Source organism: Blautia sp. AF19-13LB (assembly GCF_003479105.1).
Classification (GTDB): domain Bacteria; phylum Bacillota; class Clostridia; order Lachnospirales; family Lachnospiraceae; genus Fusicatenibacter; species Fusicatenibacter saccharivorans.
This window is the reverse complement of the sequence record NZ_QUGO01000001.1, coordinates 128,183-243,525: the sequence shown is the minus strand read 5'-3', so window position 1 is coordinate 243,525 and position 115,343 is coordinate 128,183. Positions and strand designations below refer to the sequence as shown.

General features: G+C 48.1%; 101 protein-coding genes, 1 other RNA gene and 1 pseudogene (2 of these 103 running past the window's edge). 10 read left to right on the top strand and 93 right to left on the bottom strand.

The features are described 5' to 3' along the window. The 4 genes in view from DWX32_RS01230 to DWX32_RS01215 are tightly spaced (at most 6 nt apart) and all read right to left on the bottom strand, a layout consistent with a single transcriptional unit that may run on beyond the window. Positions 1-929: the 5' portion of an NAD(P)H-dependent glycerol-3-phosphate dehydrogenase gene (locus tag DWX32_RS01230; RefSeq protein ID WP_118659137.1), read on the bottom strand. It extends 85 nt beyond the left edge of the window; 929 of the gene's 1,014 nt are visible here — the first part of the coding sequence; its start codon is at positions 927-929; the stop codon falls past the left edge of the window. 3 nt (positions 930-932) lie between these two features. Further along, positions 933-1,580 carry a glycerol-3-phosphate 1-O-acyltransferase PlsY gene (gene plsY / locus DWX32_RS01225; RefSeq protein ID WP_117509053.1) on the bottom strand — a complete coding sequence of 216 codons (648 nt, stop codon included), beginning with the start codon at positions 1,578-1,580 and terminating at the stop codon, positions 933-935. A gap of 6 nt (positions 1,581-1,586) precedes the next feature. After that, complete coding sequence (gene der, locus DWX32_RS01220; RefSeq protein ID WP_022461518.1) at positions 1,587-2,915, bottom strand: ribosome biogenesis GTPase Der; 1,329 nt, start codon at positions 2,913-2,915, stop codon at positions 1,587-1,589. Continuing rightward, positions 2,869-4,263, bottom strand: coding sequence for a DUF512 domain-containing protein (locus tag DWX32_RS01215; RefSeq protein ID WP_117800929.1), 1,395 nt, complete (start codon positions 4,261-4,263; stop codon positions 2,869-2,871). Before DWX32_RS01215 ends, der begins: the two co-directional genes overlap by 47 nt. A gap of 223 nt (positions 4,264-4,486) precedes the next feature. Between DWX32_RS01215 and DWX32_RS01210 the strand changes: the two genes are divergently transcribed. After that, on the top strand, positions 4,487-5,650 hold the full coding sequence (locus DWX32_RS01210; RefSeq protein WP_055226464.1) for a ribose-phosphate pyrophosphokinase: 1,164 nt from the start codon (positions 4,487-4,489) through the stop codon (positions 5,648-5,650). Between the two features lie 97 nt (positions 5,651-5,747). Here the strand turns inward: DWX32_RS01210 and pgeF are convergent, their stop codons facing one another. From pgeF to pyrH, 19 genes are all read right to left on the bottom strand, one after another. After that, positions 5,748-6,602, bottom strand: coding sequence for a peptidoglycan editing factor PgeF (gene pgeF / locus DWX32_RS01205; RefSeq protein WP_055226466.1), 855 nt, complete (start codon positions 6,600-6,602; stop codon positions 5,748-5,750). 13 nt (positions 6,603-6,615) lie between these two features. Next, complete coding sequence (locus tag DWX32_RS01200) at positions 6,616-6,978, bottom strand: YraN family protein (RefSeq protein WP_022461514.1); 363 nt, start codon at positions 6,976-6,978, stop codon at positions 6,616-6,618. 34 nt (positions 6,979-7,012) lie between these two features. Further along, a complete protein-coding gene (locus tag DWX32_RS01195) occupies positions 7,013-7,780 on the bottom strand; it encodes a ribonuclease HII (RefSeq protein WP_055266587.1) in 768 nt (255 codons plus the stop codon). 36 nt (positions 7,781-7,816) lie between these two features. Beyond that, on the bottom strand, positions 7,817-8,659 hold the full coding sequence (gene ylqF / locus DWX32_RS01190; protein WP_117804042.1) for a ribosome biogenesis GTPase YlqF: 843 nt from the start codon (positions 8,657-8,659) through the stop codon (positions 7,817-7,819). 24 nt (positions 8,660-8,683) lie between these two features. Further along, on the bottom strand, positions 8,684-9,244 hold the full coding sequence (gene lepB, locus DWX32_RS01185) for a signal peptidase I (RefSeq protein ID WP_055218369.1): 561 nt from the start codon (positions 9,242-9,244) through the stop codon (positions 8,684-8,686). An 81-nt stretch (positions 9,245-9,325) separates the two neighbouring features. Continuing rightward, positions 9,326-9,673, bottom strand: coding sequence for a 50S ribosomal protein L19 (rplS, locus tag DWX32_RS01180; RefSeq protein WP_022461510.1), 348 nt, complete (start codon positions 9,671-9,673; stop codon positions 9,326-9,328). A gap of 88 nt (positions 9,674-9,761) precedes the next feature. After that, positions 9,762-10,886: a tRNA (guanosine(37)-N1)-methyltransferase TrmD gene (gene trmD, locus DWX32_RS01175; protein WP_117804041.1), complete on the bottom strand. Its 1,125-nt coding sequence runs from the start codon at positions 10,884-10,886 to the stop codon at positions 9,762-9,764. A gap of 18 nt (positions 10,887-10,904) precedes the next feature. Continuing rightward, entirely contained in the window at positions 10,905-11,411 is a 507-nt protein-coding gene (rimM, locus tag DWX32_RS01170) for a ribosome maturation factor RimM (RefSeq protein ID WP_022461508.1), read from the bottom strand. Positions 11,412-11,587: 176 nt separating this feature from the next. Continuing rightward, complete coding sequence (locus DWX32_RS01165) at positions 11,588-11,818, bottom strand: KH domain-containing protein (RefSeq protein WP_022461507.1); 231 nt, start codon at positions 11,816-11,818, stop codon at positions 11,588-11,590. A 21-nt stretch (positions 11,819-11,839) separates the two neighbouring features. Beyond that, entirely contained in the window at positions 11,840-12,085 is a 246-nt protein-coding gene (rpsP, locus tag DWX32_RS01160; protein WP_022461506.1) for a 30S ribosomal protein S16, read from the bottom strand. A 54-nt stretch (positions 12,086-12,139) separates the two neighbouring features. Further along, positions 12,140-13,489: a signal recognition particle protein gene (gene ffh, locus DWX32_RS01155; RefSeq protein WP_117509057.1), complete on the bottom strand. Its 1,350-nt coding sequence runs from the start codon at positions 13,487-13,489 to the stop codon at positions 12,140-12,142. A gap of 2 nt (positions 13,490-13,491) precedes the next feature. Then, positions 13,492-13,836 carry a YlxM family DNA-binding protein gene (gene ylxM / locus DWX32_RS01150; protein WP_330377042.1) on the bottom strand — a complete coding sequence of 115 codons (345 nt, stop codon included), beginning with the start codon at positions 13,834-13,836 and terminating at the stop codon, positions 13,492-13,494. A 160-nt stretch (positions 13,837-13,996) separates the two neighbouring features. Then, complete coding sequence (locus tag DWX32_RS01145; protein WP_117804040.1) at positions 13,997-15,250, bottom strand: peptidoglycan-binding protein; 1,254 nt, start codon at positions 15,248-15,250, stop codon at positions 13,997-13,999. 73 nt (positions 15,251-15,323) lie between these two features. Continuing rightward, complete coding sequence (rseP, locus tag DWX32_RS01140; RefSeq protein ID WP_117804039.1) at positions 15,324-16,616, bottom strand: RIP metalloprotease RseP; 1,293 nt, start codon at positions 16,614-16,616, stop codon at positions 15,324-15,326. A gap of 6 nt (positions 16,617-16,622) precedes the next feature. Beyond that, entirely contained in the window at positions 16,623-17,777 is a 1,155-nt protein-coding gene (locus DWX32_RS01135; RefSeq protein WP_117760369.1) for a 1-deoxy-D-xylulose-5-phosphate reductoisomerase, read from the bottom strand. A gap of 50 nt (positions 17,778-17,827) precedes the next feature. Then, entirely contained in the window at positions 17,828-18,619 is a 792-nt protein-coding gene (locus DWX32_RS01130) for a phosphatidate cytidylyltransferase (RefSeq protein WP_022461500.1), read from the bottom strand. A gap of 5 nt (positions 18,620-18,624) precedes the next feature. Next, a complete protein-coding gene (uppS, locus tag DWX32_RS01125; RefSeq protein WP_118639900.1) occupies positions 18,625-19,362 on the bottom strand; it encodes a polyprenyl diphosphate synthase in 738 nt (245 codons plus the stop codon). A gap of 67 nt (positions 19,363-19,429) precedes the next feature. After that, complete coding sequence (gene frr / locus DWX32_RS01120; RefSeq protein WP_373141022.1) at positions 19,430-19,948, bottom strand: ribosome recycling factor; 519 nt, start codon at positions 19,946-19,948, stop codon at positions 19,430-19,432. A gap of 210 nt (positions 19,949-20,158) precedes the next feature. After that, positions 20,159-20,857: a UMP kinase gene (pyrH, locus tag DWX32_RS01115; protein ID WP_022461497.1), complete on the bottom strand. Its 699-nt coding sequence runs from the start codon at positions 20,855-20,857 to the stop codon at positions 20,159-20,161. 99 nt (positions 20,858-20,956) lie between these two features. Here pyrH and DWX32_RS01110 point away from each other — a divergent pair, with 99 nt between their 5' ends. Continuing rightward, on the top strand, positions 20,957-21,187 hold the full coding sequence (locus tag DWX32_RS01110) for a hypothetical protein (protein WP_117509062.1): 231 nt from the start codon (positions 20,957-20,959) through the stop codon (positions 21,185-21,187). 62 nt (positions 21,188-21,249) lie between these two features. Here the strand turns inward: DWX32_RS01110 and DWX32_RS01105 are convergent, their stop codons facing one another. The 5 genes from DWX32_RS01105 to DWX32_RS01085 form a co-directional block, all read right to left on the bottom strand. Beyond that, positions 21,250-22,569, bottom strand: coding sequence for an aspartate kinase (locus tag DWX32_RS01105; protein ID WP_117509063.1), 1,320 nt, complete (start codon positions 22,567-22,569; stop codon positions 21,250-21,252). 134 nt (positions 22,570-22,703) lie between these two features. Next, the gene (locus DWX32_RS01100) at positions 22,704-24,023 is read right to left on the bottom strand and encodes a glycoside hydrolase family 32 protein (RefSeq protein WP_118659182.1); all 1,320 of its coding nucleotides are present in this window, start codon (positions 24,021-24,023) and stop codon (positions 22,704-22,706) included. Positions 24,024-24,140: 117 nt separating this feature from the next. Continuing rightward, the gene (locus DWX32_RS01095) at positions 24,141-25,001 is read right to left on the bottom strand and encodes a carbohydrate ABC transporter permease (protein ID WP_022461494.1); all 861 of its coding nucleotides are present in this window, start codon (positions 24,999-25,001) and stop codon (positions 24,141-24,143) included. After that, the gene (locus DWX32_RS01090) at positions 25,001-25,873 is read right to left on the bottom strand and encodes a carbohydrate ABC transporter permease (protein ID WP_022461493.1); all 873 of its coding nucleotides are present in this window, start codon (positions 25,871-25,873) and stop codon (positions 25,001-25,003) included. Before DWX32_RS01090 ends, DWX32_RS01095 begins: the two co-directional genes overlap by 1 nt. Before the next feature lie 27 nt (positions 25,874-25,900). After that, on the bottom strand, positions 25,901-27,274 hold the full coding sequence (locus DWX32_RS01085) for an ABC transporter substrate-binding protein (protein WP_118659136.1): 1,374 nt from the start codon (positions 27,272-27,274) through the stop codon (positions 25,901-25,903). A gap of 312 nt (positions 27,275-27,586) precedes the next feature. Here DWX32_RS01085 and DWX32_RS01080 point away from each other — a divergent pair, with 312 nt between their 5' ends. After that, the gene (locus DWX32_RS01080) at positions 27,587-28,615 is read left to right on the top strand and encodes a LacI family DNA-binding transcriptional regulator (protein WP_118659135.1); all 1,029 of its coding nucleotides are present in this window, start codon (positions 27,587-27,589) and stop codon (positions 28,613-28,615) included. 114 nt (positions 28,616-28,729) lie between these two features. Here the strand turns inward: DWX32_RS01080 and DWX32_RS01075 are convergent, their stop codons facing one another. The 8 genes from DWX32_RS01075 to DWX32_RS01040 all read right to left on the bottom strand — a co-directional run bounded on the left by DWX32_RS01075 (position 28,730) and on the right by DWX32_RS01040 (position 37,754). Then, on the bottom strand, positions 28,730-29,425 hold the full coding sequence (locus DWX32_RS01075; protein ID WP_022461490.1) for an L-ribulose-5-phosphate 4-epimerase: 696 nt from the start codon (positions 29,423-29,425) through the stop codon (positions 28,730-28,732). A 34-nt stretch (positions 29,426-29,459) separates the two neighbouring features. Next, positions 29,460-31,052 carry a xylulokinase gene (locus DWX32_RS01070; RefSeq protein WP_334294890.1) on the bottom strand — a complete coding sequence of 531 codons (1,593 nt, stop codon included), beginning with the start codon at positions 31,050-31,052 and terminating at the stop codon, positions 29,460-29,462. A gap of 32 nt (positions 31,053-31,084) precedes the next feature. After that, complete coding sequence (locus tag DWX32_RS01065) at positions 31,085-31,567, bottom strand: GntR family transcriptional regulator (protein WP_118659133.1); 483 nt, start codon at positions 31,565-31,567, stop codon at positions 31,085-31,087. A gap of 123 nt (positions 31,568-31,690) precedes the next feature. Next, on the bottom strand, positions 31,691-32,308 hold the full coding sequence (locus DWX32_RS01060) for a DUF5662 family protein (RefSeq protein WP_243037533.1): 618 nt from the start codon (positions 32,306-32,308) through the stop codon (positions 31,691-31,693). After that, the gene (locus DWX32_RS01055; RefSeq protein WP_118659132.1) at positions 32,286-34,181 is read right to left on the bottom strand and encodes an alpha-amylase family glycosyl hydrolase; all 1,896 of its coding nucleotides are present in this window, start codon (positions 34,179-34,181) and stop codon (positions 32,286-32,288) included. The genes DWX32_RS01060 and DWX32_RS01055 overlap by 23 nt, the downstream gene beginning before the upstream one ends. 96 nt (positions 34,182-34,277) lie before the next feature. Beyond that, positions 34,278-35,033, bottom strand: a complete 756-nt coding sequence (locus DWX32_RS01050) for an exodeoxyribonuclease III (protein WP_117509068.1) — start codon at positions 35,031-35,033, stop codon at positions 34,278-34,280. 81 nt (positions 35,034-35,114) lie between these two features. Continuing rightward, positions 35,115-36,575 carry an aminotransferase class I/II-fold pyridoxal phosphate-dependent enzyme gene (locus DWX32_RS01045; protein ID WP_158576401.1) on the bottom strand — a complete coding sequence of 487 codons (1,461 nt, stop codon included), beginning with the start codon at positions 36,573-36,575 and terminating at the stop codon, positions 35,115-35,117. Between the two features lie 114 nt (positions 36,576-36,689). Beyond that, positions 36,690-37,754 carry a branched-chain amino acid aminotransferase gene (locus DWX32_RS01040; RefSeq protein WP_118659131.1) on the bottom strand — a complete coding sequence of 355 codons (1,065 nt, stop codon included), beginning with the start codon at positions 37,752-37,754 and terminating at the stop codon, positions 36,690-36,692. Positions 37,755-38,032: 278 nt separating this feature from the next. On the opposite strand from DWX32_RS01040, the gene DWX32_RS01035 reads away from it, so the two are divergent. From DWX32_RS01035 to DWX32_RS01025, 3 genes are all read left to right on the top strand, one after another. Continuing rightward, positions 38,033-38,401: a DUF1292 domain-containing protein gene (locus DWX32_RS01035; protein ID WP_022461482.1), complete on the top strand. Its 369-nt coding sequence runs from the start codon at positions 38,033-38,035 to the stop codon at positions 38,399-38,401. A gap of 218 nt (positions 38,402-38,619) precedes the next feature. Further along, complete coding sequence (locus DWX32_RS01030; RefSeq protein WP_117800904.1) at positions 38,620-38,943, top strand: helix-turn-helix domain-containing protein; 324 nt, start codon at positions 38,620-38,622, stop codon at positions 38,941-38,943. Positions 38,944-39,132: 189 nt separating this feature from the next. Next, complete coding sequence (locus DWX32_RS01025; RefSeq protein ID WP_118659130.1) at positions 39,133-42,726, top strand: ABC transporter ATP-binding protein/permease; 3,594 nt, start codon at positions 39,133-39,135, stop codon at positions 42,724-42,726. A gap of 94 nt (positions 42,727-42,820) precedes the next feature. On the opposite strand, the gene DWX32_RS01020 is transcribed toward DWX32_RS01025, so the two are convergent. The 11 genes from DWX32_RS01020 to DWX32_RS00970 form a co-directional block, all read right to left on the bottom strand. Then, positions 42,821-44,131 carry a M18 family aminopeptidase gene (locus DWX32_RS01020; RefSeq protein WP_118600594.1) on the bottom strand — a complete coding sequence of 437 codons (1,311 nt, stop codon included), beginning with the start codon at positions 44,129-44,131 and terminating at the stop codon, positions 42,821-42,823. Positions 44,132-44,371: 240 nt separating this feature from the next. Continuing rightward, entirely contained in the window at positions 44,372-46,297 is a 1,926-nt protein-coding gene (locus tag DWX32_RS01015) for an ABC transporter ATP-binding protein (RefSeq protein ID WP_118659129.1), read from the bottom strand. 3 nt (positions 46,298-46,300) lie between these two features. Continuing rightward, positions 46,301-48,049 carry an ABC transporter ATP-binding protein gene (locus DWX32_RS01010; RefSeq protein WP_117760378.1) on the bottom strand — a complete coding sequence of 583 codons (1,749 nt, stop codon included), beginning with the start codon at positions 48,047-48,049 and terminating at the stop codon, positions 46,301-46,303. Next, complete coding sequence (locus DWX32_RS01005) at positions 48,043-48,504, bottom strand: MarR family winged helix-turn-helix transcriptional regulator (protein WP_242991099.1); 462 nt, start codon at positions 48,502-48,504, stop codon at positions 48,043-48,045. The genes DWX32_RS01010 and DWX32_RS01005 overlap by 7 nt, the downstream gene beginning before the upstream one ends. Positions 48,505-48,740: 236 nt before the next feature. After that, entirely contained in the window at positions 48,741-50,528 is a 1,788-nt protein-coding gene (locus tag DWX32_RS01000; RefSeq protein WP_118600592.1) for a cobaltochelatase CobT-related protein, read from the bottom strand. Positions 50,529-50,539: 11 nt separating this feature from the next. Beyond that, a complete protein-coding gene (locus DWX32_RS00995; protein ID WP_117800888.1) occupies positions 50,540-51,451 on the bottom strand; it encodes an AAA family ATPase in 912 nt (303 codons plus the stop codon). 185 nt (positions 51,452-51,636) lie between these two features. Continuing rightward, positions 51,637-53,094 (bottom strand): radical SAM protein, encoded by a 1,458-nt coding sequence (locus DWX32_RS00990; protein WP_118594711.1) that lies wholly within the window; start codon positions 53,092-53,094, stop codon positions 51,637-51,639. 230 nt (positions 53,095-53,324) lie between these two features. Continuing rightward, on the bottom strand, positions 53,325-53,783 hold the full coding sequence (locus DWX32_RS00985) for a hypothetical protein (RefSeq protein ID WP_117800885.1): 459 nt from the start codon (positions 53,781-53,783) through the stop codon (positions 53,325-53,327). Positions 53,784-54,106: 323 nt separating this feature from the next. Beyond that, on the bottom strand, positions 54,107-55,441 hold the full coding sequence (gene aspS / locus DWX32_RS00980; protein ID WP_330416916.1) for an aspartate--tRNA(Asn) ligase: 1,335 nt from the start codon (positions 55,439-55,441) through the stop codon (positions 54,107-54,109). A 387-nt stretch (positions 55,442-55,828) separates the two neighbouring features. Next, on the bottom strand, positions 55,829-57,001 hold the full coding sequence (locus DWX32_RS00975; protein ID WP_022463295.1) for a metallophosphoesterase: 1,173 nt from the start codon (positions 56,999-57,001) through the stop codon (positions 55,829-55,831). 93 nt (positions 57,002-57,094) lie between these two features. Beyond that, on the bottom strand, positions 57,095-57,895 hold the full coding sequence (locus tag DWX32_RS00970; RefSeq protein ID WP_117812860.1) for a PHP domain-containing protein: 801 nt from the start codon (positions 57,893-57,895) through the stop codon (positions 57,095-57,097). Between the two features lie 296 nt (positions 57,896-58,191). Here DWX32_RS00970 and DWX32_RS00965 point away from each other — a divergent pair, with 296 nt between their 5' ends. Beyond that, the gene (locus DWX32_RS00965; RefSeq protein WP_118594710.1) at positions 58,192-59,214 is read left to right on the top strand and encodes a hypothetical protein; all 1,023 of its coding nucleotides are present in this window, start codon (positions 58,192-58,194) and stop codon (positions 59,212-59,214) included. 21 nt (positions 59,215-59,235) lie between these two features. Here DWX32_RS00965 and DWX32_RS00960 read toward each other — a convergent pair whose 3' ends face one another. From DWX32_RS00960 to DWX32_RS00785, 36 genes and pseudogenes are all read right to left on the bottom strand, one after another. Continuing rightward, a complete protein-coding gene (locus DWX32_RS00960; RefSeq protein ID WP_055218182.1) occupies positions 59,236-59,784 on the bottom strand; it encodes a TetR/AcrR family transcriptional regulator C-terminal domain-containing protein in 549 nt (182 codons plus the stop codon). 120 nt (positions 59,785-59,904) lie between these two features. Beyond that, positions 59,905-61,503, bottom strand: coding sequence for a sensor histidine kinase (locus tag DWX32_RS00955; RefSeq protein WP_226906309.1), 1,599 nt, complete (start codon positions 61,501-61,503; stop codon positions 59,905-59,907). Continuing rightward, a complete protein-coding gene (locus DWX32_RS00950) occupies positions 61,500-62,183 on the bottom strand; it encodes a response regulator transcription factor (RefSeq protein WP_055218183.1) in 684 nt (227 codons plus the stop codon). Before DWX32_RS00950 ends, DWX32_RS00955 begins: the two co-directional genes overlap by 4 nt. Before the next feature lie 258 nt (positions 62,184-62,441). Continuing rightward, complete coding sequence (locus DWX32_RS00945; protein ID WP_117801211.1) at positions 62,442-63,545, bottom strand: glycerol dehydrogenase; 1,104 nt, start codon at positions 63,543-63,545, stop codon at positions 62,442-62,444. Positions 63,546-64,095: 550 nt separating this feature from the next. Beyond that, positions 64,096-65,385, bottom strand: coding sequence for an ATP-binding protein (locus DWX32_RS00935; protein ID WP_118594709.1), 1,290 nt, complete (start codon positions 65,383-65,385; stop codon positions 64,096-64,098). A 223-nt stretch (positions 65,386-65,608) separates the two neighbouring features. Continuing rightward, positions 65,609-67,159: an ATP-binding cassette domain-containing protein gene (locus tag DWX32_RS00930; protein ID WP_117509081.1), complete on the bottom strand. Its 1,551-nt coding sequence runs from the start codon at positions 67,157-67,159 to the stop codon at positions 65,609-65,611. Positions 67,160-67,472: 313 nt separating this feature from the next. Beyond that, positions 67,473-68,381, bottom strand: coding sequence for an aminoglycoside phosphotransferase family protein (locus tag DWX32_RS00925; RefSeq protein ID WP_118659128.1), 909 nt, complete (start codon positions 68,379-68,381; stop codon positions 67,473-67,475). A 165-nt stretch (positions 68,382-68,546) separates the two neighbouring features. Then, entirely contained in the window at positions 68,547-69,092 is a 546-nt protein-coding gene (locus DWX32_RS00920) for a hypothetical protein (protein WP_117509083.1), read from the bottom strand. A gap of 201 nt (positions 69,093-69,293) precedes the next feature. Then, complete coding sequence (locus DWX32_RS00915) at positions 69,294-69,470, bottom strand: YccF domain-containing protein (RefSeq protein WP_082424435.1); 177 nt, start codon at positions 69,468-69,470, stop codon at positions 69,294-69,296. A 38-nt stretch (positions 69,471-69,508) separates the two neighbouring features. Then, a complete protein-coding gene (locus DWX32_RS00910; RefSeq protein ID WP_022463307.1) occupies positions 69,509-69,985 on the bottom strand; it encodes an LURP-one-related/scramblase family protein in 477 nt (158 codons plus the stop codon). Between the two features lie 116 nt (positions 69,986-70,101). Beyond that, complete coding sequence (locus DWX32_RS00905; protein ID WP_022463308.1) at positions 70,102-70,695, bottom strand: type IV toxin-antitoxin system AbiEi family antitoxin domain-containing protein; 594 nt, start codon at positions 70,693-70,695, stop codon at positions 70,102-70,104. A 203-nt stretch (positions 70,696-70,898) separates the two neighbouring features. Further along, complete coding sequence (locus tag DWX32_RS19485; RefSeq protein ID WP_156338048.1) at positions 70,899-71,060, bottom strand: hypothetical protein; 162 nt, start codon at positions 71,058-71,060, stop codon at positions 70,899-70,901. A gap of 242 nt (positions 71,061-71,302) precedes the next feature. Then, complete coding sequence (locus DWX32_RS00900; RefSeq protein ID WP_022463309.1) at positions 71,303-71,923, bottom strand: hypothetical protein; 621 nt, start codon at positions 71,921-71,923, stop codon at positions 71,303-71,305. Between the two features lie 16 nt (positions 71,924-71,939). Then, positions 71,940-72,704, bottom strand: coding sequence for a carbohydrate ABC transporter permease (locus DWX32_RS00895; RefSeq protein ID WP_147326093.1), 765 nt, complete (start codon positions 72,702-72,704; stop codon positions 71,940-71,942). Between the two features lie 21 nt (positions 72,705-72,725). After that, positions 72,726-73,574 carry a carbohydrate ABC transporter permease gene (locus DWX32_RS00890; RefSeq protein WP_055266562.1) on the bottom strand — a complete coding sequence of 283 codons (849 nt, stop codon included), beginning with the start codon at positions 73,572-73,574 and terminating at the stop codon, positions 72,726-72,728. A 35-nt stretch (positions 73,575-73,609) separates the two neighbouring features. After that, positions 73,610-74,962, bottom strand: coding sequence for an ABC transporter substrate-binding protein (locus DWX32_RS00885; RefSeq protein WP_118594707.1), 1,353 nt, complete (start codon positions 74,960-74,962; stop codon positions 73,610-73,612). 220 nt (positions 74,963-75,182) lie between these two features. After that, positions 75,183-75,620 (bottom strand): annotated as a pseudogene (locus tag DWX32_RS20675) (DUF188 domain-containing protein). Between the two features lie 13 nt (positions 75,621-75,633). Then, complete coding sequence (locus DWX32_RS00875) at positions 75,634-77,094, bottom strand: RNA-binding domain-containing protein (RefSeq protein WP_117760391.1); 1,461 nt, start codon at positions 77,092-77,094, stop codon at positions 75,634-75,636. Positions 77,095-77,839: 745 nt separating this feature from the next. After that, positions 77,840-78,197, bottom strand: a transfer-messenger RNA (tmRNA) gene (ssrA, locus tag DWX32_RS00870). A gap of 128 nt (positions 78,198-78,325) precedes the next feature. Beyond that, on the bottom strand, positions 78,326-78,796 hold the full coding sequence (gene smpB / locus DWX32_RS00865; protein WP_022463315.1) for an SsrA-binding protein SmpB: 471 nt from the start codon (positions 78,794-78,796) through the stop codon (positions 78,326-78,328). Positions 78,797-78,815: 19 nt separating this feature from the next. Next, on the bottom strand, positions 78,816-80,645 hold the full coding sequence (gene rnr / locus DWX32_RS00860; protein WP_416388390.1) for a ribonuclease R: 1,830 nt from the start codon (positions 80,643-80,645) through the stop codon (positions 78,816-78,818). Between the two features lie 223 nt (positions 80,646-80,868). Beyond that, positions 80,869-81,105, bottom strand: a complete 237-nt coding sequence (secG, locus tag DWX32_RS00855) for a preprotein translocase subunit SecG (protein WP_055226503.1) — start codon at positions 81,103-81,105, stop codon at positions 80,869-80,871. A gap of 86 nt (positions 81,106-81,191) precedes the next feature. Continuing rightward, positions 81,192-82,535, bottom strand: coding sequence for a phosphopyruvate hydratase (gene eno, locus DWX32_RS00850; protein ID WP_118659127.1), 1,344 nt, complete (start codon positions 82,533-82,535; stop codon positions 81,192-81,194). A gap of 554 nt (positions 82,536-83,089) precedes the next feature. Beyond that, the gene (gene gpmI, locus DWX32_RS00845; protein ID WP_022463319.1) at positions 83,090-84,631 is read right to left on the bottom strand and encodes a 2,3-bisphosphoglycerate-independent phosphoglycerate mutase; all 1,542 of its coding nucleotides are present in this window, start codon (positions 84,629-84,631) and stop codon (positions 83,090-83,092) included. A gap of 180 nt (positions 84,632-84,811) precedes the next feature. Then, positions 84,812-86,101 (bottom strand): homoserine dehydrogenase, encoded by a 1,290-nt coding sequence (locus DWX32_RS00840; RefSeq protein ID WP_118659126.1) that lies wholly within the window; start codon positions 86,099-86,101, stop codon positions 84,812-84,814. 15 nt (positions 86,102-86,116) lie between these two features. After that, the gene (locus DWX32_RS00835) at positions 86,117-86,500 is read right to left on the bottom strand and encodes a RidA family protein (protein WP_055218381.1); all 384 of its coding nucleotides are present in this window, start codon (positions 86,498-86,500) and stop codon (positions 86,117-86,119) included. Between the two features lie 346 nt (positions 86,501-86,846). Further along, a complete protein-coding gene (locus tag DWX32_RS00830; protein ID WP_118659125.1) occupies positions 86,847-88,355 on the bottom strand; it encodes an ATP-binding protein in 1,509 nt (502 codons plus the stop codon). Positions 88,356-88,439: 84 nt separating this feature from the next. Then, a complete protein-coding gene (locus DWX32_RS00825) occupies positions 88,440-89,720 on the bottom strand; it encodes a type I restriction endonuclease subunit R, EcoR124 family (protein WP_416388389.1) in 1,281 nt (426 codons plus the stop codon). A gap of 246 nt (positions 89,721-89,966) precedes the next feature. Continuing rightward, complete coding sequence (tpiA, locus tag DWX32_RS00820; protein WP_118594700.1) at positions 89,967-90,719, bottom strand: triose-phosphate isomerase; 753 nt, start codon at positions 90,717-90,719, stop codon at positions 89,967-89,969. Between the two features lie 35 nt (positions 90,720-90,754). Next, a complete protein-coding gene (locus tag DWX32_RS00815; RefSeq protein WP_022463323.1) occupies positions 90,755-91,948 on the bottom strand; it encodes a phosphoglycerate kinase in 1,194 nt (397 codons plus the stop codon). A gap of 214 nt (positions 91,949-92,162) precedes the next feature. Further along, positions 92,163-93,176 carry a type I glyceraldehyde-3-phosphate dehydrogenase gene (gap, locus tag DWX32_RS00810; protein WP_022463324.1) on the bottom strand — a complete coding sequence of 338 codons (1,014 nt, stop codon included), beginning with the start codon at positions 93,174-93,176 and terminating at the stop codon, positions 92,163-92,165. A gap of 263 nt (positions 93,177-93,439) precedes the next feature. After that, complete coding sequence (locus DWX32_RS00805) at positions 93,440-94,240, bottom strand: histidinol-phosphatase HisJ family protein (RefSeq protein WP_022463325.1); 801 nt, start codon at positions 94,238-94,240, stop codon at positions 93,440-93,442. Further along, positions 94,237-95,331: a tRNA 2-thiouridine(34) synthase MnmA gene (gene mnmA, locus DWX32_RS00800; RefSeq protein WP_055218213.1), complete on the bottom strand. Its 1,095-nt coding sequence runs from the start codon at positions 95,329-95,331 to the stop codon at positions 94,237-94,239. The genes DWX32_RS00805 and mnmA overlap by 4 nt, the downstream gene beginning before the upstream one ends. A gap of 2 nt (positions 95,332-95,333) precedes the next feature. Beyond that, positions 95,334-95,771, bottom strand: coding sequence for a Fe-S cluster assembly scaffold protein NifU (gene nifU / locus DWX32_RS00795; RefSeq protein WP_022463327.1), 438 nt, complete (start codon positions 95,769-95,771; stop codon positions 95,334-95,336). 107 nt (positions 95,772-95,878) lie between these two features. Then, the gene (gene nifS, locus DWX32_RS00790) at positions 95,879-97,060 is read right to left on the bottom strand and encodes a cysteine desulfurase NifS (RefSeq protein ID WP_022463328.1); all 1,182 of its coding nucleotides are present in this window, start codon (positions 97,058-97,060) and stop codon (positions 95,879-95,881) included. Positions 97,061-97,066: 6 nt separating this feature from the next. After that, on the bottom strand, positions 97,067-97,522 hold the full coding sequence (locus DWX32_RS00785; RefSeq protein WP_022463329.1) for an RrF2 family transcriptional regulator: 456 nt from the start codon (positions 97,520-97,522) through the stop codon (positions 97,067-97,069). 158 nt (positions 97,523-97,680) lie between these two features. On the opposite strand from DWX32_RS00785, the gene DWX32_RS00780 reads away from it, so the two are divergent. Continuing rightward, positions 97,681-99,042 carry an oligosaccharide flippase family protein gene (locus DWX32_RS00780; RefSeq protein WP_118659124.1) on the top strand — a complete coding sequence of 454 codons (1,362 nt, stop codon included), beginning with the start codon at positions 97,681-97,683 and terminating at the stop codon, positions 99,040-99,042. Between the two features lie 167 nt (positions 99,043-99,209). Then, a complete protein-coding gene (locus DWX32_RS00775; protein WP_022463331.1) occupies positions 99,210-100,244 on the top strand; it encodes a 3-deoxy-7-phosphoheptulonate synthase in 1,035 nt (344 codons plus the stop codon). A 98-nt stretch (positions 100,245-100,342) separates the two neighbouring features. Here the strand turns inward: DWX32_RS00775 and DWX32_RS00770 are convergent, their stop codons facing one another. From DWX32_RS00770 to DWX32_RS00725, 10 genes are all read right to left on the bottom strand, one after another. Next, positions 100,343-101,689 carry a glycoside hydrolase family 30 protein gene (locus DWX32_RS00770; protein ID WP_118659123.1) on the bottom strand — a complete coding sequence of 449 codons (1,347 nt, stop codon included), beginning with the start codon at positions 101,687-101,689 and terminating at the stop codon, positions 100,343-100,345. A 39-nt stretch (positions 101,690-101,728) separates the two neighbouring features. Next, on the bottom strand, positions 101,729-102,550 hold the full coding sequence (locus DWX32_RS00765; RefSeq protein WP_158554955.1) for an MBL fold metallo-hydrolase: 822 nt from the start codon (positions 102,548-102,550) through the stop codon (positions 101,729-101,731). Between the two features lie 160 nt (positions 102,551-102,710). Beyond that, positions 102,711-104,246, bottom strand: a complete 1,536-nt coding sequence (locus DWX32_RS00760; RefSeq protein ID WP_118659122.1) for an ABC transporter substrate-binding protein — start codon at positions 104,244-104,246, stop codon at positions 102,711-102,713. A gap of 42 nt (positions 104,247-104,288) precedes the next feature. Continuing rightward, positions 104,289-105,197: a carbohydrate ABC transporter permease gene (locus tag DWX32_RS00755; protein ID WP_117509097.1), complete on the bottom strand. Its 909-nt coding sequence runs from the start codon at positions 105,195-105,197 to the stop codon at positions 104,289-104,291. Between the two features lie 24 nt (positions 105,198-105,221). Continuing rightward, positions 105,222-106,154 carry an ABC transporter permease gene (locus DWX32_RS00750; protein ID WP_117509098.1) on the bottom strand — a complete coding sequence of 311 codons (933 nt, stop codon included), beginning with the start codon at positions 106,152-106,154 and terminating at the stop codon, positions 105,222-105,224. Positions 106,155-106,479: 325 nt separating this feature from the next. After that, on the bottom strand, positions 106,480-108,282 hold the full coding sequence (locus DWX32_RS00745) for a sensor histidine kinase (protein WP_117760396.1): 1,803 nt from the start codon (positions 108,280-108,282) through the stop codon (positions 106,480-106,482). Next, positions 108,279-109,796 (bottom strand): response regulator transcription factor, encoded by a 1,518-nt coding sequence (locus DWX32_RS00740; protein WP_118659121.1) that lies wholly within the window; start codon positions 109,794-109,796, stop codon positions 108,279-108,281. Before DWX32_RS00740 ends, DWX32_RS00745 begins: the two co-directional genes overlap by 4 nt. A gap of 205 nt (positions 109,797-110,001) precedes the next feature. Further along, entirely contained in the window at positions 110,002-110,883 is an 882-nt protein-coding gene (xerD, locus tag DWX32_RS00735; protein WP_118659120.1) for a site-specific tyrosine recombinase XerD, read from the bottom strand. Between the two features lie 111 nt (positions 110,884-110,994). Continuing rightward, positions 110,995-111,570 (bottom strand): stage II sporulation protein M, encoded by a 576-nt coding sequence (locus DWX32_RS00730; RefSeq protein WP_022463333.1) that lies wholly within the window; start codon positions 111,568-111,570, stop codon positions 110,995-110,997. A gap of 289 nt (positions 111,571-111,859) precedes the next feature. Next, the gene (locus DWX32_RS00725) at positions 111,860-114,442 is read right to left on the bottom strand and encodes a glycoside hydrolase family 3 protein (protein WP_118594697.1); all 2,583 of its coding nucleotides are present in this window, start codon (positions 114,440-114,442) and stop codon (positions 111,860-111,862) included. A gap of 187 nt (positions 114,443-114,629) precedes the next feature. Here DWX32_RS00725 and DWX32_RS00720 point away from each other — a divergent pair, with 187 nt between their 5' ends. Beyond that, positions 114,630-115,343 carry the 5' portion of a helix-turn-helix transcriptional regulator gene (locus tag DWX32_RS00720; RefSeq protein WP_117760398.1) on the top strand. It continues 117 nt past the right edge of the window, so the window shows 714 of its 831 coding nt (coding positions 1-714); the start codon lies at positions 114,630-114,632; its stop codon lies beyond the right edge, outside the window.

Below are 115,343 nucleotides of genomic sequence, written 5' to 3'. Positions count from 1 at the left end.
TCAAACAGAACCTGATTGACTGCCTGAATGATCGGCGTTTCGATTCCGAATTTTTTCGACAGGGTAAGACCCGCTTTTGCGGAATAGACGCCCTCGACGATCATCTGAACCTCATCCATCGCCTGCTGCATCGTTCTGCCCTGGCCGATCAGGTATCCGGCTTTCCGGTTCCGGCTGTGAACGGAAGCACACGTTACAATCAGGTCGCCGATACCGGAAAGACCGTAGAAGGTTTCCGCATGGGCGCCCATCGCCGTGCCGAGCCGTGCAATTTCCGCGATCCCGCGGGTAATCAGAGCCGCTTTCGTATTGTCGCCGTAGCCAAGACCATCCGCCGTTCCGGCTGCCAGTGCGATGACATTTTTCAGAGCTCCGCCAAGTTCAATTCCCGTGATGTCCGGGCTTGTGTAAACGCGGAAGACCGGGCTCATGAACACATTCTGCACATACAGTGCGCTCTCGCGGTCATGCGCGCCGACAACGATCGTGGTCGGCAGGCCGCGGCCGACTTCCTCTGCGTGGCTCGGTCCGGAGAGAACAACGACATTCGCTCCCGGCACTTCCTCCTCGATGATCTGAGACATCGTCATCAGGGTATCGGCTTCCACGCCTTTTGCCACATTGACGATGAGCTGGCCGTCCGGAATATCCGCCGCATACTTTTTACATGTGGTTCGCACGTACGGGGATGCTTTTGCCATTACAAGGATGTCCTGTCCTGAAAGGGAGCCGCGCACATCGCAGGTGAATTTCATTTCATCCGGCAGTCTGACGCCCGGAAGCTTCGTCAGATGCTCTCTGTGTTCCTTTAAGCTCTTAATTTCCTTTTCATTTTCCGAGCAGATCGTCACGTCATGCCCGTTGTTGCAGAGCAGGAGGCCGAGGGCGGTTCCCCAGCTTCCTGCTCCGATGATGCTAATCTTTGCCATATTTTATTTCTCCGACTTTTTGGATAAATACGTTTTCCGCTCTGTTCCCGCGATGAGACGCTTGATGTTTGCACGGTGCTCCCAGAAGGCAAGCACGGCAAGAAGTGCGATCACCACGTACATCTCATAAAGATACGGCGGTTCCAGCGCAAAGCAGCCCGCCTGTCCCATGATAACGGCCATTGCAAAAAAGACAACGTAAACCATCATGGAACCGAGGGAAACATAGTGTGTTACTGCAAGATTCAGGAAAAACAGCGCTGCACAGACCAGCGTGATTCTCCAGTCAAACGAGATAATCAGACCCGCGGTCGCAGCGATTCCTTTTCCGCCGCGGAAGCCTAAGTAAAACGGGAAGTTGTGGCCGAGAATCGTTCCGGCCGCAGCATACACCGTCAGCAGTTTCAGCATTTCCGGGTGCGATGCACCGAAGATCAGGCGTACCGTCAGGACCGCCAGAATGCATTTGATGCAGTCGCCGGCAAGCGTGATGGCGCCTGCTTTTTTCCCTAAAGTCCGGAGCGCGTTGGTCGTTCCTGCGTTTCCGCTGCCGTGTTCCCGGATATCAATTCCCTTCGTCCTTCCATAAATATATGAGGTCTGAAAAAGGCCAAATGCGTATCCGATCAAAAGGCATATGATCCGTACCATAACTCTTTACTGCTCCTTCTCTTTTCGTTCTCTGATGATGAATTTCAGCGGTGTGCCGCGGAAGCCGAACGACTCTCTGATTTTATTCTCCAGATATCGAACATAGGAGAAATGCATCAGTTCTTTGTCGTTGACGAAAATAACAAATGTCGGCGGTTTGACCGAAACCTGTGTCATGTAGTAGATTTTCAGTCGTTTTCCACGGTCTGACGGCGGCTGCTGCATTGCCATTGCCTCGGTCAGAATCTCGTTCAGGACACCGGTCTGTACGCGCAGGTTCTGGTACTGCAGAACCATGTCGATCGTCTCGAACAGCTTCGGAAGACGCTGTCCTGTCTTCGCAGAGATGAACAAAAGCTCTGCGTACGGCATGTAAGCCAATGTATTTCTTACTTTTTCGGTAAAGCGGTAGATCGTCTTGTCATCTTTTTCCAAGGCATCCCATTTATTTACCGCAATGATCATACCTTTTCCACGCTCATGGGCGATACCGGCAATTTTGGCATCCTGCTCGGTGACGCCCTCGGTTGCATCGATCAGAAGAACAACGACATCTGCGCGCTCTACGGCAGATACGGTACGGATGATGCTGTACCGCTCCAGCTCCTCTTTGATCTTGTTTTTCTTTCGAAGGCCTGCGGTATCGATGAAAATATATTCATTTCCATTGTGCATGATCGTGGTATCGATCGCATCGCGCGTCGTTCCGGCGATGTCGGATACGATGACACGGTTCGAGCCCAGCAGTTTGTTGACCAGGGAGGATTTTCCGACGTTCGGTTTTCCGACAATGGCGATGCGCGGAATCTCGCTCTCCTCCTCGTTTTCCATCTCCGGATCAAAGTAACCTGTCACCTCATCGAGCATATCGCCGATGCCGAGCTTTCCGGATGCGGAAATGGCGTGCGGCTCTCCGATGCCGAGGTTATAGAATTCATAAACATCCATCATCTGACGGTCAAAGTTATCTACCTTGTTGACAACGAGTACAACCGGCTTGCGGCTTCTTCTCAGCATGTCTGCCACTTTTGCATCCGCATCTACAAGTCCCTGACGGACGTCAGTGATGAAGATGATGACATTTGCGGTATCAATGGCGATCTGCGCCTGGTCTCTCATCTGGGAGAGAATGATATCTTTGGATTCCGGCTCAATACCGCCGGTGTCTACCAGCGTAAATTTGTGGTTCAGCCACTCCACGTCGGCATAAATACGGTCACGGGTTACACCCGGTGTGTCTTTTACAATCGAAATATTGTCTCCGGCTAATACATTAAACAGGGTGGATTTACCCACGTTCGGCCGGCCCACAATTGCTACAATCGGCTTGCTCATACATTGTTCTCCTTCTGTGTATCGTCTCCTGGTTTTCCTCCACAACGGCTTTCACCAGGTCGCTGCCCGGCTCATCGATAATCTGTACCGGTGTTTTCAGGCGCTCTTCCACCTCTTCCACCGTCACATCGTCGAGAAAGACGTTTTTTCCCGAACGGAGCATGTTGCACGGAAGCAGCAGGCAGTCGCCAAGATCTCTTCCCTCTAACTGCTCCATCAGATCCTTTCCGGTAATCAGACCGGATACGGTAATGGATTCTCCAAAGAAATAGTTGATAATCGTGACAACCTCCGCCTGTACATTCGGATATTTTTCACGAATTTTCTGCATGTGTTTTTCCAACGACGGCGCCGCAGCTTTTCCGGTCGCAATCGTTACATGGCGGTGACGGTCATCCCCTTCTCGTTTCGAAAGTTCTTCCGCAACCTCGTCCTCCAGAAGCCGGAGCATTCCCACTCCGTTTTCCAGCTGGATATAGCCATCGTAATTTTCCTCCTCCGGGATCGGCTCTCCCGCCAGCAGATACCATTCATCACCAGCATGGATAAAGTGAAGTCCCCACTGTTCATACAGCTTTTTCTGCCATTTGTGAATCGTGGCAAGAACTTCTTTTGCATCCTCCCTGGTAAACGGTTCCAGAGGCGCCAGTCCGTCGCGGTACTTCGAAAGTCCGACCGGGACAACCGAAACACTTTTCAGATGCGGCAGATATTTTGACAGATCCGAAATACTGCGCTCCAGCTCTGCGCCGTCGTTGTATCCCTTGCAGAGCACAATCTGTCCATTCATCTCGATTCCCGCCTCGTAAAGGCGCTGGACCTTCGGAAAGATATTGCCCGCAAAACGGTTGTGCAGCATTTTGCAGCGGAGCTCCGGGTTCGTTGTCTGGAACGAAATATTGATCGGTGCCAGATGGTAGCGGATAATCCGGTCGATATCGTGGTCGCTCATGTTGGTCAGTGTAATATAGTTTCCCTGCAGGAAGGACAGACGCGAATCGTCATCCTTAAAATACAAGGTGGGACGCATTCCCGGCGGCATCTGATCGATGAAGCAGAAAATGCAGTTGTTGCTGCAGGAACGGTACTGATCCATAAACTCGTTCTCGAATGTGATGCCGATTTCCTCGTCATACTCTTTTTCGATTTCCAGGTCCCATTCCTCGCCGTCCTTTTTCCGGATCGTGAGTTCCAGATACGTGTCGTTGGTCTGGAAGTGGTAATCGAAGACGTCCTCGATGATTTCCCCGTTCACGCGGAGCAGTTCATCTCCCGGTTCGAGTTCCAGTTCTTCGGCAATACTGCCCGGTTCTATTGTCTTGATAATGTGTTTCGTCTTGTTTTTCACAGATCTTACGTTTTGGCCTTTCCATTTACTTCTTTATAACTTCTCTTTGCCCAGTAAAAAGCGTGCTTTTTTTGCATACCTTCCGGACATTCATCCATTATAATAACAACAACCTGCACAAAAAGCAAGGATTCTTTCGTTTTTTGCTTGACGCGCCCTTTGTTTCGATGATATAAATAGGAAGAAAAAGCTTTGTAAAATATGTCGATTACTGGAGGTTTGTATGGCTAATTTAGATTTACTTGAAAATTCCATTCCGGTCGCCCCGTTAAAGCTCGCCGCTCTGCCGGGCAGCATGGAAATGGCAAAAAAAGTCGATGCGTATCTGGTTCAGTTCCGTAAAGAGCTCTCCGAGCGCCGCAACGGAGTTCCCTTTTCCGGATATTCCGAGGATTCTTTCCTGATTGACTGCGAGTGCCCGCGTTTCGGCTCTGGTGAGGCAAAAGGAAAGATCAACGAATCTGTCCGTGGTGCCGATCTTTACATTCTGGTCGATGTCTGCAACTACAGCATCACCTACAAGGTATGCGGCTACGAGAACCACATGTCACCGGATGACCATTATCAGGATCTGAAACGTATCATCGCTGCTGCAACGGGAAAAGCACATCGGATCAACGTAATCATGCCTTTCATTTATGAAGGAAGACAGCATAAGCGCACCAAACGTGAATCTCTCGACTGCGCACTTGCTCTGCAGGAGCTGATGAATATGGGCGTTTCCAACTTCATCACCTTCGACGCGCACGATCCTCGTGTCATGAATGCAATTCCGCTCGGCGGCTTTGACAACTTCATGCCAACCTACCAGTTTTTAAAAGCCCTTCTTCGTTCTGTTCCGGATCTGACGATTGACAACGATCATCTGATGATCATCAGCCCGGACGAGGGAGCGATGGCGCGTGCCGTATACTTCTCCAACGTGCTCGGCGTCGATATGGGTATGTTCTATAAGAGAAGAGATTACTCCACCATCGTAAACGGAAAGAACCCGATCGTGGCACATGAGTTTCTCGGTGATTCCGTAGCAGGAAAAGATGTTGTCATCATCGACGATATGATCTCCTCCGGTGAGAGTATGCTCGACGTTGCAAAACAGGTCAAAGAACGCGGCGCGGAACATGTCTTTGTCTGCACCACATTCGGCCTCTTCACCGACGGTCTTGAGAAATTCGACGCTTACTATGAAAAAGGCTATATCAGCAAGGTCATCACCACCGACCTGACCTACCGGACACCGGAACTCGTTTCCCGCCCTTGGTATGAGCCGGCTGAAATGAGCAAATATATGGCAAGCATCATCGATACGCTTAACCACGACGTATCCGTTGCAAAAGTACAGTCTACGACAGAGAAAATCAATAAGCTGCTGGCAAAACACAGATAATCGATTTTGTGTCCGCCGGATGCATACAGCAAAAAAACGGATCTGTTTTTTCCAGGTCCGTTTTTTGATGCTTTCTATTCTGTTTTCGATCCTGTTTTCAGACCAGGGAAAGGAATGCCGCGAGGTTTCCTCTTTTTCCCTTCGATGCACGGTGGGAATACAGGAAATCCGGGTTGCAGCAGGTGCAGAGGTTCGGCAGATGAATCTGCTTCTCCGGCACTCCTGCTGCAAGAAGGATCTGATGATTCGCCTCCCAGAGATTTAACTGGTATTTTCCATCTGGTTTTCCGTAGAACAGTTTCTCATGCAGTGTTTCCGGGAATGCTGCCCGGAACTCTTCGATCACGTCACCGCTCACCTCGTAGCAGTCCTGGCAGATCGACGGGCCGACGGCTGCGATCACATCTTTTGCTTCTGTTCCAAACCGTTCGTGCATCGCATCGAGCGTTGCCTGTCCCATCTTGTGGACCGTTCCACGCCAGCCGGAATGTGAAAGTCCAATTGCACGGTGCACCGGGTCGACAAAGTAGAGCGGCACGCAGTCCGCATAGAATGTCGCAAGTACGACGCCCGGCTCGTCAGTGATCATACCGTCAATATCATGAAAATCGCGGTCTCTTGTCACGCCGCTGCCGCAGTCTGCTTTCGTCACATAACGGACCTTCGTCGTGTGTGCCTGATCGGAGGTAACAATGTTTTCCACTTCAAACCCCGCCGCCTCACAGAATCTTCTGTAATTCTCCCGCACATTCGCCGGATCGTCGCCGCGCGAAAAGCTGAGATTCATGCTGGAAAGATGTTCCTTACTCACCCCGCCGATCCGTGTGGAAAATGCATGGCGGATGCCCTCAATTTTCTCAATCGCCGGCCAGGTCAGATAGACCACGCCGTTTTCCGCCTCGTTGACATGCATCGTTTTTTTATCGTTTTGTTTCCATTGAATTGGTATCATAAAAACTCCCTTCCTACCAGCCGCTCCCCTGATAATAAAACGCGTTCGCATATACGCGGATCTCCTCCGGTGTCTCTGCCACGACGTCGAAACGGCAGGGCACATCCATCGGGATCTGGTGGAGCATGCGGTAGTAATCTGCTGTTTTTGAAATTTTCTTCTGTTTCTTTCCATCCACGGCGCTTGTCGGGTCTCCGGCTGTCCGGCCGGTGCGGTATTTTACTTCGATAAAAATGTATGTGTCGTCCTGTTTTGCGATCAGGTCGATCTCACCGAAGCGGCACCGGAAATTCCGCACCAGGATGTGATATCCAAGACTTTCCAGATATTCTGCCGCACGGCTCTCCTGTCTCGTTCCTACTTCCCGCTGGTTCAAATGCGATACCCTCTCCTTTTTTGATGCGGTGCCTTTACACGAAATGGCCGATAAACGACTGCCGGTGGATCGGTGACGGGCCGATTTCTTTTAAAGCAGCGATATGCTCTGCCGAACCGTAGCCCTTGTTCGATGCAAAACCGTAGCCCGGAAGCACCTTGTCGTACTCTTCCATCAGGCGGTCCCTTGTCACCTTCGCAACAATACTTGCCGCCGCAATCGAAACACTCTTGGCATCTCCCTTGATGATCGGCACCTGGCGGATGTCCACCTGCGGGATTTTCACCGCATCGTTTAAGAGTACATCCGGCTTCACGGAAAGCTTGCTGATCGCCTCCCGCATCGCCTCGTACGTTGCCTGTAAAATATTGATCTCGTCGATCCGCGCCGGGGAGGCATAGCCGATGCCGACGGCCACTGCCTCGCGCATGATCACATCGTACAGCTCGTCGCGTTTTTTGGCCGTCAGCTGCTTGGAATCGTTCAGATACAGGATTTTACTGTCACGCGGCAGAATGACCGCACCTGCGACCACAGGGCCCGCCAGAGGGCCTCTTCCGACCTCGTCGATGCCGCAGATCCAGCCAAGATCCTCATATTTGTGTTCGTAGATCTTCATCTGTTCCGTGCGCTCGCGCTCTTTTTTTAAGGCCTCTTCCTGTTTCTGGTATTTTTGAATCAGATTTTGTACGCCGGCACGGGAATCCTCTTCATATTCCAGATAAAGGGCGGGCAGCTCCGTCTCCGAAGCTGCCGCAAAAATTTCCCGTATGGCGGATATCGATTGTTTTTTCTCTGTCATCGTTGTTCTCCGCATTTTTTATTTTGATAAATCCATTTATTCCGGTTTTTCCAGCGTGATTCTGCCGAGCTTTCCGCTCCGGAAATCATCCATCAGAAGCCGTGCTGCTTTTTCGTAATCGAGCTCATTTCCCTTTTTCAGGCAGCCGCGCACACGCGCAATCTCACCCAGGATTTCCACACGATCCGTCACACCTTCAAAGCCAAAGCGTTTCTCCAGCGTTCCCGGATACTCTGCCGTCAGATAATCGATGACGGACAGCGCCAGCTCCTCCACGTTCAGGATCTCATCGTTGATGGAACCGATCATCGCAAGATGCAGTCCCACCTGCTGGTCCTCAAACTTCGGCCACAGGATACCAGGTGTGTCCAGAAGCTCCAGCTGTTTACTCAAACGGATCCATTGTTTTCCCTTCGTGACGCCCGGTTTGTTTCCGGTCTTCGCACAGGCTCTGCCCGCATACGCATTGATAAATGTCGATTTTCCGACGTTTGGAATACCGACAACCATCGCGCGGACCGGACGGTTCAGGATGCCGCGTTTGCGGTCGCGCTCGATTTTCTCTTTGCAGGCCTCCTGTACGGCGCTGTTGATCGCTTTCATACCGGCTCCGAAACGGGAATTGACCTTCACAACAGAATATCCCTTTCCTTTGAAATATTCCATCCAGGCATCGTTTCCGCGCTCATCGGCAAGGTCCGATTTGTTCAGCAGGATCAGCCGTGCTTTGTTCTTTCCAAGTTCATCTATATCCGGGTTGCGGCTCGCTGCAGGAACTCTCGCATCGACCAGCTCAATCATCAGGTCGATGAGCTTTAAGTCTTCCTGCATCTGTCTGCGGGCCTTCGTCATATGACCCGGGTACCACTGATAATTCATGTTTCTTCTCCTTCTATGCTGCGTTTACACGAAACCGATTTTCTTCCACGGCGAAATCGTAAACCAGAGCTTTCCGACAATGCGGTCCGAATCCACGAGTCCCATGCCGTTGTGGCGGCTGTCCTCGCTGTTGTTCCGGTTGTCGCCGAGCACAAAGTACTGTCCCTTCCCGACCGTGATCGGCTCGGAGGCAAGTCCCGCGTTTGTGATGGCCGGAAATTCATCTTTTTCATTATAGACTTCCCCGTTGATGAGGATCTGTCCGTCTTTGATCTGTACCGTCTCGCCCGGCAGCGCAATCACACGCTTGATGTGGATGCTCGCCTTCTTGTCCTCACTCGTCCGGAACGCGATGATATCCCCGCGTTTCGGAGAACTTAAGCGGTACCAGGCGGAGTCCATCAGCACACGCTCCCCCGGCACGAGAGTCGGCTCCATCGAGCCCTCCTGCACCACGACACTTCTGCAGAAAAACCAGGAAAATGCCGCCGCAAGAAGAATCGCTGCGATGATTTCCAGATTCCATACAAACATGGAACGGATCTTTTTCTTGTAGAAATATTCTTTTACATATCTGGTATTCATACCCATAGTGTAATTCTCCGTAAGACAAAACCGGAGAAACACAATTGCTCATGTTCCTCCGGCCATCCTTTTAACGACTTATTATTTTACCAGCTCTTTCACTTTCGCTGCTTTACCAACACGGTCTCTTAAGTAGTTCAGTTTCGCACGTCTTACTTTACCACGTCTGATAACTTCTACTTTCTCAACGTTCGGAGAGTGTACCGGCCATGTTTTCTCAACGCCTACGCCGTTAGAGCTCTTACGAACAGTGAAGGTCTCTTTGCTTCCGCCGCCCTGTCTTTTCAGGACAACGCCTTCGAATACCTGGATACGCTCGCGGTTACCCTCTTTGATTTTACCGTAAACTTTAACGGTATCACCAACGCGGAACTCCGGTGCTTCTGCTTTTAACTGTGCATCTTCGATTTTCTTAATAATGTCGTTCATTTCTTTATCTCCTTTTTTTACCCTGGATGTTCTTAATGCCTTTTTGCAACAGCGGACCATCTCTTTACTCACAACAAGATATATTATACTATAATGCATCCGCAGATGCAAGTATTTTTTTCACTTTCCATTCGCCGCTGTACAGCAGACTGCGAAGCGCGAAAGAAAACCGCTGCAGGCCGTCCGCGGACTGTATGCCGGTAAGCCGTGCGACCAGACGGAAACCGTTTTTTTCCAGCTGCTCTTCGAGTTTTTCTTCCTCTTCTGAGAATCCGTCCGGGCACAAAAACACCAGCGGTGTTTCTTTTCCGGCAAAGCTGCGGATATACTCGCTCTTTGCTTTCATACCCTCCTCAAGCGTTCCCGGAAGCTGCAGAATCAGCAAATCATGGTCATCAAACAGATTTTTCTGTTTCCGGATCTTTTTTCGTCCGAGATCAAGGCTTACACCATAGCGTGTCATGCCTGCCAAAAGATCGTGCGCCCAGGCAGACGATTCCTCTTTTTCATTGCATGCGCAGGAAATCTGGAATGCATTTTCCAGAAGGTCCGGCCGCCGCTCGGCTGTCCGCACCAGGGATGCCTCATGACGCCATGCTTCGATCTTTTTGTGGTCACCGGAAAGAAGCACCTCCGGAACTTTTTTCTCGTGCCATGTCTCCGGTCTTGTGTAATGCGGATACTCAAGCAGGTTGTCCTGCAGTGACTCAAACTGCGAAGATTCCTCGTTGCTTAAGACACCCGGCACAAACCGCGATACCGCATCCACCAGCACCATTGCACCGAGTTCTCCGCCTGTTAAAACATAATCCCCGATCGAGATATAGTCCGTTACCACTTCCTGCAGTACGCGGTCATCGATGCCCTCATAGTGGCCGCAGAGCAGCACAAGATCGTCCTCAAGCGCCAGCTCTTCCACCATCGTCTGGTTCAGTACTTTTCCCTGCGGTGTCAGATAGACCGTGCGCGGCTTTTTCCCGATCTTTTCGGCTACCGACTGGTAGGCGCGGAACACCGGCTCCGCCTCCATGACCATGCCCGCACCGCCGCCGTACGGGTAATCGTCCACGCGGTTGAATTTATTTGCTGAAAAATCCCGGATATTCGTCGTCTCGAGGGAAATATAGCCGTTGTTGATGGCTCTTCCGAGGATGCTGGTGTGCAGCCCCTGCTCGATCATCTCGGGAAACAGCGTCAGAATATGATATTTCATCGTTCTTTACTCTCTTTATCAGTCAATCAGGCCCGGAAGAAGGTGAATCGTCATCTTCTGCTCATCCAGGTCCACATCCAGAATGCAGTCATGGATCGCCGGAATCAGAACCTCTCCGTGCTCTTTCGAATCTACAATATAGACGTCGTTCGCACCGGTCTCCATCACATCGCGGAGCGTGCCGAACAGTTCGCCGTCCTCGGTGTACATCTGCATTCCCTGCAGGTCTGCGATATAGTATTCGTCCTCTTCCAGCGGAATGGCATCCTCTCTCGTCACATAGAGGCTGCAGCCTTTATACCGTTCGATATCGTTGATGTTGTCAATTCCTTTGAATTTTACAATGGCAAGCTGTTTGAAAAAACGCACGCCAGTTACATGGAGTTCTTTTTTTTCTTTTCCTGTATCGAGAAAAACGCGGTCCAGAGAAAGAAAACGCTCCGGATCTGTCGTCGGGTATACCTTTACCTCACCGCGTACGCCGTGGGTTGTGGTAATTACGCCAATCTGCAAATATTCTTCCATTCAAAAACCCTTTCCAACCAGTTCTACTGTGTATTGCGACTTGAGAAACACGCTTTGCGAGTTTCTCAAGTTATCGCGGCAGTCGCCAAGGTCCCGTGCAAGCACGGACTTTGTCTCGTTGCCCGCGTAAAGAAAGGAACCGGCAACAACTGTCGGTTCCTTTTCCTATCTTTTACTTACTGTAAAATTTCTACGACAACTTTTCTGTCGCTCTTTGAGGAAGCTGCTTTTACAACCGTACGGATTGCTTTCGCAATGCGTCCCTGACGTCCGATGACTTTTCCCATATCTGACGGATCTACTTTGAGTTCCAGCAGAAGGTCATCACCGCTGACGGTTTCTGTCACAACTACCTCAGATGGATGATCAACCAGAGATTTTGCAATTACTTCGATAAGTTCTTTCATTACAAGATACCCCCGTATGAATTATTTCTCGATACCAGCCTGTTTTAAGAGTTTGGCAACGATTTCGGTCGGCTGTGCGCCGTTAGCCAGCCATTTTTTAGCAGCCTCCTCGTTGAAGCTGATTGCGCTCGGCTCGCGGTTCGGATCGTAAGTTCCGATCTCCTCGATGAAACGTCCGTCTCTTGGGGATCTGGAATCTGCTACAACGATTCTATAAAAAGGAGCTTTCTTCTGTCCCATTCTTCTTAATCTCATTTTTACTGCCATTTTTCTTTACCTCCATTGTAAATTCATGTATTTATTTATATTTTTTCTTTTATGCTAAAAGGGAAGTTTGAATCCTCCTCTTTTACCACCCTTACCGACCATTCCGGTCATCTGTTTCATCATTTTTCTTGACTGTTCAAACTGTTTGATGAAACGGTTTACCTCCGCGATGTCAACACCGGCGCCTTTTGCAATTCTCTGCTTTCTCGACGGATTGATGAGATCCGGGTTTTCTCTTTCCTTTGGCGTCATAGAAAGTACAATAGCTTCCTTTCTTGCCATGTCTTTTTCATCCACCATGCTCTCAAGATCCTGACCCTTCATTTTCGCGCCGACGCCCGGAAGCATATTCAGGATGCTGGAGATGCCGCCCATATTGCGCATCTGCTCCATGGAATCCAGATAATCGTTGAAGTCGAACTGCGCCTTCTTCATCTTCTGTTCCATGGCTTTTGCTTTTTCTTCGTCGATGTTTGCCTGCGCTTTTTCAATCAGGCTCATCACATCGCCCATGCCGAGGATACGGGACGCCATACGGTCCGGATAAAACTGCTCCAGATCCGAAAGCTTTTCGCCCATGCCGACATAGAGAATTGGTTTGCCGGAAACTGCACGGATTGAAAGTGCCGCACCGCCTCTGGTGTCACCATCTAATTTTGTAAGTACTACACCGTCGATGCCGACTTTATTGCTGAACATCTCGGCCACATTGACTGCGTCCTGTCCGGTCATAGCGTCTACTACCAAAAGGGTCTGATCCACAGGAACAGCCGCTTTGATATCCTGTAACTCCTGCATCATCTCTTCATCGATGTGCAGACGGCCTGCGGTATCCAGAATCAATACGTTAAAGCCGTTTGTCTTTGCATGCACCAGCGCTGCCTTTGCGATATCCACCGGACGGTTTTTATCTCCCATAGCGAACACTTCCACGCCCTGCTTTTCTCCGTTGACCTGCAGCTGTTTGATCGCTGCCGGGCGGTATACGTCGCAGGCTGCAAGGAGAGGTTTTCTTCCCTTGGCTTTTAACTTTCCTGCAATCTTTGCGGTTGTGGTTGTTTTACCGGCTCCCTGAAGACCTGCCATCATAATAATGGTAACTTCGCTCGCCGGGCGCAGTGCGATTTCCGTTGTCTCGGAACCCATCAGCTTAACCAGCTCGTCATTTACGATTTTAATGACCATCTGACCCGGATTCAGTCCGTTCATGACGTCCTGTCCGACTGCCTGCTCCTGTACGGATTTGATAAACTGTTTTACTACTTTGAAGCTGACATCCGCCTCGAGAAGTGCCATTTTTACTTCCTTCAGCGCAGTCTTTACATCCGCCTCGGTCAGGCGGCCCTTGCTTCTGAGATTTTTGAAAACATTCTGGAGTTTCTCGGTTAAACTTTCAAATGCCATGCTCAAAGCTCCTCTAATATATCCGATGCAATTGCTGCAATCCGCTGCATCACATCTTCTTTCGGGGTATCACCAGAAGGATCTGTCAGCTTTCGGATCTCGTTTACATTCTCCCGGATCTGCACAAAGCGTTGTACCAGATGAAGCTTTTCTTCATACTCTTCCAGTGTCTTGTTGCAGCGTCTGACCAGATCGTGGACTCCCTGGCGGGAAATGCCCCGCGCTGCCGCAACCTCGCTCAGGGAAAAATCGTTGAGCACCACGTCCTCATATACCTGACGCTGATGTTCAGTCAGAAGTTCGCCGTAAAAATCATACAGTAATGTCTGTTCCAATATTTTTTCCATTGCGATCACCTTGGTTATCATACACGAAATGATGCTGGGTGTCAAGTATTTTTTCTTGACAGTTTTAAAATTTTTCTGATCCGTTTCAAAAGCCGCAGAAAAGGCGCATTTTCCGCGTTTTTTCGCAGAAAACACGCCCCTTATAAAGACTTTTGTATACCTACTGCAGCTCCGCAATCCTCGTCACAGCCACATAAATCGACTGAATTTTGTACCACGTCGGATAATCCACAATGCCGGAAACCGGCAGGCCGAACAGCCGCTGGAACGCTTCGACGGCGTCCTGCGTCTCTTCATCGAAATAGCCATTTTCATAGACCGTCGGAATCGATGAATACACCTCCGCAATCACGTTCAGCTGCTCCTGTATCTGCAGTACCTTGTTCCCGGACGAGCCGATGGTGAGGTCATACCCCGGCCAGGAGGACGGGATGCCGGAAATCTCCTCCGCCGTGTTGATATACATATTGTCTCCATAATAATTGCGGAGAATCTGAATCGTTGAATACCCTTGGTCCGCCAGGTTTTTGGACCCCCACTGGCTCATCCAGTTCGGGCAGCTCACACGGTTTCCGTCACAGTACTGCGTCAGAATCGGCTGTTTCACATTCGGGCGCGACAGGTAATCAGCAAAAATCTCATCGACCACAAGGGAAATGCTGTCGAAAATATTCCTGCCGTAAATCCATTTGTGATCGTAGGCCGTCGACGAAGTGATCGTAAAATCGTATCCCTTGTTGCGGTACCATTCTGTATAGACACGGTTCAGCGTAAATGACATGATTGCGAGGATATTCGCCCGGATCGCCGCATCCGGCCATGTTGCATAGATTTCCGAGCACGCCACGTTTTTGATGTAGTCGCGGTACCGCACATAATAGTCGCGTGCCGTGCTGTCGGTCGGCGCTCCGTCGTGGACGATGATATACTCCGGGATCACGACACGGGACAGCACAATCTCACCGCTCTCCCTCGTCGGCTTGATCTCACTTTCCGGAATTTTCGCCGGATATTCGCCGAACAACGTATGGTCCGGGATCGTCACATCCGCAAACGCTGCGCCCTCTGCCAGTTTGAGGTCCACCTGCTGGACGGACTGTTCTCCTGAAAGAAGCTCGGAGCCCGTCACTTCAACCGGTTCATACCCTTCCGCCTCCACTTTCACCGTATATTCGGAATACGGCTGATTCACATTCGGTTCCAGACTGTACTCGAGCGGCGGCGTCGCCAGATCCAGCGTCTCCGTTCTGCCGTCCCCGTCGGTAATCAGCTCCTCGATCACATTCTGCGGATCTCCCGTATACGAAACCGTCACCCGCGCCCCGGAAACAGGCCGCGCCTGGATTCTTGTATTTACCCGGATTTCCAGCCGCCCGCGGTCAGTCATTTCCTGCTGCATACGCAAATTTTTCATAAAAAAGCCCCATATCCTGCACTCCTTTTATGGTATGCAGAATATGAGGCTTTGTTGCTTTTCATTTTTCGATTTACAGGATCCGCTGGACGTCGTGGATCATGACGTAGACCATCAACGCCATCAGAAGCACCAGGCCCGCGAAGTGAACCATACCCTCCAGTTCTCGCCGGATTGGTTTTCTGCGGATGGCTTCTATGATCAGAAAAACAAGCCGTCCGCCGTCGAGTGCCGGGAGCGGCAGCAGGTTCATGACGCCAAGGTTCGATGACAGCAGAATCACCATGTTCAGCATCGTCATCACCGTAACCAAAACGCCCTGCGATTTTACATCATCATAGGCGGTTCCGATCGCATCCACCACGCCGACCGGGCCGGAAAGATCGTTCACAGAATACTGTCCGGTGATCAGCATACTGACGCTGTCAATGACGGTGCGCACCCAGTATTTGATCTCCAGCACGCTGTATTTCAGCACGCCGATCGGGGACTGTTTCTCCCGGAGCTGATACGAAAACTGTACATTCGCATACGTATTTTCAACCGGTGTCACCGTAATCTCTTTCGTCTTTCCGCTGTGCTCATACTCCAGCGTCACAGCGCTTCCATCGAAAGGATGCTCTGTCTGGTAAGCAGTAAAATCTGCCACACAGGTGATCGGCGCTCCGTTGATCGATACGAGCAGGTCGCCCGCGACAACACCCGCAGCGGCAAGCGGCATATTCTGCTGCACATACGTGAATTCCATGCCGCGGTCACAGTCATCGTAGTTAAAGCCCATCATATACCGCGTTGTCACCGTCGGTTCATATGTGATCGTTTTCTTTTCCCCGTCGGCCTTTTTAACCTCCAGCGTAATCTCATCCGTCGGCACACCCCGTACCGTCATCACAGAGTTCAGCTCTTTTCCGATGGAAATATGTCTTCCTTCATAGGAAGTGATGATATCTCCCGCTTCCAGGCCTGCCTCTGCCTCCGGCGAACCGTCTGCCACTTCTGTGACGCGCGCCGGGGAACTTCCCGCGTAACTGATCACAAAGATTGCGCAGAAAAATGCCAGAATCATGTTGAACACCGGTCCCGCCGCAACGACGGAAATTCTTGCCCACACGGATTTGCTGTTAAAGGTTCCTTCCCCCTCCTCTTCACCGTCCTCGCCGAGCATCTGGCACGCACCGCCGAAAGGCAGAAGTTTTAAGGAATAGACCGTTCCTCCTTTTTCTGTCTTTACCACCGTCGGGCCAAAGCCGATCGAAAATTCCGTCACGGTAATACCATTCGCTTTCGCCAAAAGAAAATGCCCCAGCTCATGGATAATGACGGTGATTCCGAAAATGAGTACGGCTATCAGGATTTTTACAATCATGCTGTCTTATTCTCCCATCTTATATCTGTTCGCAATCCATTCATACGTCTCCTGCTCCGCCGCGAGAATCTGCTCCAGCGTCGGATCGGCAATCGTTTTGTGTGCTTCCATTGCACCGGCGATCACGTCGTAAATCTCGAGGAAACGGATCTTCTTCGCGAGGAACAGTGCAACGGCGCGTTCATTTGCCGCATTGAAGACCGTCGGCATGGAGCCGCCCGTCCGGGACGCCTGCATTGCCATCGGAAGGCCGAGGAAGGTATCCATATTCGGTTCTTCAAACGTGATCTGTGTCAGCGCCGCAAAGTCGAGGCGGTCGCCTGCAAGGAAGCGGCGCTCCGGGTAATACAGTGCGTACTGGATCGGCAGTTTCATATCCGGTGTGCCAAGCTGTGCCATGACAGCGCCGTCTTTAAATTCTACCATGGAATGGATAATGCTCTTTGGCTGTACCACAACCTGGATGTGGTCGAGATCAACACCGAACAGCCATTTTGCTTCCATGACTTCCAGTCCTTTGTTAACGAGTGTCGCGGAATCAATCGTGATCTTGTGCCCCATCGACCAGTTCGGATGACGGAGCGCCTGCTCTACCGTTACGTTTTCGAGCTCCGCTCTTGTTTTTCCGCGGAACGGACCGCCGGATGCAGTAATCAGAAGTTTTTCAATTTCTTTTCTGTTTTCCCCGTGCAGGCACTGGAAAATCGCCGAGTGCTCACTGTCCACCGGAAGGATCTGCACACCGCATTCCTCTGCCAGCGGCATAATAATGTGTCCCGCCGTTACCAGTGTCTCTTTGTTTGCCAGTGCAATGTCTTTTCCTGCCTTCATCGCCGCAACCGTCGGGCGAATGCCGATCATGCCGACGATCGCTGTCACAAGGATTTCGCTCTCCGGCATCGTGGCAAGCTCGATCATGCCGTCCATGCCGCTGCCGATTTTTACAGGAAGATCCTTCACTCTGTCACGGAGTTCTGCCGCTTTCGCCTCATCGCCGACTGCCGCAAACTTCGGATGAAATTCCCGGATCTGCTGCTCGAGCAGTGTAATATTACTTCCGGCGCTGATGCCGACCACCTCAAGATCGCCGTTGGCACGCACGACATCGAGGGTCTGGGTTCCGATCGAACCGGTTGAACCAAGAATTGCTATTTTCTTCATATTCCAGTTTCTCCCATCTGCTTCCCGTTTATGCTGTAGGGGAAGCTTTTTTAATGAATCAGAAGCACCGACAGGAAATAGATGATCGGTGCGGTAAAGATCACGCTGTCGAAGCGGTCAAGAATACCGCCGTGGCCCGGAATCAGCTTTCCGTAATCCTTGATGCCCTGATTTCGTTTGATTGCGGATGCCGCAAGGTCTCCGACCATGGAGATCAGCGCGCCGACACCGCAGATGATGGCGTATTCCACCATGCCGCCCTTTGTCGCAGCCGCATAGATGATGCCGAGCAGAATCGCTCCGACGACACCGCCGACAGCTCCTTCTACGGATTTTTTCGGGCTTAAAACCGGCGCCATTTTATGTTTTCCAAAGAGTACGCCGACACAGTATGCACACGTATCGCAGCCCCAGGAGCACAGGAAAATCAGCCATACATGGAATTTTCCGCCGTCCAGCATACGGGTCTGATATACATAGGAAAGCATTACGCCGACATAGACAATCGCAAAGAACGCCGGCATCACCTGATTGGCGTTGTATTTCGGATAAGTAAATACGTATACTGCCATCAGAAGCACGAGATCCAGGATCAGCGCGAGCATCTGGTACATCGGGTCATGAAGCAGCAGGGACAGATAGAAAATCACAACGCCCGCATAGCCCGTAATTTCCAACAGATTCCATTTATCTTCTCTTACCTTCATCACGCGGAACAGCTCTCCTGCACCGATCAGCGACAGGCACAGAACCGTCATATAGAGCACGGTTCCGCCGCTGCAGATCGTAAGCAGCGCCACAAGGACGAGCACGATGCCGCTTAACAGTCTTGTCTTAAACATCTTTTTTATTCCTCCTTCACGCCGCCGTAACGCCGGTCTCTGTTATTATATTGTTCGATGGCTTTTCTCAATTCCTCTTCGTGGAAATCCGGCCACGGAACCTCGGTAAAGTAAAATTCCGTGTAGGCAAGCTGCCACATCAGGTAGTTGGAAAGGCGCTGCTCGCCGCTTGTACGGATCAGAAGATCTGGATCCGGGATTCCGGCGGTGTCGAGGTAGCTCTCAAAACACTGCTCCGTCAGTTTTCCGTTCTCATCAAACGCATTCTCTGCGAGAGTTCCGTCTTTCACATCCTCGATCATGCGGGTCATGCCGCGCAGAATCTCATCGCGGGAACCGTAGTTCATTGCGATCTGGAAGTACATGTGATCGTAATCTTTGGAGCACTCCTCCAGTTCATGAATGCTGTCCTGAATATCCTGCGGGAATGCGCTCGGATCTCCGATGATTTTGACGCGCATCTGATTTTTATGTGCTTTTTTGATGCATCGTTTCAGATACTGGCGGAACAGCTTTAAGAGGCCCTCCACCTCGGCGCGGGAGCGTTTCCAGTTCTCGGTTGAGAACGCATAGACGGTCAGATATTTGACACCCATGTCTTTGATCACGTCACACATTTTTTCCAGATTGTCGCATCCGACGATATGGCCGTAGCCGCGCGGCATATTGCGTTTTTTCGCCCATCTGCCGTTTCCGTCCAGGATGATGGCGATGTGATTCGGCACTTTTAATTCATTATCCATACTTTTTTCCTCCGTAAACGATAACAGGCTGCCTGCAAATGACAGGCAGCCCCTCGTTTTCTTTGTATTACACGGTCATAATTTCTTTGGATTTTACGTCCACCATCTGATCTACTTCTTTGATGTATTTGTCTGTTAATTTCTGGGTCTGCTCCTCGAGCTCTTTGATTTCGTCCTCGGAAACGTCCTCTTTGGCAAGTTTCTTGAACGCATCATTGGCATCGCGGCGGATGTTGCGGATGGCTACCTTTGCGCCCTCTGCTTTTTTCTTTACCTCTTTTACCAGCTCTTTACGACGGTCCTCGGTAAGCTCCGGGAATACCAGACGGATGACTCTTCCGTCATCGGACGGGTTGATGCCAAGGTCAGACATCATGATCGCTTTTTCGATCTCTTTTACCAGGGATGCTTCCCACGGCTGGATCTGGATCATACGTGCTTCCGGAACAGAGATGTTTGCCACCTGCTGCAGCGGAGTCGGTGTTCCATAGTAATCTACAGTAATGCGGTCCAGTACGTGCGGGTTTGCACGGCCTGCGCGGATGGTTCCGAATTCGGAATCGAGGCTTGCAATGGATTTGCCCATTTTTACCTCAAACGGTTTTACTCTCTCGTCGATCTGATTTGCCATATTAAATTTGTCCTCCTGCTATCTCTTATACGGTCACAGTTCTGCGAACTGTGACATTCGCAGCTCTCATTTAAAGTTTTGCTTCGCAAAAGGAGAGCTGCTCACACCTGAATCATTTTCTTACGCAGTAAAACAGCAAGTGTTTTACTGCTGAATTTTTATTAATTATACCGTCACTCTTGTGCCGTTGATTTTTCCGTTTGCAGCATTTACAATGCTGTTCTCTTCATTTAAACCAAATACCAGCATCGGCATTTTGTTTTCCTTGCAAAGGATGGATGCGGTCATATCTACCACTTTCAGATCCTTTTCAATGACTTCCTGAATGGAAATCTCGTCAAATTTCTTTGCATCCGGGTTTGTTTTCGGATCGCTGTCGTAGACACCGTCTACTGCTTTTGCAAGCAGAATCTCGTCTGCCTCGATCTCGATCGCGCGAAGTACGGTTGCCGTATCGGTTGAGAAATATGGATGGCCTGTACCGCCGGCAAAGAATACAACCATGTTGTGCTGGAAATATTTGTTTGCACGGTCTTTGGAAAATCCTTTTGTGAACTCTCCGCATGGGAATGGAGTCAGAACTGCGGTCATCATTCCCTGGGAACGGAAGATTTCTGATACATAGATACAGTTCATAACGGTTGCCAGCATACCGATCTGGTCTGCTTTGGTACGGTCGATATTTTCGGAACTGCGTCCTCTCCAGAAGTTTCCTCCTCCGATTACGATGCCGACTTCAATCCCCTGGTCTACCAGAGTTTTTACCTGTTTTGCCACTTTTGTGACGGTCGGCTCGTCAAAACCGGTGTGTTTCTCTCCTGCAAGAGCTTCTCCGCTCAATTTCAGTAATACTCGTCGTTTCATCTTGCATCCTCGTTCCTTTATGATATTTTTTCACAAATGTCTTGCATTTATGAAATGATTATACCATCTGTTCCCAAAAACGACAAGGGCAAAATTCGTTTGTGTTCCGCAGATCGTCTGCCGCTGCGAGAATCCGTCTCCACTGCAGATATTCCATCATTCCATCGGCGTCCGGTGCAGATACGCTTTGAAAATCCGCTGACATTCCCGTGGAGAGAGGTGAACGCTTGCGGCGGCTTCTGCGAACCGACGGCCTGGATCATCTGCTGTGTGGTAATCTGTATTTTTACATTCACCATTCGAAAAGAATTCCGCGATACGGCGGCATAAAAACCATAAAAAATCTCTGTCGGAAGTTCAGACTCCTGACAGAGATTTTTTATAGATTCATTTTAGATCTGCGCTACGACAAAGATATCATAAATTGCTTTGATTGCTGTTTCAAAGTCGCGGTTTTCAACGCCAATGATGATGTTGAGCTCGCTGGAACCCTGATCGATCATCTTGACATTAACGTGTGCATGCGCAAGTGCAGAGAAAATCCTTCCGGCTGTGCCTCTCGTTCTTCTCATACCGCGTCCTACAACAGCAATCAGCGCCAGATCGGATTCAAGATCAATAGAATCCGGCTGTACGGCACGATGCAGTCCTGCGATAACCTGCTGTTCTTTTGCTGCAAACTCACTCTGATGAACAAATACCGTCATGGTATCGATGCCGGACGGCATATGCTCAAAGGAAAGATTGTTATCCTCAAAGACGCCAAGTACTTTTCTGCCAAAGCCGATCTCGGTATTCATCATGCTCTTCTCAATCGTGATGGATGCGAAGCCTTTCTTTCCTGCGATACCGGTGATTGTAAATTTCGGTTTACTGCAGGTATTCTCCACGATCATGGTTCCCGGATCCTGTGGTGCGTTGGTGTTCAGCACGTGGATCGGGATTCCCTCCTGACGGAGTGGGAAGATGGAGTCCTCATGAAGGACGGTAGCTCCCATGTAGGAAAGCTCACGCAGCTCACGATAGGTAATGGTGGAAATGACTTCCGGATCCTTGACGATACGCGGATCGGTTACCAGGAAACCGGAAACATCGGTCCAGTTCTCGTAGATGTCAGCGTGTACGGCCTTTGCCACGATGGAACCAGTGATATCGGATCCGCCGCGGGAGAAGGTTTTTACGCTTCCGTCCGGTTTTGCGCCGTAGAATCCAGGAACGACTGCGTTATCCAGATCTTTTAAACGCTCGGAGAGCACTTCGTCAGTCTTGTCTGCAAGGAAGTTTCCGTTCTCGTCGAAGCAGATCACTTCTGCAGAATCAATATACGTATATCCCAGATAATTTGCCATCACGATACCGTTCAGGTACTCTCCGCGGGATGCGGCGTAGTCCTCTCCGGCTGCTGCGGCAAAGTTTTCTGCGATTTTTTCAAATTCCGGGGAAAGATCCAGGCTGAGGTTCAGACCGTCGATGATCTCCTGATATCTCGCTTTGATGTTCTGCAGTTTCTTCTTGAAATCTCTTCCGGCAACTGCAGTGCGATAGCAGTCATACAGCATATCGGTTACTTTCGTATCAGCAGAATTTCGTTTTCCAGGAGCGGAAGGTACCACGTATCTTCTTCCCTCATCTGCGCGGATGATGTCTCCGACCTTCTTAAACTGCTCTGCGCTTGCGAGGGAGCTGCCGCCGAATTTTACTACTTTCTTCATAATAATCTCTCCTTGCGTTCTTTTCGGATATCTTTCGAAATCTCGTTTTTCAGCCCGTCACTTTAACGTTAGAAAGCTGTTACGTACTAGATTAGAACAAAATCCCGTATGCGTCAAGAACTTTTTTGGCTGATTCATTCATTCCACAGATAAATTTCCGGTTTTTTCTCCATTTTATAGGAGAATGTCTCTCCAAGCCCGTAAACCGCCTGGCTTAATACGTACTCGCCGTTGTTTGCATAAATTTCGATCATATTCGGATCCACGAAAATCTCAAGAAGATCGCCCTCTTTTAACTGCGGCGTCTCGGCATGAAGCCATCCTTTTGCACCGGATGGATAGACATCCGTGCGGTCTGCGCAGACTTTTCCGCTCTGCCGCCAGATCTTATAGCCGCCGATTTCCAGGCTTTCACCCTCTTTTAATTCGGCGCGGATCATGGCACACTCTCCGCATGCCGAAACGAGGGAATCCGTCTTTTTGCAGAATCCGTCGCGGATGGCAGGCAGAACACGGAAGTAAATATGATCGTTCTGTACATCCACCACACGCGGCAGGCAGAACATGCCTTGCCATATACCATCTACCGGTTCCGGCATCCGAAGCCATGCGATGGAAATCCGGTTTCCGTCCGCATCCGTCATGGTCTGCGGTGCATAGAGGTCACCGCCGCAGTCCAGAAGCTGCCAGTTCTCCGGAAATTTCATTGTGCAGGTTTTTTCATCAAACTCAGGCAGCATACAGATCGCCCGATCCGCATAGCCGTCGGTGCCCTCGATCAGTTCCATCGGGGAGAATACAAAGACGCTGCGTCCGTTTACGTTAAAGAGATCCGGGCACTCCCACATCCAGCCGAGCTTCTGTTTCGTCGTCGCCTGTCCGGCCAGATGCCAGTGGGAAAGATCCTCACTCTTATAGAATAATGCCTCGCCCTTGTGATCCTTCGTCGTGCTTCCAAGCACCATATACCATGCGTCGCTTCCCTTCCAGACTTTCGGGTCACGCGTGTGCGTATTGTCGCCGATTTCCGGATTGGTGAGTGCCGGGATAACAACCTCCTTATCCCCGAAGACATCAAAATGCATGCCGTCCTTCGAAGTAAGGTGAAGCTGCGCCGAGGTAAAATCCTGATCAAGGCACTGATGAATATCCTTCGGATTTACCTGATTATAGTGAACACCCGTGTAAAAGAGATGCATCACGCCGTTCTCTTCTACTGCGCTTCCGGAAAAGCAGCCGTTCTGGTCCTCGGAAAGACTCGGGAACAGGGCAACGCCGACATGCTCCCAGTGAATCAGATCCGGACTCACCGCATGGCCCCAGTGCATGGTGCCCCAGCGCGGCGCGTACGGAAAATGCTGATAAAAAAGATGATACTGTCCCTTATAATAAATCATGCCGTTCGGGTCATTCACCCAGTTGCCCGGCGCTTTTACGTGTAATCTGTTTTTCATGTGTTTGATTTCCTTTCTGTCTCTTTCTTGTTGTCTCTGATAAGAAAAGCCGGAAAAAGAAAGCATTTTTAATTCCGCCCTCCTTTGCCCGGCTTGTTCTTGATTTCTATGATTTACTTATTTGACTGCTCCGGCTACGACACCGTTGATGATCTGTTTCTGCAGTGCCACGTACAGAATCAGGATCGGGATGACGCAGAGCAGAAGACCTGCCATGATGGTTCCGTAATCTGCGGAGTAAGTTCCGTAGAAGCTGTAGGTGGAAAGCGGCAGAGTCAGCAGCTTTTTGTCGGTCAGCACCAGGGACGGCAGCAGGAAGTCATTCCAGAATGCCATCGCATTCATGATTACCATGGTGGAAATGATCGGCTTTAACAGCGGGAACACGATGCGGAAGAAGGTCTGGGTGTGGGTACAGCCGTCGATGTAAGCGGCCTCCTCCAGCGCCAGCGGGATACTTCCGCGGATGAATCCGTGGAACATGAACACGGACATCGCCATGGAAAATCCGGTGTGCATGAAGATCAGGGTCAGTCTGTGGTTCAGAATGTTTAAGGTTCCGCCGTATACACTGACAAGCGGGATCATGATTGCCTGGAACGGAATGATCATGGATGCAACCATCAGTGCAAAGATGATATTGGAAAATACGTTGACATTACGCACGATGTAGTAAGCCAGCATGGCTGCGAGTACCGTAACCAGTACGGTTGCTGTTACGGTTACAACCAGAGAGTTCTTGAAGGCATTCAGGAAGTTCATCTGATTGAATGCTTTTACAAAGTTGTCAAACGAAAGACCTTTGATCGTAAACAGCCAGGAGAACGGACTCTTGATGATATCACGTTTCTGTTTTAAGGAGTTGATGATAACCATGACAAACGGGAACATGAACGCACAGAAAACGATGATCATAAGGAGCATAGCCAGCGCGTCAGTTACTTTTTTCTTTGTTCCGCCAATTTTCTTCTGATTCATTATGCTTCAACCTCCCTCTTCTTGGTGGTGTATACCTGAATACCGCTGATGCAGGCTACAATGATAAACAGGATAAAGGCTTCTGCCTGGCCGACACCGAACTGTCTCGATGTGAATGCTTTCTCATATACGTGCATGGCTGCCATCTCGGTGGTTCCGTACGGAGCACCGCCGGTTAAGGACAGGTTGACATCGTATACCATGAACGCGCGGGACAGGGTCAGGAAGAGGCAGATAGTAACGGAGGACATCATCAGCGGAAGGATAATGTTTTTCATTTTTACCCAGCCGGATGCACCGTCGATGCTTGCCGCCTCTAGCACGTCCTCGGAAAGTCCCATAAAGCCGGCAACGTAGATCAGGATCATATAGCCTGCCAGCTGCCATACTGAAACGAGCACCAGCGCTGCAAATGCTTTGTTCGGGGTAGAAAGCCAGGAAATTTCAAACAGGCTCCATCCTGTGGTCTCGCCGATGCTGACGAAAACACGGGAGAATACGAACTGCCAGATGTATCCAAGTACGATACCGCCGATCAGGTTCGGGGTGAAAAATCCGGCGCGGAAGAAGTTCTGACCTTTGATGCCGCGGGTCAGGATGTAAGCCAGTAAAAAGGCGATCACATTGACGAGAACAACAACCGCAATGACATATTTAAAGGTTAACAGCAGGGATTTCCAGAACTGCGCGTCGCGCATAACGGCTGCAAAGTTGGAAAGTCCTACAAAGTTTTTCACGCTGGAAACACCGTTCCAGTCGGTTAAGGTCAGGTAAATACCGTAGATAAACGGTACCATGACGACTGCCAGGAAGCAGAACAGGCCCGGCAGCGCAAATACACAGAAATCTTTTCCCTTGTTGCTTGATTTCATTTTCGTTCCTCCTTCATATCCTCCGGCTTACTGCTCATCCCAGTATGCCTGGATGGAATCTATCAGTTCCTCGCGGTCACTTCTTCCGGCCAGATATTTCTGCATTGCCGCACCAAGGACAGACCAGTGATCGTTCGGCACGATCGCAGATGCGTTGAATGCTCCGCCGTTCTGTACTTTTTCGTAAATGTCGCGGCTTAACGGATCGCTTGGCTCGTTCGGGTTGTTTTTAAACGGAGGAATCAGGCTGCAGGTCTTTACAACCATCTGCTGTCCGATCTCACTGTAAACCAGCCAGTTCAGGAACTCTTTTGCTGCTGCTTTCTGCTCGTCGGTAGCCACGATATCATCCAGCATGATCTGTTTGGACGGGGATGCCTGGATTTTGCTGTTGACGAAGTCGTCCGGATCATTGTTCAGGAAGTATGGAAGGAAACCGTACTCGTCGGTCGTCTCGGCTCCTGCCTCCTCAAGGTTCGGCCATGCCCAGTTTCCGTTGAACCAGAAAGCGGTTTTTCCGTCTGCCAGGTCAATTGCCATCTCATCGTAATCTGCGCCGAGTGGATCGCCCTTTGCTACGTTGTACTCTTTTAACAGGTCAAAGGTATTCAGGAACTCGTTCATGCGGGTGTAGTCCGGCAGATATAAGGTTCCGTCCTTCAGCTCGTTGATGACTTCTGCTGCACCGTCGGAGGTTCCGTTGTATGTCTCGTAGATGTACTGCAGCTGGTGTGCTCCAAGGGACCAGTCTTCTTTTGCCATGGAGATCGGATTCTTCATTCCGTTGTCCCGCAGGCTCTGGAGAAGTGCTGCGAAATCGTCCCGGGTTTTGATATCGGATGGATCGAACTCGGTACCTAAGGTATCTTCAATCACGCTCTTGTTGTAGATAATACCGCGGCCCTCGATACAGAGCGGGAAGCTGTAAACCTTTCCGTTGATTTTGGTCAGGTACTCTTCTGCCTCGCCGGTCCATGCTTCATTGCTTAAGTCGGCTGCTTTTTCTTCTGCCAGTGCAATGACATCGGTCGTATCCAGAATGGAAAGTGTCGGCGGGTTTCCGGAGTTGTAGAGGCTGACTACTTTGGTATAAGGAGAATCGCCGTCTGTTACCGGCATGATCTCAATATGTACGCCTGCTTTCTCCTCGAACACTTTTGCAATCTCTTCCAGTGCTGTCTGGATTTCTGCTTTTGTGTTCATGATGACGATACTCGTTCCGGAAAGCGACGTATCGTACTGGAAGGTATCGGTGGTCATGTCGATCGGCACTTCTTCTTTTACTGCGTTCGGGTCATCCGGATCGCTTGCGAAGCCGAAGGTGCATCCGGTCAGTGCAGAAGTAAGAAGCACGCCAGACATTCCAAGAGCTGCCGCCCTGGCACTAAATTTCTTTCTCATCACAATTCCTCCTGTTATCTCTGGACAGCTGGTCCTGTCCTTCGTTTTGTGTAACCGGTCAAGTAACCGGTTACTTTCATTGTCTTTATCATAGCATTGACAGTGGGTTTCGTCAATATTTTCTTTACTTTTCGTGATTTTCCATAATTTTGTTTTTGGCTTTTGTGGAACTTTTACAAAACCGGTTACTTAACCGATTCCCGCTTGTTCCGGCGGGCGAGAAATGTTATACTATCTTCATATATTATTTGTTTTTTTCTGAAAGCTTACATGATTCACGCAACACTTTTGAAGGGAAGGACACTTGAACTTATGGCACGAAAAAAAAATGTAACCTTTAATGATATTGCACAGTACACGCATTTTTCCAAAACAACCATTTCCCGGTATTTCAACAACCCGGATTCCCTGACACCGGAAAATCAGCAGATCATTTCCGATGCACTGGATAAACTGAACTATAAAGAAAACAAAGTGGCAAAAATTCTCGCGAACGGACAGACCGAATTTGTCGGCGTCCTGATCCCGAGCCTCTCCATGAACTACTATTCCGAGATGCTGAATCAGATTCTTGCTTCTTATGAGAAATATGGCTATAAATTCCTCGTCTTCGCCGGAAACGGCCACGACGAGACGGAGCACCGCTACATTCAGGAGCTGATGTCGTACAAAATCGAGGGCCTCATCGTCCTCTCCCATACACTCTCCTCCCGCGAACTCTCCGATCTGCAGATCCCGGTCGTTGCAATTGAGCGCGAAGACCAGTTCGTCAGCAGTGTCAATACAGACAACTACCTCGGCGCGTACGAAGCGACTTCGCTTCTGATTCATAACCACTGTGATGTCCTGATTCATCTGAACTCACCGACCAAAGAAAATGTTCCTGCCTACCGCCGTCTCGCCGGTTTCCAGGATGCCTGTGTAAAGGCCGGTGTACCGCACAAGGTTATCATTCGGGATTTTGGACTCTCTTATCAGGAAGCCTCAGCACCGCTGCAGGAAATCTTTGACAACATCGAACAAAAATATGCCGGTCAGAAAAAGGGCATCTTCCTCTCCAACGATGATCATGCCAATATTCTTTTAAATCTTCTGATCCGCAAATACCATACCCTGCCGGACGATTACGAACTCATCGGCTTCGACGGTGCGCCGATTTCCGAGCAGGCTATCTATCCGATCAGCACTGTCGGCCAGCAGATTGACCAGATTGCAGACGAGGCTGTTTCCCTTCTGGTCTCCCAGATGCAGGAACGGAAAAAACGCCACCCGGTGCCGCTTGCCGAGCCGGTTCACAAGACCGTTCCGCCGCTTCTGATCCGGCGTCAGACGACCACTTGATTTTAAAAGCAGATTTCTATCATAAAAATGTTTTTATCAAAAAAGTGTCATCCACCTGCGGGCTGTGTGCCCTGCAGTTTGTGGATGACACTTTTCTTATCTTCTTACTCTTTTTTAGTTCTGTCCGTAATAAGCATTTGCACCATGTTTACGGTAATAGTGTTTATCCTGCAGCTCCTGCGGTGCCGGCTGGATTCTCGGGTTGATGGTCTCGGCACGGTATGCCATTTTGGCAACCTCTTCGAGGACAACAGCATTGTGAACAGCCTCATGCGCATCTTTGCCCCAGGTGAACGGTCCGTGGTTCTTGCAAAGAACGGCCGGAACGGCTTTTACATCTTTTCCCATCCGTTTGAACTCATTGACGATCAGATGGCCGGTGTTTTCCTCGTATGCCTCGTCAATCTCTTCTTTTGTCAGGCAGCGCAGGCACGGTACTTCACCGTAGATGTAGTCTGCATGGGTTGTTCCGTAGCACGGAATGCTTCTTCCCGCCTGTGCCCAGCTTGTCGCATATGAGGAATGGGTGTGAACAATGCCGCCGATCTCCGGAAATGCTTTGTACAGCTCCAGATGGGTCGGGGTGTCAGAAGACGGACGGTAGCGTCCTTCTACTTTGTTTCCGTTCAGATCCATGACAACCATATCGTCCGGTGTCAGCAGGTCGTAATCCACGCCGCTTGGTTTGATGACGAACAGACCGCTTTCCCGGTCAATCTCGCTGACATTTCCCCAGGTAAAGGTAACCAGTCCGTATTTTGGAAGAAGCATGTTGGCTTCGTATACTCTTTTTTTCAGTTCTTCTAACATTGTGTTGTCCTTTCTGTCTTTCCCAAACGATGGTTCATTTTAAGCTCTCTACTGCTGCACGCTCAATCGGCAGGCCTTTTTTGTAGCGCTCGGTGAATACTTCAAATCCAGCGACGTCTGCCGGGTCCGGATCCATCTTGGTTCCGGCATTTCCTGCGAAGACTTTTGCATCGAGGTAATCCTCGAGTGTTTCATTCTCTTCTTTGTTGATCATATAAGAAGCCAGCAGCGCGATGCCCCAGGCTCCGCCCTCTCCTGCTGTCTCCATGACGGAAACCGGTGCGTCGATGGCACCTGCGAGGATCTTCTGGCCGACACCTTTTGTCTTGAAGAGACCGCCGTGGCCGAGAATCTGGTCGACCTGCACATGCTCCTCTTTCATCAGGATATCAAGGCCGACTTTCAGGGCGCCAAGGGAAGTAAATAGGTTGACTCTCATAAAGTTTGCCAGATTGAATTTCGCATCCGGAGTACGTGCGAAGACAGGACGGCCCTCGTTGAAGCCGGTTACGTGCTCGCCGGAGAAGTAGTTGTAGGCAAGGAGTCCGCCGCAGTCTGCGTCGCCCTCCAGGGCTTTGTTGTACAGCTTGCCGAACAGATCATTCGTGCTGATTTCCATGCCGAAGGTCTGCGCAAATTCACGGAAGAGATTGACCCATGCATTCAGATCAGAAGTACAGTTCTGGCAGTGCACCATGGCAACTGGATGACCGGACGGGGTTGTTACCATATCGATCTCCGGGTATACTTTGGAGAGGTTCTTCTCCAGAACGATCATAGCAAAAACGGAAGTTCCGGCAGACACGTTTCCGGTTCTGACGCGGACGCTGTTTGTTGCTGCCATACCTGTTCCGGCATCTCCCTCCGGCGGGCAGAGCGGAATGCCTGCTTCCAGATTTCCGGACATGTCGAGAAGTGCGGCACCTTCTTTTGTCAGAACACCGGCATTGTCACCTGCGGTCAGAACGTGCGGCAGAACATCGAGTGCTTTCCATGAATATGCTTTGTCTGCGACTGCCTCGTCAAATTTGGCGATCATGTCGGCAAAGTAAGTGTTGGTTTCAGAATCGATTGGAAAGATTCCAGATGCCTCGCCGACACCAACGACACGCTCGCCGGTCATTTTCCACTGAATGTATCCGGCAAGGGTTGTCACGTAGTCGATATCTGCCACATGCGGCTCACCGTTTAAGATTGCCTGATACAGATGGGCGATAGTCCATCTCTGCGGGATGTGGAATCCGAAAAGATCGGTCAGCTTCTCGCTTGCTTCTTCTGTGATATTGTTTCTCCAGGTGCGGAACGGTACGAGGAGGTTTCCTGCTTTGTCAAATGCCATATAGCCGTGCATCATAGCACTGAATCCGATGGCTCCGACGCGGGTCAGGGTGATGTCGTATTTTTCTCTGACATCAGCTGCCATTTTGGTATAGGCATCCTGCAGGCCCGTCCAGATGTCCTCGAGGGTGTAGGTCCACACGCCGTTGTCGTAGCGGTTTTCCCACTCGTGATCTCCGGATGCAATCGGGGCGTTGTCTGCGCCGATCAGGACGGCTTTGATTCTGGTTGAGCCGAACTCAATACCAAGTGCTGTTTTCTGTTCGAGGATTGCTGTTTTTGCATCCATTCCCATTGTTTTTTCCTCCCTTGGGTTCTTTTCTATTTTTTCGTCTCTGTTGACAGATTTTTTCCTGCGGTGGATCCTCTTACGATGAGTTCCGGGGAAATCAGGCGTTTGACGCTGCTTTCTTCTTCCGGGACTTTTCTGATTTTTTCGAGAATGAGCTCTGCTGCCATCTCACCGAGTTTTTCCTGCGGATGGGCAATGGTCGTGATCCCGATCGGACTGCTCTGGCCGATCAGCGAGTTGTCGTATCCGGTGACGGCGATGTTTTTTGAATTATGACGCTGGATTACGCGCTCGGAGCAAAAGGTTCCTTTGCCGTGCTGGGCGGTGATGTAGCCTTCATTTTCGAGAAGAGCGAGGGCCTTTCGGACGGTGTGGCGTGAGAGGGCGTATTCCCGGGTCAGTTCGTTTTCGGATGGAAGCTTCTGGCCGGGTTTTATGGTTCCGGAGAGAATCTGCTCTTTTAGGGCTTCCATCAGGGTGTAGTATTTGGCTTTGCCGGTGGTTGGTTCCATGTGATTGGTGATTCCCCTTTCTGGAATTTATAATACAACTTGTACGGTTGTTGTAACAAGTTGTATTTTTGTTGTGGGAAAGGGACGCTCAGGAGTATCGGGAGAGCGGGTGGGTCCAATACCTTAATGAGTGGACGGGAACACTTTCTTGCGGATGGCCTCTTCGTAGACGGTGCATTCTTGAGGACAGTGCATTCGCGGGACGGGGTCACCTTTTAGGAAGTGGTAGCGGATGTAATAGAGGGTATCGTCTTCGCCGCGTTCCGAGAGCATGCGCAGCAGAAATTCGAGCTGCGAGAGTGTCTCGGGATGGACGAACCAGAGGTGGCCGATTCCTTTTTTGAGATACTGGTACGGCGCCTGATCGGTATAAGCGTCTCCGAGGTAGACGCGGGACGCGCTGATGCGGTCCATAATCATCTCGGCGACGTAACGGCGCGGCATTGGGACACCTTTGATGATGGTGTCACAATTGATACCGTAATCAATCCAGTATTCAAAATGATGTTTGTTGCGCCCTTTATGGTGCATCCAGGATTTTGACATGCCGGTGTCTTCGCGCTCGGCGTTATTGGGACTCCGGTCGCCCTGGTAGTATTTCATGCCGACCAGAAATTCCGTCGGCGAATATTTCGAGAGGTCGTGGGTCAGTCCCTGCCAGTACAGTCCTATTTTAAAGCAGTACCGCATGACCCACATTTTGTGTGTGGTAATGGTTTTAAAGTGCTGCCATGCTTTCATCATTCTGCCTCTTCTCCTGCTTTCCTGTTAAAATTATGATACTGCGCGGCGGCACGATGACCGTTTTTGCGCTGACTTTTTTCTGATTTTCTTCTGTCAGGAAGACTTCCGGTGTGTTGGTGTCGGCCGTCAGATACCAGACCTTCTGTTCCGGGAGGGACGGCAGTGCCAGCTCATGCGGATTCCAGTGCATGTTGTAGGCAATATAAAGATCGTCGTCCTTGTTGCCGTCTTTATCCTGGAAATAGCTTCCGCAGTACATGACGCCGATAAAACGGCATGTGTTTTCCATCTGGGAGAACCAGGCTCTCTGGCTGTGGAAGGACATATCCGGGCAGCCGTAGGATTTGTAGTCGATGAGGCGCGGCTCGCGTTCGCCGTGCAGCGCCGGATGCGCCTTCCGGAAGGCGATTGCTGCTTTTACAAAGGCGGCAAACTCCGGATTCCGGGCGGCTGCTTTCCAGTCGATCCAGCCGGTTTTGTTGTCCTGGCACCAGGCGTTGTTGTTGCCCTTCTGGCTGTTGCCGAATTCATCGCCGCCGTAAATCAGCGGTGTTCCCTGGCTTGTCATCAGCATGAGAACGGCATTTTTCAGCTGGCGGAGACGCAGCGCGCGCACAGCCGGTTTCCGGGTCACGCCTTCTGCGCCGCAGTTCCAGGTCAGGTTTTCGTTGGAACCATCCATATTGTCTTCGCCGTTGTCCAGATTGTGTTTCTGTTCGTAGGAAACGCTGTCATACAGGGTAAAACCGTCGTGATCCGCAAGATAATTGATCACACCGTGTGTCTCCGGGCTTCTTCTCAGATAATAGGTGAAGTCGGAAAGGCTGCCCTCATCGCCTTTTAAGAAGCGGCGGATATGGTACTGGTAGCCCTGATTGTGTTCCCCTAAATTCCGGAACCAAGGGCGTTTTCCCTGATAGATCCGTTCGCCGTCAAAACCGAGAAAAATCAGTTTCGTCTTCCGAAGGAGTGCATCTTTGGACGCTTCTTCTGCCAGCGATGCATCGCCGACCAGATGGAAACCGTCGATCTGATAGCGGAGCTGCCAGTGGTGCAGAACCTGCAGGACAAAACCAGAAGGCGTTCCCGGGGCAAAACAGAATTCCATCAGGCATTCGATACCATTCTCATGCAGGGCATCGACCATCTCTGCGAACTCTGCGACGGCATCTGCGGATGCAGCATACGAAGCTTTCGGAGCAAAATACAGGGCCTTTGTGCCGTATCCCCAATAATTCACGCGCTTCTCTTCCACCGGCGCCGGATATACATAGGCCGGCTCCGTAAGGGAGGTCCACTCAAAAAACTCATAGGACGGCATCAACTCTACTGCATTGATACCGAGTTCTTTTAAGTATGGAATTTTTTCGATCACGCCGCGGAACGTTCCCTTGTTCTTTACACGGGAGCTTCCGTCTTTGGTGAAACCGCGCACATGGAGCTTATACAGAATCGTCTCCTCATACGGCCGGTGCAGTGAGGTGGTGCGCATTACCGGGTACTCCGGGAGAAGGCAGCAGCAGGCGCCCTCTTCTTTTTCCATCGGTGCACCGAAGGTTTCTCTTCCTTCTACTGCTCCCGCATATGGATCCAAGCAGAAAGCTTCGTCCATCCGGTAGGCATACGAAAACTTTCCTACCGTCAGGCCTGTGATTTCCACGGAACTGATCACGCCAGTGCGCTCCTCTTCCGGAAGCGGCACGGTAAGAAACGGTTTCTGGTGACCTTTCCGGTACAGCAGAAGCTCTGCTTTTTTTCCATCTGATACTTCTACGGCAAAATTGTATCCGTCTTTCGTCGCCGATGCGCCCATTTTCTCCGGATTTCCCGGTAAAATTCGATATTTTCCTCTGTTTTTTGTCTGTATCATAATTCCCGCCCTTATTTTTTATAATTTGTTGCAATTGTCATACTATTAATGTAAATCATTTGAATAAAATTGTCAATTGACCAATGTTACCAATTGTTATACCTCTAAATCCAGTTCCACCGGGCAATGGTCGGAACCGAGAATTTCGGTATGGATTTTGGCATCTGCAACTGCATCTTTTAAGGACTCTGATACCATAAAGTAATCAAGCCGCCATCCTGCATTCCGCTGGCGTGCCTGGAAGCGGTATGACCACCAGGAATACGTCACGGTGTCCGGATACAGCATACGGAAGGAATCAACAAAGCCTTTTTCTTTGATCACAGCAAATTTTTCGCGCTCCTCTTTCGTAAAGCCGGCGTTTTTCTCATTTGCCTTTGCATTTTTGATATCCATCTCGGTCGCTGCGACGTTCAGATCTCCGCAGAAAATCACCGGTTTTTCCTGCTCCAGTCCTTTTAAGTAAGAAAGAAACGCATCCTCCCACTCCATCCGGTAGGCAAGGCGTTTTAATTCATCCTGCGAATTCGGTGTGTAGACGGTTACAACAAAGTATTCCGGAAACTCTGCCGTGATCACACGGCCTTCCATATCATGTTCTTCGATTCCGATACCATAGCGAACAGAAATCGGCTCCTCTTTGGTAAACAGGGCCGTGCCGGAATATCCTTTCTTTTCCGCATAATTCCAATACTGATGATAGCCGGGCAGCTCAAGGTCGATCTGTCCTTCCTGCAGCTTTGTCTCCTGCAGGCAGAAAATATCGGCATCTGCCGCCTCAAAGTATTCCTGAAAACCTTTTTTCATGCAGGCTCTCAGTCCATTTACGTTCCAGGATATCATTTTTTTCATACGCAATTCATCTCCTTTTCCTGACAGTCTGTTCTCTGCGGTTTCTGTTGCAAAACGCTGGGAACCGACTTCCGTTTTCTTTTATTCCTCTTTCAGAACATACAGCACTTCCAGCGACGCATCCGACGGTCCGTGAAATTCGCAGCCGTCTGCTTTATACTGGCGCATCAGTTCCAACATTTCTCTGCTGTACCGCTCGCCCGGGCAGATGAGCGGGATTCCCGGCGGATATGGGGCTGCCATCTCGGCTGCAATTCGTCCTTCCGCTTCTGCAAACGGAACGGCTTCCTTCTCCGCAAAATATGCCTCGCGCGGTGTCTTTACCATCTCCGGCAGGCTGCGGAACAGCCACTGCTTTTCTGTAAACTTCGTCCGCCCCGTCGTTTTCCCGCTCTCTGCTGCCGAAATTCCTGCCAGCGCATCGATCAGCCGTGTGATATCTTCCTCGCTGTTTGCCCAGGTAATAACGCAGACCACGTTCTCCTCGTCGGCAAGCTCTGTACTGACGCGGTATTCCTCGTACAGACGCACCTGCAGATCGTAGCCGGAAATACCAAGTTCTCTTGCCGAGAATACAAGACGCGTCGGGTCGATCTTCCATACGCCGCACGTTCCTTCCATCTCAGTCCCAAGAGCTTCGATTCCTTTGATCTTTGCAAGCTCCTGCCGCGCCCTCTGGCCGAGTTCCAGCGCGCGTTCCATTCGCTCTTTTCCGTGCAGCGCCATCCCGCGCCGCGCCGCATCGAGGGATGCCATCAGAAGGTAGGACGGCGATGTACTCTGTACCATCTGCAGATTGGCGGCCACTCTTGCCTCATCGAGACGGCCAGAACCGAGTGATAAGAAGGAGCTCTGTGTAAAGGAACCCGCCGTTTTGTGGATACTCTGCGCGCAGGCATCCGCACCACTTTCCAGTGCGCCGAGAGGAAGCTGTTCGGAAAAATAGAGGTGCGATCCATGTGCTTCATCGACAAGAAGCGCTGCGTTGTGGCAGTGACAGATTTCTGCGATCGCCTGCAGATCACTGCAAAGACCGTAGTACGTCGGGCTGACCAGAAGTACGGCTTTCGCATCCGGCGTTTCCGCGAAGGCTTTTTCGATCGTCTCCGGCGTTACGCCGCCCCACATCTGCCATTTCGTGCTGTACTCCGGCATCACATAAACCGGTGTGGCTCCGCTTAAAATCAGGCCCATCAGCACCGATTTGTGCACGTTTCGCGGAACAATGATTTTTTCGCCCTCTTTCACAGACGAAAGCACCATCGCCTCGTTGCCGCATGTTGTGCCGTTGACAAGAAAAAAAGTTTTTTTTGCCTTCCACGTTTCCGCCGCCAGTTTCTGCGCCTCTGCAATCACGCCCTCCGCGTGATGCAGATCGTCAAGCCCTTCTGCCTCCGAGAGGTCATACGCCGCAAGCGACGCTCCGTTTAACGTCTCATCCAGCCCGCGCTCAAACCGGTGTCCCGGAATACGGAAATAGGCCGGTGCTTCCTCCCGGAACTGTTGTAACGCCTCCACAAGAGGCATTCGATTCTGATCCATTCTGCTTTGTTTCCTTTCAAACGATTTCTGAATCTTTTTCTGAAGCGAAAGAATCCTCCCCGCACCGCTGTGCGGGAAGGACCCCCTTATCTGCATTTTTCTGTTTTATATGGTTTATTCTACCGGAGTAGTCCAGCCATATTTATCTTCCAGTTTACCCCACTGGATACCGGTCAGGGTATCGTACAGTTTCTGGGTCAGCTCACCGATCTTGAAGTCATTTACAACAACAGAATCGTCCTTGTATACAAATTCACCAACCGGAGATACAACTGCTGCTGTACCAGTACCAAATGCTTCTTCCAGTGTGCCGTCATGACCTGCTTTCATCAGATCGTCAACCGACAGATGTGTTTCGTTTACTTTATATCCCCAGTCTCTTAAGATATGGATCAGGGAATCACGGGTTACGCCCGGAAGTACGGTTCCTTCCAGCGGTGCGGTGTAGATTTCGCCGGCGATCTTGAACATGATGTTCATGGTTCCAACTTCCTCTACATATTTACGATGTACGCCGTCCAGCCACAGAACCTGGGTGCATCCCATCTTCTCTGCTTTTACCTGGCCTGCGATGGAGCTTGCATAGTTACCGCCGCATTTTGTGAAGCCTGTGCCGCCTTTGACTGCACGGACATATTCATCCTCAACCAGGATCTTAACCGGGTTGATGCCCTCTGCATAGTATGCTCCAACCGGAGTGGTGATGATAACGAATTTGTAGGATTTTGCCATATGTACGCCAAGGCTTGCCTCAGTAGCGAACATGAACGGACGGATGTAAAGAGATGTACCTGGCTCAGACGGTACCCAGTCTTCCTGTGCTTTAACCAGTGCTTTGACAGCTTCTACAAACATCTCCTCCGGTACACCCGGCATGCAGAGTCTTTCGTTGGATTTGATCATACGGCGTGCGTTCATTTCCGGACGGAACAGCTGGATTTTTCCTTCTGCTGTTCTGTATGCTTTCATACCCTCGAAAGTTTCCTGTGCATAGTGAAGTACCATGGTTGCCGGATCCATCGGGATTCCGCCGTACGGTACGATTGCTGCGTCATGCCATCCCTGCTCTTTATCCCAGTCCATGACAAACATATAGTCTGTAAAGTGTTTTCCGAATCCAAGGTTTTTCTGATCCGGTTTTTCCTGTAAATGCTCTCTTTTTTCAAATCTGATATCCATTTTTTGCCTCCCCGGCAGTTGAGGATAAGTTTGTTCAGCTGCCTGTATATTTAGATTCAATAGTGATAGTATAAGGCTGTACCTGAAAACAGTCAAGAGAAAATACGACTAAATTTTCATTTTTTCTTTCTTATTTATTGTATCTTTTCCGTATTTTCCTGTATCAGCCGCATTTTTTCTTCTTTCCCGGCACAGCCATTGTGTTTTTTTCTATTATCTGTTAGAATGGCAGACAAGAACCTGATAAGACTTGAACACGAAAAAGGAAGGTAATACAAATGAGTGAAGAATTATTCAACAGCGCATCCTGCAGCGGAGACTGCACAAGCTGCGGCAGCGACTGCCAGGATCTGGATCAGCCGACTGTTACCCTGACACTGGACGACGATACCGAAGTAAAATGTGCCGTACTGACCATTTTCCCAGCTCCGAACCAGAAAGAGTACATCGCTCTTCTGCCGCTCGATGAAAACGGCGAGAACGAAGACGGCGAAGTTTATCTGTATCGTTACTACGAAGAGAACGGCCAGCCGAACCTCGACAACATCGATTCCGATGAAGAGTACGAAATTGCAGCAGACGCATTCGACGAGCTGATGGATACCGAGCAGTTCAACGAGATGGAAGAAAATTCCACCGAAGAGTAAGAATCACAGACTTTGAAACGATTGCAGAACCCGGCGGGAGACCTTATTTTCCTGCCGGGTTTTTCTCTCTTTTTCTCTCAAATTCCCATTATTTCTTATTTGTACAGCTTTTCTGCATCTCTCTTTAAGATCTGTTTCTATTCTTTTACAGACGTATAATATATGTGAGTAGCAATTTTCATGCCGCTACATTACATAGGAATACGAGGTATCTTTTTATGAGAGATAAAGATGTGATACAGCACATTCAGGATTTATGCCGCGAGCGCTCCTGGACTTATTACCGCCTTGCAAAAGAGGCAGACATTCCCTATTCTACCTTAAACAATATGGTAAACCGCACCAATATTCCAACCATCCCTACCCTGCAGAAGCTCTGCGACGCTTTCGGCATCACACTTGCCGATTTCTTTCTCGACGAGCCGGATGCCCTGCAGCTTACCGAAGGACAACAGGAAATCATTACGCTTTACAATAATCTTTCGCTGGAGAAAAAGAAAATCTTAAAGGCTTATATGAAAGGTCTTCTGATGGAAGTCTGACTTTTCCGGCATCATAAGTATCACAGATAAAGAAAGTTCCGTTTTTTGTTTTTCTGAAACAGAGGCGGAACTTTTTTTCTGTCGATAAACTTTTCTTAAATTTTTCTAAAGCCCGGGACTTTTCCCGTATTTCGTTGTAGAATAAAGGACAACTGTTCACATATTAATCACAGAAGGAGTTACCCTTTTATGCTACAGATTCAGCATATCAAAAAAGAATACCGGACCGGGACGCTGGTACAGAAAGCGCTCGACGATGTGTCCTTAAATTTGCGCGACAACGAGTTTGTCGCTATTTTAGGGCCGAGCGGTTCCGGAAAGACGACGCTTCTGAATATCATCGGCGGCCTCGACCGCTACGACAGCGGCGATCTGATCATCAACGGCATTTCCACGAAAAAGTATAAGGACCGCGACTGGGATTCCTACCGGAACCACACGATCGGCTTTGTCTTCCAGAGCTACAACCTGATCACGCACCAGACCGTCCTTGCAAACGTAGAGCTGGCGCTTACCATTTCCGGTGTTTCCAAAGAAGTGCGGCGCAAAAAAGCAATCGCGGCACTTGAAAAGGTCGGTCTTGGAAAACAGCTCCACAAGCGGCCGAGCCAGATGTCCGGCGGTCAGATGCAGCGTGTCGCCATCGCCCGCGCTCTTGTCAATGACCCGGAAATTCTGCTTGCCGATGAGCCGACCGGCGCGCTCGATTCCGACACCAGTATTCAGGTCATGGACCTGCTGCAGGAAGTTGCCAAAGAACGCCTTGTCGTCATGGTCACACACAATCCGGAGCTCGCCGAGCTTTACGCCAACCGGATCGTCACCCTGCGTGACGGTGTGATCTGCTCCGACACGAACCCGTTTGAGCCGGATTCCGAAACCCTGCTTCCTCCCAAGCACAAAAACATGGGTAAATCGTCGATGTCCTTTCTGACGGCGCTCTCCTTAAGTTTTAATAACCTGCGCACCAAGAAAGCGCGGACCTTACTCACCTCGTTTGCCGGCTCGATCGGCATCATCGGCATTGCACTGATTCTGGCACTCTCCTCTGGTGTCAACGAGTATATTCAGAATATGGAAGAGGAAACTCTCTCCGAATATCCGCTTCAGATCCAGAGCACCGGCTTTGACCTCACTTCGATGATGGTCGGCTCACAGAATGCCGGCAAAGACGCAAAAGATTCCGGCAAAAAGAATGAAATCAAAGTCCAGGAAGTCGTGACCAACATGTTCTCCACCATGAACTCCAACGATCTCGCTTCCCTGAAAAAGTACCTTGACGGCGGTGCGGACGGCATTTCCGACTACACAAATGCCATCGAATATTCCTACTCCGTCACGCCGCAGATCTACCGCGAAGACGGCGATTCCATCCGCCAGGTGCACCCGGACCAGTCGTTCCGCTCGCTCGGCCTTGGCGCAAGCTCCAACAGCATCATGTCATCCATGATGAGCACCAACGTCTTTTACGAGATGCCGGACACCGCTTCCCTGTACGAGAACCAGTACGACTTAAAAGCCGGACACTGGCCGGAAAACTATAACGAATGTGTGCTTGTCCTCACTTCCGACGGCGGAATGAGTGATTTTCTGCTCTACACCCTGGGGCTCCGCGATGCACTCGAGCTGGATGAGATGGTCCGCCAGTTTTTAAATGAAGAAACCGTCGAGACCCCTTCCTCCATCGGCACGTATTCCTACGATGATATTCTCGGCACCACGTTCCGTCTTGTGAACAGCGCAGACTGCTACGAATACGACAGTCAGTATCAGGTCTGGAAAGATAAAAGCGACAACGAAGACTATATGAAAAAACTCGTTGCCAACGGCGAAAAGCTCACAATCACCGGTATTGTCCAGCCGTCCCCTGACTCTGCCGCCTCTGCCCTGACCGCCGGCATCAATTACCCGGCATCGCTGACCCGCCACGTTGTGGAGGAAGCAAAGAAATCCGAGATTGTGAAACAGCAGATGGCGGACTCCTCCATCGATGTCTTTACGAATCAGGAATTCGGCACCGTGGATCAGAACAGCGGTCTTGATATGGATTCCTTTATCACTGTCGATGAGGACAAGCTGCAGAACGCTTTCCAGTTCGACGATTCCGCACTCTCCGGTGCTTTTTCCGGTGATTCCATGAACCTTGATTTTTCCAGCGCCTTTGCGGACACCGGAAGCAGCATGGATCTCGCGGGTGCGATTGACCTCAGTCGGATCTCTCTTAATTTCGATGGACTGCCGCAGCTTGATCTTGGCCAGATTTTATCCGGGCTTACTCTCAATGTCAGTGAAGACGGCATGCAGGAACTGGCTTCCAGCCTCATGGAGGGCTATCAGGGCTACGCCTCGGAGCACCCGGAGGCGGATTATTCCCATTTACAGGAGGATTTCGTCTCCTACATCAATTCCACGGAAGCACAGGAAATCCTGCGGCGCCACATCCAGACCATCATTGCAGACGGCGGCGGTGTTTCCATTACACAGGAACAGATCCAGGAACTCATTCAGCGGATCTTCAAAGGGTATCAGGCATACCTGATCAAGATGGGCTACACCGATCCGGAACAGTTTGATGCTTATCTTGCGGAGTATCTGCAAACCGAAGAAGCTGTTCAGATCATCAACGACTGGATTTCCGAGGTGATGCAGAACAACGGCAATATCGAAATTACATCCGACCAGCTCACTGCGCTTGCGACGGAGCTTTCTAACGGTTATCTCGCTTACGTGAAGGAGAACGGCCTGCCGGATCCGACGGAGATGGGCCAGCACTTTATCGCCTACCTGAACACGGCGGACGGCCAGCAGCGGCTGAACAGCGGTATCACAAAAATCGTCGATCTCGACGGACTGCAGTCCCAGGTTTCTTCTGCGCTCACAAACTACATGGCAGGCGTTATGGGAAGCTACTCCGCTTCTGTCGCCTCGGTTCTGCAGACACAGATCACTTCCGCGATGGAACAGATGATGACGCAGATGGCCTCTGCAATTCAGTCCGAGATGGAGCGCGCCATGACGCAGGTCGGTAATTCTCTGCAGGATTCGATGGGCGATGCCATGAAGATTGACACCGATGCCTTTGCAAGTGCCTTCCAGATGAATATGACTGAGGATGATATGAAGGAGCTCTTCGCTTCTCTTAGTTCTTCCGGCTCTTCCACCTATGAGGGCAATCTGCAGAAACTGGGCTACGCTGATTTTGACGAACCCTCTTCGATCAGCATTTACCCGAAAAACTTTGAGAGCAAGGAACACGTTGCCTCCATCCTCGACGGCTACAATGACACGATGGAAAAAGAAGGCAAAAACGAGCAGGTAATCTCGTACACCGATGTGGTCGGCACTCTGATGTCCTCCGTCACGGATATCGTCAACATCATCAGCTACGTGCTGATCGCTTTTGTCGGCATTTCCCTTGTGGTTTCCTCGATTATGATCGGCGTCATCACCTATATCAGTGTTCTGGAACGTAAGAAAGAGATCGGTATCCTGCGCGCGATCGGTGCTTCGAAACGCAATATTTCGCAGGTCTTCAATGCCGAAACCTTCATCATCGGACTCTGTGCAGGACTGATCGGCATCGGGCTCTCGCTGCTTCTGATGATTCCGGGCAACCTTCTGATCCACCATCTGGCGGATACGACGAAGGTCAGTGCTTCTCTTCCACTCGTCCCGGCGCTTGTTCTGATTGCACTCAGCGTCGTTCTGACCCTGATCGGCGGTCTGATTCCGTCGAAGAAAGCGGCAAAAAGCGATCCGGTTACGGCACTCCGGACAGAATAATCTGATCCTTAAAACACACTTTGCAAGTACGCAAAAAGCGGCCGGCAGAGGCTTTTCAAAAGTCCCGCCGGCCGCTTTTTTCTATCTTAAACTTTTATTTTTCTTCCAGAGAAAATCCATGCTCTGTCCGCACCAGTGTCGTCTCATAAAAGGTCTTTGCGAACTGCACCAGATAAGCAGTATCTTTGGCACCTGCCGTCTCATACGGGGAATGCATCGCAAGCTGAGCCATTCCGATATCCACGCTTGTTACCGAGACAAGAGAGTTCAGAATTGCGCCGAGCGTGCTTCCGCCCGGAATGTCAGCGTGGTTTGCGAATACCTGGCACGGTACGCCGGCCTTCTCGCAAATCATCTTTGTTACGGCTTCCGAAACAGCATCGGTCGTGTATTTCTGGTTTGCACTCTGTTTGATGACAACGCCGCCGTTCATGTAGACGCGGCTCTTCGGATCGTATTTCTCCGCATGCGCCGGGTGGAAGGCATGTGCATTGTCAGCAGAAACAAGGAAGCTTCCCGCAAGATCTCTGTGATATGCAATCGTGTCTTTTCCACAGGCTGCATTGATATGCTGCAGTGTCTCTGTCAGGAACGAAGAATCCGCACCCTGCTTTGTGAGGCTTCCTACCTCCTCATTGTCAAAGATTGCGCAGACATTGACCTGGCCTGTTGCCTTTGCAGCAAGAAAGCCCTTTAAGGAGCCAAACGCGCTCTGCAGGTCATCCAGACGCCCACTGGATAAAAACTCTTTTCCGGCACCCCAGATGGATCCTTCCACTCGGTTATACAGATAAAGCTCCATGGAGAGAATATCCTCTTTTGCGGTATCCGGCAGAAACAGCTCATAAAAATGATCTTTCGCTGTCTCATCACCGAGAATCGGGAGCATGTCGGTCTGCACACTGTATTTGATTCCGTTGTTGATGTCACGATTCAGATGAATCGGCAGATTCGGGATCGTCACCAGATCTCGTCCGGCATCAACCAGCACGGATTTCACGCTGTTTCCGTCACGTACCACCATGCGGCCCGCCAGGGAAAGCGGACGGTCAAACCATGGGGAACGGATCATTCCGCCGTAGCCCTCCACGTTCAGGCGGGTGTAATGACCATCCGTCACGAATGGGTCCTCTCCCTTTACTTTAAACGTCGGACAGTCGCTGTGGCTTGCGATGATCTGGTAGCTGGAAAATGCGCTCTCAGGGATCTGGAACGCAATCACCGAGGATTCATTTCTCGTCACATAATATTTTCCGCCCGGAACGAGACTCCATTCTTTTGTCTCCTCCAGTTTTGTATATCCATTTTCGTTCAGCAGATCGCCGGCTTCTTTTACCACATGAAACGGGCTTTTGCACCGCATGATAAAATCGAGCAGCTCCTGCGCTGTATTCAGGTATTCCATAGTTTTTCTCCTTTGCATATATTCAAACGCTTCTTCTATTTTATAAAATCCCGCTGTCTTTTTCAAGACCCAAAAACCTGTGGGAACTTACTGTATCACTCGCAATCATCATTTCGAAGCGGATATTCGCAATCCGCTTCGCTACTCGCACATAAAACCAGCCGCTGCTTCGCAAAAAAATCCCGCACAGACAGATTTTTATTTTCTGTCGTGCGGGACTTACTTTTTCCGTTTTTTCTGCTATGCGGAAACCTGATTTCCGGTATACAGCTGGTAATATTTTCCTTTCTGTTCCATCAGCTGATCATGGGTACCTCGCTCAATAATTTGTCCCTGCTCAAGAACCATGATACAATCGGCGTTTCGTACGGTGGACAGACGATGTGCGATAACAAAGGTTGTTCTTCCACTCATCAGCTTATCCATACCATCCTGAACAATGCGCTCGGTACGGGTATCGATGGAGCTTGTCGCCTCATCGAGAATCAGTACCGGCGGATCTGCAATGGCTGCACGCGCGATCGCAAGAAGCTGCCGCTGACCCTGGGACAGATTCGCACCGTCTCCGGTCAGCATTGTGTCATAGCCCTGCGGCAGACGCATAATGAATCCGTGCGCATTCGCCAGTTTTGCTGCTGCTACAACCTCATCCTCCGTCGCATCGAGCTTTCCGAAGGCAATATTTTCTCTTACCGTTCCCGTAAACAGATGTGTATCCTGCAAAACAATGCCAAGCGATCTTCTCAGGTCATCTTTTTTGATCTTTCCAATGTTGATCTCATCGTAACGGATCTTACCTTTCTGAATATCATAGAAGCGGTTGATCAGATTGGTAATGGTTGTCTTTCCGGCTCCGGTAGAACCGACAAACGCGATCTTCTGACCCGGCTCTGCAAACAGCGATACATCGTGCAAAACAATTTTATCCTGATTGTAGCCGAAATCAACATGTTCGAATACCACACGGCCCTGCAGCTCGCGGTAATCCACAGATCCATCTGCCTGGTGCGTATGCTTCCATGCCCATTTTCCGGTACGCTCTTTCGTCTCGGTGAGTTTTCCGTTTTCTTTCTTCGCATTGACAAGCGTTACATACCCCTCGTCCAGCTCCGGCTCTTCATCCATCAGTCGGAAAATACGTTCCGCTCCTGCAAGTGCCATAACAATTGCGTTCAGCTGCTGGCTGACCTGGTTGATCGGCATGTTAAAACTCTTGTTGAAGGTCAGAAAGCTTGCCAGACCACCGAGCGTAAAGCCACCGACGCTGCCAAGGGCAAGTGCACCGCCTACAATTGCACAGACAACATAGCTCATATTTCCAAGCTGTGCATTGATCGGTCCGATAACATTTGCAAACGCATTGGCATTGTAAGCACTCTCATACAGATTGTTATTAATTTCTTTGAATTTTTCGATATTCTCCTCTTCATGACAGAATACCTTGACAACCTTCTGGCCATCCATCATCTCTTCGATAAAGCCGTTGACTTTACCAAGATCCCTCTGCTGTTTTACAAAGAAATTTCCGGAAAATCCGGCCACCTTTTTTGTCACTCCCAGCATGATAGATACCATAACCAGCGTTGTAATCGTCAGCGGGATGTTCAGAATCAGCATACTGACAAAGACACTGACAATCGTGATTGCACTGTTGATGATCTGCGGGATACTCTGACTGATCATCTGACGCAGGGTATCAATATCATTTGTATAAATCGACATGATGTCGCCGTGCGCATGGGTATCAAAATATTTGATCGGCAGCTTTTCCATATTGCCGAACAGATCATTTCTCAGATTCCGCAGGGTTCCCTGGGATACATAAATCATGGTACGGTTCTGAACGAACGCAGCCACAATACCGATTCCGTAAAATCCGGCCACCCGCAAAATTGCGTGGAGCAGCGGGCCAAAATCCGGATCCGGCTGGGTCAGCATCGGCGTGATATAGCCGTCAATCAGCGTTTTCATAAACATCGTTCCCTGTACATTTGCCAGGACATTGACAAAAATCGCAATGACAACAGCGATGCAGTGTACCGTATAATCCTTTAATACATATTTCATAATTCTGGTAAAGATCTTCATCGGATTCTTGACCTGCGGTTTCACCCCTCTTGGAGGTCTTGCTCCCGGCCCCTTTACCTGCTGTACTCTCTCTGCCATTCCTTACTCACCTCTCTTTTCGTCAAAGTCTCCGCCGCCACCGGTCTGAGACTCATATACTTCGCGGTAAATTTCATTGGTTTTCAGTAATTCCTCATGGCTTCCAAAACCATTTACTTTTCCGTTCTCCATGACAATGATGCGGTCTGCGTCCTGCACACTGGAAATACGCTGTGCAATGATCAGCTTTGTCGTTTCAGGGATCTCGGTCAGGAATGCCTTCCGGATTTTCGCGTCGGTTGCGGTATCGACAGCACTTGTACTGTCATCCAGAATCAGCACCTTTGGTTTCTTCAGCAGTGCTCTCGCGATACAGAGGCGCTGTTTCTGCCCGCCGGATACGTTGGATCCGCCCTGCTCGATGTAGGTGTTATAGCCCTCCGGCATCCGATCGATAAATTCATCGGCGCAGGCAAGACGGCAGACACGCTTGCACTCTTCTTCCGAAGCATTTTTATCACCCCATCGGAGGTTGTCGAGAATAGTACCGGAAAACAGCACATTTTTCTGTAAAACAACGGCTACTTCATTTCGCAGCGTTTCCATATCGTAGGAGCGGACATCCTTTCCGCCGACCTTAACGGATCCATCTGTTACATCATACAGACGGCTGATCAGGTTGACAAGACTTGTCTTCGCACTTCCGGTTCCGCCAATAATACCGATTGTCTCACCCGATTGGATGGAAAGATTGATATCCGAAAGAACCGGCTCGCCGGCTCCTTTTTTGTAGTTGAAATAGACATGATCGAAGGTAATGCTTCCATCCGGAATCGAAAAGTCCGGATTCTCCGGATTATCGAGATCACTCTTCTCATTCAGGACTTCTGAAATACGGCGCGCACTTGCAAGGCTCATTGTGATCATAACGAATACCATGGAAAGCATCATAAGGCTCATCAGAATGTTCATGCAATAGGTCAGAAGGCTCATCAGTTCTCCGGTCGAAAGACTGCTTCCGACAATCATTTTGGCGCCGAGCCAGCTGATCAGAAGAATACAGCTGTACACGGTCAGCTGCATCAGCGGTGCATTAAAGGAAAGATTTTCTTCTGCTTTACAGAAAATTTTATAAATATTTTCGGACGCTTTGTGAAATTTTCCTGTCTCATAATCTTCGCGCACATACGCTTTTACCACACGGATTGCGGATACGTTTTCCTGCACACTCGCATTTAATTCATCATATTTTGGAAATGCCTGCTCGAAATATTTGGTTGCAGACCGCATGATCAGAAACAGACACGTTCCAAGAAGAATAACGGCCACCAGATAAATGCTCGCAAGGCGTGCATTGATGTAAAACGACATAATCATTGCAATGATCATACTCGCCGGTGCACGCATGCACATACGAAGGATCATCTGATATGCATTCTGCAGATTCGTCACATCTGTGGTCAGACGGGTGACAAGACCTGCTGTACTGAATTTGTCAATATTGGAAAAAGAATATTCCTGGATATTTTCAAACATGGCCTGACGCAGATTTTTTGCAAATCCGGCAGATGCCTTTGCTCCATATTTTCCGCCCATGATACCTGCAAACAGACCGATGGCTGCTGCCACTACCATGAATGCTCCCACCACGTAAATGTGATGGAGATCGCCTTTTTCTACACCGTTATCGATAATGGATGCCATCATAAGAGGAATGATCATCTCCATGATAACCTCCAGAATCATGAAAATCGGAGTGGCAATGGAGGCTTTTTTAAACTCTTTTACCTGTGCTCCAAGTGTTTTTAACATGATGTCTCTCCTAACATATTTTTTACGTTGTTTTTGACCTGATCGATGACACGGTAGAAAGTGTCAAGATCTTCTTTTGAAATTCCCGCAACCGTCTGTTCTTCCAGCATATCGATCATATCTTTCGTCTTCTCGTGAAGCTCTCTTCCGGTATCGGTCAGCACCAGTTTTTTCAGCCGCGCGTCATAGGGAACGGACTCCCGTTTGATGTAGCCCTTTTTCTCCATGAGCTTTAAAATGTTGGTCACGGTAGAGCGGCAGATCTTAAATTCCGCTTCAATATCTTTCTGGAAAATATCTTTGTGCTCGTTCCTGCACAGATAGCCCAAAATCCACCCGTGCATGGCCGTCAGTTCATCGACGCCCCGCTCTCTGGCGGCTGCCATCAGGTTCCGTGACATCATATTGTCCAGCGTCCGCAGTTCGTGGCCGATTTTTCTTTTTTTACAACACACGCTGCTTTTTTCCTCCTTTCCCCTTTGCTGCCGTCCCCATCTGTTCGTTATAAAACTGTTTGAATAAGGACTGTTCCATAAGCAACTGTTCTATAGATGACTGTTTCATATTAAACAGTTCGCTATAGAACATTCTAGGAGATTTTGTGGGAAATGTCAACCTGTTTGCGTAAAAAAATCGAAAAAAATGCTCCGGATAAAAGTTTTTCACTTTCCGCCCGGAGCATTCCGCTCGTTTATTCTTCGATTTTTCTTCTTAAATAGCTTCCCACCATATGGGAAAAGTTGCGGATATCGCGCGCATACGCGAAATCCTTGCCGAAAATCTTCTGCTCCGCCATAAGCTCCGTCTCCTCGCCTACAAAGACCCCAAGCACCGAGACACCCTGCTGCCTGAGGCGCCGCACCTCAGTTGCCGTGTCATGCAGTGCATAGTCATCCCGGTACGGCTTTGGATTTCTCGCATTCGGCCGGTTCACCAGCACATCGTACGGCTTTCCGTCGCTTAAGAGGATCAGCAGCTTCCGGTCCTCCTGGCGTTTTAAAAGATCCATCCCCGCCGCCTTGACAGCAAGCCCGTCGCGGTTGTTTGAGGATGTGATATACTCAAAAATATTGCTGTTCTTCTCCCGCGGATCGTCGTAATCGCGCATCCGGTGCAGGATCGTGTAATCCCAGAACGTACAGAAGCTCATCACGCGGAACGGGATGTGCAGGCGGCTTAAGGTCTCCGCCAGAATGTACGTCTGCAGTGTCACATTCTCCTGGCGCGGCCGCTGGGAACCGCTCGCATCTACGAGAATATCCACGACAAAATCCAGCGAATTCCGCCGCTGCTCCAGCCGGAACAGATCCGCATTCTGGCTCCGTCCCACCTTCCACATCCGCGCGGGCTGTAAAATTCCGTGGTCTGCATCCGCAAACGACTGATCCTCCTGCAGCAGCATCGCTTTTTTCAGTTCCTGATACAGCAGCGAAATGTTCTGCCGCACCGCGCGGTGCTGGTCGTAATAGGCATGAAGGTTTTTATCCTTCTGCTTCTGCGCGTAGGAGAGCTGATAATACTTTCCGACCGGATTTTTCAGCACACCCTCCGTGTAATAGAGGCTGCAGTCGCTGTGGATGCCGCGGCAGAGCTGGTAATTCCGGCTTTTCTCCTCACTCTCCGAGAGCCACGTTTTTCCGTAATTGCGCTGAATGTACTGATACATCCGTGCCAGCGCTTTCTCATCGACGACAACGACCTTTTTGGTATCGCTTCCCGCTGTTTTTTCTTTCTTCTCTTCCGCCTCTTTTGATGTGAAATTTGTCATATCAAGCGAAACTCGCTCCAGATATGTCTCGAGCCCGTCCTCATACAGCTCTTCCGAAAGGAAATCCTTCCAGGAATACTCGGTGAGCTCCTCGATCGTTACCGCAAGAACCGAGGCAAGATCACCGTGCTTTTTCACAAATGCGGGATCGACGACCTTATTGTACAGCTCGTCCGTCACCCGGATCAGTTCCATTGTATCCGCTGTTTCGGATGCGTGCTTCAGCAGTTTCATCCACTCCCGCGTTTTTCCCGAGTATGAAGGGCTTTTCCCCTCGTCCTCCTCTCTTCTTCCGCGCAGATACTCCAGTTTCAGGCGGCCTGTCTCATTTTGGGATAAAGATTCAAACGAGTGGTCCAGTATTTCCTCCGCTGCTCTCCTTCGAAAGCCCTTGACACCGGGGCGCTCGCTTTCGAGCCGCTTCGATACGGCCTCCTCCGTCACCAGCTGGGCGAGCATCATCAGTTCTCCCTCCGCTGCGCCGCTGTAAACCTTCTTCACCAGATACAGGCTGTAGGCTTCCCGATCAAAGTAACACGAAAAGGCGCCCTGGCGGATTGTGTCGTACAGTACCGTATCCGGCTCCTTCGCATACCGCTCCACATCCGGTTTCAGCTTCAGCGTGTAGTCGCCGCTGACAGTCCAGACGAGATTGCGGATCCGGCTTTCCAGCTCCATCTCATGCGTTTTTAATGTTTCCTCTGTCACCATACGTATTTCCTCTAAAAAATATCCTGCGGCGTCCACTCTTCCGGAATCCGCGTGCGCACGACATCCCGCACGATCTCTTTTTCAAACAGGTCAAAGCATTTATTGACAATGCCGATCTGCACCGCAAGATACGGGGACAGCCCCTGGCGCATCGTGCCGATCGCTCCGAACAGACCGCGGAGGTCGAGCGCGCGCGTGGTGATTTCCGCCTGTTTTGCCTTTTTCTGCAGATCGAGGTAAAGGCCGGCCAGCGCTTCGCGTGCCGCCGGTTTCAGATCCGGGAATTTTGACTGCATCAAATAAAACAGTGTCTCTTCTGTAAGCGGCGGCATGTCAATCACCAGAAAGCGGGACACCAGCGCTTCATTCAGCTCCCTCGTTCCCGCATAGCCGTAATTCATCGTTCCGATCATCCGCGCCGCCGGGTGAAGCGGAATTTTATCGTAGCCCGGCACATCGATGATGCGGCGGTAGTCGAGCGCGGCGTGAAGAACACTGACCGCATCGTTTTTCGCCATGTTGATCTCATCGAGAATACCAAAACCGCCTTCCTCTGCACAGCGGTAAATGCTGCCTTTCCGGAGTGTGACCTCCTGGTTCTGGAACGTATCTGTTCCGATCAGCTCGGCGCTTCCTGTGTTTACATGGAAGGAAACGTTGTACGTCGGTCTTCCGAAAACATACGCCAGTGTCTCTGCCAGCACGTTTTTTCCCGTTGCCTTCTCGCCGGTCAGCAGCAGATTTTCGCCCTGCAGCAGCGCGGCAATTGCCATCTCCAGAATCTCTTTTCCGAAAAACGGGATTTCCGGCGTGCTCATGCGGTTCTCTAAGCCCTCCGCCACCGGATAGCTCTCGCGGAATTTCCGCACACTCTCAATTAACGCCCCGCTTACGCCCTGTTCCTGTAAAAATGAATCGTTCATCTTCTATTTTTTAATCCTCTCTGTCGTTAAAATATCGCTTTGCTTCTCTATAGTATACGGGATCCGGCCGCTTTCTGCAAGGTCGGACTTTGGCTCACTGCCCGCACAAAAAGACACCGGAAAACAGGTTTTCGTCCCATTTTCCGGTGTCTTGCTTCTATTTTATCTTCGATTCATCGATCGCATTATCCGCGGATTCCGAAAAGAATCTCCTCTGTGGAAGCTTTTGCCTCCTCGTCCAGGTTCTCTTTCTTATAGTTCTCATATCTCTGTTTGTGATGCGGATTCTCTGCCCACAGCTCGTCTGCGGCTTTTTTCCACTCAGCAGCATACAGATCACATTTTCCGCACAGATGCTCTGCGCTCTCCGGAGACTGCAGGTCGGTTGACTTCGCGCCGGTCTTCTCTACCATCTCACGCAGCAGTTCCGGATTTTCGAGCATCGGACATGGACGCAGGTGGTTGCGGTTGAACGGCTGTCCATCGCGGTATGCCTGGAACAGCGGCTGCTGCAGTGCTTCGATCAGGGAAACTTCGTTGATGTTGGCGCCGGAGTAATGGATGAAAACACACGGCTCCACATCGCCGTTTGCATTGATATGGCAGTAGTTTCTTCCTCCTGCGATACAGCCTCCGACAAACTCACCGTCGTTCTGGAAGTCCATAACAAAGATCTGTTTGTCACTCTTATCGGAACGGATCTCACGCAGTCTGTGATAGATATATTTTCTCTGCTCAACCGTCGGCATCAGCTCCGGTGCAGCGTCCATGCCGACCGGCATGAAGTGGAAATACCAGCTGTAACGGCATCCGTGCTCGATCAAAAGATCCAGGAACTCGTCACTTGTAACGGTCTCGAGGTTTGCTCTTGTGTAGCAGATGGAAGTACCAAAAAGCAGACCGTGTTTTTTCATCAGATCCATGGCTGCCAGAACTTTATCGAAAATACCCTCGCCGCGGCGTCCGTCGTTGACCTCCTCGAAGCCTTCCAGAGACAGGGAGAAGGAGATATTGCCGAGCTTCTGAACCGCCTCACAGAACTCCTCGTCGATCAGGGTTCCATTGGTGAAGCAGTGGAATTCACAGTCATGATGCTCTTCTGCCAGACGCAGGATGTCTTTTTTGCGCACAAGCGGTTCACCGCCGGTGAACATGTAGAAGTAGGTTCCCAGCTCTTTTCCCTGGCTTATGATATCAGAAAGTTTCTCATAGGAAAGATTCAGCTTGTGGCCGTATTCTGCTGCCCAGCATCCGGTGCAGTGCAGGTTACAGGCACTTGTCGGGTCCATCAGCATCGTCCATGGGATGTTGCAGTTGTATTTTTCACGGTTCATACGGATCTGTTTCGTTCCGACGAAAGCTGCCTGGAATCCCAGGTTCAAAGCAGTCATTTTGATCACCTGCGGATCCAGCTCGTCCAGTCCGCGGTTGACATACTGTACCCATTTGTTGTCCGGATTCTGCAGCATGGTGCGGATATTGTCGAACGTTTTCTCCGCAAACATATTTCCGGTAAATTTCTGTACAAAATCCGTCAGATTCAGCAGTGCTTTTGTTCTGTCATCTCCGTGGTTCACATATTTTAAAACACCATCGATCGCAGCGCCTGCAGCGGCTCTTTCTACTTTCATTTTTGCATCCATTGTTCACGATCTCCTTTGTAATAGTTTAATATTTTCGCCCGGAATTGATCTGGTTTTGAATACCACATCCTGGCTTTTTCTCATTATATTCTCCATATTTGGAAAATACAACCCAAAATTCCCTCGTTTTGGACATATCAAAAAAAGTGTCCCACGCGGGAACACTTTTTCCTGTTTTTCTCTTTCTGTTATGTTTCACATTGCATTTTCGGATTCACACAGGGCATTTCCTAATTTTCGATCAGAACCGCACGGATCGGGCCGCCGTATTGGTGTTTCTTTTGGATCGGCGCAGCCACGAGAAAATAATGACCAGAGGTCACTTTCTCCAGATTCAGATTTTCAACAATCACCGTGCCTTTTTTCAGTAACTGCTGATGAACATCATTCCCTGATGTCTCATTTCCGACGGTTTCCTGCTCCACACCGAGCAGCACCAGTTTTTTCTCTGCCAGGTAATCTGCCCCATCGCGTGTAATCTGCGCATCGCCGCGGATCAGGAGACGTTCACAGTCTTCTTCCATGACCTCCTCGAGCACTTCTCTTGTCACTTTTCCCTCAAGCTCCGCCACCTGACAGATGCCAAGTGACCGGTCGAGCGTCGTCTGCGCCGTTCCTTCCTCCGTCATCAGATGACGCGGCGCGTCCATTGCGGAAAACTGCTCTCCGGAAATGTCATATAATTTCATATTTTCCTATCCTCAAACCGGGAAACTCCCGTCTTTCTTTTTTCCAATATTTGCCGATACTGCCAGATTCTGCCGGCAGCCAAACCTTGTTTAGTATAGCCTATTTTCGGACGCTTTACAAGGCTCATTTCTGCAAAAATTCTGACTTTTATACAGCAATCCTGTCTGCAATAAACAATTTGTCATTTTCACTCCCCTGATGTATAACAGAAATATCCAAACGGTTACGCTATCTTTCAAAAGGGAGGGAAATCTTATGAAACTCCGGCTAAGCCCGTGGATCTGCGCCACGGCTTCGCCGGAGTTTTTTACACTCTTCTGGTTTACGGAATCAGACGGTGAATGTCTCTTGGAAACAGGGATGCGTTCCGCACATTTTCAAATCCGAGAAGCCGTGCCGTAAACCGCTCCAGCCCAAGACCGAGGCCGCCGTGCGGGGGCATGCCACAGCGGTGCATCATTAGATAGCTCTCAAACGCTTCAACATGCATGCCGCGGCTTTCGAGCTTTTCCACCTGCTCCCGGTAATTGTGGATGCGCTGGCCGCCGGTCGTCACCTCAAGGCCGCGGAACAGAAGGTCAAAGCTTTCCGTCTCTGCCGGATTTTCTCTGCTGTCCATCGCGTAGAACGGGCGCTTGGCGCTTGGATAATGTGTCACAAATACGAAGTCACTGCCTGTCGTTTTCTTCACGTATTCGCACAGCAGTTTTTCCTCCTCCGGTTCAAAGTCCAGTTTCTCCGAAAAGGCTCTTTTGTATACGCGGCTCACCAGCTCTTTCGCCTCGGAAAAACGGATTCTCGGAATCTCCGTGATCACCGGCACCTCTGCTTTTAAAAGCGAAAGCTCCGCTCCGCATGTCTCCTGCAGCCGTCCAAATGTGTACCGCAGCATTTCCTGCTCCATCGCCATGATGTCCTCAAAATTCTCGATATAGCCCATCTCAAAGTCCACGCTTGTATATTCGTTCAGATGACGCGCCGTGTCGTGCTTCTCCGCCCGGAAGACCGGTGCGATCTCATAGACACGCTCGAAGACGCCGACCATCATCTGCTTGTAAAACTGCGGGCTCTGCGCCAGATATGCCCGTTCGCCGAAATACGACAGGGAGAAGATATTAGCTCCGCCCTCGGCTCCCGCTGCTACGAGCTTCGGTGTGTGGATTTCGGTGAAGTGCTGTCCATCCAGAAATTCGCGGAACGCCTGACAGATCCTGGCCTGAATCTGGAAAACCGCGCGCTCTTTTTCATTTCGCAGCGTGATAGGCCGGTAGTCCAGCAGGTTCTCGATGGAAGTGTTGACCCGCTTCTGGTTGATGACAACCGGCGGTACTTCTTCCGGCTCGGAGAGGATTTCCACGTCTAACAGATGCAGGTCATACCCGCTTCTGGAACGCTCTTCACGGATCACCTCCGCGGTAAACCGGACACACGCCTCTTCTTTTAATTCCTCCAATGCAAACCGTGCATACGCCGGCTCGTACACGCACTGTACCATCTGCCGTTTCGTCCGAAGCAGCACAAATGCAAATGAGCTCATTTTTCGGATTTTGTAAATGCTTCCATGTAGCCGCACGATTTCGCCGATGTGTGCTCCTAACTGCTCTGCTTCGAGTTCCTCTGTTTTTCTTACTTTTACGGTATTCATTTCTGTCTTCATAGTCTTTTCTGCCTTTCTGTTCTGATTTTTCTTTATCGCCGCAAAATCAGCAGAAAATCCATATGGACATAATCTGTATGTCCCATACGATCACAACCCTTCTCTGATGTAAATTTCAAGTCATTCCCGCATGGATAAAAAATGGCAAAGAAAAACCACACGGGGTATTTCTTTTTCTCCCGGTGTGGTTTCCCTTTGCCTTATCTTCCACACAGGTACAACACAATCAGCGCCTGTACCTGTGAAGTATAGTAGTCTTCACTCTGATACAAGCGCTATCAATCGTCGTCCCTGTGCATCTGTACGCTGTGCATCTCGTTCATCGTTGATAACCTCTGTTTCGTAGTTTTGTTGTATTATAATTCTGCGTTCCGGTTTTGTCAACCCTTATTTTCCGTAATCGATGATCACCACTTCCGCTTTCGTCCCGATCCGCATCGGCGGTCCCCAGAGACCCACGCCGGATGTGACGATGCTGTACATGTCTCCGACTTTCTTCATCCCGCAGGCATTCTCCCACATCAGGCCGGTAAGGATATTGCCTGGGAAGAGCTGTCCGTCGTGCGTATGGCCGCCAAGATCAAGGTCTGCGCCTGCCTCTGCCAGCTCGGTCAGCTCCGACGGCTGGTGGTCAATCACAAAAACTGGAAGCGACTGGTCCAGTCCGGTAAGCAGTTCGGACGGCGTGTCGCGTGTCTCCTGCGTTTTGCGGATCCGGTCGGGATCTTTTCGGCCCGCCAGATAAAAGGCATCATCGATACAGACCACATCATCCTCCAGCAGATGAATCTTCGCGCGGTCCAGAAACTCACCGAACCGGCGGTCGGCGATGCGCTCCTCCTTCGTCTCAAACGTAAAGCCCGCGAGAATCTTCTCATCGAGATCGTGGTTGCCGTAGCAGGCGTACGTGCCGTACCGGCTCTTTAAGCCCGCCAGAAGATCCGCCACGCGGTCCGGCTCATAGATGGCATCGTACTCATTATCAAAAATATCCCCGGCAATCACAACGACATCCGGCTCCTCAGCATTAATTTTTTCCACCATCTCTTCCATCTGATGACTGCCGATGCTGTACCCCAGATGAAGATCTGCGACGAGAGCAATTTTCAGATGTGCATCCTTTTTCGATGGAACCTCATATCGTGTCGTGTAAATATGGACTGCATGCACCATTCCGTAGATGCACATTCCCGTCACAAAAAGGATCGCGCCAAGGCCGACCGCTTTCAATCCCATCGGAGAATACAGCCAAGTTTTCGTCAGTGCCGTATGCGCAAAAATGAAGCGCAGCAGCACCAGAATCGCGGTGAAGCCAAGAAAATACAGATACATGCCAAGCCAGCAGTTGCTGATGACCTTTAAAATCCGGTGAACGGGATCTCTTTTGATCAGAAAGCTCGTCAGCAGGGAAAGTGCAAAAAATGCATACAGCACCAAAATGACACCCAGCACGGCCGGATGGCGGAACAAAGGATGCACCTCCTTCATCCACCGCAGCAGCCAGTAGGCGGTAAATACATTTGCCAGTATGTAGACCGGCGCAAGAAATATTGCAAGCATACGTATGTTTCCTCTCTTTTTCGATTCAAATACAGGGCAGGAAAAAGCGTGCCGAACGAAACGTTTCCGGCACGCTTTTTTGCCAGGCATTCATCAGAGTTTTTTCTCTATGATATCAAACAGCTCACGTCTCCGCTTCCGCCAGCGCCAGCCATTTGCAAGTTTGTTGTAGAAATAGAACGAATCCACAAGCACCATGTTCAGGCGGCCGATCCGGTCTTTCGTCGTTCCGTTATAATGTTCTCCGCCGCATTCGATCTGCGGGCACGTTTTTACGTAGGCGATCAGATCATCCTCACTTCTGATGGTATCCGGCAGCTCGGTGTACGCTTTTCCGATGCAGTTCAGCCGGTGCGCATCGCTTCCGCCAAAGCCGGGCTTATTGAATTTCTCCGCCAGCCGTTTCGCTTTTGCGTTCGTCTCCGCGCTCTCACACGCATTGAAAATTTCAACAAAATCGAACTGCGGGAGAAGCTGGGCAATCCGCTGCTGATACTTTTTCTTCCGTTCATTCGTGCTGATCATGCTCATAAATTTTTCGCCGTACGGATGCGCCGGTCCTAAAATTCCGCCGTACGCATGGACGATCTTGACAAGGATCGATCCCGGCAGGCCGCGCAGCTCCAGAATTTTTAATTTTACGCCGAACGGCATAATCACAAGAATGTGGCCGCAGTCGCACGTATCGTACTCAACACCTTTTAATACCACAAAATCCTGGTGTGCTCTTCCCTTGATGGCATTCTTCCACTCGCGGTATCCGTCATAGGAATCGTGGTCGGATACCAACATTCCTCCAAATCCTTTTCGTTTCAGTGTTCGGATGTACTCCTCAATCATGACTTTTCCATCCATCGAACCCTCTTTTGTGTGGCAGTGCATATCAAATTTCATGCAAAACGCCTCCTTTTATCTTCCATGTTCGAAAACCATTTCGTTTTTCCTATTTTTCTGGAATCGTTTCGGATGGTTCCGCCGCGTTTTTGGCGCGGCAGAATCGATAGTTTGTACCATCTAACTTTATTTTACCACTTTTTCCACAAAAGAAAAAGAAATTTCTTCTGAAGATCTGGTAAATTTTCCTTAAGGAATGGAGTTTTTAGACAATTCCTGTTCTTTGTCCCTGTTTTTACCGTGTTCTTTTTGCTATGATAAAAACAGCTTATTTTACTTGATCGGAGGAACACATTATGAATTCACAGGACATTACCCGCGCACTGATCGACACAACAGTTGCACGCGCGATGGTGGAGATGGACGCAGATCCGAAACGCAGCGTCCGCAAGCTCTGCGATCTTGGCCGCCAGTTTTCCCGCGGCCGCTTTCAGAATCAGATTTTTGCCATTTTTCAGGATCTTCTGCGCAACGATGAAAGCCCGTATTATCAGGCGATCGACTTTCTGCTGCGCAGCAACGATCCGGAAGCGCTTCGTCAGTTCGGCATCAACATCGGCTACAACAGTTTTACCTACGGTGCGCAGATTCTGCGCCAGAAGCAGAAAGAACTTTCCTTTGCTGTTCCCTGGGTTGTCAAGCTCCGTCTCGACAGCCGCATCCCGGACACTTACGATTCCTCGTTTTTTGCATCCGTGGTCAGAACCGGTCTGACATACGGCATCTACTCTTATCAGCTCCGCTCCATGGATCATCATGAGGATATGGAATCCTACCTTGCCGTCATCCAGTCGCATCCGGAATGCGCGTTTCTTTGGTTTCTTTCCGATACGCCGCTTACCGAAAAACAGCAGAAACTGCTTTTATCCTGCCCGAACCTGATGGTTTCTCTTCCAATTGATGCCCCCTCAACGGCTTCCATGGCAAAAGCCCTGCGCCGTCAGAAAACGCTGTTCGGTATGCACAAAGTCTATCAGGATGCAGATGCTGCCGCTTATCTGCTCTCTTTTGACCACCTGTATTCCCAGATGGAACAGAGTGTCTTTTTCTTTCTGGTCGCAGATGATTCGTGCTCAAAAGAAAGTATCCGGGCTGTTTCCGATGTTGTTCAACAGTACCGCTTCACCCCCATACAGCCATTCTTCCCGATCGAAGTGCAGGAAGACTCCCGCAAAATTGAGCAGATTATCACCGCCCATCCGGCGTATCTGCTGCTTCTGCCGGATCACATGGCCCGCACACTCGATACGCCCACCGTTTCCTTTGAAGAGTTGTCTCTTCGGAATATATTTTACCGTGAACTGCTCGCAGATGCATAAAAGTACAGCCAAAGCGGAATTTTATTTCTTTGGTTCCGCTTTGGCTGCTATTTTTTCTGATGATCTGCATATCACTTCTTTCAGTTCTTCGACAAACGTTTCCGGTTCCAGCTCGCTTTCCATGGAAAACCAGCGCAGAACCGCGGTCAGGAAGGCATCACAGAAGAACGTTACAAACAGTTTCTGATTCTGTACCTGAAAGAGATCCTGTACAAAAAACGCCATGACCGGCTCGAGCATCTCGTAAAAGTAATCCTTAAAACTGTTCTGCCCTTCGATCCTCAGGGCACTCTGGTAAAATGCTTTATTCTGATAGAAAATATTGCAGACCGCCACCAGCACATCCCATTCATTCTCAAAGTTCTTTCCGCCCATGTTTGTCAGAAAGTCCACATAAAAGATCCAGTTTACCAGATCGTATTTATCTTTAAAATGATAATAAAAGCTTTTCCGGTTCAGACCGCATTCCTCGCAGAGATCTGAAATACTGATTTTCGCAAAAGACTTGCATACCATCAATTTTTTCATTGCATCTGCAAGCGCACTCTTTGTACTGTTGGAATCCGCCATCTCTTTTCTCCCTCTCTTTTCGACCGTTTGTGCTATTATTCTACACCATCTTTTTCCTTTATGCAAGAAAAGCGCACCAGGAAAAGGCTGTATTTCCTTTTTCTGGCACGCTTTTTGCAATCATGCTTCTTCCGTTTTTCCATCTGCCTCCAGTGTGAACCAGAATGCCACACCGTTGTCGTAATTCTGGCAGCCGCACTGCTGCTGGAAGGAATCCATAATGGCTTTTACGATGGAAAGGCCGATGCCGCTTCCGCCGTATTCCCTTGTTCTCGCTTTGTCCACCTTGAAGAATTTCACCCATACCTTGTCGAGATCCTCCTCCGGGATCGGGTCCCCGGTATTGAAAACGGTTGTCTTTACGACATTCCCTTCTTTTTTGCAGGTGATCTCAATCGTGTGGTCGTAGTCCAGATGGTTTAGGGCATTCGTCAGATAGTTGGTGATAACCTCCTCGACTTTGAATTCATCGCCCCAGACATAGAGCGGGTCGCCGCCGGTAAAGAGCACTTTTGCCTCTTTCTGGCGGATCAGGATGTCGGAGGACTGCAGCACGCCTTTGATCACGGCGTTCAGATCGAACCGTTCCATATTGACCTGATCCTCACCGAACTCGAGTTGGTTCAGGTTCAGGAGTTTTTTGACCATCTCGTTCATCTTTGCCGCCTCGTCGATGATGACATCACAGTAGAACTCGCGGCTTTCCTCATCGTCGTTGATGTTGTCTTTCAGGCCTTCCGCATAACCCTGAATCAGAGCGATCGGGGTTTTCAGCTCATGTGTGACATTTGAGAGGAACTCGCGGCGCATTTCATCAATCTGCGTTTTTTTGTCAATATCTTTCTGCAGCTCAACGTTCGCACTTTTCAGCTCGGAAATCGCCTGCTCAAGCTGTTCGGACATGACATTGAAGTTGTTTCCAAGCTCGCCGATCTCGTCTTTTCCGCCGCTCACGTAGCGGGCATCGAAGTCAAGGGCTGCCATTTTTTTCGAAATTTCAGTCAGCTCCTGCACCGGACGGACGATCTGGCGGGTGATGATCCAGATCACAATGGCACCGATGATGATGATCGGAATGCCGATAAAGAGGTAAAACTGGTTGGAAAGGCCGACCGCATCCGTGATGCTCTCCAGCGGGCATCTTGCAAAGTAGCAATTTCCATTGTCAAACCAGCCGATGATCTGCAGATACTCGGCATCGGCGTGGCTGTCGTAGAATTTCTGGATCTGATAGTTGTCTTTGCTGTCAACGACTTTGGTATTTGCCTGCTCGTTTCCGCTGATCAGGCCGAAGATCAGGGTCTGGAGGCTCTGGCGGTCGGTTGCGTTGGAATAGACGAAGCTGCTGAGCTCCGGTCCGGTAATAATGACTTTCAGGTTGTTGGTAGCGCAGAACTGCTCGAAGGTATCAGGGATATTGTCGCTGTCTCCGCCTGTCGCATTCAGTTTCTGAAAGCTCTCTGCCAGAATGTGTTCTTTATCCCGGATATAAAAGGACCCGAGAAAGAAGTAATTGATCAGGCCGATGATAAGCAGGGTAGCTGCCATGGTCGCAATAAAAGTGTAGGCAATTCGTTTTTTGACGGAGTGTTTTCTTCCCTTTTGTGGCATTTTCAAGTGAAACCGGTGCTTTTTCTCCGTCTGGTTTCCCATTGTCACACGGGAATCTTCTGCAGGCATCTCCATGGAAGTCTCATTTTGTTTTTCTGTTCCGTTCATGATTCGTCCGCCTCGAATTTATAGCCCATGCCCCAGATGGTCTTGATTAAATCGCCTTTGTCGCCCATTTTGCTGCGAAGTTTTTTGACATGGGTATCGATGGTGCGGGCGTCGCCGTAGTAGTCGTAGTTCCAGACGTTGTTCAGGATTTTTTCTCTGGAGAGGGCGATTCCCTGGTTTTCGAGGAAGTAGGTGAGGAGTTCGAATTCTTTATAGCTTAACTCCATTGGTTTTCCGTCGATGGATGCCATGTGGGCGGCTTTGTCGATGCGGATGCCGCCGGCTTCTAATACGTCGTCTTCGCCGGTTTTGCCGCTGCGGCGCAGGATGGCTTCGACGCGGGCGACGAGGATTTTCGGGGAGAATGGTTTTGAGATGTATTCGTCTACGCCGAGGTCAAAGCCGAGGAGTTCATCGCGTTCTTCGCTTTTGGCGGTGAGCATGATGATCGGGACTTTGGAGTTCTGGCGGATTTCGCGGCAGACCTGCCAGCCGTCCATTTTGGGCATCATGACGTCGAGGATGATGAGGGCGATGTCTTTCTGGGCGTAGAAGGTGTCTACGGCCTGTTCGCCGTCACCGGCTTCGATGACGTCGTATCCGGCTTTTACTAAGAAATCTTTGACGAGTTTGCGCATGCGGCTTTCGTCGTCTACTACTAGGATTTTTAATTTTTCCATGAGTTTTGTCTCCTTTATATGACGGACGGAAAACGCCCGGCTGCCCACCCGCTCGTGCTTTTTCCTGATCTCGTTGTGTTTTTATGTTTGATATTTTTACCATTTTACTTTAACATGGGTTTATGTTTTTTCTGTGAAATGGGTGAGTTTATTTTAACATATAGGAAGGGAGTTGGAAACTTCTATTTTTTGTATTGATTAAATTTGGGTATGAAAAAAGATCTCCTGGGGTTGGCAGAAGATCTTTTTTCATACGGGTTATTCTTCTTCGTCGAGATAGTATCTGCCGTAGGCGTCGGCTGCTTTAATGGCGGCGAAGACGGTCTCCGGGGTTACTTCGAATGGCATGTTGTGGAGGGTGTCGTTCTCTGCGCATGCGGTTTTGGCTACTTCCATGAGCTGGTCGTCGGTTACGTTTCCGGCACCGAGTTCAGCCAAGGTGACTGGGAGACCGACTTCGATGCACCATAAGATGATGTCTTCGAGTTCATCAAGCGGTACGTTTTCCAGGACGAGCTGAGTCAGGGTTCCGAAGGCTACTTTTTCACCGTGGTACATGTGATGGCATTCCTCGAGTACGGTAAAGCCGTTGTGGATGGCGTGGGCTCCTGCGAGGCCTGCGCTTTCAAAACCGATTCCGGAAAGGAGGGTGTTGGCCTCGATGACTTTCTCGACTGCCGGGGTGCATACGCCGGCTTCAAGAGCGATTTTGGCTTTTACGCCTTCTTCCATCAGAGTGTCAAAGCAGAGTTTCGCGAGTGCCATCGCTGCCTCGGTTGTTTTTCCACCGGCGCAGGAAGTAGCTCCGCTTCTCTGGCAGGCTCTTGCTTCAAAATAGGTGGCAAGTGCATCACCCATTCCGGCTACGGTCAGGCGGACTGGAGATTTTACGATGATGTCGGTATCCATCAGAACCAGGTTCGGGTTTGCCGGAAGGAAGAGGTATTTCTCGAATACACCCTCTTCTGTGTATACAACAGACAGTGCGCTGCACGGTGCATCGGTCGATGCAATGGTCGGGCAGATGAATACTGGTGTTTCTGCGTAGTAGGCAACTGCTTTTGCGGTATCAAAAATTTTGCCTCCGCCGACACCGATAACCAGATCACAGCCTTTTTCTTTCACGATAGCAACCAGACGGTTGATCTCACTCTCACAGCACTCGCCGTTGAAATAATCAAAAACAACGTCGCAGTCGCTTCCCGCAAAGCTTTCTTCGATCATTGCTCCGATCCGTCTGTAGCCTCCCTGGCTGATCAGAACCAGTGCTTTCTTTCCGCATTTTGCCGCATATGTTCCGATGTTTTTCATTTCCCCTGCGCCCTGTAAATATTTAGAAGGGCTAATTAAAATTTTTGCCATTTCTCTTACGCTCCTTTTTTGTTTTTTGAACGTCAGCCTCCGCTTCTGGCGTTTTCTGCGAAAAATGAGTTTACCGCAGAACTTGTCTTTATTATAATAACTGCGCTGTAAAATTGCAAGAATATTTCCATCCAAAATGAACCCCGGAAGTTCACATATTTCCCCGGGATTTTTCGGTTTATTCTGCCTGATCGTAAATGATTTTGCAACGCAGCAGTCCTGTGCGTCGTTTGGGTAGGTATACGGTGCAAACAGATAGACAACTGTCGGGGCATCGTAAAAAGCATTCTGGATTGTGCTGTCATCAGCGATGCTGTCGGCTTCGAGAATTTTGTCCATTTCTTCCTTTTTGATCTTCTCCGGCTGGTAAAACGGGTGGAACGTCTGGCTTTGATTAAAGTAACCGCCCCTCTGATACGTTTTCACGTAAATTGGCTAAGGGTTGGCTGTGTTGACGATCGCATCGGCATGAACTTTTGTGATGTCGTTTCGGATGATTTTAAATGGCATGGGGATCACCTTCTTTCGTGGGATTTATAGCTGTTTTAATTTATAAGTTGCAAACAGCGTATAATGGTATATTTACCATCCGCTCCTGCTCTTTATACTTCAATGTTGAAAATCGAACTGCTTCTTCCGGCTGGAATTTTTCGCAATATGTTTTAAGACTATGGGATCGAATGTTCTGTTCCGCCTTTACTTCAATCGGCACAATACTCTTTGCCTTCTGAATCAGAAAATCCTGCTCGAAAGTTGCTTTTTCATTTCCATAATAATATGGCGTATAAGGGGTATCTGAAATCAACTGCTGCAGAACGTACTGTTCTGTAAGCGCGCCTTTAAATTCAACAAAAATATCGTTCCCCTCCAATATGGATTCTGCTGGCAGTTCACTCATTGCTCCGAGCAGTCCTACATCCAGTACGAATAATTTATATGCATTCATATTTTTATACGCCTTCAGCGGCATATGAGGCTCATTTACCCGGTTGACTTTATATACTAATCCACAATCCAGAAGCCACTGAATTGCTATTTCGAATTCGCTGCTTCTGGCTCCTTTCTTTATCTGTCCAAAGAAAAATTTTTTATTCTCCTTCGCCAGCTGCATCGGAATAGAATCCCATACCATTCGTATTCTTGGGAGAACTTTTGCTTCAATGTGCTTTCCAAAATCACCCTCATACTGCCGTACAATATCACTCTGTATCTGTCGTACCTCTGCATAATCTTTGTTCAGCCGAAATGCATCCACAACTGCTGGCATGCCGCCTGTATAATAATAATTTTTCAGCCAGAACAAATATTTATCCGCAAAATTGTCAATTAAATTGTAATCCTTTGTTTCCAATGCACTTTCCAGCCCTTCTTCGTCCATAGCGCACAGGAATTCTCTAAAATTGAATGGATATAAATCCAGTAAATCTACTTTTCCCACCGGATAGGATATTCCCTCATGAAGCGCCACGCCAAGAAGTGAACCTGCTGCTATTACATGATATTCCGGTGCTTCTTCGCAAAAATATTTCAAAGATTCCAACGCTTTCGGTGCATTTTGAATTTCATCCAGAACAATCAATGTATTCTCTGGGGTGATCGTTACGCCTGATTCAATATTGAGGTTCATAATAATACGTTTTATATCGAAATCCGTATCGAAAACCGCCTGCATTCTCTGATTATTGTAAAAAGAAATGTAGGCGGTTTTTTCATAATATGTCTTACCAAATTCTTTCATTAACCACGTTTTACCAACCTGCCGGGCTCCCATTAAAATCAGTGGTTTTCTGTTACTTTTTTTCTTCCAGTCTAATAGTTTATCCATTGCAAATCGACGCATGTTGACCTTCCTCCATTTCTCTTTTTTATTATTTCACATTTTTCCCTGGTTATTCTTACTCTAATTTAACATTTTTCCCGACCTAATTCAATATAAAATTAACATTTTTCCCGACTTCACCGGAACAGAATCTGCTGCGAAACCTTCTCTTAAGACAAACATAATCTCTCTACGGAAAAATACGACGGCCAGCCACCGTCGTATTTTTCGTTATCGAATATTTTTATTTTTCTTCTCTGATCAGTCTGAGTCCGTCTTTTTCCAGCAGATACTCCTTCCCGCACACCTCTCCGATATACTTCCTGTCATGCGAAATGCTGATGATGGCGCCTGGAAATTCGCGGAGCATTTTTCTTATGACCGGTCCCGATAAGGGTGAAAAGTTTCGGGTTGGTTCATCCAGAATCAGCACATTGGCATTGCCAAGGCTCATTTTCAGAAGCAATACTTTTGCCTTCTGGCCGCCGGACAGTTCGCGGATGGGGTGATCCATCTCGTCTGCCGTGTACTTCAGCGATCCGAGATACGTCCGAATCTTCGTCCTCTCACTCTTCTCCCCGGTGGAATCCAGAAAATCGACCGGCGTCATGGAAAGATCCAGCTGATCCTCATAATTCTGCGGCATATAATCTACGCGGAGATCCTCCCGTTCTTTCAGCTCTGCCGCAATCTTTTTCAGCAGTGTTGTCTTGCCTGCCCCGTTCGGGCCGACAATGCATATTTTTTCCGGTCCTCTTATCTTTAAGGTGATATTTTCCGCCAGAACCCGCTCCCCATCCGGCGTTTCCAGTTTCGGAAGCTGATATTCGATGACCGTTTTCCCGGCGGGCATGGCTGCCTCTGCTCCTCCAAGCTGGAAGTAAATCGCTTCCTCCTGCTCCGGCATTTCTGTCATGCGGGCATCTTCTTTTTCAAATCTGCGGTTCATCGCCTTTACGGTATGCATTTTGTCCTTCAGATTTTTCGCCACGGACGGTGCCTGACGGGAACAGTTGTTCAAGGCGTTCTGCACGCTCTGGTATACCTTTCGGTATTTCTCATCGCGCAGCGCTTTCTCTCTCCTGTCACTCTGCGCCTTCTGTTCCTGGCGCTCGAAATTCTGCAGGCGCTCCTCTACATACGTCCGATAGGGAAGTTTCGCAACCGTGTATCTCGATTTTGTCTTCCGCACAATCTGTTCAATATGAATGACCATATTTGCCGTGTTTTCAATCAGCGTTTCATCGTGCGAAATAAAAACAACAATATGCTCCCATTCGCGGATCAGTTTCTCCAGAAGTTCCAGTGTCGCAAGATCAATATCATTTGACGGCTCATCCAGCAGAAGGACCGTGACATCCTCCATGAGAAGACGCATCATCTGCGCTTTCACCTTCTCGCCGCCGGAAAGCTCACTCATCTGCTGATCCCGATAGAAAAACTCTTCCGTCAGACCAAATTTTCTTGCCAGCACCGCCAGATCCTTCGGTGTCTGATCCCAGAACTTTTCTTTTTCATAGAAATACTCATACACCGTCTTCGTTTTCTCCGCCTCCGGAAGTTCCTGCGGCAGATATCCAAGCCGCTCCTTTCCGATGATGCGCTCGCCTGTGGATTCGATGTAATCTTCCGTCAGTGCGGGATCGTACATCCACTTCAGCAGCGTCGATTTTCCGTTTCCCTCCTCTCCAATGATAACGGCCTTATCACCGTCATTCAGTACAAGCTGAAAATCTTCGAGAATCACTCGCAGATCTTTTTTATGTGTCAGTGTTAATTTTTTTATCTGCATCATACAGAAGCCCCCTTTGCTCCGGCAGCCTCTTTTCTGCTTTTTTACGCAAAACGAGCCTGTCCTGCGTACGCAAAACAGACCCGCAAAAAAATATCCCTGTTCTATTCTCATAAAAAAGGGAAATGATTCAGCGATTCTCGTCTTTAAGCGTACACGAAAAACAGGCCTGTTTTCCAGGCTGTCCGTTCTTTGTGTTTTTCTTAAAGTCGATTATCGCAGAAACATTCCCTCACCTTTACACCAATGGTGCTCTTTCTTTTTATTTTCTGTTCCCTATTATAGGACAACTTACAGATAAATGCAATCCGTTTTTTTACAAATTGAGAAGTTCCTCTGCCAGCGCCTGTGCATGCTCCAGATGCCAGCCGTCTTCGTCCTCTTCTGCTTCCACAAACTCGATATACTCATTCAGCGTGGCCAGCTTCACATCCAGATTGAACTGTTCGCGTGAAATCTTTGTCTTTAACGCTTCATACATCCGATCCAGAAACAGCTCTTTCTGTGCATCGTTCATGTAGAACGGGAAAGTACTCCGTGTCTCGGTCGCATGTGCCAGGAATCTTGCAATGTCCAGACAATACGGCATCATTCCACCAAATCCCCAGTCAATCATGACAACATTTTCGCCGTCATAGATCACATTCCACTGCAGGAAATCACCGTTTGACATCGTACATGGACAGGTCAGCTGGCGGTCCAGGAACATCTGATAGGCTTTCCGCAGAATTGGATCATCCGCTACGGACGATGCTCGGCGCAGAACGCGTTTCCAGTATTCGACAAATCTCTGCTCCACTTCATTTTCCGGCGCTTTGTCCATCGACGGTGTCCAGAAATACGACTGAATTTTACTTAAGGTTTCTGCCGCTTTTTCTGTTGTCTCGTCCGTCATATCCCGCATGTCGTTTCCTTCTACATACTTCATGCAGATCCAGTCCGCATCCTCTGCCTGCCGCATGCCGACATACTGCGGTACGTGAAACTCTCCTTTTGACAGATACTGCGCATAAATCTGCGCTTCTTTGCTGCCGGTTTTCTTCAGTGTATATTTTCCTGCATCTGTCTCGATCACATACACATCGTACTCCCGCACTTCATCTTCCGCCTCACCCCACTGCTCGCAGATGCGGGAAACTGCTTTTACCGGTTCTCCGATGATTTCAAATGCCATTGTTTTGATTTCATCTGAATCTACTGATTTCTGAAAATTTCCTAACTCCATCTCTTTTGTCAACTCCTTCTCTTTTTCACATTATTCTACTACTATATCACATCTGTGACACTTTTGTCATTCTATCTTTCTGGCTTTTAAAAGCTTTGGAAAGTTTTTTCACAAAAAAGCAGGCGCACCAGACATTGCCGTCTGATGCGCCCGTATCTGTCAATTTTATGATCCAATCGAGTATTCCATCGATGCCACGCTTAAGATAACGGTTGCGCTTTCATCCCCTTCCGTAAAAGCCGTCAGCTGCAGAACCGTATCCTGCTCCCCCTGCCACTGATAAATCTGATTTCCGAGTCCAGTTGCAATTCCTCCGCCGTATAAAGAATTCAGTTCGTCTACTTCTTTCTGAATCCATGTATTGGCATCCTGTTCGATGTCAAAAGTAAAGGAAACCTGACTCAGCTGACCGTCCGAAAATTCCAGATCCATGTTAGATTCTGCATTTTCCAGGGAAAATTTTTCTTTGCTCTCGTATGTCTTTGTGCTGCTCTCATCACCCTGTCCCAGATCTTTTTCATCAAACTTCAGGAAGCTCTGTTTGAAAAGCTGTTCCGAATCCGTTCCCCATTCAAAATCCGCATACTGGAAAACCTGCTCCTCTGTACAGAGTTCCTTTAAATCCAGATCTCTGCTCTGTGATCCTCCTGCAGATGCGCAGCCCGCCAGCAAAAACAAAGGTAATAAAAAGATTGTCTGTCTTATCTTCATAAACTTCCCCCCTTCTGTTTCCTGATTTTTTAATTAATACTGAATATTCTATCGTTTCTTTATTTTTTCTGTAAATTTATGGTATCATACTTTATTCTGCTGCGCAATACTTTTATCATGTTTCTATTTGCATCAAAGGAATGGCCGCCTCATGATATGCATAGAAAAAGACCGGTAACCCGATCTTTTTCCATACACCTTTTATCCAATTACACTCGTGCCAAATGGCATAAACGAAAGCCTTGCCATCTTGAAAAACTGCCGTCCAAACGGAATTCCAACAATCGTAATACACCAGATGCATCCTGCAAAAATCCATGCAAGTCCGCCGAACATGCCTCCAAATATAAACCACAGAATATTTCCCAAAGTTCTCATATCCGCATCTCCCCTGACGCCATTCCAGACACCACCAGCTATCCATTATTTTGTGAACAGTTTGCCGCATCGATCGCCAGCACCAGTAATAATGCCGGAATTTCATTGCTCGGATTATCATATTCGATGACATACGTGTCACCCCAGCTCAGAAGTTTTTTATGTACGTGGACGACTGCACTGCAGGCTTCATATACATCGTAATCCCATCCCATGAAGTCACCTTCTGCACGCCATCCCATGAAATCTACATCGTATTTGGGGCGGAACAGTGCAAAACGTTTTTCGATATGTCCCATTAACTGCCCGTTCCATTCAATTTCAAAAGTCGGAAGAAAGCAAAATAATTTCTGTTTGATAAACCCAATTTCATTATGCGCCGCATCGTACACATGCAGACGGTGTCCCAGCGAGATAAATTCATTTTTCACAAAATACTTTTGGTTCCCCTGCTCGTCATAGATATCATACGTGTCTGACCAGGAAAATACACGTTGTTTGATTAGTAACTGCATATCTGCTCCCCTTTTCATTTTTCTATCAGACAATCGACTTTTTTATGGAAAATTTTTCCTTTTCCCCTTAATTTTCGATCACGATTTTGACGCCATTTTTTTCGGTCTGAAACGGTCTAAAGCAAAACCTCCATATATCGCAGCACCTTGGGCTTCACACGAAGCTGATCTGCGTACTGCATCAGTCTGTGAATGTTCTTATCCTTGGATGCTGCATAGCGTTTCATAGCTTCTCCGACAATCTGTATATCACTGCCGCTGCCGCGCAGGATGTCACACAGCGTCCGTTCCAAATTGTAAACACGAATTGGATTGCCGGATGGGGATTTCATTTCAATTCTGCCAAGTTCATAGTTCTCCGGCACAACGCGCTTGACAATTAGATTTTCCCGTTTCAAGGATGAAGCATTGTAGCCTTTGGGAAAGGTCATCGTATATTTTGCCGGGGTACGATCCGAATAGCCCCGCAGATACAAAGCAGTATCGTGCGAATAAATTCCGCGCCCATACTTTCGCTGTAAAAGGTAGAAATCATCCTCCCATACGTCGCTCCACACATACAGGCCACGCCCGAAGCGGTATATCTCGCCGCTCTTGACAAACTTCTGTAAAACGCTGCGGTGCAGTCCGGCTTCTGTTACTTGCGCTGCGGTAATCGTACCGTCCTCTGACGCTTCTCGCAGTTCTTCGATTTTCTCCTTAACATTCATGTTTCTCACCCCTCTTTGACAATCACACATTATATTATATTGAAATAATGTGTGATTGTCAACTGTAAAGCGACGAACACACATTAAATTACGTAAAAATAATGTGTGATTGTCAGATACCAGGGAATTTCTAACATGTACTTAAGTAAAAAACAAAGAACGGCATAGCCGTTAAGCTATATCGTTCCTTGTTTCCATATTTTTTAAATTACCACCGCATTACTGGCGTTTTTTCTGCGGACGGTTTCTTCCAGCACACCGAAAAATCCTGCCACCAGCGCCATTAAAATGCCGGTCAAGGTCGCATCTCCTGTTTCTAGGCTTCCGGCTTTGGTGATAGTCGTACATTTTTCATTGTCATTCACAATGTTTCCAGTTCTTACGATTAGGACCGTAGTTCTTATGAAGCGGTTATGGCATAATCAATATATAGAAGCAAATGCAATTGATAAGTTACGGAATATATTGGGCTACAATGCGAAAGGTATCATGACGCATTATTCGGATGATAATGTGTTTTAAAGCCTGTATAAATCGGCACATGCATAGAACATAATGAAACAGCCTCACCCCTGAAAGTCCCGGTAGTGAGGCTGTATTCTTTTCCTTAATCTTTTTCTGTTAATTTCACCCGTTCTCCATTTGTCAGTTCTGATGTGCTTACGACCATCGGTTCGTCTACTTCTGATAAAAGTACCACGAAATCTGAATTTCTATTTGGAAAACATGTCACAGCTTTTTCTTCCAGAATATTTTCATACCCCCAGGCTCCCTTCTGACGCTTAATATAATAGACACACGTTTTTCCAAAGTCTCCTTCATGAATCGCCTGCCGTGTGATCACTTTTGGAAAAACATCTTCAGAAGTGATTTCGATTTTTCCCTCAACGTTTTCACCAATCGAATGTTTTTCATACAGATCTACCGTAAGCTCATACAAATCATCCTTTCGAATGACAGAACACACTTTTCCAACCAGAAGATCTCTGCCCTCCTGCAGCAAAGATTCCGGAACGTTATCATACACGCTGATATAGCCAATTGCCTGATCAGCTGCGCTTACTTCCAAATCAACTGGAAATTCATACTCAATGCTGCCTTCCTGTGCCTCCTCTGTCCAGACGGAAGGAAGCGTTTTGTTCTCTTCTTTGACCGACCAAAACGTTGCGGCAGTTAAAAACAGAAACCACAGAGCGATTAACCCTATACTTATTTTTTTGAACTTCATCGTACTTTCTTCCCCTCTACGCTTTCACACCGGACATACTGATTCCCTGTATCAAATAGTCCTGTCCCATTAAGAATATCAATAAAACTGGTACTGCGTAAAAAACGGACGCTGCATAAAAGATATCCGGCTGTTCCTCTAAAATCTGGCAAAGATACACGGATAACGGCTGCTGATATGGCTCTCTCAAAAAAATGACCGCCTGGTCTACAATATTCCAATTGTCAATAAAAATCAGGATTAATGCAGCAGCAATGGCTGAACTCAAATTAGGCTTTACAATGGAACGATAAATTCTGTATTCGCTGGCTCCGTCCAGTCTGGCTGCTTCTAACGTTTCCTGCGGAAAATCCTGTATCTGCTGACGAATCAGAAATACCCCCAATGGCTGAAACATTGCCGGAAGAATAATTGCCAAGGACGAATTTTGAATGCCCAGCCAATTCGCCACTAAATAATTTGGCACTAAAGTCAGCTGCAGCGGCATAAGCATGACAATCATGTAAAGATAGAACAAAATCTCCTTGTATTTCCACCTGCATTGCCAAAAGCCGTATGCGGCAAGCGGTGCAAGCAAAAGCTGTCCAATCAAAACCGGAATAGTAATAATCAGGGAATTCCACATCATCCGCAAATACAAAGGTCTCTTAAAGAGCAATATAAGATACTCTTCTGGAACTTGTACCGACTTTCCAGCCACAAACAACAACGGAATGACTGCCAAAATGACAGCTCCCATGCAGATCAGCTTTTCGAAAAAATTCGAATATCTCTTTTTCATAAAATCACCCACAAAAGATCTTTACAAATAATCCAGATTCTTCCTCTGGACCCGATAAATGATGCCCAGAAAGATTCCCAGTATGAGAAACATACACCATGCTGCAGCAGACAGTTTCTGCATATTAAGTGACAAAAACTGGTTATTCATATAGTGCTGCAGCATATAAACATACGGTGATGGATAGGCCCCATACAGCATATAGATCTCTTTAAAAACCTTAAAAGAATTCACGATCGACATCAACAGCACAACTAACGTCGTTGGTTTTAATAAGATCCATGTAATATATTGGAATTCCTGCCGCCCTGTAGCTCCATCCAGCTGGCACTGCTCATGATAGATCTGCGGAATCCAGTTTATCCCGGACCAGAAAAGGACAATCGAAAAACTGATATTTTTCCACAGATACATCAGGATAATAATCAAAATGGCCCATCTGGAATTCTCAATATCGAACATGTTTTTTCCAAAAAGCTGTAAAAACCCATCCAGAAAACCATTTCTCTCAAACAAATATTTCCAGAAAGCAATCACCGTTCCAGATGGAACGATTAATGGGATCAGGAGCAGGATAAGAAGAATTCGACCTCTCCTCTGCTTTTTCAAAACCAGTACCAGAAGCAAAGCAATCGCCATTCCCAGCGGTATTGCAATCCCGCAAAAAATTCCGGTATTACGGAGTGCTGAAAGGAATAACTCATTTTCGAATAACAGTTTAAAGTTTTTAAGACCCACCCATTCCTTGTTCATCATGTTGTCAATCACTGCAAAATACAAGGACAGAAGAAACGGCACGATATAAAAAGCCATGATCCCGATAAAACTTGGAAGGATAAAACACATATAAATAAAATTTCGTTTTTTCATTTCATATACCTGATTCCATGGATTAAGGACAGCTTCTACTCATTAACATAAAGCTCTGCTCTTTGCTGAAAAAGCTTCGCACATTCCTCTGGGGTGATTTTCTGCTCCATACATTCGTTTCGAATTTCAGTCAAAATACTGTCTAACTGTAAATCCCGAAAAGCTTTTGCAGAAACTTTTTCATTGTATGCTTCCCATTTTTCTGCTGTGTCGTCATCATTTTCCAATTGATACGCAACAAGCTGCCGTGTGTTTTCTTTGTTCAGCATACTGCCATAGGTAAAGAAATTTCTGTAGTAAGAATCACTGTTTGCATCTTCGAACTCAAATTGTTTCTGACCAATGCAGAATTTGATAAATTCCCATGCAAGCGCTTTATCTTTGCAGCCTGAACTCATGGAAAAGTCCTCACCAATTCTCCAGAAAGGAATTTTTCCATCCGTTGATTTCAACAGGATCGGTTTTGTTGCCGTATCGGTTTCTTCAAACATTCCGCTCGTAGAACCTTCGAGTAAATTTGTAAATGTATTCAGCAGGACACTCTTTCCGGAAAAGCTTTTAATATCCGTAAATGCATGGGTCGCATAGGATGGTTGATATTGATACAGTTCCTGCATTTTTCTCAGAAAATCCACATAATTTTCTGAATCAAAATTTACTTCTTCCTTCTTCAAATAAGCTCTGTCCTCTGTCATCGGCAGAAACACGTAAATATTGTTTTGTACATCAATCGTAAAATCATCATCTGCAATTGGCTTGGCCTGCTGATATAACTCATATAAATCATTGATATCCATTTCGTCCGGGACTTCATAATTCAGTTCATCCGTTATGTTTCTATTCAACCGAAGCATAACATAATAAAAACCTTCCGGAATTTGATACAGTTTTCCATCGACTTCTGCTGCTCGCAGGATATTATCGTAATAATCATCTCTGTTAAAATTAGGATCTGCATCAATATACTGATTTAAGTCCTCGAAATAGCCGCTGCCTTTCGTCTTAATTTCCGATGGTAAATACGTTGCATCATAAATATCCGCCCGTTGATCCGATGCAAGTTCTGTAAGCAAGGTATTTAAGCCTTCATTATACTGTTCATCCGTAACATCATTGTCAAAAACAACCTTTGTTTCAATTTTTACGCCTGGATGCTCCTTCATAAATAAATCAATCATATGCTGGGTCTGCGGCTCAATAAATAAGGTTCCATATGTAAGCGTTCCTTCCAAATCAGCTCCCTCTTCATAGACAGAAATATCATTTCTCACATCTTTTTCATCTTGGGACCCACTTTGTGTGCTTCCACAGGCGCCAATCGCTGCTGCACATAGCATTCCAATTACCACGCAGGATACCTTTTTACCATATTTTCCGAGTTTTTTCATAGGCACTTTTCCTTTCAATTTTTCTCACCGCTTATATTTCTATATTTTATTATATACCCTCCGTTTCATTTGACAATATGCTTATTTTTACTATATTTTCAGAATTATTTTTATTAGTTTTGCACATAAAAATGCCCTGACACTTTTTCCTTTTTGAAAAATAGCATCCGGGCATATCTCCTAATATTATCAAATCACTTTATTTCACTCTCTGATAATTTTATCTTCTAAACTCTTTTCCTTCTTTCTCCTGTATCATCCCTAACATTTTTTCAAAAGACTGTTCAAATCCCTCAGTATCCGCCTTTTTTTCGCTTCTTTGTCCTTCTGACACGATGATGCGGGTATTTTTTCACTTCGTTGTTTAAATAACGCTCCATGAGAATGATGAATCGCATAAGAACCTCTTCCCAACGCTATCGCCGTCACACCATAATCCTGCGATACGACAATATCGCCTTTATGACAGACACGGATCAGTTCATAATCCACAGCATCTGCTCCATCACCAACCACGACTATTTCGCTATAATCCGATATCAAATATCAAATCATGATTGGTATCGCACAACAGTGTTACCGGAACACAATGCTCTTTTGCAATTTTCTCAACCGTCTCAATTACCGGACAGGCATCTGCATCGACCAATATTTGCATTCTTCTGTTTCTCCTACTTTATGATTACCCAATTCGATTTTCTGTTTGTTCCATTTTGTACCAACACACCATTTTGCTGTAAAGAAACAAATATTCGTGAAACAGTTCTTTTGGACACACCGATCTGTTCCGCATAATACGCCTGGGTTGCAAATGGGTTCTTTTCTATAGCCTGTAACAGTTTTTCTATCTGAACCTGTTCCTTCGTTCGTGATATTTTAACGCCATCAATGCCATTTTTTATATCATTAACGCCATTTTTTGTTTTCTTGGCGTTGATTCTGGCGTTATTTGTATCGTTTTGTCCTCGATAGATATTGATACGCAAGTCAACTTCTCCACCGATAAACTCCGGTTCCTGTAGTCCAGCAGATTTTACCTTGTCTATAATTCTCGGAATCCCGCTTCCCCAATGTTCAATCAGATTCATATACGAAAAGGCATGTGCAAGGGCTTCATTCCTGATTTTGGAATAGCCTTCTTTCATACGCTCCAACGTTTGTCCCATCGGCAATTTCCCCGGCGATGTGATTTCCAGTCGGTTGTCATACACCGCAACCTGTATTGTACCATGATCCAGATAGCTGCGATGCACCACCGCGTTGATAATCAACTCACGAATTGCATCCGGCGGGATTTCATAAATATCCTGACGGTAAATGCCGACAAGCGTAGCTCCCAGATGAATATTTCGCAGAACAAACTGAAATGCTTCCTCTATTTGTTCCCACAAAGGACCCGTATATTCCCTTCGATCAACAAAAACCGCTTTCGTTGTTCCCTTAAACACACCGCACTGAATGGCAACATGAAGCCCTCCACAGCCCGTTAAGATAGCATAAGCGTTAGAAGGGTAGTCTTTTCCATCACGTTCAATCAAAATACCCCATGATCGAAGCTGCTGCTTTCCAACGTCTTTTACCGATGCTTTCTGCTCCTCATTATGGGCATTTTTGACTGCCTGCTCCTTCATCGCTTTACAAAGCGTATCAATTTCTTCTTCTGTAACACTCAGTCCAGTACATAACGCCTGATCAAAATAACGATTGCTTCCCTCAAGCATCAGCTCTTTGATCATATACTCGTCAGCAAGCCGGGTTGTTCCAGCAACACGGACATATACGCCTCTCTCTCGTCCAAGCGCTTTAATGTAATATGGCCGCTGTCTGCCTTCAGAAATTTCTGCCACAATAACCGTCTTGCCATCAACTGTCTGCAGCGTAATATCTGGAATAATTGCCGGTTCACAGCTATCCGAGACGGCATTGGCAATCGCATCCATCTTTTTGAATACATCTTCCTTGTCAAAGCCAACCACTTCTCGGGTTTTATCCGCAATTCCAAAAATAATTTTTCCTCCGGTTCCATTTGCAAAGGCAACCACAGACTTCATATATTTGATGCTCTTTTCCGGCAGGTTCTCTTTGAATTCTACGTTTTTGGATTCTCCTGCAAGAATTTCTTCTATGGTCATAAATACACCTCGCTATCCGTGTTTATTTTAATAAATCAATGCTTAAAGTTCTCTTTATATCTGTTACCTTAACATATAATTCTCATTCAAGCAATGCAGTACTTTTAAAAATCGTAATTCATTTTTTCAAGTCTGTCAATTCTATTATTTTCCTTTTCTCGCGCATGATCAGATTCAATCATAGGGCGAAAAGTACAGAATCTATTAGTCCCTTACCAACTCAAAACATCCTTAAGCATTTGTTTTACCGCTTCAAAAGTTAACCTGCTGGATATTTTTTTATATTGTGAACAGAAATCTTTGTTATACGGAGCCACCGTTTTTAAATAGTGCATATGCACTATTTTCTTACCGAAGATGACGATCTTGATAAGGATGAATTTGAAGAAGGCTTTTACATTGACTTCTTTTAATCTATCGTCTGTTTGCCATGCCCGCCTTTGTGCGGGCTCTTTTTATCAAGAGTTCGACGGAAGTCGAACTTTCCTATTGTACAAAAAAGCAGGCACATCAAGTATCTCTACTTCATGTGCCTGCAGCACTTTGAAACGGTCTCTTTTACGTTCTTAACAGTGCGAATAAAGATAAAGTTTGACAAAATTTCGAATTTTTCCTTTCTTTTTTGACCAAAATTCATGCGGTTTTAAACGGTCTGAAACGGTCTAAAGCGGCATTTTTGCCCTGTTTTTTCCATCAAAAATGTACAAAAAAACCGCTAAAACACTGGATTTTAGCGGTTTTTCAGGTATGGACCTGAGGGGAATCGAACCCCTGTCCGAAAGCCTATTCATTCAGGCATCTCCCATTACAGTCATTCTATTAAAGGTTCCCCCATCGGCACGCCGGATGACAGGCTTGCCGCTTCGGTAGCTTCATAAAATCTTCCATCTCCGCAAAGCTTTGGAAACGAAGTGCTCCGCATCTGTTTGATGCCAGGAGAATAGCCGCGGAAAACTATTCAGCTGACAACGCCGCACTTAGGCAGCGTACGCTACGTAATTATCGTCTGCGTTTAAATTTAGGTTCCAGGTTGATGACGCGGTCCCGGAGTCCACGAATGGCTTCCCAAACTTCAAAACCCCCGTCGAAACCAGTACAAGCCCGTGCTGGTTCTACAGACGCTTTTCTTTGATACGGGGACGCAAACAGATCGTCCCGGTGCAGTGAAAACTCTCTTTCAACTGCCGTATATCGTATTATAGTCTTTCCCCATACTTTTTGTCAAGGATTTTTAATACAGATTTTTAACTTTGAAATCTCTCTCCGCCTCACGTCTCTGATCCTTCTTTGCGATATCCTGCCGTTTATCATACAGTTTTTTACCGCGTGCCAGACCGATCTCGACTTTTACGAGGCTGCCTTTAAAATACACCTGCAGCGGAACGAGCGTGTAGCCTTTTTCCTTGATCTGCGCCTCAAGTTTGCGGATCTCATAGTCGTGTAGCAGCAGTTTCCGGATGCGCAGCGGGTCTTTATTGAATATGTTGCCCTTCTCGTACGGACTGATGTGCATGCCGTATATGAATACCTCATCACGCTCAATGCGGATGAAGGATTCCTTGATGCTGCATTTTCCCATGCGGAGGGATTTTACCTCGGTACCGGCAAGGGAGATGCCGGCCTCGTATTTATCCTCGATAAAATAGTCATGATATGCCTTTTTATTGTTGGCAATCATTCGATTTCCTTTTTGTTTTGCCATAGCTTTTTCCTCCAGGGATTTATTCTGTCTCGGTTTCTTTTTCTACATACGTAAAATCGATTGTCCGGTTGGCAGGCTCGGCGTTTCGTACACGGACACGCACCGGCTCACCAAGGCGGAATACTCTTCCGTGCTGCTCTCCGACCAGACGGTAATTTTCTTCATCAAAATTATAATAATCGTCTTTCAGTGTCATGATGTGAACGAGTCCCTCAACGGTATTTTGCAGCTCCACATAGAAGCCCCATCCGGTCACGCCGGAAATGACGCCGTCGTACTCTTCGCCGACATGCTCCAGCATATATTCGGCTTTCTTCAGCTTCACAGCCTCTCTTTCTGCCTCTGCAGCACGCTGCTCCATCGCACTCGACTGCTCCGCCACATGCTGCAAAATGGACGAATATTTGCCGATTCTGCCGCCCTTGTCGAGACGTCCCCGCAGATCATCCTTGATAATGCGGTGGATCTGCAGATCCGGGTAACGGCGGATTGGTGAGGTAAAATGGCAGTAATATGACGCTGCCAGTCCGAAGTGGCCGCTGCATTCCGGGGTATAAATGGCTCTTGCCATCGACCGGAGCAGCAGGCGGCTGATCAGCGGCTCTTCCGGGGTTCCCTCGATGCTGGTGAGAATCTTCTGCACCTCACCCGGCGTAATCTCATGGGAACGCTTTTCGACTTTGATGCCCTGTTCACGGATCAGCGTCAGCGTTGCCTCCATGCGGTCTCCGTCCGGCTTGTCATGCGTCCGGTATAAGAACGGGATTTCGCGTGTGCAGTATTCCTCTGCCACGGTCTCGTTCGCCATCAGCATGAAGTCCTCGATCATCCGTGTTGCCACGTTCGACGGATACGGGCGGATCTCCACCGGCGTCCCTTCTGCATCAAGAATTACTTTGCTCTCCGGGAATTCAAAATCAATTGCTCCGCGTTCTTTCCGACAGCTCCGGATCAGTGCAGACAGTTCCTGCATCTGGCGGAACATCGGAACCAGCTCATGATATTCCTCCAGCAGCTCCGGATGTGCTTCCGGCTCGGTCAGGATTGCATTGACGGCGGTGTAGGTCATGCGGCGGTCCACGCGGATCACCGTCTCAGCGATCTGATGGCCGATCATGCGGCCTTTCTCGTTGATCGTCATAATACAGGAGAGTGCCAGGCGCTCCTGTCCTTCATTCAGGGAACAGATGCCGTTTGACAGACGCTTCGGCAGCATCGGAATGACGCGGTCCGGCAGATAGACACTGGTGCCGCGCTTTAACGCCTCACGGTCGAGGGCGGAATTTTCCTGCACATAGTTGCTGACATCAGCGATATGAACGCCAAGCGTCCACGTATCGCCCGCTTTTGTGACGGATACGGCGTCATCGAGGTCTTTGGCATCCTCGCCGTCGATTGTCACCATCTGCCAGCTTTTTAGATCGAGGCGGCCGTTGTAATCGTTTGGAATTACTTCCTCCGGGCATTTTTCTGCCTGTGTGATCACGCGTGCCGGGAACTCCTCCGGGATCTGGTAAGCGTCCACGACTGCCTGGATATCGACAGTCTGGATACGCGGCTTCTTCTCTGTGTCGCCGTCCTTTCCATTCTTTCTGCGGAATCGGTCATCGCGTCCTCTTCTGCCCTGCTCTCCGGCGCGGCGGTCTCTTTTTTCCCGTTTTTCCGTCGTTGTGGATGCACCGCGGCTCTTCTGGTAACGGCCGTCGGAGATCACATCGATTTTTCCTTCTTTTACCAGGATTTCCATAACCTCCGCAAGCTCCGACCGTTTTGCTTTCGGCACCTGCAGCAGCATGGCAATGTCTTTCAGACGCATCGGCTCATAGTTTTTCGAGCTTACGAGATCCATCAGCAGCGTCTTGCGGTTTTTCAGCAGCTTCGAGCTTCTGGAACGCGGATGGCCCGCATGACCGCCATGGTTCCCGCTGTTCTGTCCTGCATGGGACGCCGCGCTGCCCTGCGGATATTTCCTCCGATCTTTTTTCTTCTTATTATCTTTCATCTATTATCTCCTCTTTGTAGAAAAAGACACCCTTACGCCTTCTCGTGGGAATAAGGATGTCTTTACTTTGCTAAAAATTCATGTTTAATACAACCGACAGTACAATAAACAGAACTGCCATGATTTTTGTTGCACGGATCAGAGTTCCTTCTGCAGAACGGCTTTTGTTTCTTCCCCAGTAAGTGTCTGAGATACCTGCGATAGCACCGAGACCCTGCTGTTTTCCTTCCTGCATCAATACAACAACGGTTAAAGCAATACAATCAATGACATAAATGACTGTCAAAATCGTTCTTAAAATTTCCACAATTACACCTCCTACGGCCAACTTATATTATTTTACCATAGCGGAAGAACGATTTCAACTGTTATTTGCCTATTTTACGCCGTTTTTCACCATTCTCTTACGCCGGTTCCCTTTTGCGGGAACGGATTCCGGTATTTCGCTTCCTCACCGAGGCGTTCCTCGATGCGGAGAAGCTCATTGTATTTCGCATTCCGCTCCGACCGGCACGGTGCTCCGGTTTTGATCTGGCCGACGCCTGTCGCGACGGCAAGGTCTGCCAGAAAATCATCCTCTGTCTCTCCGGACCGGTGGGAAATGACGGCGCGGTACCCTGCTCTCTGCGCCATCTCCACCGCATCCAGCGCCTCAGAGAGCGTTCCGATCTGGTTTACCTTGATCAGAACCGCATTTGCCGTGCCAAGTGCAATGCCGCAGGAAAGCCTTCTTACATTCGTCACAAACAGATCATCCCCGACCAGCTGTACTCTGTTCCCGAGCGCTTCCGTCATCTGTTTCCAGCCTTCGAAATCGTCCTCGCACAGCCCGTCTTCGATGGATACGATCGGGTATTTTTCAATCAGTTCCTCATAGTAGGCAACCATTTCTGCGGTATCCCGAAATACTGTCTTTCCGCACTGACGGGATTCCCCGGGAAAGTAGTAGACGTTCCTGCTCTCCTCGTAGAGCTCGCTTGCCGCCGCATCGATCGCGATCATCACGTCGTTTCCAGGCGCATAGCCGGCTTTCTGGACCGCATTGACAATGAGCTGCAGTGCTTCATCGGAATCCTTTAAATCCGGCGCAAAGCCGCCCTCATCGCCGACAGAAGTCGAGTATCCCTTCTCCTTCAGGAGCTGCTTCAGCGTATGGTAAATCTCCGCGCACATGGAAAGACCCTCCCGGAATGAGGGAGCGCCGCACGGCATAATCATAAATTCCTGCAGATCGACGGTGTTGTCGGCATGACGGCCGCCGTTTAAAATATTCATCATCGGCACGGGCATACGGCTTGTGTGGCAGCCGCCCAGGTACTGGTACAGCGGCAGATGAAGCGCATTTGCCGCCGCGCGCGCCACAGCAAGTGAGACACCGAGAATGGCGTTTGCCCCGAGGTTTTCTTTCGTTTCGGTTCCGTCTGCCTGGCACAGGATATGGTCAATCCGCTCCTGCTCGAGCGCATTCTCGCCGACAACGGCATCGGCCAGCACGGTATTGACCGCTTCTACAGCCTTTCTCACGCCCTGCCCCAGATAGCGCACTTCCTGATCTCTTTTTTCCAGTGCCTCAAATTTTCCTGTCGATGCCCCGGACGGCACCTGGGCACGCCCCATATGGCCTTCCAGCCCGAGAATCCCCTCCCCGACGGCCACTTCCACCTCTACGGTCGGATTTCCGCGCGAATCCAGAATTTCTCTTCCTGTCACGCTTCGAATTGGTAAATATCGAAACATAGTTTTCCCTCCTGTTTTGCTGCAAAGTGAACAGTAACCAAGTTTCTTCTCTGCGTTCACAGTATGACCGTGCTATGGGAAAAATATGTTGCTCTCTCTGTCGAAACCTCTTTTTTCCAGTCCTTATTCTTTTCAAACATAAAAAAACGCAATATGAAAGCCATCCGATTTTTCCATTTTCGGATGGCTTTCATAAGTTAGAACTGTGCATTGGACTGAATCCTTTCTTTTTTTGTTCTTTTGTTTCGCTTTGGGGTACTTCGTTACGTTTTCTTGGGTCCATACCTTCGCTTTCTTAGTTTATGGGGTAATTCGTTATGTTCTCGGTGGTCCGTCCTCTCTTTCTGTTTTTTTCTTCCGTTTTCTTTTGTTGACTTTACTATATCAGTTTTCTCACCGTTTGTCAACACTTTATTTTGATTTTTTATCTGTTTTTTCATTTTTATTCCGTCTCTTATTGCGTAATTATTTTTATTTTCAGATTATTATAATAAAATATCCCTGCCGAACCCGTTTCAAAACGAATCCGGCAGGGACATTTTCACGATTTCTCTTTATTTCTTAATCAGCAGGGATTTTCCTGTCATTTCTTTTGGCTGCTCCATTCCCATCAGCTCGATCAGGGTCGGTGCGATGTCTGCCAGGCATCCGCCCTCTCTTAACGTGTAGGATGGGTCTGCATTAACCAGAATGAACGGAACCGGATTGGTAGTATGAGCGGTGTATGGCTCGCCGGTCTCATAGTCTACAAGCTGCTCTGCATTTCCGTGGTCCGCACAGATGAACATCTGTCCGTCAACCTCTTTTAATGCATCAACTGCCTTGCCTACGCACTCATCAACAGCCTCAACTGCCTGGATTGCTGCGCTCTCAACACCGGTATGGCCAACCATATCCGGATTTGCAAAGTTGATGATGATGACATCGTATTTCTGGGAACGGATGGCATCCGTCAGCTTGTCGCATACTTCGTAAGCACTCATCTCTGGTTTCAGGTCATAAGTAGCAACCTTCGGGGATTTCACAAGGATTCTGTCCTCACCTTTATTTGGCTCCTCAACGCCGCCATTGAAGAAGAAGGTTACATGTGCATATTTCTCGGTCTCGGCGATACGAGCCTGCGTCATGTTATGTGCTGCCAGATACTCACCGAAGGTATTGGTGATCTCTTCTTTTTTGAATGCAACGGATTTGTTCGGGATGGTCTCATCGTATTCCGTGAAGCATACGTAGGTCAGATCCAGACGTTTTTCTCTCTCAAATCCGGTGAACTCATCTGCACAGAATGCTCTTGTCAGCTCTCTTGCACGGTCCGGGCGGAAGTTGAAGAAAATCACAGAATCTTTATCCTGAATCGTTGCAACCGGTTTTCCGTCTTTTTTCAGAACGGTCGGCAGAACGAACTCATCGGTTTTTTCAGCATCATAAGAAGCCTGAACAGCCTCTGCCGCATCGGTTCCTTCTACGCCTTCCCCTTTTGTCAGAGCTTTGTAAGCCAGCTCGACACGATCCCAGCGGTTATCACGGTCCATTGCATAGTAACGGCCGGAGATCACGCCGATTTCGCCGACACCGATCTCATCCATTTTTGCCTGCAGCTGCTCAACATAGGATTTTCCGGATGCCGGAGGAGTGTCACGGCCATCCAGGAAGCAGTGTACATAAACTTTCTCGAGACCCTTACGTTTTGCCAGCTCCAGAAGTCCGAATACGTGGGTGATGTGGCTGTGAACACCGCCGTCAGAAAGAAGTCCGAACAGGTGCAGTGCGGAATTATTTGCTTTTGCATTTTCAACAGCCTTTACCAGCTCTTCATTCTCGAAGAAATCGCCGTCCTGGATTGCTTTTGTGATTCTGGTCAGCTCCTGGTATACAACACGGCCTGCGCCCATGTTCAGATGACCTACCTCAGAGTTACCCATCTGTCCGTCCGGAAGACCTACAGCAAGTCCGCTGGCCTGTCCTTTTACGTACGGGCACTGGCTCATCAGCTGGTCCATAATCGGAGTTTTTGCTTCGCAGACAGCGTTATGCTCGCATTTGTCATTCAGTCCATATCCGTCAAGAATCATTAATACGGTTGGTTTTTTACTCATTGTGAATTCCCTTCTTTACTTAAATTTTGGGTAACAATCCAGAGCCCCGTCTCGATTCCGCTTACGCTGCATCTCGATGTTGCTTTTCGCCATATGAAACTCCAGAAAAAGCGCTCCTTCATGCAAGCATGATTCGCGATTTTTCTTCCATTTCGCATGGCTCTGAATTGTTACATTTTGTTAGTATACCCGGATTGTCGAAGAAATCTCCTGGATCATCGACATTCCGCCTAAAATCTGCATGGCATCCTCAAAATGGCGCTCTTTGACCTCGTCCGTAATAACGACGATCTCGGCGTATTTTCCATTGACACGTTTCTGAAGCATCTGTGCAATCGAAACCTTGTTGTTTCCAAAGACAGAAGCTACCGATGCCAGCGTTCCATACCGATTTTCAATCTGCATGCGTACAAAATATTTCGACTTAATTTCGCCGACACGCTTGATCGGGCATTCCCGGTAGCATGTGCAGCCGATTCTGCCGCAGCAGTTCCATAAAATATTGCGCACAACATCGAAAATATCGCCCACAACGGCACTCGCAGTCGGAAGCTCTCCGGCACCTCGTCCGTAAAACATCGTATCCTGTACGGCATCGCCTGTCAGGAATACGGCATTGTAGGAATCATTGACAGTCGCAAGCGGATGATTGCTGTCGATCAGCATCGGATGAACGCGGGCTTCGATTCCTTCCGGGGTATCTTTTGCCACGCCGAGCAGCTTGATCGTGCATCCCATCTCTTTTGCGTACTCGATATCGGTCGCCGTGATTTTGGTAATGCCTTCGGTGTAAACATCTTCAAATGTCACTCTGGAGTTGAACGCTGCCGAAGCCAGGATTGCTACCTTGCGGCCGGCATCAAGACCTTCCACATCTGCGGTCGGGTCTGCTTCTGCATAGCCCATGTCCTGCGCCAGACGGAGCGCATCACCAAACTCCATGCCTTCCTGCGACATTTTTGTGAGAATGAAATTTGTGGTACCGTTGAAAATACCCATCAGCTCTGTGATATGATTGGCGGCAAGGCACTGTTTCACCGGACGGATGATCGGAATTCCTCCCGCCACGGATGCCTCATAGAGAAAATCTTTTCCGTTTCTCTTTGCTGTTGCAAGGATTTTTTTGCCCTCGGATGCCACCAGATCTTTATTTGCCGTTACAACATTCTTTCCAGCATCCAGGCAGGCAAGAATGTAATTCATAGCCGGCTGTTTTCCACCCATAACCTCAACAACAATCTCAATCTCCGGGTCATTGGCAATGTCCTCAAAGTTCGTGGTAATGATCGACGGATCATCAACCTTTGCAGCTGCTTTCTCCACATTGCGCACGAGAATTTTTTTCAGCTCCACACGCGCTCCCAGCTTCGGAAGCATTTCCTCCTGCTGGCTTTTCAGCACTTTGTACACACCGGTACCGACGGTGCCAAGACCCAGCATTCCGATTTTAATTACTCTTTCCTCTGCCATACTCATCTCTCTCTCTTATTTCAGGGATACGATGCATTCAATTTCTACTTTTGCTGCTTTCGGAAGAGCAGCAACTGCTACACAGGAACGAGCCGGTTTGGACTCGCCAAAGAAAGCACCGTATACTTCATTTACCTTGGCAAAATCGTTCATATCGGTCAGGAAAATGGTTGTTTTCATCACTTTCGTGCGGTCAGTTCCTGCTGCTGTCATGATTGCGTCCAGATTCTTTAAAGAGAGGGTTGCCTGCTCTTCTACAGTCTCCGGGATCACGCTGCCATGCTCTACATCAAAGCCAAGCTGTCCGGAAATAAATAAAAGGCCGTTGTCTGCGACCGCCTGTACATAAGGTCCGATTGCTGCCGGTGCTTTTTCTGTATTAATGATTTCTCTTGCCATAATCATATTCTCCTTTATGCTTTCTTTCGCGTCGTCTGATTTGCCGCGTTTTTTCCCTCTATCATGCGGTTTTTCCGACACTTTTTGTCGTTCCCATCATATCACATGTGGAAGATGTCCGCAAGTGCGAAAAAGCCGCTCCCAGACACAAGAAAAGTTCAGTATCGTTCATTTCACATATCCAAATTTTATTAATTCATGTATGAACGCACTCCGTCTAGGATATCTTTTGTGATATGTCGACATACAGCAATCACTTGTTTCTTTGATAACTGTTCTGTAAGTTCGTCTGATTTTCTTAAAAAACCGGTAAATTCATTTGCCTTTTCCAATCAAATCATCAATCCTATTTCATTTTATCCGTCAATATCCATTTTCCTTTTCGATTAGACCCCTCACGGATAACTTTACCTTCATGCTGCATTTTTGTAAGCATACGCTTAATCGTTGCCGTAGAAACTGCAAGCGCTTTTGCTAATTCTTTCTGAGTCAGTTCCGGATTTTTATAAATCATTTCTGACAATTGAATTTCAAGGTCATCTTTGGGATCATGATTGGGGTCATTGGGATCTCGATCGAGGTCAACAGGCTCATGATTGAGATCATCGGGCTCACGATTGAGATCATTTGACCCATGATTGAGGTCATGATCTCGATTTTTGACCTCAATGACCTCATTCTGGCCGCGATAAAGATTGATGCGGAAAGCTACCTCCATATCAATAAATTCCGGTTCACGCAATCCGTATTCCTGCATAGCCTGCATAAGTTTCGGAATACCACTTCCCCATGCTTCCACAAGGTTCATATAGGCAAAAGCATTGGCAAGCGAACGATTTCGGATTTTTGAAAATCCTTCCTTCATCAACTCAATCGTTACGCCAGGAAGCAGTCCACCAGGAGATGTGATCTCCAAGCGATCATCATAAATTGCCACCTGAATATTAGAATTCTGAATGTAACTGCAATTCATAACTGCATTAACGATCAACTCACGGATACTATCCGGCGGCAGTTCATAAATATCCTGCCGATATACTCCTTCCAGCCGACATCCCATACGAATATTTCTAAGGACAAACTGCACCGCTTCCTCTACTTGCTTCCAAAGCGGTCCTTCATAATTACGTCGATCCAAAAAGACAGCTCGCGTCGTTCCCTTAAACACAGCGCACTGTATCATGGAACGGAGTCCACCTTGTCCCGTTAAATAAATATACGCATTTGTCGGATAGATTTTTTCATTCTCATCTTTTTTCAAAATTCCCCAACTGAGCAAAACATTTTTCGTTACATCTTTAACTGCTGATCGCTGAAGATTGGATTTGCAGTTGGCAATAGCAACTTCCTTCATTTGTTCACAGAGACTTTTAATATCTTCATCGGTCACTTCTATATCTCTGCGGATTATTGAATCAAAAGAGCGGGCATCGCATTCATAATATAATTCTCTTGACATATCACGGTCAGCAGGGCGTGTTGTTCCAGAAACTCGAATATATACGCCATTCTCCAGCCCCTCTGCCTTAATATAATATGGTTTCCGACGTCCCGTCCTGATTTCTGCAACAATTACAGGTTTATCATTTATATTTTGCAAATAAACATCCGGGATAATTGTAGGTTCACAACTGTCAGAAATAGCATTCGTAATCGCATCAATCTCCCGAAAAACTTTATCCTCCGGAATGCCAACAACTTCTCTTGTTTTATCGTCAATACCAAATATAATCCTCCCACCTTTTCCGTTAGCGAAAGCAACAACCGTTTTCATATATTTCATGCTCTTGTCTGGACGTTGTACTTTGAATTCAACGTTCTTGGATTCTCCAGCAAGGATTTCTTCTATTGTCATCCGATCACCTCCATGATTAAGTTTTGTCCATGATGACTCTATTATTTTGCTTTTTGCTTCCAATGTGGTTCCATTCATTTATGACTATTTTCCGTATGGTGCTTCAGATTCTGCCGCCATCAACACTGTTTCCTGATCGCTCAGATCGTATGTCACGGCTTTATGCTCTGGCTCATTAAAGGAAGACGAACCACCGATACCGAAATATTTTTCAAAAAACGTTTTCAGTTTTTCAATGACTCTCTGTTTTTTCTTGGCTCTTCCGCCACCACCAAAACGAGAAATTGGCGGCATGATTTTATCTATATCCGTTCCCGCTGTTTTGATCTCTCCGTCCCGAAACGCATTCTCTATGAACTTTCGTGTGTCTTTCGGCTTCAATTTTTCTTCCGCAATAATTACATTAAGATCATAATCACGCTGTTCCACAACAAATTCATGCCACTCATCCATAACATCGTCCACATCATTGATTCCTGCAATAAAGGTTTCAATAAGCTGTTTCTTGCTGCGCAGCTCCGGGCTGGCATCAATCGCTTTATTGATGGTTATCAGCACTTCCTTATCTTCACAGTGGGTATCATGATACTTCTTTACAAGCATCAGAATATAATCAATGTTGATTTCTACCTGCCGGATCAATTCAATTTCAAACACCACATCATCTGTAATATCCGTACTTTCCCGGCGTTTCCGTTTCCACTCGTCACGCAAATCCTGATAACGTCCAATGTAGTCTTGCAAATTGCGCTCAGAAATCAGCTCATTCCCCTTAAATTCGTCAAAGGAAAGCAGAAGGTTTCTCATACGAAGAATAGCACCAAACAAAGCAATAAAATCCTTCTGGTTCTGCTCTCCGACAATCTGCGGTTCTGACAGCGGAAACTTATGATTCAATTCCTCCATCAGATCCACATACCCTGGCATTGGCTTACCATCTACGGATTCATATCCGTAATAGTAATCCTTAAAGCTCTGCAGCAAAACAATGCCCCCGGCATTCTTATCCCCAAACAAGGAAATGGCACTATCTACTCGCTTCTGCAGATTTCTGAAACATACAATATTTCCAAAGGTCTTGATAGAATTCAGAATACGGTTTGTACGGAAAAACGCCTGTATCAGTCCGTGCATTTTCAGATTTTTATCTACCCACAGCGTATTCATAGTCGTCGCATCAAAACCGGTAAGAAACATATTGACTACGATCAGAATGTCCAATTCCTTATTCTTCATGCGAAGCGACACATCTTTATAATAATTCTGGAATTTATCACTTGAGGTATCGTAGTTCGTATGGAACATTTTGTTATAATCCTTGATTACTTCTTCCAGAAACTCTCTGGACGGCTGGTCGACAGATATAAAACAAGCATATCACGAAAACGTGAATTTTTCAATCCGCGCAAAAAATCACTCCGCTTCAAAACACAGAAACGAAGTGATTTCTTTTTGCACAAACTGGCACTCTCTATAGCTAAATCAAGGGTTATATGTTGCATAAAAAACAGCAAAACGCCACCAAACACCTCACCTTCAGCATTTCTGCCGAATTCACCGTGTTTGGTGACGTTTTAGCCCGTTTTATTGATTGATTTCGTACAAAATCAATTATTTATTGTAGTTTACGATAGCTCCGAAATCTGGTTTCAGGGATGCTCCGCCTACCAGACCGCCGTCGATGTTCTCCTGTGCGAACAGTTCCGGTGCGGTTTTTGCGTTTACAGAGCCGCCATACTGGATACGGATAGCTGCTGCTGTTGCATCATCATAGATTTCAGCGATGCACTCGCGGATGCCTTTGCAAACTTCCTCAGCCTGCTCTGTTGTAGCAGTTTTGCCGGTTCCGATTGCCCAGATTGGCTCGTAAGCGATAACGGCTGTTTTTGCCTGATCTGCTGTTACATTCAGGAATCCAACTTTTACCTGCTGACGAATGAAGTCCATCGTTACACCCTGCTCTCTCTGCTCCAGAGTTTCTCCGCAGCACATGATCGGGGTGATGCCGTGCTCGAAAGCTTTCAGCATTTTTTTGTTTACGGTCTCGCTGGTCTCTGCGAAGTATTCTCTTCTCTCAGAGTGGCCAAGTACAACGTATTTCACGCCAGCGTCTGTCAGCATAGCCGGGGAGATTTCGCCTGTGAAAGCACCTTTCTCCTCAAAATACATATTTTCAGCACCAATCTGGATGTTGGAGCCTTTTGCAGCCTCTACAACCGGGATGATATCGATGGCCGGTACGCAGAAAACAACGTCAACGTCGTCATTTGCCACCAGTGGTTTTAATGTATTGACTAATTCTACTGCCTTGCTCGGAGTCATGTTCATTTTCCAGTTTCCGGCGATAATTTTCTTTCTTGCCATGATCGTTTGATCTCCTTAGTTTTGAATATAAATTCTTATTTGTCGTTTGCTGCTGCAACGCCCGGCAGTTCTTTTCCTTCCAGGAACTCCAGGGAAGCGCCGCCGCCAGTGGAGATATGAGTCATCTTATCGCCATATCCAAGCTGGTTTACAGCTGCTGCGGAATCTCCGCCGCCGATGATCGTAACTGCATCTGTTTCAGCCAGTGCTGCTGCAACTGCTTTGGTTCCTGCTGCAAAATTCGGCATCTCGAAGCATCCCATCGGTCCGTTCCATACAACGGTTTTAGCAGTTTTAACAGCATCAGCGAACAGTTTTGCAGTTTCCGGTCCGATATCCAGACCTTCCCAGCCATCCGGAATCTGTCCGGCCGGAACAACCTGTGTATTTGCGTCGTTTGAGAATGCATCTGCAACAACGTTGTCTACCGGAAGAAGCAGTTTCACGCCTTTTGCTGCTGCTTTTTCTTTCATTTTGTTTGCATAATCCAGATAATCCATCTCAAGCAGAGAATCACCAACGGTGCCGCCTGCTGCTTTTGCGAAGGTATAAGCCATACCACCGCCGATGATCAGGACATCAACTTTATCGATCAGGTTGTCGATAACAGAAATCTTGCTGGATACTTTGGATCCACCAAGGATGGCAACAAACGGACGCTCCGGATTGTTGACAGCATTTCCAAGGAATGCGATCTCTTTCTCCATCAGGTAACCAACAACAGCAGTGTCAACATATTTGGTAACACCAACATTGGAGCAATGAGCACGGTGTGCGGTTCCGAATGCATCGTTTACGAATACGTCACACAGGGAAGCCAGTTCTTTGCTGAACTCCTCACCGTTTTTGGTCTCTTCTGCACGGTAACGGGTGTTCTCCAGAAGGATTACATCTCCGTCTTTCATAGCCTCAACAGCTGCTTTTGCGTTCGGTCCTACAACCTCAGGATCTGCTGCAAATTTAACTTCCTGTCCGAGAAGCTCGGAAAGGCGAACTGCAACCGGTGCAAGAGAAAGCTCTGGTTTTGGTTCTCCTTTCGGTTTTCCAAGATGAGAGCAGAGAATTACTTTTCCGCCGTCAGCGATCAGTTTTTTGATCGTTGGAAGAGCTGCTACCAGACGGTTCTCATCTGTGATTTTTCCATCGATCAGCGGAACGTTGAAGTCACATCTTACAAGGACTCTTTTTCCTTTTACGTTGATATCATCTACGGTTTTTTTGTTTAACATGGGCGTTTCCCTCCATATATCCAACTGCATCTGCCGCGCCGTTTCTTTGTTTTTGCGGCATCGCGGTCCTTATTTAAAAATGCAGTTTATAATTTTTGCACACGGAAAAGGGCTGTTTTTGTGCCGTATTTTTCCGCCGCATTCGCAAAAAGGGCCCGGTCCTTAACAGACCGGACCCTTTGGGCTCTGAAATTTTGCCGTTCAGTTTGTTAAATTATGCTAACTCGCTGAAGTATTTGATGGTACGAACCATCTGGCTTGTGTAGGAGTTCTCGTTATCATACCAAGAAACAACCTGTACCTCTGTTGTTCCGTTGTCCAGCGGAAGAACCATGGTCTGAGTTGCATCGAACAGAGAACCATATCTCATACCAACGATGTCGCTGGATACGATTTCATCTGTGTTGTATCCGAAGGACTCGGTTGCAGAAGCTTTCATTTTTGCGTTGATCTCGTCAACAGTTACAGTTCCTTCTACAACTGCTGTAAGGATTGTGGTAGAACCGGTTGGGGTTGGAACACGCTGTGCAGAACCGATCAGTTTGCCGTTCAGTTCCGGAATAACAAGGCCGATTGCTTTTGCAGCACCGGTGCTGTTTGGAACGATGTTAACTGCAGCTGCACGGGATCTTCTCAGATCGCCTTTTCTCTGCGGTCCGTCCAGAGTCATCTGATCTCCAGTGTAAGCATGGATAGTAACCATGATACCGGATTTAATCGGAGCCAGTTCGTTCAGAGCTTTTGCCATAGGTGCAAGGCAGTTTGTGGTGCAGGATGCAGCGGAGATGATGTTATCGTCTGCTGTCAGTGTCTCATGGTTTACATTGTAAACGATGGTCGGAAGGTCGTTACCAGCCGGAGCGGAGATAACTACTTTACGAGCACCTGCATTGATGTGTGCCTGAGCTTTTGCTTTGGAGGTGTAGAATCCGGAGCACTCCAGAACTACGTCTACGCCAAGCTCTCCCCATGGGCAGTTGTTAGCATCCGGGAAAGCATAGATTTTGATGTTTTTGCCATCTACTGTGATGGAATCTTCATCGGATGTTACGGTATCAGCCAGAGCATATTTTCCCTGAGAAGAGTCATATTTTAACAGATGAGCTAACATCTTCGGGGATGTTAAATCGTTGATTGCTACTACTTCATAACCTTCTGCTCCAAACATCTGTCTGAATGCAAGACGTCCGATACGGCCAAAACCATTGATTGCTACTTTTACTGCCATGATTTTCAATTCCTCCTAAAAAGTGAATTTTAATTTTGAGTCTCTGTACTTTGTTAAAGAAACATCAACCTTATCTGTATAATACCTAATTTCGTCGGAAAATTCAAGTTCTATTTTCAAGAAAATACGAAATTATTTCTAAAATTTGTGAAGAAGCCGGATGCCAATCCGTATTTCTGCAAAATTTCGAAAGATCCGTCTATTGCAGAAAGAGCCGGAATCCAGCCTTTCTGGGGCTTTTTCCGGCTTTTCCTGCGTGTTTTCTATTGGATCGGCAGATATTCCGGCTTTTTCTCTTTAAACCGCACGTAGTACCGGAATCCGGCTTCCTGCGCGATAGCTGCCGCGTCCGCGAAATGAAACGCTATATGTTCCGGTTTGTGGGCATCGGCACCGAAGGTGATCTTTTCGCCGCCCAGTTCCCGGTATCTTCTGATGACATCCGGCGTCGGATTCGGCACGCCAAGGCCTGCCTTGTAGCCGCCGGTGTTGATTTCCAGCGCGATATCGTACTGAATCAGCTCTTTTAAAATGGTATCGATCTCGTCCGCAAATGCGCGGTAGCTGTAATCTTTTCCCTTTTCTCTGCAGTAGCGTACCACATAATCCAGATGACCAAGCGTCTGGAAATTGTGGAAGAACCGGATATTTTCTGCTGTAGCCCGAAAATACGCCCGGTACAGCTCTTCTGCCGTCCAGTCCGGGAAAGCATCCTCATAATAGGGGTCTTTTCCGTCAATGACATGCATGGATCCGATCACATAGTCGAACGGCCACGCATTTACATACTCTTCCATCCGTTCTTTTAAGTGGAGCTGCAGTCCCAGTTCCACGCCGAATCGGATATCGATTCTGTCGTGGTATTTTTCCTGCAGTTCCCGGATTTTTGCCGCATATGCCGGTGTATCGAGCTGGAACTCGCCGGTACTGTAATCCATATCGTAGTGATCCGTCAGGCAGATTGCCGGAAGTCCCAGCTCGACTGCCCGTTTTACCATCTCTTCTGTTGGTGCTTCGCTGTCACTTGAAAAGAAACTGTGCATATGACAGTCCGCTATTTTCATCTTTCGGCCTCCGTAATCGTTCCGCCTCCGCCGACACAGCCGTCCACGTAGAAGACAACAGCCTGTCCCGGTGTCGGAGCACGCACGCCGTCCGGGAAGGTACAGGTAATCTCATCTTCCCCGGTCCGTTTGATCACGCACGGGGAGCCTTTGTGCCCGTACCGGATTTTTGCGGTGCAGGAGAGCTCTTCTCCAAGTTCCAGCGGCGGAATTGCCATATAGTTTACTTTGTTTGCTTTTACTACTTTTGCGAAAACCTCTTCATTTTCGCCGACCACAACCTCGTTCGTCTCCGGACGGATTTCCAGTACGAACACGCGGTGTCCCATCGGAAGGCCGAGTCCGCGGCGCTGTCCTACGGTGTAATGGGTAATCCCCTCATGGGTACCGAGGATTTCACCCTTTGTATTCACGAAATTGCCTTTCGGTGCCACGATTCCTGTCTCGTTCTGGATAAAGGAAGCGTAATCCTGATCCGGCACGAAGCAGATTTCCTGGGAATCCTTCTTTTTTGCTACCGGAAGACCGATTTTTGCTGCAATCTCACGAATCTGATCTTTTGTGTAGTCTCCGACCGGCATCAGCGTATGCGAAAGCTGCTCCTGGGTCAGATTATACAGTGCATACGTCTGGTCTTTTGCCGCTGTTACCGAATTTGCAATCGCATACCGTCCATTGGCAAGCTGTTCGATTCTTGCATAATGTCCGGTCGCAATGTAGTCCGCTCCAATGGAAAGACTGCGCTGAAGCAACGCTTCCCATTTCACATAGCGGTTGCAGGCGATACACGGGTTCGGTGTTCTGCCGCAGAGATATTCGTTCGTGAAATAGTCCATGACGTTCTCACGGAACTCTTTTTTGAAGTTCATGACATAATACGGAATGTCCAGCACCTGTGCCACGCGCCTTGCATCATCAACAGCAGAGAGGCCGCAACAGCCCCCGTTTTCCTCCTGGACTGTCTCGGCCTCATCCTGCCAGATCTGCATGGTCACCCCGATGACATCGTATCCTGCTTTTTTCAGGAGATACGCTGCCACCGAGGAATCTACGCCGCCGGACATTCCAACGACTACCTTCTTTTTTCCCATACTTAGTATTCTTCCTCTTCCTCGCCCTCGCTGATATCAGACTTCGGTTTTGCAAGACCTTCGATCTTGATGTGGTGTTTCTCTGCGTAATCCCAGAGTGCAGCGTGAATTGCTTCTTCTGCAAGCAGAGAACAGTGAACTTTGACCGGCGGAAGTCCGTCGAGTGCTTCCATAACAGCTTTGTTGGTTACTTCCAGAGCTTCCTGGATGGTTTTTCCTTTTACCAGCTCGGTTGCCATACTGCTGGTTGCAACTGCGGCGCCGCAGCCGAAGGTTTTGAATTTGCAGTCCTGAATGATGCCGTTATCGTCGATGTCAAGATACATTCTCATGATATCGCCGCATTTTGCATTTCCAACGGTACCTACACCGCTTGCGTTCTCAATTTCTCCTACATTTCTCGGATGCTGGAAATGATCCATTACTTTTTCACTGTACATTGTTATTCTTCCTCCTGAACTATTTCAAAGCAGTCCTCCTCCGGCACAGCTTTTACCTGAATTTTTCTGTACCGGCTTTCTGGATGGACTGTCTTATTTTTTTAAACTTATTTACCCTGCTGTTTTTTGATGTAATCCTCATACAGCGGGGACATGCTGCGCAGACGGTCTACGATCGCTTTAATCTGCTCTACAACAAAATCAACGTCCTCTTTTGTGATCTCCTCACTTAAAGTCAGACGTAAGGAACCGTGTGCTTTCTCGTGCGGCAGTCCGATGGCCAGCAGTACATGGGACGGATCCAGGGATCCGGAAGTACATGCAGAACCGCTGGATGCGCAGATACCTTTCATATCCAGCATGATCAGAAGGGACTCTCCCTCGATGAATTCAAAGCTGATGTTGCAGTTGTTCGGCAGACGTTTTACCGGATCGCCGTTCAGACGGCAGTTCGGAATCTCGGTTAAAATACGGTTGATCAGATAATCACGTACTTCGATTTCTTTTGCGGTACGCTCCGCCATAGTTCTTGCCGCACGCTCTGCCGCAACTCCATATCCTACGATGCCCGGTACATTTTCTGTTCCGGCACGGCGTTTTCTTTCCTGCGCACCGCCGTGTACGAAGGAGCGGATTTTCACACCCTTTCGGATGTAAAGGAAGCCGATTCCTTTCGGTCCGTTAATCTTATGACCGCTGGAACTGAGCATATCAATATTGCACTCATCCACATTGATCGGGATCTGGCCAAATGCCTGTACGGCATCTGTGTGGAATAAAATATTGTGTTCTTTTGCAATTCTTCCGATTTCCTTGATCGGCTGAATCGTTCCGATTTCGTTGTTTGCCGCCATAACGGAAATCAGAATGGTCTCAGGTGTGATGGCTGCTTCGAGTTCATCCAGATTGACAACGCCGTTCTCATCGACGCCGATATAGGTGATTTTCGCACCGCGCTCTTTTTCCAGATACTCACAGGTATGAAGAATCGCATGATGCTCGATTTTTGTGGTGATGATGTGGTTTCCTTTATTTTTATATGCTTCAAAGGTAGCTTTTAACGCCCAGTTATCGGACTCGCTGCCGCCGGCTGTGAAATAAATTTCCTCCGGTTTTGCGCCGAGCACGTTTGCGATCTGCTCTCTTCCTTTGGTGATGGCTTCTTTGCTTTTTCCTGCAATTGCATAAATACTGGATGGATTTCCGTAGTATTCGCTGAAATAAGGAAGCATAGCCTCGACAACTTCCGGGGCTGTTTTTGTTGTTGCCGCATTGTCCAGATAAATCATTGTTGTTCACTCCTTGTCATTTCTATCGCTGTTTCTGTTTTTCTCTAATTGCCGGCTCTGCTGAACCAGCTCTCCGAGGCTGATGGAATCCACAGCGTTCGTAATTCCCTCATTGATCCTCTGCCACACAAAACGCGTGACGCAGAAATCGGCCGCATCGCAGCCGCCCAGGCCTTCATTGACCGAGCACGTGACTGCCTCGAGTCCGCCCTCCAGCACACGGAGAACATCTCCTACCGAAATGGAATCTGCCGGTTTTGCAAGTACATATCCACCGCCTGCTCCCCGCACACTCTCAATGAATCCGGCTTTTCGAAGCGGACGCACCAGCTGCTCCAGATAGCTCTCTGAGATATTCTGGCGTTCTGAAATGCTGGCAATGGACACTGCACCCTCTTCTTCGTGACTCGCCAGATCGATCATGGCACGCAGGCCATATCTTCCCTTGGTCGATAATTTCATTCCTGGTTCTCCTTTTTCCTGTGCTGTCGTTTTCCAATTCCGACAGTTTTAATCGGATTTATTTCTCACTCAGAATAGCACCTATCACGGGGTTCTGTCAAGGAGTTTTTTCGCATATTTTAGACTATCTGCGCAATGCCGTGAAAGGAGTCTATCCCATGCTGAAAATCACAAGAAAGAACACGCTTCTTCTTGGCACACTGATCCTGACCGCGTCCGGGATCATCTGCAGAATTCTTGGATTTCTCTATAGAATATTCCTGTCGCGCCGGATCGGTGCGGAAGCCTTTGGTATCTACCAGCTCGCCACACCACTCTACGCACTGATGCTCTCCCTTGGCGCAGGCGGCATGCAGACGGTGCTCTCGCGCTTTGTCGCATCGTACCTTGCCAAAAAGGATTCCAGACGGGCAAAGATCTGTCTGGCGGCCGGATGCGGCATTGTAGTGATACTTTCCTTCTCCGCCTCCATCTTTCTCTTTTTCAGCGCGGATTTTATAGGAACACGGCTTCTTTTTGAGCCGCGGACGATTCTGCTCCTCCGGATTTTATCACTCGGCATTCTCCCCTCCGGGATCCACAACTGTCTCTCGGCATGGTATCTTGGCCAGAATCAGACGGCACTGCCTTCTTTTTGCCAGCTTTTGGAACAGTTCGTGCGCATGGGCGCTTCCTACCTTGCCTGGCTTTTCTGTCTTTCCACAAGCCTCCCCTCTGCCGCTGTCGCTGCATTCGGTACTGCCGCCGGCGAACTCTTTTCGTATCTCTTTCTGATGGCCTGCCTGTCCGTCTCGCACAGCAGGTCCCCTCAGAAACACCGCCCGATTTCTGTTTTTTTCAAAGAAAAGACCCTCTGGTACGATACCTTCCGAGAGCTTGCCGTTTTGAATCTTCCGCTTACGCTGAACCGTATTCTTCTGAATGTCCTCCACAGCATTGAAAGTGCTCTGCTCCCCGGCTGTCTGGTCACCTTCGGTCTTTCCCGGAAAGCAGCGCTCTCGCAGTATGGCATTCTCACCGGTATGGCACTTCCTATGATCTTTTTTCCATCTGCCATCACCCACGCGGTGTCCGTCATGCTTCTGCCCGGCGTAGCAAAACAGCAGGCCGACGGTACGCCGGAGCAAATATCAGACACGATCCGTTATACAATTTCTTTCTGTGTGCTGCTTGGCACTTCCGCTGTTTTTGCCTTTTTCTTTTTCGGTCCGTGGCTTGGACGTTTCCTTTTTCAAAACGAAGAAGTCGGCGTTTTTCTGCGTATCCTTTCATTTTTAAGTCCTTTTCTCTATCTGGAAACGACACTTGGAAGCATTTTAAACGGCCTTGGAAAAACTTCTCTCGTTTTTTTCCAGAACCTTGCCGGAGATGTAATTCGTATTCTTGCAATTCTTTTTCTCGTCCCGGTTTTCGGCATCCGTGGCTATCTCTATGGTATTCTTGCAAGTGAACTTACCATTATGACAATGGCACTTTTGTTCCTGCATCGGGAATCTGCAAACGGATTTGCTGTTCATTGATACCTTTTTTCTATCTTTTTTAAGAGAAACAGAATTTTCGCCGAAAAAATATCGACAATCTTCGCGTTATGTATTATAATTTATAGATAGTTTGCGACGGGGCACACAAGAACGCTCCTCTGTCCGCAGCTAGAAAAGAAGTGCATCTAAGATAAAGGAGAACGAAAATGAGCCTTGAATTTGTAAGAAAACTTCCCACCCCAACAGAGATCCGGGAACAATATCCCTTAAGCGCCCGCGCAACCGAAATCAAAAAACAGCGTGACGCTGAAATCGCAAAAGTCTTTACCGGGGATTCCGATAAATTTCTTGTTATCGTAGGACCTTGCTCCGCAGACAACGAAGACGCTGTTCTGGAGTACAATCACCGTCTGGCAAAGGTTGCCGACAAAGTATCCGACAAACTGATCATCATCCCGCGTGTCTATACCAACAAACCGCGTACCACAGGTGAAGGCTACAAAGGTATCGTTCATCAGCCGGACCCGGAAGGAAAGCCGGACCTGCTGCACGGCCTGATCGCCATGCGTAAAATGCATATGCGTGTAGTAGAAGAGACTGATCTGACTTCTGCAGACGAAATGCTGTATCCGTCCAACTGGAGCTATCTGTCCGATATTCTCTCCTATGTTGCGGTCGGCGCACGTTCCGTAGAAAACCAGGAGCACCGTCTGACTGTTTCCGGCATCGACATTCCGGCCGGCATGAAAAACCCGACCAGCGGTGATCTTTCTGTTATGATCAACTCCGTCATTGCCGCACAGGGCTCCCACTCCTTTATTTACCGTACCTGGGAGGTAAAGACAAGCGGAAATCCGCTGGCGCACACCATTCTCCGCGGTGCGACCAACAAGCACGGCAACTCCGTGCCGAACTATCACTACGAGGACATTCAGCTTCTGCTGGAGAAATACAACGAAACACATCTCGTAAACCCGGCTACCATCATCGATGCCAACCATTCCAACTCCGGAAAGAAATACGAGCAGCAGATCCGTATCGTCAAAGACGTTCTGCACACAAGACGATGCAACAAGGATATCGAAAGTCTCGTAAAAGGTGTTATGATCGAGAGCTATCTGGAGCCTGGCAACCAGAAGATCGGATGTGGAAATCACGTCTATGGTAAATCCATCACCGACCCGTGCCTTGGCTGGGATCAGACCGAACGACTGATTTACGATATTGCTGAGGAGTGCTAAATTTTCTCCTTCGTTACAAAAACACATATGAAAGAAACCTCTGTCGCAGATTTTGCCGGTCTGCGCAGAGGTTTCTTTCTTTTGTTATAATAAGGTTGTTAAATCAATACCGTTGCAATGCTATTGCCCCAGAAGGTCAGGCGGGTTGTGGTTCCGTTCATGCGGAGATTGACTACTTTCGTCTCTTCTGACGTATTTAATACAACGAGTGCAATCGTTCCATCCGGGTTTTTCGCTGCTGTAACCTCAAGCTCCGGCGAATACGTGGAGCTCGCGATGCGGACGGCGCCCGGTTTGATATATTTTGAGAAGTGGGCGATCGCGTGGAACATCGGTTTTACTTCGATTGTGTCGGTCGTTCCGTCGCAAATGATCGGTGCGCCGCAGAAGTTGTCCACGTGGTTCGGGCCGCCGATCTCATCAAGCACGAGGTTCCAGTCAATCCAGTAATTCATGCCATGGTTCAGATCGCCGATGATGTCGTGCGCATACTGTTTCGCATGGCGCAGAGAGTTTCCGGCAGCCGCACCGTACCGTGCCAGCTCTACGCAGCCCTCACTGTGCATCAGCATCAGATCCGGGTAATCTTCTCTTACCATTGAGAGTGTTTCAAAATGATCGCCTGAATACCAGTGGTATGCGACACCGGCAATCATATCTTTTGTTGTCTCATCCACAATGTCGCGGGTTCTCTCGTACGTTCTCTCCTTGTTGTGGTCCCAGATGTACAGTTTTACGTGATCAAGGCCTTTTTCTTTTAAGGTCGGGTACAGATAGTCACGCAGGAATTCTTTTTCCTCTTCTGCCGTATATTCGCAGGAATCCCAGGTCTGAACAGCCAGCGGCTCATTCTGTACCGTCATCCAGGAAATCGGCAGGCCGAGTTTTTCGTACTCCGTGATGTATTTTGCAATATAATTTGCGTAATCCGGATAGCTCTCTTTTTTCAGATGCCCACCGCCGTTTCTTACGCCGGTCTCTTTCAGGAAAGCTGGCGGGGACCATGGGGAAAGCAGCAGGGAGACTGGTTTTCCAAGTGTTTTGGAAACAGCTTTTACGAGCGGCTGCACGTATTTTGCATCTCTTTCCAGGCTAAAATCCCTGAATTCCGGATCGTCCGGGTTTTCGACTGCGCAGTAATTGCCGATGGAGAAGTCACAGCTGTCCATGTGAATCCGGCCGATCGTATAGCCAATGCCGTCTTTTCCATAATACGCTTCTACTACTTTCTTACGGTTTTCCTCACTCATGCGGGACAGTGCATAGCCTGCGGACTCGGTGAGTGCGGCGCCAAATCCCTCAATTTTCTGATACGTCTTGTCCGGGTACAGGTTGATGACCTGCATTTCCTGATTTTTCGCGTCCGGGATCAGTGCAGTTTCATAGTCTCTTGTTTTGATGCCGTCTTCCCCAAAGATGGTTGCGTGTAATGTTACTTTTGCCATAAGTTTTCTTCTCCTTTTCTCTGCTTTTTGCAGATCATTTTATCGCTCTGGATCCTTTTCCAAGCAGTCCGGGTAATAACTGAGTCTTGCGGTTCCGTGTTCGGCATAGAGCATGCCTTCCCGCGGTGCGGTTTTTCCTTCTGCTTCGCCGGACAGAATCTGCTCGGCGGTTTTGATGCAGTCATCGAGAATCGTCTCTGGCTGGCTGAAATAGCCCTGCATGCCGCCGAAACCGATGTGCCCGCTGTAGGATCTCTCATAGCGGGTTTCGTATGTTTTCAGGTGATACAGCCCTTCCAGCGTTTTTCTCACGCTGCAGCCGAGGACAAGAAGATTCTGGTTGCAGGCATCGCCGGAGAACAGGATTTTCGTCGCTTCATCAAGAAAACAGATGCCGCCCGGCGTGTGGCCGGCCACCTCGATGCACTCGACGCGGCGGTTTCCCAGTTCGAAAACATCGCCCTCGTGCAGGGCATGGAATGTCGGCATTTCGAACGGCTGAATTTTGTTGAGATCATACTCATATGCCTGATAGCCGCCGTTTCTTCCAATTTCATCAGCAAAGCCGCGCAGCTGTTCTGCGTTCAGGTTCCGTGTCATAGCAAAATCTGCCTCGCCAAGATAGACATCCGTAAACGCACCGATTCCGCCGACATGATCGAGATGGCCGTGCGTCAGGACAACGTCGTACGGCTTGTCCGTCAAGCTTGCCGCGATGCCTTTCAGATCAGAAAGGCCGCATGCGGTGTCAATCAAAAGCGCACGCTCCTCTCCGACCAGAAAATAACACGCGGACAGACCGAATTCGTTGATGGCGTAGGTGTTTTTCGCAATTTCCATTACCATTGGTTCTTTTATCATAGTTTTGTTCCCTCCCATACATGATGGCTGTTTTCGGAAAAAGCAGGCACCGCACGCATACCCCCACGATATGTTCTGCTCCAGTACCTGCTTTTTATCCGTTTGTTCTGCCTGCGGCAGAAGTTATATAGTCTTTGCGTTTCCCTTTCGGAAATTCGTTTTATTTCAGGCTTGCTACGTAAGCGTCAAGCTGTTTCTGAGCTGCCTCTTTCATGGTCTCGATTCCTGCTGCTTCCATCTGGGACTGGTAATCAGCCAGACCAGATTCTGCATCTGTGTATCCGAGCTCAAGCGGCCACCAGTACTGCTGCTGTACATTGTTGCATGCAGCAAGCTGGGTCTCGAAGGAAGAGGTATCCAGTACAAATCCTGTGAATTTCTCATTTCCCTGTCCGGAAACGATGCGGGACTCAAACTCATCAATGTTGGTCTTGTAATCATCCGGAGTACCGATCTGCTGACGGTTCAGAGCATCACTTCTTGCAGACCACATTGCGCTCGTTCCATAGTTGTCCGTATCCAGAACCTTGAACTGTCCCTCATCGTTCAGCTCATAAGAAGTTCCTTCAACACCGTAGTAGAACGCATCGTATACTTCCTGATCATTGGTGATCAGATCCCACAGTGCCATTGCTCTCTCCGGATTCTTGGAAGTATTGGAGATTACCATACAGTCCTGCGTATATGGAAGATGTGCAACATCTTTTACCATGTTAGAATAGTGAATATCGTATTCCGGATGAAGAATTGCCTGTCCCACATAGGAATCAATGTTATGGATCTTCAGAGCTGCTTTACCATTCTGAAATTTCGTGCTGTCCGTGTCTGACAGAGCAGATTTTGAATAAAATCCTTTCTCATTCCATCTTGCCATCATTTCCAGGAATTCCGGTGTTTTCTCCAGCTCATAGGAAGTCATAACAGTTGGATTTTCTGCATTTGGATCATACCACAGATAACGGATTCCGTTGAAGGTTGCCAGTCCCTGATTTTCCATATACATGAAGAAGATTTCCGGTGCTGTAGAGTATAGATCGATGCACTCCATTTCCGGATGCGTTTCTTTGATGATATCGCAGTACTCTTCAATATCTTCAAAGGTCTCCATCTTTCCGTCCCATTCGGTTCCCTCTACCAGGTCACCACGATAGATAGGACCATATGCATTGTAAGTAGACAGCAGGGAAGGAACACAATAATAGCTTCCATTTACTGTTGCCTGCTGTTTTGCTTCCTCAGACTGTGCTGCAAAGTTCTTCGGTGCGTAGGTTGGCCAGAGCTCATCAAGGCTCTTGAAGGCACCCTTCTGCGCCAGAGATGCAAAGTTCAGCCAGGATGCACTGTATGCCATATCAAACTCTTCTCCCGAAGAGAACAGCAGCGGATATTTGTTTGCGTACTCCGCCCAGCCGATCCAGTTGATTTTCAAAGAGCAGTTCAGTTTCTCTTTTAAGAGTTTGTTCAGATTCTCGTCGATTGCATCCTGTCCTGCCGGACGGTCACTGATGACATACATGGAAAGCTCCACAAACTCGGATGTGTCAAGCTCACCGCTTGCGGATGATGTAGATCCGCTCTTTGCAGCTCCACCATTGGAAGAGCTGGAATTGTTGCTTCCGCAGCCTGCAAGCAAGCCTCCGGTCATGGCGATTGCCATGGATACAGCAAGTGCTTTTCTTAATTTTTTGTTTTGCATTTCTTTTTCCTCCTTTTTCGTTGCCTTTATCTAATCGTTCCATCAGCCTTTGACGGAACCGATTGTAACACCTTTTACAAAATATTTCTGTATAAACGGGTAAACCAGAATGATCGGGCCGGTTGCCACAACTGCCATGGCCAGCTTCAGGGAGTTGGATGGCATATCCTGCAGCGGAATGTTTGCAGAGCTTGCCATCTGGGACATTGCCTGCGTTTTCTGCATCAGGGCATACAGCATGTACTGCAGCGGATATTTTGTTTCTGTATTCATATACAGCATTGCATTGTACCAGTCATTCCAGTAACCAAGCGCAAGGAACAGACCGATGGTTGCCATTCCGGATTTCAGAAGCGGAAGGATGATGCTGAAAAATGTTTTAAACTCGCCTGCGCCGTCAATCTTCGCAGATTCGATCAGTGCGGTCGGAATTGCGGATACGAAGGTTCTCATGATCAACAGGTAGAAGACATTGAACACACCCGGTAAGATCAGGGCAAGGTAGCTGTCTTTTAAGTGCAGATACTGGATGTAGAAAATATAGGAGCAAACCATACCGCCGTTAAACAGGGTCGTAAAGTAGAAGAAGAAGGACAGAGCATTTCTGTACTTGAAATCTTTACGGCTGATCACGTAAGCGGTCATTGTCGTAAGCAGAAGTCCTACTGCAGTTCCGGCGAGGGTGATAAAAATAGATACCCCGTAAGCACGGACAACGGTCATCGGGCTCTTGAAGATCAGTGCGTAAGCGGCTGTGGTAAATTCTCTTGGGAGAATGCCATAACCCTGAAACCGAATCGCCTGCTCAGATGAAAACGAACCGGAAACCACCATAATAAACGGCAGTAAACATACCAGAGCCATCAGCGCAACAAAGGTGTAACAGATGACATAAAATACTTTTGTAGAAGTACTTTTCTTGATTTTCTGTGATTTTGCAACAGCTTGCATAACTAATTCCTCCTTTTTTCTGTCTTAGAACAGTGCAAGATCTTCTTCTACATGTTTTACGATTGCGTTTACGATCAGAATAGTCGCAAAGCAGATGACGGACTGATAGAAAGATGCTGCCGCTGTCATACCGAGGTTGGAGTTCTGAATCAGGGAACGGAATACATAGGTATCAATAACATCGGTCTTGTTGAAGAGCTGTCCGTTGTTTCCAACGATCTGATAGAACATCTCGAAATCACCACGGAGAATTCGGCCAACCTGCAGAAGAAGCATGGTGATAATGGTCGGAAGAATGCTCGGAAGAGTGATGAAACGGATTCTCTCAAAAATATTTGCACCGTCGATGGAAGCTGCTTCGTGAATCTCAGCATCGACACCGGTAATTGCTGCGATGTAAATAACGGAGTTATATCCACACCATTTCCATGAGTTGAACAGACAGATGATCCATGGCCATATACCGGCTTTGGATGCATCGTACATATTGATCTTCTCCCCTCCAAAGAAGGTTACGATACTGTTCAGGATACCGGTTTCATAGTTGAAGATATTGTAAACAAAAACTCCAACGATAACCCAGGAGATGAAGTACGGTAAGAAAATGATTGACTGTGTCACTTTTTTAAAGATTTTTTTGTTGATCTCAGAAATAAAAATTGCGATCAATACCGCAAGAAGCTGTGAAGTAACCAGGTTTAACAGGTTGTACACAACTGTGTTTCTCGTAATCAGCCATCCGGTTCCGGATGAGAACAGGTATTCGAAGTTTGCAAATCCATTCCATTCACTTCCGAATACGCCAAGATCATATCGATAGTTCTTAAATGCAAGCACCAGTCCGGACATCGGAAGGTACTGCATAATCAATACCAGCAAAAATGCAGGCATCGCCATAACAAAAAGGGCTCTGTTTTTCTTTACTTCTGCTACAAAACTTTTCACATGCTTTCCCATTTGTTGACTTCCTTTCTTTTTCATCGTTCCTGCACTGTATGCAACTGCCGGCCTGTACAAGAGTGCTCCCAAGACCCTCCACGCATCGCTTTGTCTTGGGCTTGTTCTCAACTGATGACCCTATTATACCGAAGGATTTAGCTATTTTGTACCCAACAAAACTTCGATTTCTAGTAATTTCTTATGATTTTTGTGATCTTGCACAGGAAAAATCTTGTTTTTCTTCCTGTTTCTTGTCAATTTGTCAGCGTACTTTCCACATCTCTCCGCTCATTTTCACAATTTTTATACAAAAAGAAAGAGAGTTTTTCCTCTCTCTTTCTTTTCAGATCTTCTCTTCCGCTTCTGCCATTGTCATAACCGGAATTTTGATCTCAACATGCGTTCCTTTTTCACTTTCCAGATACGTAACACCATACTTTTCACCGAAGCAGAGCTTCAGGCGAAAGTTGATGTTCCGCACACCATAGCCATGCTGTGCTGTCCGGATGTCCTGCTGTGTCTCTTTCTGCATCTCTTTCACATCGACACCGGGTCCGTCATCCTGCACAGAAAAAACAATATCCTGTTCCTCTCTTCTCGCGCAGATCCGGATCTCACAGCTTTCAATATCCGGTTTCTCCGCAATCCCATGGACGATCGCATTTTCCACAAATGGCTGGAGAATAATATTGAGACATGCATAGCTCTTCAGTTCTTCCGGTACATCTACCTCGAGAGAAATGGCGTTATCAAAGTGATAATTTTCGATATTGACATAAACCTCAACATGCTCGACTTCTTCCCCGATGGAAATCAGGCTCTTTCCATGATTCAGACTCAACCGATAGAACCGGGCCAGATTCCACGTCAGCGTTCCGATCTCCTCTGCACCGTAGTCCATGGAAATCCAGTTAATCAGATCCAGCGTATTGTAGAGAAAATGTGGGTTGATCTGCGCCTGCAGTGCCCGTACCTCTGCCATTTTAACTTCCTTACCAAGTTGATAATGCTCCTGCATCAGCCGCTGGACTTCCTGCACCATACCGTTAAAATTGTGATAAATTTCCTCAATTTCATCTTCCTCGGTTGTGATTGGCAGATTTGCGTTCAGATTTCCGCTTTCCAGACCCGTCATTTCCACATTCAGCTTTTTCAGTCTTCCAACGTAGTAACCGGAAAGAAGATATGACATCAATACAATAACGGCAATCATACTTCCAAGCATCAGAGCCGCTGAGAGCCACAGAAACCTGTACTGATCCTCATATTCATTTTCGGGAATTATCAAGATCATCTGCCAGGATGCACCGTCCACATTTTGCCGGGTAATGTAATATTCCTTCTGTCCCTCCTTCTTTTTTTCCATAAAAAGCTCCGCGCCATAGTTTAAAAGTATTCCTTTTTTCTGCATTTTTTGAAGAATACTGCTGTTAGAGCTGGTAATCATCCTGCCGTTTTCACTCATCAGATAAACAAGACCTTCTGATGTGATATTGGCATTTTTCATAATATCCTGGAAATATTTCGCAGAAACACTGATGCTGCAGATACCAAGTTCCTCTTCTTTTTCTTTTTTGGATGCAATCCGGTGATACAGGGTAACCATCTGCGAGGTATCCTGCTGATCCACACCGTCTCTCTCACGACTGATTGCAACGTAATCTTCTCCCGTGTTCAGAGCATACCGCAGATCAACGTAATCGCTGCGTTCCTTAAGCCTTGATACTCCATCGAAATAATATTGATTTCCCGCATACATCACCTCATCCGGCACGTACAGGCAGAAACGATAGATCGAGTTCGAAATCTCGTAGGAATTAAATTCTTTATTCAGCTCATAGTATTCCAGCCACTGCTCCATGTATGGTCTTTCTTCTCCAAAGCCATCCGCTGACAGTGTATTCTGAATTACCCCATTGTCCTCCACCATATTCGCCAGATACGTCATATTCCGCAGATAACTCTCCGTAAAAGAAATCGCCTGGCTTACCGACTGTTCCATTGAGTAATCTGTTTTTTCACGATAATGGCGCACCACCTGCGGATAACATAAAAAGCAGAGTAAAATCTGCACCAGAATCAGCGGAACGGAGAAATACAACATCATTCTCTTATGCATTGACAATTTCTGTAATGGATTTTTCATCGCATCTGCAGGCTCTCCTTATACTCTGTCGGGGTAACCCCCGTCTTCTTTTTAAAGATTTTCGCAAAATAATTGGCATCCTCATAACCCACCATTTCAGATACCTGATAGAATTTTAGCTGCGGATCACGCATTTTCTGTTTCGCATTCTCTACACGCACTTCCAGCAGATACTGTCCAATCGTAAGTCCCGTTTGTTTTTTAAATACAGTAGAAAGATACGTCGGTGTCAGATAAACAAGCTCAGCGAGTGTTCCGATGGAAAGATCCTGATCTGCATAATGTTCCTGGATATATTCTGTGATACGGCTCACATGATAACTGTTCTCCGTTTTATGCGTATTCGTTTTCCCATTCTGCTTTTCAAAGAGCTGCCCAATTCTGCGTATCATTTCCTCTTTCATCTCCGCAAACGTTTCTGCCTGCATAAAGAAATCGGTTCCTCCCTGCTTCCAAGGCTTTTCCATCGTACCGGGATATCGATATTCCGCTGCTTTTTCCAGTATATCACGCATTACACAATAATTGTAACGTATATCAAAATTCATGCACAGATGATGGCTGACCAGTTTTTCATACAGCGTTTTCTGAAAAAGACAGGCACCTTTTTCATCGTTGTCCATAATCAGTTGATAAAATTTATCCCGCTGTTTCTTGGCATCATCTATCCACGGCTTCTCTGGCGGAACATCGTCGTAGCAGACGCTTTTCCCCCATCCAAGCCAGGAAAGAGCCTTTCCCGCTTCCTTTGCCTGACGGTAAGACAACAAAATGTCTTTCTGGCAGCCGCCTCTTCTTCCATAGGATAAAAAGCATCCCGAAATCGAACCATCCTGCGTACAGCTTTTCAATGCATCAACCAAAACCGGTTCCATTTCTTTCCATCGCTTTTCTTTTTCACTTCCAAGAAGCAGAATCAGATAGAACGGGTCAAGCAGTGTCATTGTTATCGAAATCCGATACGGTTTCAGTGCTTCTTTTGCCATTTTCTCAAATTTTGGTAAAAATCCGGCTCCACAGCCTTCACTGTCAAAATGGATCATGACAATGCGGAAACTGGATCCCTCCGCCTGCTCCAGTGAAACATCGGTATCCACCTCTAAAAGGTAGTTCCGAAGTTTCGCGCTCTCACTTTTTCTGCGCCCCTTCACGCGTTGCACTGCTTCCTCGACGTTTTCCGAGAGCAGCTTCACGTTAACCGGTTTTTCCACGTATCCGACCGCATGCAGATCGATTGCCGCTTTTAAATATTCCTTATCTGCATAGCCTGTTGAAAAGATGATCTCAATCTCCGGGAATTTTTCCCTCAATTTCCGGCACAAATCCACACCGCTCATGCCCGGCATACGAATATCCGAGAGAACAATATCCGGCCGGAAGGCTTCCGCTTTCACCAGTGCTTCCTCTCCGTTTGCGGCTGCTTCAACCTCCGAAACGCCGAGTCGCTGCCATGGAACATGCCTTAAAAGGCCATTCCGGATAACCTTTTCATCCTCTACCACAATCAGTTTCATGTTGTGATACCCCTTTGCTTATATCATACTTAAATGTAAAACTTGTTTTTCAGTATAACACAGATTTTGTAGCTTGTGAATCAAAACTGCTGTTTCCTGGCACATTCTAATCTGCATAATTTCAAAAAATTAAGCGTATTTGGCAAATCTTTTCATTCAAGTTTTGCCAAATACGCTTTTTCCATTTCTTTTTTTGTTCAATCTGCTACTTTCTCGGATGTGCCTTCCGGTACACATCCCGGATCTTATTCACACCAAGGTGGAGATACATCTGCGTCGTCGAAATATCGGCGTGTCCCATCATCTCCTGGACACTCTTTAAGTCCGCACCATTTTGCAGCAGATGAGTTGCAAACGAATGGCGCAGGGTATGCGGCGTAATATCCGCCGTAATGCCTGCGGATTTCGCATAGGATTTCAGGATTTTCCAGAATCCCTGACGGCTCATCGGACCTCCGGAGCAGTTGACAAACAATACATCATCCTCCCGTCCATGCATCAGGGCTGCGCGCGCACTGCCCAGATACTGCTCCAACGCCTTTTTTGCCGGTCCGCCAAACGGAACGATCCGCTCCTTTTCATCGCGGCAGGTGATATAGCCCATCATAAGATTGACATCCTGTGTTTTCAAATGGATCAACTCACTGACACGGATACCGGTCGCATACAGCATTTCCAGCATTGCTTTGTCGCGGATACCCTTTGGCGTGTCGGTTTTGGGCTGGCAAAGCAGCAGATCGACCTCTGCGATGGAAAGGATCTCCGGCATTTTCCGCTCAACCCTCGGTGGCTGCAACGCTTTCGACGGGTCAGATACCATTTTTCCCTCCTGACATGCATATTGGCAAAACATATGAATCGCCGCAATGCTGCGCGAGATCGTTGCCGGGGAGAAGTGTTCCCGCTCCAGATATAATAAATAAGAATTTAAAACCGTTGCATTCATCTGCTCCGGTTTTTCTATTCCGTGCTCCTTCAAAAAAACTGCCAGCTTTCGAAGATCGCGCTGATAGGAGACTTCTGTATTTTTTGACGCTTTCTTTTCCGTCTGTAGATAGTCCGTAAATGACTGTATCGTTTCCTGCATAGCTTTTTTCCTTTTTGCTTTTTTCTCCCTCTCACTGCCCGATAAAGGGTAACAATGCTTTTAATTATATACACGTTTTTTCAAAAATGCAATTCCCTTTTCAGACCGTTTTTACAGGATTTTCGCAAGAAACCACGGATTGACATAACTCTCAAGCAGAATACCCCACAGAAGCAGGATCAGTGCAAAGAAGTAGCGCACGCCGAAGCAAAAATATTCCTTTTTCTGTATGCCGCCGGCAAGGTGATTCGTCTCTGCCATCCGGCTGCACGCAGCAGCCATCAGAAATAACGCGGCAAGGTAGAGGAAAATCTGCGGAAAAAGAGCCAGAAAAAAGAATAAAAGACCTGCCATTCCGTTCTGCAGATAGGCAGCCGAGAGAAAGACGCCACACAGAAAACCATATGCCCAAACGGCAGCAGTGGCAAAATACGCACCGATTGCCGTCAATCCAAAGAGAAGTCCCGCAAATGCCGGTGCTAACCGTACCTTTAGAAGATAGGAAAAGCAGGCCTTTGCGGAAATTTTTCTTCCAAAAAACGCCTCCGCCTGAAAGAGGCGGACGCTATTTCCCTCCTTCATTCCCGTGTGGGATGCCGCAAGCAGCAGCAGTACACCGAGGGTCATACCGGCCGCAAACCAGAGGGCAAAAAAACGAATATATGCATTCTCATCCCGTTCTCTCATTTGCTTTTTGCGCCTCCTTATTTTCTGCCTTACTGTCAATGTATTCCGGATCTCTGGATGATATACATGAAGGATTCCAAAAGCAACGCAAAAAAAAGAAGTGCCGACTTTGCAGACCCCCATCTGCAAATGGCACTTCTTTTTTCTTTTCAGGGTCCCCCAAATGTTTCACGCACCGGAAATTCTGTCAATTTCAAACCCTGCTTTTTTGTATATCCCCATAAGATAATGTTTGCGTCTCATTCGTAATCCGCTCATTCTTCTTTAAAAACAGCTATCTGCAAATTCCCTATTTCACGGTAAGATAGGTATCCAGATCATCGAACTGATCAAGGTAGCTGACTGCGCCCTCGTACATATTGGACTGCAGTACGATATTTACCGTGTTATAGATGCAGCGTTTCAGTTCTGCCATCGTCAGAGTTCCATCTGCAAGTTCTTTTTTGATGTTCTCGTGATCCTCCGGCAGACCCGGCATTACCATGTCATTTCCGGCTCTCATGCAGCCCGCTGCCGTACACTCGCCCTGGATCTGTACGTTGGTGGTTGTCCAGTCGGTCATGATAGCTCCTGCAAATCCCCACTCATCTCTCGCTGCTTTCGTGCAGGTATCGTAGCAGTTTGCAGCGTGCACACCATTGATCAGGTTGTAAGATGTCATAATGGACATCGGCTGTGCATCTTTGACTGCGATTTCAAAGCCTTTCAGATAGATCTCACGCAGTGCACGCTCGGACAGGATGGAATCGGAGCCCATACGGTTATCCTCCTGATTGTTGCATGCGAAGTGTTTGATCGTGGTTCCGCAGCCCGGTACCTTCTGTACACCGAGCGTCATAGCAGCCGCCATCATACCGGCAAGCAGCGGATCCTCGGAATAATATTCAAAGTTTCTTCCGCAGAGCGGATTTCTGTGGATGTTCATGCCAGGTGCCAGCCACAGTGTTACGTTGAACAGCTCCATCTCATGGCCGATCATCTCGCCGACTCTCTTGATCAGTTCTACATCCCAGCTCTGTGCCAGAAGTGTTCCAACCGGAATTGCGGTACAGAACTGATAATAGGTTGTTCCGCGTTTTTCCTGCGGTTTGCTGAAGAATCCGCCTTCCAGGGCCGCCAGGAAATCGCTCGCTACGATCTCTCCGTTGTCTACCTGGTATTCTCTCTTCAGACGAAGACCTGCAGGTCCGTCGACCAGAGCAATCGTGGTTACATTCCACGGCTCCTCCGAAGCACACGGGGATGTCTCCGCTGCTGCTCCCGGAACAGAAATTCCTGCGGAGCCAAGCGCGTTGCCCTGTGCTCTTCCCGGATCACCGGTTGCAAGGAGTGCCAGCTGATCCACAGAAAGGGATTCCACAATCTTTCCTGCTTTTCCAGGAAGCTCTTCCGGTACCGGCTGGTAATCTACTTTCTCAGTTGGGATCTCAGATGCTTTAAGCTCGATCACGCTCATTCTCTTTTCTTTTACTTCCTTCTGCCATGCAGCCTCTCTTGCCTGAACTTTTTCTGCATCAGGAACAATCTCATTCAATTCCTCTTTCAGCGGGCAGATATTTTCACACGCTGTCATGACTGCTTTCTCGTCCAGCTCCAGCGCGCCGGAGAGAACAGATGTATTCAGATCATTTCCAATCCAGATACCATACATGCCCGGCTCCAGAATCCAGGATGCGCTTTCCTCCTCATAGGAAGTCAGCTGATACAGCGGGAAGGTGATGGTCATGGTCTGGGATTCCTTCGGAGCCAGCAGTTTTGTTTTTCCAAAGCCTGCCAGACGGCGGAACTCTTTCACCAGTCTGCCCTGCGGGCAGGAAGCGTAGATCTGTACAACTTCTTTTCCTGCATAAGTATCGCCGGTGTTGGTGACGGTAACAGTCACGCTTACTTTCGGATTCATCATACCGCGGCCGCTTACTTTGATGTCATCGGTTCTGATCTCGAAATCGGTGTAGGACATACCGTAACCGAAGGAGTAACGGACTGGTACTTCAAAGGTATCGAAGTAACGGTATCCAACGAAGATACCCTCTTCGTATTTTTCTTTCATGAGGTCGCCGCTCTTGTAGCTGTAAACCTCTGCACCCGGATAATCATAGTAATCTTTTGCCCAGGTATCTGTCATTTTTCCGGATGGGGTTACATCGCCGCTTACAACATCAGCAAATGCATTTCCGCCTTCCTGGCCTGCCTGTACGTACTGTAAAATAGAGCGGATATTGTCAAATTCTTCTACGAATGCCAGATCCATCAGGCCGCCGGTGTTGATAACAAGAACAACGTTTTTATAGCATCTGGAAACCTGTGCCAGAATAGCTTTCTCTTCTTTGGAGATGAAGTAGTCACCCTCCGTATCAAAACGGTCTTTGTTCTCTCCTGCGATACGTGCCAGAACGAAGAATGCGGTGTCTGCACCGTCGGCTGCTGCTTTCTCTTCATCGATTGGGTTTCCGGATGGCATAAAGAACGGGGTTGCAGAGTACGCATCAAAGAATTTTGTGTCGTCTCCGTTCAATTTTGTGAAAATCTCATTTTTCCAGTCCAGTCTTGCCTGTACGTAGAGTTTATCGTAATCCTCCAGCCATTCACTGCTTGTTACGTCGTAGCCTGCATTTTTCATGCCCTGGAAAATATTAACGCTGTCACGCTCATTGACATCGCCGGAACCGGTGCCTCCTTTGATGGTGCGGATCGCACCTGCTCCGTAAAGACCTACCTTGCTGCCCTTTGCCAGCGGCAGGAAATGATCTTTGTTTTCCAGAAGAACGAATCCCTCTGCTGCTGCCTCGCGGGCAAGTTTGCGGTGATCTGTTTCACGCTGGGTTACTTCCGGAGATGTAGTTCCGTTAAAGGTTCTTACCTTTGCTTTCATGTCTTTGTTCCTCCCAAACTTTGTTTCGTGCTAATGTCTCCATTATCTTCCCTTTTTCGTGTAACTTCTAGTTCCTTTCTTGTCCTTTCTCTGGTTGATATTGATATTTCGCCCAATTTCTGGTACAATATTCTTATCTTTTTTGATTATAATTGACGTATATTTCTATCACATCCTGGAGGTACTTATGGAATCCTGCTTTTACGAAACAATACACGAAACCGATCTGCTGCACGTCCGTTTTGAGCTGCAGGATGCGCCCGCTTTTGTTTTTCCGGCGCACTGGCACGAATATGTGGAAATTCTCTATCTGATCAGGGGACAGTTTTCCGCGATTGTCCAGGCAACGGAGTATCGGTTAAACGAGGGCGATCTGATTATCATCAACTCCGGCGACCTCCATATGACGCGCTCCAACACCTGTACATATCTTCTGCTGCAGATTTCCGCAAGCCAGATGCGCCAATATCTGCCGGACTTTGATACGATGCGTTTCGACACGATCATTCCCTACTCGGAACAGCCGGCTCCGCTCCGCGCACTGCTCTCGGAGATGAACGAGATCCGGCAGAATCCTTCCGATTCATACCAGCTTCTCTTTACCTCACGACTGTACGAATTTCTGTACCATCTCTGCCGGTCGTATTCCCACCAGATCCCTTCGGCATCCCTCACGGGTTCACAGCGCGATCTGCAGCGCGTGACACACGTTATGAACTGGGTGAAAGTGCATTACCCGGAACCGTTAAGCCTCGAAACAGCCGCGGATTCCCTGGCGCTCTCGAAAGAGTATTTCTGCCGGCTCTTTAAAAAGTATACCGGACAGACCTTTCTCGAATATCTGAACGATGTGCGCACGATGCACCTGTACGAAGATTTACAGAATTCCGACGAAACGATC

Coding starts and splice junctions, on each gene's coding strand:
- ylqF (WP_117804042.1), bottom strand. CDS start 8,659: ATGAATTATCAGTGGTACCCGGGTCATATGACGAAGGCCCGCAGACAG.
- DWX32_RS00945 (WP_117801211.1), bottom strand. CDS start 63,545: ATGGCAAAAATTTTAATTAGCCCTTCTAAATATTTACAGGGCGCAGGG.
- aspS (WP_330416916.1), bottom strand. CDS start 55,441: ATGAAGACAGAAATGAATACCGTAAAAGTAAGAAAAACAGAGGAACTC.
- DWX32_RS01030 (WP_117800904.1), top strand. CDS start 38,620: ATGAGAGATAAAGATGTGATACAGCACATTCAGGATTTATGCCGCGAG.
- nifS (WP_022463328.1), bottom strand. CDS start 97,060: ATGATTTATCTGGACAATGCGGCAACAACAAAAACAGCCCCGGAAGTT.
- smpB (WP_022463315.1), bottom strand. CDS start 78,796: ATGGCAAAACAAAAAGGAAATCGAATGATTGCCAACAATAAAAAGGCA.
- DWX32_RS00815 (WP_022463323.1), bottom strand. CDS start 91,948: ATGTTAAACAAAAAAACCGTAGATGATATCAACGTAAAAGGAAAAAGA.
- DWX32_RS01145 (WP_117804040.1), bottom strand. CDS start 15,250: ATGAAAAATTTGCGTATGCAGCAGGAAATGACTGACCGCGGGCGGCTG.
- DWX32_RS01105 (WP_117509063.1), bottom strand. CDS start 22,569: ATGAAGAAAGTAGTAAAATTCGGCGGCAGCTCCCTCGCAAGCGCAGAG.
- frr (WP_373141022.1), bottom strand. CDS start 19,948: ATGGGCAAATCCATTGCAAGCCTCGATTCCGAATTCGGAACCATCCGC.
- DWX32_RS01060 (WP_243037533.1), bottom strand. CDS start 32,308: ATGAAAGCATGGCAGCACTTTAAAACCATTACCACACACAAAATGTGG.
- DWX32_RS00995 (WP_117800888.1), bottom strand. CDS start 51,451: ATGAACGATTCATTTTTACAGGAACAGGGCGTAAGCGGGGCGTTAATT.
- DWX32_RS00875 (WP_117760391.1), bottom strand. CDS start 77,094: ATGACCATAGAAGAAATTCTTGCAGGAGAATCCAAAAACGTAGAATTC.
- xerD (WP_118659120.1), bottom strand. CDS start 110,883: ATGCAGGAAACGATACAGTCATTTACGGACTATCTACAGACGGAAAAG.
- DWX32_RS00935 (WP_118594709.1), bottom strand. CDS start 65,385: ATGCGTCGATTTGCAATGGATAAACTATTAGACTGGAAGAAAAAAAGT.
- pgeF (WP_055226466.1), bottom strand. CDS start 6,602: ATGATACCAATTCAATGGAAACAAAACGATAAAAAAACGATGCATGTC.
- trmD (WP_117804041.1), bottom strand. CDS start 10,886: ATGAAATATCATATTCTGACGCTGTTTCCCGAGATGATCGAGCAGGGG.
- DWX32_RS00975 (WP_022463295.1), bottom strand. CDS start 57,001: ATGCTTGCAATATTTCTTGCGCCGGTCTACATACTGGCAAATGTATTT.
- DWX32_RS01085 (WP_118659136.1), bottom strand. CDS start 27,274: ATGAGAAAGAAATTTAGTGCCAGGGCGGCAGCTCTTGGAATGTCTGGC.
- der (WP_022461518.1), bottom strand. CDS start 2,915: ATGAGCAAGCCGATTGTAGCAATTGTGGGCCGGCCGAACGTGGGTAAA.
- plsY (WP_117509053.1), bottom strand. CDS start 1,580: ATGGTACGGATCATATGCCTTTTGATCGGATACGCATTTGGCCTTTTT.
- DWX32_RS00780 (WP_118659124.1), top strand. CDS start 97,681: ATGCTGAAAATCACAAGAAAGAACACGCTTCTTCTTGGCACACTGATC.
- DWX32_RS00915 (WP_082424435.1), bottom strand. CDS start 69,470: ATGAGAACTTTGGGAAATATTCTGTGGTTTATATTTGGAGGCATGTTC.
- rseP (WP_117804039.1), bottom strand. CDS start 16,616: ATGATTGTAAAAATCCTGATAGCCGTACTCATTTTCGGAATCACCGTC.
- ffh (WP_117509057.1), bottom strand. CDS start 13,489: ATGGCATTTGAAAGTTTAACCGAGAAACTCCAGAATGTTTTCAAAAAT.
- DWX32_RS00835 (WP_055218381.1), bottom strand. CDS start 86,500: ATGGCAAGAGAAATCATTAATACAGAAAAAGCACCGGCAGCAATCGGA.
- gpmI (WP_022463319.1), bottom strand. CDS start 84,631: ATGAGTAAAAAACCAACCGTATTAATGATTCTTGACGGATATGGACTG.
- DWX32_RS00890 (WP_055266562.1), bottom strand. CDS start 73,574: ATGAAAAAACGAAATTTTATTTATATGTGTTTTATCCTTCCAAGTTTT.
- DWX32_RS01035 (WP_022461482.1), top strand. CDS start 38,033: ATGAGTGAAGAATTATTCAACAGCGCATCCTGCAGCGGAGACTGCACA.
- DWX32_RS00950 (WP_055218183.1), bottom strand. CDS start 62,183: ATGGAAAAATTAAAAATCCTAGTAGTAGACGACGAAAGCCGCATGCGC.
- DWX32_RS00960 (WP_055218182.1), bottom strand. CDS start 59,784: ATGGCGGATTCCAACAGTACAAAGAGTGCGCTTGCAGATGCAATGAAA.
- DWX32_RS00785 (WP_022463329.1), bottom strand. CDS start 97,522: ATGAAATTATCGACCAAGGGAAGATATGGCCTGCGTGCCATGATCGAT.
- DWX32_RS01095 (WP_022461494.1), bottom strand. CDS start 25,001: ATGAATCAGAAGAAAATTGGCGGAACAAAGAAAAAAGTAACTGACGCG.
- DWX32_RS00910 (WP_022463307.1), bottom strand. CDS start 69,985: ATGCAGTTACTAATCAAACAACGTGTATTTTCCTGGTCAGACACGTAT.
- DWX32_RS00805 (WP_022463325.1), bottom strand. CDS start 94,240: ATGAAAATAGCGGACTGTCATATGCACAGTTTCTTTTCAAGTGACAGC.
- gap (WP_022463324.1), bottom strand. CDS start 93,176: ATGGCAGTAAAAGTAGCAATCAATGGTTTTGGCCGTATCGGACGTCTT.
- DWX32_RS01195 (WP_055266587.1), bottom strand. CDS start 7,780: ATGACAGAGAAAAAACAATCGATATCCGCCATACGGGAAATTTTTGCG.
- DWX32_RS00900 (WP_022463309.1), bottom strand. CDS start 71,923: ATGAAGTTCAAAAAAATAAGTATAGGGTTAATCGCTCTGTGGTTTCTG.
- rimM (WP_022461508.1), bottom strand. CDS start 11,411: ATGGAAGAATATTTGCAGATTGGCGTAATTACCACAACCCACGGCGTA.
- DWX32_RS01075 (WP_022461490.1), bottom strand. CDS start 29,425: ATGTTAGAAGAACTGAAAAAAAGAGTATACGAAGCCAACATGCTTCTT.
- mnmA (WP_055218213.1), bottom strand. CDS start 95,331: ATGGGAAAAAAGAAGGTAGTCGTTGGAATGTCCGGCGGCGTAGATTCC.
- rpsP (WP_022461506.1), bottom strand. CDS start 12,085: ATGGCAGTAAAAATGAGATTAAGAAGAATGGGACAGAAGAAAGCTCCT.
- DWX32_RS00970 (WP_117812860.1), bottom strand. CDS start 57,895: ATGAAATTTGATATGCACTGCCACACAAAAGAGGGTTCGATGGATGGA.
- DWX32_RS00745 (WP_117760396.1), bottom strand. CDS start 108,282: ATGAAAAATCCATTACAGAAATTGTCAATGCATAAGAGAATGATGTTG.
- DWX32_RS00905 (WP_022463308.1), bottom strand. CDS start 70,695: ATGAATGTTAAGGAGAAAATCGAAGAACTGCGAGAAGCGTCAGAGGAC.
- DWX32_RS01165 (WP_022461507.1), bottom strand. CDS start 11,818: ATGAAAGAACTTATCGAAGTAATTGCAAAATCTCTGGTTGATCATCCA.
- DWX32_RS00955 (WP_226906309.1), bottom strand. CDS start 61,503: ATGAACGGAACAGAAAAACAAAATGAGACTTCCATGGAGATGCCTGCA.
- ylxM (WP_330377042.1), bottom strand. CDS start 13,836: ATGGAAAAAATATTGGAACAGACATTACTGTATGATTTTTACGGCGAA.
- rplS (WP_022461510.1), bottom strand. CDS start 9,673: ATGAACGACATTATTAAGAAAATCGAAGATGCACAGTTAAAAGCAGAA.
- DWX32_RS01015 (WP_118659129.1), bottom strand. CDS start 46,297: ATGGCAGAGAGAGTACAGCAGGTAAAGGGGCCGGGAGCAAGACCTCCA.
- DWX32_RS01000 (WP_118600592.1), bottom strand. CDS start 50,528: ATGGTGACAGAGGAAACATTAAAAACGCATGAGATGGAGCTGGAAAGC.
- eno (WP_118659127.1), bottom strand. CDS start 82,535: ATGTTTCGATATTTACCAATTCGAAGCGTGACAGGAAGAGAAATTCTG.
- pyrH (WP_022461497.1), bottom strand. CDS start 20,857: ATGAAACGACGAGTATTACTGAAATTGAGCGGAGAAGCTCTTGCAGGA.
- DWX32_RS01135 (WP_117760369.1), bottom strand. CDS start 17,777: ATGAAGAAAATAGCAATTCTTGGTTCAACCGGTTCGATCGGAACCCAG.
- DWX32_RS00830 (WP_118659125.1), bottom strand. CDS start 88,355: ATGACAATAGAAGAAATCCTTGCTGGAGAATCCAAGAACGTTGAATTC.
- DWX32_RS00840 (WP_118659126.1), bottom strand. CDS start 86,101: ATGGCAGAGGAAAGAGTAATTAAAATCGGAATGCTGGGTCTTGGCACC.
- DWX32_RS00730 (WP_022463333.1), bottom strand. CDS start 111,570: ATGAGAGAACGGGATGAGAATGCATATATTCGTTTTTTTGCCCTCTGG.
- DWX32_RS01070 (WP_334294890.1), bottom strand. CDS start 31,052: ATGGATGCAAAAACAGCAATCCTCGAACAGAAAACAGCACTTGGTATT.
- DWX32_RS00765 (WP_158554955.1), bottom strand. CDS start 102,550: ATGATAAAAGAACCAATGGTAATGGAAATTGCGAAAAACACCTACGCC.
- uppS (WP_118639900.1), bottom strand. CDS start 19,362: ATGGATAATGAATTAAAAGTGCCGAATCACATCGCCATCATCCTGGAC.
- DWX32_RS00920 (WP_117509083.1), bottom strand. CDS start 69,092: ATGAAGATAAGACAGACAATCTTTTTATTACCTTTGTTTTTGCTGGCG.
- DWX32_RS00755 (WP_117509097.1), bottom strand. CDS start 105,197: ATGCAAGCTGTTGCAAAATCACAGAAAATCAAGAAAAGTACTTCTACA.
- DWX32_RS00965 (WP_118594710.1), top strand. CDS start 58,192: ATGAATTCACAGGACATTACCCGCGCACTGATCGACACAACAGTTGCA.
- tpiA (WP_118594700.1), bottom strand. CDS start 90,719: ATGGCAAGAAAGAAAATTATCGCCGGAAACTGGAAAATGAACATGACT.
- DWX32_RS00750 (WP_117509098.1), bottom strand. CDS start 106,154: ATGGGAAAGCATGTGAAAAGTTTTGTAGCAGAAGTAAAGAAAAACAGA.
- DWX32_RS00990 (WP_118594711.1), bottom strand. CDS start 53,094: ATGGATGCAAAAATGAAAGTAGAAAGAGCCGCTGCAGGCGCTGCGATC.
- rnr (WP_416388390.1), bottom strand. CDS start 80,645: ATGGATCTCGTAAGCTCGAAAAACTATGAGCCGATGCGTCTGAAAGAC.
- DWX32_RS00895 (WP_147326093.1), bottom strand. CDS start 72,704: ATGAAAAAGAGATATTCGAATTTTTTCGAAAAGCTGATCTGCATGGGA.
- DWX32_RS00885 (WP_118594707.1), bottom strand. CDS start 74,962: ATGAAAAAACTCGGAAAATATGGTAAAAAGGTATCCTGCGTGGTAATT.
- lepB (WP_055218369.1), bottom strand. CDS start 9,244: ATGAATACCAGATATGTAAAAGAATATTTCTACAAGAAAAAGATCCGT.
- DWX32_RS00925 (WP_118659128.1), bottom strand. CDS start 68,381: ATGGAGTTAGGAAATTTTCAGAAATCAGTAGATTCAGATGAAATCAAA.
- DWX32_RS00985 (WP_117800885.1), bottom strand. CDS start 53,783: ATGAAATTATATGACATTTCCGGAGAGCAGTTTTCCGCAATGGACGCG.
- DWX32_RS01055 (WP_118659132.1), bottom strand. CDS start 34,181: ATGATACAGACAAAAAACAGAGGAAAATATCGAATTTTACCGGGAAAT.
- DWX32_RS00775 (WP_022463331.1), top strand. CDS start 99,210: ATGAGCCTTGAATTTGTAAGAAAACTTCCCACCCCAACAGAGATCCGG.
- DWX32_RS00760 (WP_118659122.1), bottom strand. CDS start 104,246: ATGCAAAACAAAAAATTAAGAAAAGCACTTGCTGTATCCATGGCAATC.
- DWX32_RS01045 (WP_158576401.1), bottom strand. CDS start 36,575: ATGGATCAGAATCGAATGCCTCTTGTGGAGGCGTTACAACAGTTCCGG.
- DWX32_RS00770 (WP_118659123.1), bottom strand. CDS start 101,689: ATGGCAAAAGTAACATTACACGCAACCATCTTTGGGGAAGACGGCATC.
- DWX32_RS01065 (WP_118659133.1), bottom strand. CDS start 31,567: ATGGAACCAACCACCGGCAAAGCCAAATACTACACCCTGATGGAAGCC.
- DWX32_RS00930 (WP_117509081.1), bottom strand. CDS start 67,159: ATGATGCAGATAAAAAAATTAACACTGACACATAAAAAAGATCTGCGA.
- DWX32_RS01090 (WP_022461493.1), bottom strand. CDS start 25,873: ATGAAATCAAGCAACAAGGGAAAAGATTTCTGTGTATTTGCGCTGCCG.
- DWX32_RS01020 (WP_118600594.1), bottom strand. CDS start 44,131: ATGGAATACCTGAATACAGCGCAGGAGCTGCTCGATTTTATCATGCGG.
- DWX32_RS01130 (WP_022461500.1), bottom strand. CDS start 18,619: ATGTTTAAGACAAGACTGTTAAGCGGCATCGTGCTCGTCCTTGTGGCG.
- DWX32_RS01050 (WP_117509068.1), bottom strand. CDS start 35,033: ATGAAAAAAATGATATCCTGGAACGTAAATGGACTGAGAGCCTGCATG.
- DWX32_RS00740 (WP_118659121.1), bottom strand. CDS start 109,796: ATGAAACTGATTGTGGTAGAGGATGAAAAGGTTATCCGGAATGGCCTT.
- DWX32_RS00725 (WP_118594697.1), bottom strand. CDS start 114,442: ATGAAAGCAAAGGTAAGAACCTTTAACGGAACTACATCTCCGGAAGTA.
- DWX32_RS01040 (WP_118659131.1), bottom strand. CDS start 37,754: ATGGATATCAGATTTGAAAAAAGAGAGCATTTACAGGAAAAACCGGAT.
- DWX32_RS01025 (WP_118659130.1), top strand. CDS start 39,133: ATGCTACAGATTCAGCATATCAAAAAAGAATACCGGACCGGGACGCTG.
- DWX32_RS01210 (WP_055226464.1), top strand. CDS start 4,487: ATGGCTAATTTAGATTTACTTGAAAATTCCATTCCGGTCGCCCCGTTA.
- DWX32_RS01100 (WP_118659182.1), bottom strand. CDS start 24,023: ATGAAAAACAGATTACACGTAAAAGCGCCGGGCAACTGGGTGAATGAC.
- DWX32_RS01010 (WP_117760378.1), bottom strand. CDS start 48,049: ATGTTAAAAACACTTGGAGCACAGGTAAAAGAGTTTAAAAAAGCCTCC.
- nifU (WP_022463327.1), bottom strand. CDS start 95,771: ATGTACAGTGAAAAAGTAATGGATCATTTCCAGCATCCGAGAAATGTA.
- DWX32_RS01080 (WP_118659135.1), top strand. CDS start 27,587: ATGGCACGAAAAAAAAATGTAACCTTTAATGATATTGCACAGTACACG.